The following is a 115,343-nucleotide window of genomic DNA, read 5'->3' as shown; positions in this document are numbered from 1 at the left end:
GGCAGTAAAGGCGCCATCTTTATCAGTGTCAACATATAACGCCAGCATCTCACCGGGGTTTAAATACGGTGAAATATCGAGTGTCGTAGTATCCAACAAGGTAAAATCAAAAATCGTTGTATTGGTAAGAAAGACTAAGCCAGTTGCAGCATCTACAGCAGTAACCTGTTGCGCAAAAATACCAGAGAGGTTGACGGCATCCGGGGCAATAGAATCATATTGCCAGAACGGCGAAGAATTCACATCCACATTCTGAGCATTGATAATGCCCATGAAAACGTCACCCACTTGAAGCTCCCTGTTTTGAATGACATCAGGGTTCCCCAAGTCAACTTGATTGCCCTCACCATCAAAAAGTAATTCTACATCCTGAAAAAAGATTTCATTTAAATCGCCGGGCGATAGAATGCTTTGAGCAGATGCAGAATTAGTTAACAATCCAACTGTAAATAAAAAAATCAATAGAAATCCGAATAATTTTTTCATAATAACCTCTTTCTAAATATTAAATTTATGATTCGATTCCGGGTCCACCTGACGCCACCTGACGCACTTAAATTTAAGCATAAAATTTCAGTCTTATTAAAACACCCCCTTTCAATTTATGTTTAATTCATAGCTTTTTTAAATCTGGACTGCAATTCTGAAATGCAATGTTGATGCCATGATGGGTTATTTCAAGGGGATGGTTGTTATTTTTTTTTAGAATTTGAATTGCCATGTAAATAAAATAGCTTATGCAACAATTAGGATCTCAAAAATTTAATTGCCAAATATGGAAGTGAGAATCTAAATTCTGAGAAGAGAGCTTTTATGTAAAATAGTCCATAGTATTGTGGTATTGTTTTCACAATTGGGCCAACTTCAAGGGACAAAAAAATGAAGACAAGCATATCATACTTGACACCATAAACCAATCCTGCGACTAATAGTCATTATACCCAATTTTTACAATGTATTATAATTCGGAGACCCTTATGCCAGATCATCGCGCTTACTGATCCCGGACCAGTGGACGGTTTACCATGTCATGTCCAGAACCGCCCTGGATGGATTTCCATTTCAAGACTTCGATAAGGACCGAATGGTTGATATTATCTAAAGGTTCAGCATGTTGTACTTTATCGAAGTGTTGGGCTTTTGTATTATGGGAAATCATTTTCACATTCTTATTCGGATGATCCCTGACCACCATTTTACGGATGAAGCCATAACATCTCGATACGTCCGTTTTTATGGTGAGGATGTCCTGGTCAATGAATCTCTTCTCTCGAATTACCGGAACAAACGGCGTTCCGACTTTCAGACAAAGCAACTTGTCAGTTCCCAAGATCTTGGATATTTAAAGAGATACAAAGCGCCCTGACAAAGCTTGCCCGAATTGAACCGGGAAATGACCGAATATTACCACAGGATGATTTAATGCTGGAGCGGATAGGTAAAAAAAAGATATTCATTATCGCAACGGTCGCCGTGGTGCTCATGTTTGCAATCATGCTTTTCGTCAATCCATTGATCGATGGGCAAGACGGAAGCAGCGTTTTGGAATTGCAACTGTCCTTTGAAAAAGAAAGGGGCGTGGAAATCATCAATTCCTGGGGGCCGTTCGGGCACAGCAGGTTTAATAAATTTATTGTTTTTGATTATTTATATGCTGCCGCGTACGCTTTCTTTTTTGCCGTTACCCTTTCATTGCTGATATTGAAACATGATCTTGGGGGCAAAGCCTTCTATCGCGGGCTTGTGTACCTTTCCTTGATGGGAGGAGGCTTGGACTGGATCGAAAATACGATGGAAATACCTTTCGTAAACAACCCCCCGGGGTACCCCGGTATTTTGTTTTTCTTGCATTCCATTGTTGCCGCCGTCAAATGGGCGATAGTCGGATTTGCCGCTCTGGCAATCTTTCTTCTGATGATAAAAACAATAAAGGTCCGGAAATTCCGTGCTGCCAGAACTTCACATAAAGGATCTTAATGGTTTTCGATACGTCCCCGTTTTGCTTCGGGCGCCATATCCGAACCGAAAGAGCATTACATGGCCCTGCGTCTCCAAATTAACGGATTTAAAAATGGCTGGATAGGTCTCCCACGCCTTTGTCAAAAGGCGTCTGTGTTTCGGCAAAAAGTTTTTTTCCCCTTCCACAAGCCATCTGAGCCAGAACAGCGTAATGGCTGTCATGGGTTGCATGCAGAGGCCAAGCCGGGTGAGGGTCAGCCACATCCGCTCCAATGCTTGTCCGCCGGTTATGAAGGCGGATGTGTCCATGCCGGTTATGGTTAACAGGCCTGCGCCGCCTGAATTCAAGATGCCCTGAAGGGAATGGAGCGCGACCATTTTTCCGATGCCAACCCGATTGGCCATATTCATGATGAACCACGGCCGGGTGATTTTTAAAAATGCTTCACCTGCCAGGCCCGCTTCAAGATTGTTTAGGGGAAATCCATCTCTTTTTTGTATAGCCGCTTCATGCGTGAAACGAATCATCTGGTTCAGATGTTCATGAAGCGGCTGGTGTTCCGTCCGGATGCGATCGACATGATAAATCAGTCGGGCCAACCGTTGAAGGGCCGGCCGATCTGTCACGAGATGCAGGTTGACGCCGCTGAATTCATCGATCGAATGAAAAACGGAATCCAGCGCCGCGGGGGCGATGGGGGCTTTCTTAAAGAATTTTCGATTGGTCTGGCGTTGCCAGATCATGGTTGCAAGCGGTTCGCTGACGCAACTCGCGCGGGTCAGCGAAACCGTAGCCATCAAGTCGGGATCCCGGTCATCCGGGCATAGGCTGATTTCAGGCCGAAGGCCGAACAGGGAAGCGGCCAGACGCATATTTTCTATGACTGCGCCGCAGGAAATGATGGATGCGATTTGGTTGATATTGAAAAATGAATGGTCTGCTTTTCTATCAAGATACAGGGACAAGGTGTTATCCGCGACCCGGAATTTCCACGGTTGCACATTGTCGCCCGATGGGGCTTGAACTCCGGCCTGCAGAATATAGGTGATGACAGTCTTGGGGATGATGAGATCGCTTTCAAATTGCGCACCCGGTATTTCCGGTATTTCCGGCTTGAAGGCTTTCTGGTTTCGCTTCAGCAATTGCCGGACAATAATGGATTTTGCCTTTTGAATCGGGTGGCGATTTCCCAGATGGAGCTTTCCTTTTCGGTATTTTTGCGAAAAAGGGTCAAATTGAACATACCAGGGCACCGGCCTGATTTTTCCCTTGTTCAAGATAATGCGAACGGCTTCGGTGCCGGCCTGTGCGCTGCAAAGTTGGCAGGCGATATTGAGCGAAGGGCCGGCTTTCCGGGTGAGATCCACCTTTGAAAGATCCATGTATTGAATATGGGTGGGCCGAGGGGCCAGCCCCATGGCAAAGGCCAGGTACCGCTCCTGCGGCGTCATGGCTTCGACAATATGAAAATAATCGTCAAAACGCATTCCCTCGTGGGGCGAAAAAATGAGCATGGCCGATGAAAAGCCTAGGGGGCCAGCCGTGACGACATAGATGCCTTTTTCGCGGGCGCGGTTAAAGAGCAGCCGCCGGGCATCAAAAGCGAAAAAATCCAGGCTGTCCAGCACGACCTGAACACCGGAAAGGAAATCGTCGACATTAACCGGGGTGACACCGTCGGGAAATGTTTTGATTTCGGCATAGGGATTGACCGAAAGCGCCTGCTCGACCATGGCCTCCAGTTTGGAGCGGCCGAGATTGGGAATTGTCGCGCCGAACTGGCGATTGAAATTGGCGACTTCAAAGGTATCGAAATCCGCCAGATGAAACCGGCCGATGCCGGTGCGGATCATGGTCATCAGGTGAACGCCGCCGACGCCCCCCATGCCTGGAATGGCGATGGTGGCGTTGGACAATGTCAGCAGTTCGGCCGGGGTCAGCAGGCCGATATTTCGCGAAAAGGCCTCTGCGTAAAAATGGGTTTTGGTATGGATGCCTCTTTCCTTCAATCCGGCTATCAGGTCATTTTTTTTCATTTTTTTCACCATTGACGATAAGGGAAAATTGGCAAATAATGCTTTTACGGTTTAACTGCTTGAAGTTGTTTTAGTTAAGCTTTCAGGAGGTGACGTTTTTTCTTTGTGCTGATTTGACCAGGCGTTAAGCCATTCCGTGATTTGGTCAGTGGTAAATCCCAATTCGCGGGAAACGGACAAGACGTCCGGGGTGTTGAGACTTTCTTGCAGAGCGCTATCATTGTGAAGGATGCCGACCACGGTATTGGCCAGAAAAACATAAAAGGTCTGGTGGTATTCACCGCCGAAGGGGTCGTGGTGATATCGAATCACATCCATTAGAACCTCCGGCAATTGCCATCTGATGGCCAATTGGTGCCCGACCATTGCGTGGTTTGTCCCGAGAATTTCCTGCTCGGCCTCAATGAGCGTGACCTTATTTTCCCCGACATGACGATAAACATGTTGCGCTACTTTCAGGTCCAATTTTGAAAACACCAGTTTGCCGACATCATGAAGCAAGCCTGCTGTAAAAAGGGTGGCCGGCGCCACAATGCTTCCCCCGGCCTTGGCTATCACCTCGGAAAGATAGGCTGTTTTTAATAAATGGTCTTTTAGCCCCTTTAACCAGGGATTACCCTGGTTGCTGCCGCGACTGGGAATAAGACTTTGAAAATAGGCGGCCATCGCAAGGCCTGCGACCGTGTCCATACCCAGAAACCGGACGGCATGGGAAACCGATGTCACCTCTACGGGCAGAGAATAATAGGCCGAATTACACAGGTGCAGGCATTGCATGGCCAGCATCGGATCTTGTTCTACAATTTTTACCAACTCCAATGTGCTTGCTTGCGGGTTGTTGACAATCGACATCAGTTGTTGAACGTTTTGGGGTAATAGCGGAATTTGGTTGACGTTATTCAGTATGGTGTTAATCACGGAAATACCTTGAAAATATTATTCAATCAGGTGAGGCGGCAAGGCGGTACGGAATCGTAGGTGCCTTATTTATAATTGAAGGTCCGGGTAATATTTCAGAATGAAGCTTTTTTGCGCCGGCGAAAGATTTTGTAGAACCACTTGATTGACATGGATTAGCTTCTGTGCCGTTGTCGAATCAAGACGCGGTTGGTCGTGTTCGCTTAGCGACATTCGGCCCTTTAAAGCCTCTTCATAGTTTTCCTGCTTGTTGCCGTTCATTCGATGAAAATATTTATATAAATTGCAATCAAAATCAAAATCGCTATAAACCCGTTTGAGCTTGTGTTCGATATCATCCATGTTCAACCGCAACAAAACGGCAGGCGCGCCTACTTTGGGATATTGTTTTTCAGGACCGTATTCTTCAAACAGAAAAATGGTTTTATAGAAGCGGACATGTTTGGGGTTGATGGTGATACAAAGATCATTCACCTTTTTATACTGAGCGTACCAATACATGATCTGGCACAGGTACATGAAGAGATTTTGCCATCGGAAATCTTTCTTGGTCGCCAGGGCGCCCAGCTCAACGATTTTACGTCCTTCTTCTCTTAATCCCCTTAGCTCCTCGCGATAGATGCTGTCCATGGGCAACCCGAACAATTCACTGTCAAATATCTGAGTAAGCGTTGAGATGACAGTTAAATAAGATTTGGCGACAAAGACGGCCGTCTCTGGGAGCAGGTTATAAACACTGAAGATTTTGCCTTCGGGCGTCGGATTGGCGACGTAACCCGATTGAACATATTCCTGATATACGAGTGCGAGCGCCTGCTCGTATTCTTCCGGTGTTTCAGCGATCTTGATGGCAGGTCGGTCTATTTCATCCAGCTTTGATGTGAGCAGTGCTGAGCGCTTTAGACGGACGGTACGCCGTCTTTCGATATCGGAGAGGGTCATGACATTATAATTCCTTAACAGCGCAGAAAAAATAGAAACAGAACCTGCCACATTGAATCTTTAAATTAAAAATTGATGCTAAGGATTGTTGACGGAATAAGGCGGCGGAATCAGCAATAAGCCGCCTCGATCCGGTACAACCGCAAGGCTTGTTGATTACCGCGCCACTCTTTGTTAGTGTCCATCCGGTTGATGTATTTTCCAACCGGCCGGGTTTTTTAGGGTTAGAATGGCATTCGGGGCGCGTTTATATTTTAGTCAAAGACACTAAAAATCACCAAGCGGTCGAACAAAAGCGAATTTGGCCGGTGTTACAACCGTTGTTTCCCAAACCTCTTGTGAATTTCCCCCGGGGATTGAAAAGGGAAGCGATACGAGATAAACGGTGAACCCGACGATAGTTCCGACGATTGCGACAGGTCTGATAGCGACCAGATCAGCCGCCATTTTTTCAGCCGCCATATCATCTTTTTCATATTCGGTTGCGGCAATGGATGAGGATGTTAGCGGCACCAAAATCATAGCGGCCGCGATAATGAGAACCCATATTTTTTTAATTGCTGAACGCATGGTGAATTCCTTTCAATTAAGGTCGAATGGAACGATTGCCTGATCTGTATTATTCTTCTAATTTCCCTTTTTCACAGTAAAAAAAGGCTGCCCGTGTGTCAAGGAAAAAAGAAAGTGGTGTTTGAGCCCGAAATGAACCCGTCGCACGCGGATTTGGCTCATATTGAAGTCGGTGTCGCCCTGCCCGTTCACGGTACCTTTACTTATGTTGTGCCCCAATCGTTGTCGCCTATTATTATGCCCGGCAAGCGGGTGCTGGTTCCCTTTCAGCAGCGGCGGGTTACCGGCTTTATTCTAGGGGCATCAAAACCGATACCGGAAAAGAAAATAAAAAGTATACTGGATGTTCTGGATGATGTGCCGTTGTTTCCGGCATCCATGGCAAGCTTTTATAAGTGGATCGCGGATTATTATATGCATCCCATCGGGGAAGTGATTCAAACAGCCCTGCCCCGGGGGCTGACCCTATATGAAACCAGTCTGTTTTCAATTACATCCCAAGGGCTGGCTGCCCTTGGTGACGGCTTATCCCCCCCGCTTGAGCAACTTATTCTTGAGCGGCTTCGCTCGGGGCCTTGCACGTTAAAGGCAATGACGCGGCACCTGAAGTGCGATGTTCCCCACGCGCTTTATCAGTCATTGGTTCATCGGGGGCTGGTGGTGATGAAAAAAAAGGTGGTGGGCGGGAATACGCAGCAGCGCATGGCGCGCTATGTGGCGTTGACCGGTGATGGTGCCTGGAACGCCCTGCGCCGAACGCCCCAACGGGAGCAGCTTGTTAATTTTCTAAGGGATGCCGGTGAAATGCCTGTTCATGAAGTGACCGGCCGGGTGCCCAACGCGGCGCATATCCTTCCGGCCTTGGAGAGGGTCGGCGTGGTGACGGTGACGCAAAAACCCGTGTATAGAGATCCTTTTGGAGAGCCCATCGCGCCGGATACGCCGCCGGTGCTGACCGATGAACAGGCGCGGGTCGTTCCGGAGGTCCTCGCCGCTATTGGCAAGGGGTTTTCAACCTATTTGCTGACCGGTGTGACCGGCTCCGGAAAGACGGAGGTGTACCTTCAGGTGGCGGCCGCTGCAATACGGCAGGGGGTTTCAGTGCTGGTTCTGGTGCCGGAGATCGGGCTGATTTCCCAGACCGAGCGGCGCTTTCGCGCCCGATTCGGTGACATCGTGGCCTTGCTTCATAGCGGGTTATCCGTCGGAGAGCATTATGATCAATGGCGGCGGATTGCCGAAAACCAGGTGCGGATTGCGGTGGGTGCCCGCTCGGCCATATTCGCGCCATTTCGGGATCTGGGCTTGATCATCGTGGATGAGGAGCATGATACGTCCTATAAGCAGGAGCACGGGTTGCGCTACCATGCACGGGATCTTGCCGTCAAGCGCGCCAAGGAGTTGAATGCCGTGGTGCTTTTGGGATCCGCCACGCCCTCGGTTCAGTCTTTTTATAATGTGAGCGCGGGTAAATTCCGGCAACTCTCGTTGACCAGGCGGGTTGCCGACCGGCCGCTTCCCGAGATAACGATCGTGGATTTAAAGAAAGTAAAGGGTCTTCAGGGCATTGATCGGTTTATCACGCCCGAGCTTCAAACCGCCCTGCGCGAGACCCTGGCAAGGGGGGAGCAGGCACTTTTGTTTTTAAACCGGCGGGGGTTTGCCAATTTTCCGATTTGCAAAACCTGCGGCTCGCCCTTAACTTGCCAAAATTGTGATATTTCTCTTACCCATCACCACGGGGCCAATCTGTATAAATGTCACTTTTGCGGGTTCAGCCGCGCGGCCTCATCGGATTGCCCCACCTGCGGGTCTTCACACATTCAACTCTTGGGAATGGGAACGGAAAAGGTGGAACTGGCGATCAAACGCCTGTTTCCAGAGGCCCGCGTGGCACGCATGGACCGGGACACGACGGCGCGAAAGGGGGCGCTGATAAAAATTTTAAAAGATCTCAAGGCCGCCCGGATTGATATTCTGGTGGGTACCCAGATGATCGCCAAGGGGCATGACTATCCGAATATTACCCTGGTGGGAATTATCTGTGCGGATCTTTCTTTGAATTTCCCCGATTTTCGCGCCGGAGAACGTACCTTTCAGCTATTGGCGCAGGTTTCCGGAAGGGCAGGGCGCGGAAAAGTGCCGGGGAGAGTGATTCTTCAGACATATAATACAAATCATTTCAGCATATTAAGCGCAAAAAACCAGGACTATGACGCATTTTACAATCTTGAAATCGGTTTTCGAAAAGCGTTGCAATACCCGCCGTATACGCGCCTGATTCAGCTTCGCATTTCCGGAAAAGATAAAGACCGGACGCGGACTGTGGCCCGTGAGCTGGGCGAGCGGTGTCAAGCAGAAAAAAGGGCACAGCCCGCTGTTTTTAACGCAATAGAAGTTCTCGGCCCGATTGAATCCCCATTGTCTCGCGTGGCCGGCCAATACCGCTGGCAGCTTTTATTAAAATGTGAAAAAGTCGGGGCACTTCATCGCTTTGTTCATCGGTTGCTATTTTATAAAACAGCCGCCTTTTCACACCGGCAGGTTAAAATCCATGTAGATGTGGACCCCCTTTATATGCTATGAGAAGCGGAGTGAACTTGAGTCGATAGGGGTGAGTCAGCGGCTGCTTTCCCCCATAAACACAAAGACGCCCTTGAACCGATTCGGGAGAGAGTTTTTGATGAGAAAAATAACGTGGATGATCGGAATCATGCTGTTTTGTGTCGCTGTGGCGTTCACGGCGGCCGGCCGGGAAAATGAACCGCCGGCACCGATAGCGGTTTTTCCTGAAAAAACATTTCAATTTGAGACGATATTAGAGGGCGTGGAAGTCAAACATGATTTTATTGTACAAAATAAGGGAACCGCGGAGCTGCTGATACAACATGTCAAGCCCGGCTGAGGGTGCACGGCCGCTGCATTTACGCGGCGAATCCCGCCGGGCGGCGAGGGAACGATTTCGATCAAATTAAACACATTCAATCGCGGCGGTGGCCCGATTCGGAAGAATATCGAGGTGATCACGAATGATTCGGTAAATCCGAAGCATACACTGATTGTTACCGGTCAGATCGATAAACTCTATGCCCTTTCGCCCAAGCGATTACGGCTGGTGGGAACGATCGGAACGCAAATCAAACAGGCGCTGAGGCTGGATACGCAAGAAAAATATCCGCTCAAACTGATAGCGGTTCGGGCCAAACAGGGCAAGCATATTCAGTACCGTTTTGAAGAAGTGGAAAACCAGAAAAATTCGACGTATCAAATTACCGTGGAAAATACCAAAAAAGAGGTGGGGAGTTATCTGGACACCCTCTATTTGGTGACCGACAGCAAGATTCGACCGGAAATTGAAGTCCCGGTTTATGGGCTGATTCAGCCCGACACCGATAAGCGCAAGGAATAGGATATGGCAAGTTTCAAGGTTATTGCATTGGATTGTGACGGGGTGATGTTTGATTCGGAAAAAGCGAATACGGCTTATTATAATAGGGTGTTAAATCATTTCGGCCGGCCCGGCTTGTTGCCCGAACAATTGGACTATGTGCATATGCATACGGCTGGCGAGGCCTTGGCCCTTCTTTTTCCGGATGACAACATGCTGCGACAGGCGTTGGCTTTTTGCAGAGAAACCGGATACACGGATTTTATCCGGCTGATGGAAATTGAGCCCCACCTCAGAGACTTATTAAATAAGGTGCGGCCGCACATGAAAACCGCTGTTGCCACCAACCGGACCAACACCATGGGGCAGGTCATTCGGGAACACGGGCTGGAGGGAATGTTCGACCTGGTGGTCTGTGCGCTTGATGTGGATAAGCCCAAACCGCATCCCGACATGTTGAAAAAGGTGTCGAATCATTTTGGCGTGCCGTCCTATGAAGTGCTTTTTATCGGGGATTCAGAATTGGATTCCCAAGCGGCATACGCCGCCAATGTTCCTTTTGCGGCCTATGCAAATCCATCCCTTGAAGCAAACTTTCACATTTCAAGCCTTCAGGAGGTGGGGGTGATATTAGAGGGGTATTCGAGGTTTGATGGTTTTTAAAGAGAGTGGATGTTAGATTCTAACAAATTCAATCTGAGAGGTTATCTCTCGCTGTTGAATCCGTTCGTTCACGTTCACGTGCACGAAACAACAGCATCAGCGCTTACGAAAGGCTGAGCAGATACAAAATTTCAAATATTTTTGGATAGCGCTTATCAGTTATTGATTTCCCAATCCGTTCTGTTCTCCGCAATCCGGACATTGCCAGGTGATGCCGTTGCAGGACACTCCCCAGAAATTCTCTGCCATACAGTATTGGCAGATACTAAAACCGCACCGGCGGCATTGCCAGCAAAAAGAAAATTCCCGCTTGCAGCAGTGACACATCATATGGGTGGTTCCGCGTTTTTTCCCGAAAGTTCGTTTCATTTGCCGATGTCGCCTTGTTGTTTAACCGCTTTAGTGCTAAGAAAATCAGGCGGAATTTTTCGGCAAATGTAATTCAGCCCGATACTTATGTCAATCCCACGGAAAGGACGGCAGGGCATGGAAGAGGAGAAAACGATCTATCTGATTGATGGGACGGCCTATATTCACCGTGCCTACCATGCCATTCGGGGATTGACCAATTCATCGGGTCTTCCCACCAACGCGGTCTTCGGGTTTACCCGCATGCTGATCAAGCTGTTATCGGATCGATCCCCGGCATATATCGGTATGTTTTTTGACGCCAAGGGGCCCACCTTTCGCCATGAGATGTATTCGGCCTATAAGGCGAACCGGCCGTCCATGCCCGAGGATATGGCGATTCAGATTCCGTACATTCGGGAGGTCGCCCGCGCGATGCGGCTGCCGGTCTTTGAAATGCCGGGATACGAGGCCGATGATGTCATCGGCACGATCGCAAACCAAGCGGAATCGGCAGGGTTTTCCGTGGTGATGGTGACGGGTGACAAGGATTTTATGCAGCTTGTCACGGAAAAGATCAGCATTTGGGATCCCATGAAGGAGAAAACCATTGATTACGATTCGGTTCGAAACACTTACGGGCTTGACCCGAAACAGTTGATCGACGTGATGGGCCTTTCCGGTGATACATCCGATAACGTGCCGGGCGTGCCGGGAATCGGAGAGAAAACGGCATTGTCCCTCATTCAATCCTTCGGCGGTATGGAGGCGCTTTATGACGCCTTGAATACCGTTTCGCAGAAAAAACAAAGGGAAAAACTCGGTGACTATAAGGAACAGGCCTTTTTAAGCAAGAAACTGGTAACCATTCACCGGGATGTGCCGGTTTCGTTTGATCCGGCAGCCTTTTGCCGTCAGGAGCCGGATCGGGAAAAACTTCAGGACTTGTTTAAAACGCTGGAGTTCTCTCAACTTCAACAGGTGTTTTTCGCGCCAACCCCAACGAAAACCAAAGCGTATAAGGCCGTTTGTGATATCGAAGCGTTAACGGCGCTCATTACCCGATTAAAATCCGCCCCTGTTTTTGCGCTTGACACGGAAACCACTTCCAAAGACCCCATGAATGCCGAGTTGGTGGGACTCTCTTTTGCCGTGCAGGTTGATGAGGGGTTTTACATTCCCTGCGGCCACGATGCGGACGTTGTGCCGAACCAACTGGACCGGAACTGGGTGCTCGACCTGTTAAAACCGATTCTGGAAAATAATGACCTTAAAAAGGTGGGGCAGAATATCAAGTATGACTGGATGGTGTTGTCCCATTACGGGATTGAATTGGCCGGCGTGGTGTTTGATACCATGCTGGCGTCCTATCTTCTGAACCCCTCCAAACGGGCGCACAATCTGGATCAGATTGCGCTGGATTACTTAAATCACCACACGATTACCTATGAAGAAACGGTCGGCAAGGCCAATAAAGCAGACGGCTTTGCCCGTGTGCCGCTGGAAAAAGCCGTTCCCTATGCCGGCGAAGACGCGGATATTACGCTGGCGGCCTATGAGGTGCTTGCGCCCAAACTGAAGAACTTGGGGTTATGGGACTTATTTCAGCAGGTTGAAATGCCGTTGGTTCCGGTATTGGTGCGCATGGAAAGGCGGGGCATTCAGGTAAGTCCGGACCGGTTGATGGAGCTGTCCAAAACATTTGCGCAGCAACTTGATGAGTTGGAAGCGCAGATTTACGCGCTTGCCGGGGAGCGCTTCAATATTCGATCCTCTCAGCAACTCGGGCAGATTTTTTTTGAAAAACTGAAGTTGCCGGTTCAGAAAAAAACAAAGAAAAAGACGAACTATTCCACCGATGTGGATGTGCTGACCGCACTGGCCGATCACCATGAACTGCCCGCTTATGTATTGCGCCACCGGACACTTGCAAAATTAAAATCCACTTACGCCGATGCGCTGATCGATCTGATTCATCCAAAAACAGGGCGCATTCATACTTCCTATAACCAGACCATTACCGCAACCGGCCGGCTCAGCAGCTCGGACCCGAATTTGCAGAATATTCCGATTCGAACCGAAGAAGGCCGGCAGATTCGCAGCGCCTTTTTACCCCGAAAAGGGTGGCGGTTACTCTCCGCGGATTATTCCCAGATCGAGCTGCGGATTTTGGCCCATTGCTCAGAAGACCCGATTTTGATTGAGGCCTTTCTCAATGATGAGGATATTCACACCCGAACGGCGGCGGAAGTCTTTCAGGTATTTCCCTCCTTTATCGATGCGGATCTTCGGCGTCAGGCAAAGGCCATTAATTTCGGCATTGTTTACGGCATGAGCCCTTTTGGCCTTTCCAGGCAACTGGGAATCAGTCAGAAAATGGCGAAAACCTACATCGATAATTATTTTGCTCGGTATCGGGGGGTAAAAGCCTTTATGGACCGAACCATCGCAGAGGCGCATACCACCCGGAAAACCACGACGCTGTTGAATCGCATTCGGTTATTGCCGGATATCGACAGCACGAATTTAAGTGTGCGCCAGTTTGCTGAGCGCACGGCGATCAATACCCCCATTCAGGGCTCTGCCGCGGATTTGATCAAATTGGCCATGATCAAGGCCGATGAGACGCTACGCCAAAAAGGGATGGAAACGGCCATGTTGCTGACGGTTCATGATGAGCTGGTATTTGAAGTGCCGCCCGAAGAGGAAACGCTTGCCGAGGAACTGGTTCGCGGCATTATGGAAGGCGTATGGGCACTGCGGGTGCCGTTAAAAGTGAACATGGAATGGGGGGATAATTGGGCGCAGGTCCATTAGAAGGGGCGCCCGGCCGACCGTCCGTACAAGGGCGCGGAATGCCTTAGCCGGTTTTTTTGACATTTGATGTTTCTGTGGTGTCGGCACGATTCTCACTCACGGCCTCATGGACGGTTTGGTAAATGGATTTAAAGGCTTCGGAAAACCCGCTGGGAGATACGCGGCCGGTTTCGATGAATTTCACAATGATTTCCTTTGCGGCCCGAAGGATCTGCTCATCCATGGATGACATGATGGCGCCTTTCTTATTGTTATTAATAATGATTATAGGTCATTAACAGATGATTGGCCGGAAGTCAAGGCACTGTCGCAACGCCGATGGCCGCTCGTGCGCGGAGATGTTTGACACGGGGGCTACGCTTCTGATAGTTGGATACATTTATTTATGGCGGGGTTGTCATCCTTCGCAGATCCCGTCTTGAGGGGGTGTTATGGGGTCATCAGTTGAAAAAAAGATTTTATATCCGGTAGACAAGCCGGAGGTCGTTCGGACGGATCTTATCGATATTATTGACTATCAATATCGAACCAGCCGGGATATCGATATCGTGATTCGCCAGCCCGAGTTTACGTCGGTGTGCCCCATGACGGGGTTGCCGGATTTTGGAACCATCCTGATCAAATATCGGCCCGATGATAAGATTGTGGAGCTGAAATCGTTGAAGTATTACCTGCTGCAGTATCGAAATGTCGGTATTTTTTATGAACATGTGGTAAATCGGATTCTTGATGACCTTGTGGCGCAGATTCGGCCGAAACGAATGGAGATCATCGGAGAGTTCACGGCCAGAGGGGGGATTACCTCTACAATTTCTGCTGTTTATGAAAGGGACAAATGAGGCGGATGATGGCATTACCAACGAACAGGCGCGGTCAACAGCGGAACGGCGCGCACCTTATCTCCATCCTGATCGGTTGTTTTTTGCTGACAGCCGGTTGTTCAACCTTGGGGAAAGTCACGGACAGCGCAACGGAAATGGTAAGCAATATCGGCTGGAAAGACGATGCCGTCGCTCAAACCTTTGCCGTGATTCCATTTGGAAACCAGATGCCGTGGGTGGCGGACCGGCTTCACATGGACTTTCTGGCCCGGTTGACCGAAGCGCTCGAAGACAAGTGTGCGCGGGTGATTCTGGTCTCACCCGGCGATGCCCAATACCCCTATGACTTGGCCCGGTTTGTCACTCCGGGAGTGACGCCCCCGGACAATATCGAACTGGCGGAGATTTGCCGCAAAGCCGGTCTCAACGGCGTGATAACCGGTCATCTTTCCCGCATCAGTAGTGAGCAGAAAGGCACGGGCATGTTGTGGTTTAAGGGAAAAGCACTGATGGCCCGTGTTCAAATGGAGTTTGCCCTGCATCATGCCGGAACGGCCGCCAAGTTGCTGGATGACACCTTGTTCATGGATGTGGAGTTGACCGAAGACGAGTACAATGCATTGGCGGATGAAAAGGTGTTGAACGCCTCGGCGACGGAAGATGAGCTGGCGAAAACAGCGCGATCCGCCGTCCGGTCTATCTGCGACAGGCTTGAAACTGTCCCGTGGGAAGGCATTGTTACTTCGGTGCAAAACAATAAGGCCTTTATCTTATTCGGTGATAATGTCGGGCTCTCCGTTGATGATGAATTAGAGGTTTTTGCTGAAGGGCAGATTCTCGGGGCCGCCGGTGAATCTCGCTACATCGTTCCCGGCATCAAAGTCGGGGAAGCAACAATCACTGCGGTTTCGGACACGCAATCCGAAGTGGTTATGCGGGAAAAGAGCGGAGAGATTAAAGTCGGAAGTATCGTTCGCAAGAAGGATTGATAACCCTTTTAGAGACAAAGATCCCGACACACGCCTATCGAATTTCATCGAGACGGTTAGCTGCCCAGCAGCCCAGCATCCCAGCATCCGGCTTTGCCGGATCACCCGATGACGCGATAACAGGTCAACGGGTGATCCATTCCCTTTACGGCGACCGGCGGCAGGGGATGGGCGGTGATGCGGCTTTCGATCCCTGATGTCTCGGCATATTTTTTCATTTCCCCATAGGTCTCTTCGCTGATCAACGTCTCGCCGCCGGCGGCCAGATGCTGAAGGCGAGAGGCGATATTGACCGCCATGCCCACCGAGGTATATTCCTTTTTTCGCAAGGACCCCAAGACGCCGGATAACACATTCCCCGTTGCGATACCGATGCCGATCTCAAGCCGAAACCGGTTGTTTTCCCGCAAGAGCAGCGCATCTATTTCCTTTGCTTTTTCCTGCATTTTTTGAGCGGCCGACACGGCCTGCACCGGATCTTCCGGCCGAGGGACCGGTGAGCCGAAAACCACCATGATCGCGTCTCCCATATGTTTATCCACCGTGCCGAGATGGTCATAGGCGATTTCTCCCATGGGGGTAAAAAAATGCTCGTTTAAAAAAGCGGCGATCTCTTCCGGCGAAACGCCCTGGGACATGCGCGTGAAATTGCGAATATCCGCAAACAAGACCGAAGCTTCGTGAAAAACTGGCAGTAGGGCGTTCGGTGCTTTCTGAATTTTTTGATAGATCGGCTCGGAAACAAATTGCCGTAAGCGTTTACGGAGACAAATATCGTGAATCTTGGCCCTGAACTCCGTATTATCAAATGGTTTGCTCAAAAAGCCATCAATGCCTTCGTTCGTGGCTTGAATCGCCACCGCCATGGTGGCGTAACCAGTCAGAATAATACGGGTAATTTCGGGATTGATGGCACGAACTTTGATCAGCGTCTCAAGCCCGTTAATGCCCGGCATTTTGTAATCGGTAATGACCGTTGAAATCCGTTGCGGCCGTTGCCGGACAATGCCAAGCCCTTCCTCCCCGTTTTGGGCGGTGAGAAGGGTATAGGCGCTTTTTTTCAATGCGCGTAACACCGAGCGGCGGATGCCTTCCTCGTCATCAATAAATAATAAACAGTTGTCGGGGGGTGTCGGGGTTATTTTGGAGAAAGGCACTGGGGGTTGCATCGTCATGGCGAGCTCCTATTGCAGAAAATGATGAACCAAGGGTCAACATCAGCCGGTACGACAACAACATAACGAATTTTGAATTATAAATTTCGGTCGAAAGCTAATAGCTGATAGCTGATAGCTAATAGCTGATAGCTGATAGCTGATAGCTAACAGCAAACCTCTCCAAAGTCTCCCGATACGCCCTGATCAGCGCCAACCCTTCGGCTTTCGTGGAAAGCTGCTTGATCGATTCGCGAAAGGCACTGCTTTGATGAAGCCCTTTGACAAACCAGCCCAGTCGACTTCGCATCATGCGGCAGGCGTGCAGCTCGCCGAAAAACCGAACCGATAAGGTGAAATACGATTCCATCAGGCCAAAACGGGCCGGCAAATCAAGCTCCGGGGGCGTCTTTTTTTGTAATAACGCATTAATCTGATTAAAAATCAATGGATTGTTCATGGCTGCGCGGCCGATCATTACACCGTCGCAACCGGTCTCCGCCATCATGGACAGGGCGTCTTCAGCACAGAGAATATCGCCGTTGCCGATGATGGGAATGCGTGCTTGCGCTTTTAGCATACGGATAATCGATCGATCCGCTGTCCCGCGAAAGCCCTGTGTGGCGGTTCGTGAATGAACGGCGATGGCGTCCACGCCACAACCCTCGGCAATGCGGGCGATTTCAAGGGCTTGCTGCCCGGACGGCTCCCATCCGGTCCGAATTTTGATGGTCAGCGGTATGGTAATGGCTTGGCGGACGGCCGTCAATATTTTTTCGGCGATTTCGGGTGTCTTCATCAGTGCCACCCCGGCGCCTGTTTTGACGACTTTTTTGACGGAGCAACCGAAATTGATATCCAGAATCGTTGCCCCGGCACTTTCGACCCTGCGGGCCGCTTCGGCCATGGCCGATGAATCGGACCCGAAAATCTGGATTGAAACGGGTTTTTCTTCAGCCACGGTGGCCAACATGGCAACTGTTTTTTGAGAGCCATAAATCAATCCATTGGCGCTCACCATCTCCGCGCAGACCAATCCGCACCCCGCCTGCTTAATCATCAGGCGAAAGGGAAGGTTCGTTATTCCGGCCAGGGGCGCCAGCACCGTGTTGTCCTGAAGGCTTACCGACCCGATTTTCATTTGGCGCATCCTTCCGCCGGGGATGAGCGCAAGGCGGTCTTTTCAGGCGGCGGGGCCGGGTTGGCATAGCAAAACAGGCAATTGTGAAAGCAGGGATGAAGATCATAACTGCCGATATCCACCGAGACCTTGCAGTTACATCCGAAGGTGGTTCGCTGGCCCGTATCCTTTTTAATTGAGAGTCGCCCGCCGAAAAGCTGCATCAAAAGATCATTGGGGATACAGGCACCGTTGGTAATGCCGCTGGTTGAGGGAAGGGATTGGATCAGGTCGTTTTCGCAACAAGTCTGAAGTTGTATGCTCATCGCGTTTAGCTTTTGGTGCATGGCGAGAATCCGTTCCGTTTGTTCCGCGATGGAAAAGGTCGTGAAGCGGATGTCTGAATTTCGGGCGGTTCTGCGTTTGATTTTGGGATAAAGGTCCATAAAACTGGTAATGCATCGGGTAAGGCCGCAACTATTTGCGTGTTCGGCAATCCGGTCAAAATCTTTTAAATTATCGGTTGGCGCGCCGGACCCGGTTTGATAGCGGCATATCGGATCAAACCGCCAGGAGATGGCTTCGGCCGGGTTGGTTTGTGTGAGCGCCGATAATTGCTGCAGCCTGGTTGAAAGCAGCGGCACATGGGGTTCCAGTGCCGTTGATTCGGAGTTGATCGTGAAGTTGAAAAAAAGATGAAACCCCATTTGCTTTAAGGTGCGCTCGTAGCCGCCTTGAATAAAAGGGCCGAAATTTTTCGACCAGAAAACAATCGTGTGAACCGTATCCGTAGTGGCGGGAACCTGGCGTGTGCGGCCGTTATACGGGTTTTTAACCTCAAAGACGCCTGCGGTTATTCCCGCCATGAACCAATCCATGTAAAAGGCTGGAATATCGGTTCTGCGTGAGGCGGAAAGTACGATTTTGGGTGGTGTCTTCATTGCCCCCATCGGCTATGGTCATGGTTACGGCCACGCCAGGGTATTTTTTCCAGACCGGCAGGAACTCGCTGTCGCTCAAACAGCCTGCCGCTCTTCCAAAACCCCCCTGGCGCGGCCTCCCTGCCGTGGAAAATTGGCCGAAACGATGATCAAGGCCTTTTCATTGATTGGTGATACCCTGACCCCTAAGACGAATTTTTTCTTAGATCCGCAAAGCTGATCACTGTTGCCTTATCGGTCTTCTTCTTTTTGGATGCCGGTTTCTTTTCTTTTTTGGTATCCTGTCCGATGATATCGGGCTCGGCCGGGCACTCGATACGCTCCAGACGCATTTTTTTGCCGTTCATGGTAAAGGGCTCCCCGTTGATATAGGCATCCCTTAATATCCAAGTGACGACATGAAGGGGAATTTGCAGCATCAGCAGTTTCAGATGGTACCAGTCCGGTTTGGAATCCGGCAGAATGCTTTCAACCCTTGCAAAGCAAAGTGGTGAGCCCTCAAAATAAATTAAGACAATATCATTTTCATAGGTTGTCATGGTACAAGATCCCTTTTTGTTCCCAAGCTTTTTAACGGCTCGTTGAATCAGTGCCCATTCGTAATAGGCGCTCTATTATTTGGGTCCATCGCTGGTGCAATCCTTTTCTTGTGGGCACTTGCAGCGTGCTCTTCAGATATCCCATTGTCAGGCTTTTCGCAAGCGCGGTACTTCATTACGGACTTGATTTCATCGGGGCCAGGGGCGTAAAGAAAGACATCTGTTTTAACGAATAGGTCTTACGGGGCACTTTCCCGGGAAAGGCCGAAAAAAGGAGTTTTTATGAACATGAAAAACCGAAAAACCGGCCCGTATATTAATGAGGGGATTGACGCATTAAGGAAAAAAGGAAGCCGAATCATTACGGAGGGAAAGACAAAGCATCCCCCGGCCGCGCTGATGAAGGCCGCTGGTGTGATCGGGCGTCTGGGGGATTTTCAAAAACGGTTTGTTACCGTGATCAATTCTTATACCACCCACATTCCCGGGCATGCCCATTTGAATGTTCTGGGCGATATTCTGTGCCGGGAATTGGAACAACTGGGGTTTAACGTGTGGTATGCCCATATCGGCTCAGCCATCTGTGATGGAATCGCAATGGGGCATTTCGGGATGAAATACTCCCTGCCTTCCAGGGAACTCATCACGGACCAGATCGAATCGGTGATTACGGCGCACCCGTGTGACGCCTGGATCGGAGTCGGCAATTGTGACAAGATCGGCCCCGGCATGCTGAACGCCATGGCTCGGTTGAACCTTCCGGCCGTCTATGTTTCCGGCGGTCCCATGCTGGCCAGCAAGGCCGGGGGGGATTTTATCACCGTATACGAAGGTGTCGGCAAGCGGGCTATCGGCAAAATGACGGAAAAAGAACTCGATGACCTCGCCGAGACCAGTTGCCCCGGATGCGGCTCCTGCGCGGGCATGTTTACGGCAAACTCCATGAATTGCCTGGCTGAGGCCGTGGGCCTGGCCCTTCCCGGAAACGGCACCATTCCGGCGGAAGTCTGGGCTGATGAAGAGAAAACCCGAACCCGGTTAAATCCGGAACGCATCGCATTGATCAAGGCCGCCGCCGGCGTGATTCACTATTGCCTTGAAAATGATATTCGGCCCGCGGACATTATTACCGAGGCGGCCATCGATAACGCCTTTATGGCGGACATGGCCATGGGCGGCAGCACCAATACGGTGCTCCATACCCTGGCCCTGGCTTCGGCTGCAGGAGTTTCCTATGATCTGGCGCGCATCAACGAATTGTCGGCTCGGACACCGTGCATTTGCAAGGTCTCTCCTTCCCGGCCCGATGTGCACCTGGAGGATGTCCACCAAGCAGGCGGTATTCCGACCATATTAAAGGAAATATCCGTTCATGCCGGGGGAGGGGTGTCGCTTGCGGCCCAAACGGTCTACGGCACCCTGGGGGACGCCGTCAGCCCGGCCGGTTCGCCGGATGGAGACATCATCCGGCCCGTGAAAGACGCATTTACCAAGGACGGCGGCCTGGCCGTGCTCTTCGGCAATATTGCGCCGAAGGGTGCCGTGGTGAAGCTGGCCGGGGTGGAACGGGACATGATGATATTTGAAGGCCCGGCTGTTCTTTACGAGTCCCAGGAAGAGGCGCTTTCCGGAATTCTTGAGGGCAAGGTCAAGGATGGGGATGTGGTGGTCATTCGATATGAGGGCCCCAAGGGCGGCCCCGGCATGCAGGAAATGCTTGCGCCCACGGCCGCCATTACCGGCGCCGGGTTGAAAACCGCGCTCATTACGGACGGCCGGTTTTCCGGCGGCACGCGGGGGCTTTGCATCGGCCATATTTCTCCGGAAGCGGCTGCGGGCGGTCCCATTGCGGCCATACAATCCGGGGATCGCATTCGAATCGATGCCGAAAACAGAAGGATTGAGCTGCTGCTTCCCGAAGTGGCGCTCACCCGGCGCATGGCCCAGTTGCCGCCCTTTGAACCCAAGGTCAAACACGGGTGGCTGGCGCGGTATTTATCCCATGTCACCTCCGCGGACAAGGGTGCAGTTTTTGATATTTAGGCCCTCTATCAGAAATATGCACGCTTTTGCGTGTATATTCACTGAAGGTGGAAGATGGTTTTATGCCTCCCAGCATCCCAGCCTTCCAGCTTCCGGCTTTGCCGGATTAGGTGTGTTAGCGTGTGTAACGGGTGCCCCCCCGAAATAAAAAGGCCTCCAAATGGAGGCCTTTTTTACTGATGAGGCATTCAACGGGTTAACCGTTTTCTTTTTCAAACGTTTTCATAAAATCAACGAGCGCTTCAACGGCCTTTAAGGGCGTGGGATTGTATATGGAGGCACGGCATCCGCCGACCGACCGATGGCCTTTTAGACCGCCGAACCCGTTTTTCCCGGCCGCTTCAATAAACCGTTTTTCAAGCTCCTCCGTAGGCAGCCGGAACGTGACATTCATTTTCGAGCGGCTGTCCGGATCGGCCGTTGCCCTGTAAAATTCGGTGGCATCCATATAGCCGTAGAGGGCATTGGCTTTTCGATCGTTCAGCTGGGACATTTTATCCAACCCCCCGATTTCCTCTTCAAGCCACTTGGTGACCAGTTGAACCGTATAGACGGCAAAGCACGGCGGCGTGTTGTACATGGAGTTGTCGGCTGCAAACGTGGTGTATTTCAGCATGGTCGGCAGATTTTCGGGCACTCTTGCCAGCATGTCCTTTCGAATAATGACGACACAGACCCCGGCGGGTCCCATGTTTTTTTGCGCACCGGCATAAATGAGACCAAAGGGGTTGGGATCAAAGGGCCGGCTTAAAATATCCGAAGACATATCCGCCACCAGGGGGACATTGCCCGTATTCGGCATGGTCGCCCACTGGGTGCCTTTGATGGTGTTGTTGGTGGTGATATGGACATAGGCGGCATCCGGACTGAACGAAATGTTTTTGGGAATATAACAAAAATTCCGGTCTTCCGATGAGGCGGCCACCCGGACGGATTTACCCTGAATTTTGACCTCTTTGATGGCCTTGGTGGCCCAGGTGCCGGTGTTGACGTAATCGGCGGATTGGTTCGGCGGCAAGAGATTCATGGGGATCATGAAAAACTGAGTGCTGGCGCCGCCCTGCAGGAAGAGGACGTCAAAATCGTCGGAAAGGGATAACAGGCGTTTAATTCGCGTCACGGCGTCGTTGATGACGTCATCGAACCATTTGGAGCGATGGCTGACTTCCACGATTGACATGCCCGATCCCTTGAAATTTAAAAAGGATGCTTGAATCTCTTCCAGAACCGATACCGGCAAGGCAGCCGGTCCGGCGTTAAAATTGTATATTCGATGTTCCGTCATAAGGTTTCCTCCGGGTAACTCTATTGTATTTTGAATGTTCCGTGTGCTTTTTGCAGGGCTATTACTTATGAATTATGGGGGGATTTAGTCAAGTTCTATTTTGTTTTCCCGTTGGGAGAACAGCCATTCCATAACCGTGCACGAGCATGTGTACGTTCACGTTTACGGGGTTAAACACTGCCCTTTGTGATACCATCGGTGATGAACAGCTCCGAGTACGGTTTCTTGAAGGTGACAATGAATGGTTGCAGCGCCAAACGCGTTGGGTTAATATCAAAATCATTTCTCATCAACTCTCGGGGAATTTATGCCATGGCCAAGACGCTTTATTGGATTCAAGGCGGCAGTTGCGGCGGCGATACCTGGTCGCTCTTCAACGCGGAAACCCCTGACATCATTCAACTCTTCGAATCGTTGGGCATTGATATTCTCTGGCACCAGGCCCTTTGGATGGCTAGGCCCGCGGTGGTCGAGGATCTCAACCGGCGAATTTTATCCGGAGAGCAACGCCTCGATATATTATGCGTCGAGGGGGCGGTGATTCACGGTCCTAACGGTACCGGCCGCTTTGACATGTTGCCCGGCGGTCCGAAAAAAGACATCATCAAGGCATTGGCTCAAAAAGCGCGGTATGTGATCGCGGTGGGAACCTGCGCCAGTTTCGGCGGTATCGGCATTGACAGCCCCACCATGGCGGGTGGCCTGCAATTTACCAAATGGGAAATGGGCGGGCTTTTGGGCCAGCAATGGCGTTCATTCGCCGATTACCCCGTTATCAATTTACCGGGGTGTCCCTGTCATTGCGATGTGATGGTCGGCACACTTTCCGCGATAGCTGAAGAGGCGCCCTTAACCCTGGGGCACTACAATACGCCCGTTGACTGGTACGGCATCATGGTGCATCAGGGGTGTACCCGTAACGAGTATCATGAATACCGGGTGGAGGAAAAAAAATTCGGTGAAAAAGGGTGCCTGTTTTTTTATATGGGATGCCATGGCCCGCTGGTAACCGGGCCGTGCAACAAGGCCCTGTGGAATCGCCGGTCGTCCAAAACACGGGTGGGGGTTCCCTGCTTTGGGTGCACGAGTCCGGATTTTCCCCACCTGTACCCGTTTTTTGAGACCCGCAATATCGAAGGCATTCCCATTGAGTTGCCCGATGGCGTCAGCCGGGCCCATTACATGGCCTATAAGGGAATGGCCGCCGCCGCTGCGCCGAAGAGACTCATAAAGCGCAAGACCGGTATCTGATCATTTTACATGCAACCCAATGCGTTGCGTTCTTGCCGTCAAACGCGAGGAATAACCACTCGGAGTGAATGAAACCCCATGACAATTATAAAGAAGATACTCCCGTTGAACCGGGTGGAAGGCGACATCGAGATTCATTTTGAACTGGATGAGAACCACCGGGTCACGGATGCCCGCAGTGTCGGCACCTTGTATCGGGGCATTGAAAATCTGATGACGGGCCGGGCGCCGCTGGACAGTCTTGTCATAACGCCTAGAATCTGCGGTATTTGCACCACTGCTCACTTGAACGCGGCTGCCAAGGCGCTGGATATGGCTTTTTCCGTCCGCGTGCCGGATAATGCGCAGCGGTTGCGCAATGTGACGTTACTGGTTGAGCATATTCAAAATGATCTGCGGCATTTTTTTTTATTGTTCATGCCGGATTGCACCCGAACTCCTTATAAAGACCATCCCATGCATGGTGAAGCCTTGCACCGCTTTCGCGTGTTGAAAGGCGAAAGCACCATTCAGATTGTTCAGGAAACAAAAAAAATAATCGAAATTATCGCTATTCTGGGTGGTCAATGGCCCCATTCCTCTTTTATGGTGCCCGGCGGTGTTGTTTCCGTGCCGAGCAGCAATGATATTTTCCAGTGTCGCCATATTCTGCGGAATTTTGTAAAATGGTATGAACGGCGGGTGCTCGGATGCACCATTGCCCGCTGGCAAGAAGTAATCACCCGAAAGGATCTGGAGGCTTGGCTCGGCGAGTCCCCCTTGCATCAACAAAGTGAGCTTGGCTTTTTTATTCAATTCGCCTTAAGTGCCGGGCTGGATCAACTCGGCCGCGGATGCGAGACCTTTATCAGTTGCGGCGGGCCGGAACTGCCGGCGCAAACGCACGTAAAAGGGGTTGGCGGCGGCAATTCGTTTTTGCCGTCCGGGCTCTTTTCTTCGGATGGCCTATCGCCCTTTGATCAACAGCACATTGCCGAAGATATTTCCTGCGCGTTTTACCACGGTACCACCAGCCATCCGTTCGAAGGCCGAACCATGCCCGATCTGGACGATGCCGGCGGCCGCAAATACTCCTGGGCAAAAGCCCCCCGATACAACGGGAAACCGGCGGAAACCGGCCCGCTGGCCGACTTGCTGGTGGCCGGCATGCCTCTTTTTGTTGAATTGAATCGCACGATAGGGGCCAGTGTGTTTCTGCGGGAGTTTGCCCGGTTGGTGCGGCCGGCCCTCTTGTTACCCGCCATTGAACAGTGGTTGAGAGAAATGGCCGATTGCAGCTCCACTTTTTTCCAGGATTATCCGGTCAGTGATGCCGCAAAGGGATACGGCCTGGTGCTGGCCTCCCGCGGCATTTTGGGGCATTGGGTAAGGATTGAGGACGGAAAGGTTGCCAACTACCAGGTGATTACGCCCACGGCCTGGAATGCATCCCCCATGGACGCCAAAGGCGTGCATGGGCCCTGCGAGCAGGCGATTATCGGCACCCGGGTTCATGATCCGGACGACCCGGTGGCGGTCGAACAAATCGTGCGTTCCTTTGATCCGTGCCTGGTGTGCACGGTGCATGCCGTCGATTTAAGATAAAGAAAAAGTCCCAAAGGTGTCGATGCGATGATAACGCTATCCTCATTATCGGAGACGCAAAAGCGCCCTTCCATTTACCCCGGGCGCCATTGGCCCGAAAGCTGCTGCCTCCTGTTTGATGCCGCGCATTGCCCATTGCAGCACCTGATCGTGGAAAACGAGATTTTTAAAGAAGAAATACGCACCTCCCGCGAGTCGGCCGAAATCACCGCCAGCTTGGTGGTCAAGCAGTTTGAAGAAACCGAACGCATACTGGCGCGCTTTCAGGTGGCCAACGCTCAGCGAAAGGCCGTGCTCGATTCCGCCGCCAATATCGCCATTCTCGCCACGGACCGAACCGGCACGATTATCGTTTTTAACCGGGGGGCGGAAAACCTGCTCGGTTACAAGGCACGGGAGGTGATTGGCCTTCAAACCCCGCTTATTTTTCATCTGCCCAATGAAATTGAGGCGCGTGCTGAAGCACTGATTGCCGAATTTCAAGAAGCGATGCAGGGAATGGACGTCTTTTTCTTATATGCCAAGCTGGGGTGGCACGAGCAGCTTGAATGGACCTATGTGCATAAAGACGGCCACACCTTCCCGGTGACGCTGTCCATCAACCCGTTACGGGACACGGACGGGGTTTTGAACGGCGTTTTATGCATTGCCTCCGACATCACGGACAAACGGCGGTCCGAACAGGCCCTGAAGGAAAGTGAGCGGAATTACCGGTTATTGCTGAACAACATTCCCAATATCGTGTTTAAATCCTATGTGGATGGATCGATAGACTTTTTTGATAATAAGATCGAAGCGATGACGGGTTACAGCAAAGAAGACTTTCTATCCCGAAAGCTCAAATGGCCGGATTTGATTCTTGCCGAAGATCGGGAGATTGCAAAATCAAAATTCGTTAAGGCCCTCAAGGGTGACCGCCAGTACATTCGAGAATATCGTATTCGGAAAAAAGATGGTGATTCCCTATGGATTCAGGCCAGCAGCCAGATTGTTTGCGATGCCAGCGGAAACATCGACTTTATCAGCGGTGCTTTTCTCGATATCACCGAGCGAAAGGCCGCGGAGGCCGCCCTGCACGATTCCGAGGAAAAATATCGCTCTTTGTTTGATAGCGGCCCCAACCCTATTTTTGTCCTTGATCCCGCCACGCAAAAAATCCTGGATGTCAATCCGTCGGCGATCGAGACTTACGGCTACGAAAAGGACGAGTTGCTTGGCCGCTATTTCAGTGAGTTAGGTGAATTTGAACTTCCTCCGGAGCAAGGCCTGGGCATGGATGTGGAAGAAAACGGGTTAACCGGCTGTTTGATCGAGCAAAAAACACGCCATCGCAAAAAGGACGGCACGCCGTTCTATTTACGGGTCAAAGCCTGTCCCATTAAATACGGGGACCGGCAGGCCATCATTCTGGCGGCTACCGACATCACGGAAGCCATTGAGCGGGATGCGCAACTCTTTCAGTCGAGCAAAATGAAAACGCTGGGTGAAATGTCGGCCGGCATCGCCCATGAACTGACCCAACCGCTGAATGCCATTAAAATCGGCAACGATTATCTCAAGCGCCTGATCGCCCAAGGCAAGACGGTTAGTCCCGAGGACTTGGACCGGGTGGCCTCGGCGGTCACGTCCCAGGTGCAGCGAGCCTCCGACATCATCAACCGGTTGCGCGAATTCGGCAGACGGCCGGATTTCAAAAAGGAGCCGGTGAACCTCAATACCGTTATTACCAATGTGATGCAGATTATTGGGCAGCAGCTCATTTTAAATAATATCCGTGTCGTTTATGATCTCGATGTTGCGTTGCCGACGATATTGGCCAATCATAACCGCATGGAACAGGTGGTGTTCAACCTGGTCAGCAATGCCCGCGATGCCATTGAGCAATTGCCGGGCAACAGCAGCGAGAGCAGCAAAGACCGGAAGATCATGGTGCAGACCTATACCGATGGCGAGGATGTGTTCTGTGCCGTCGAAGATACCGGTGTTGGCATTCCCGATGAGGCGGTGGAGAAAATTTTTGAACCCTTTTTTACCACCAAGGAGGTGGGAAAGGGCATGGGGCTTGGCCTTGCCATCACTTATGGTATTGTGCGCAGTTACGGCGGAACCATTATCGTTAACAGCAAGGTCGGTAAGGGAACGCGCTTTGAACTCAGGTTTGCAAGGAGCGGTTAGCCATTAACCTTTAGCTATCAACTATCAGCTATCAACTATCAGCTATCAGCTATCAGCTATCAGCTATCAACTATCAGCTATCAGCTATCAACTATCAGCTATCAGCTTAGAAAGAAGCACCATAATGACCAAAATACTGATTATCGATGATGAGCGACCCACTCTGCAGATGCTCAGTTTGTTTTTAACCGCCTGCGGATACGAGGTGTTAACGGCGGAGAGCGAAAAAAGCGGCCTGGAAATTTTCAGGCGGGAGCAACCGCCCATCGTGTTGACCGATATCAAAATGCCCGGGAAAGATGGGTTTGCCGTTTTACGGCAAATTAAAGACCTGGCGCCGGCCGCGGAGGTGATTGTGGTAACCGGCCATGGGGATAAGGATTTGGCCCGTCAAGCCCGTGATCTTAAGGCCAGCTATTTCTTCAACAAACCGCTGGACACGGATGCGCTGGATAAAGCCATTAAGGAAATTCTTGCCCGCGCAGGTTAAAAAAAAGGGAAAGAGGAGGAAGTCCTCAGTCCCTTTTGAATGATGCGAAGGATGAAACAAGGGTTTAACGTTTGGAGAACTGGAACCGGGCGCGGGCGCCTTTTTGTCCGTATTTTTTTCGCTCTTTGGCTCTGGGGTCCCGTGTGACAAAACCGGCTTTTTTAAGGGCCGGGCGAAGATCCGGGTCCATTACCATCAGCGCACGGGTGATACCGTGGCGAATGGCACCGGCTTGTCCGGTGATGCCGCCGCCGGTCACGCTGACCCGCACATCAATTGAATCTCGATTATTGGTAAGCACGAGCGGTTGTAACGTAATGGTTTTGGCCGTTTCAAATGTGAAATAGTCATCTATATTCCGGCCATTTACGATAATCTGACCGGACCCGGCTTTTATCCATGTTTTGGCGGTAGCGCTTTTTCGTCTTCCGGTGGCATAATAATTTTCTTGCGTCATAACTAACCCCAGTTTTTATCAAATTAAGTTGATTCGGATGAATTAAATGGTTACCGCTTCGGGCTGTTGCGCGGTATGCGGATGGTTCTCACCGGCATAAACATGCAATTTTTTATACAGCCGTCGCCCTAATTTGTTTTTCGGCAACATCCCTTTCACAGCGAACCGAATCACATCTTCCGGTCTTTTTTCAATTAATTTTTTGGCTGTTATGGTTTTTAATCCGCCCATATATCCGCTGTGCCGGTAATAATTTTTTTGTTCAAGTTTTCGACCGGTCATAACGATTTTTTCCGCGTTGACAACGATGACGCTGTCACCGGTATCGGCGTGGGGGGTGTACATGGGATTATGCTTGCCTCTCAAACGGGAGGCTATGGCAGTTGCCAAACGGCCGAGCACGGCGTCTTTTGCGTCGACGACCAGCCATTTGCCCTGATTATCGGAATCTTTTGCACTATACGTATATTTTTTCACAAGGCTCGCTCCTCTTTATCCTCTTTGTAAGAATCCGACTCTATTAAATGATAATGCCCACCCTGTCAAGACAAAATTTGCAGACAAAATTTGCAGGGCTTTGTGCGGACTGCTTTTTCGCGCCCTTTGGCAATCAGGCTTAAGGAGATAAATACCCAACAAAAACATCCTGAGGAAAAGCCGCAATGCTCATGTTGGCCATGCACATTTATTTTCGACAAGATCCAATTTGTATCGAATTGAATTTTAATTTATGATAATTTCGATAAACGATTGGCGGAGGACATCAAATGATCAAAAAAACCAGCACCAAAGAGCAAATATTCCAGCGTATTTTAGGCGTAAAAGAGCAACTTGCATTTTATGGTGTTAAAAATATTGGATTATTCGGGTCATTTGTCCGGGGTGAACAGACGCCCACGAGTGATGTAGATATTCTTGTGGAATTCATTCCTGAACAGCACACCTTCGACAATTTTATGGAAATCGCGTTTCTGCTGGAACAAGTCCTGGGGCGCAGCGTCGAGTTGATTACACCAGAGGCCCTTAGCCCACACATTGGGCCATATATTTTAAGGGAGGTTGAACGTGTCCCTATCGCCGCATGAATATATACATCACATTCTGGACGAAATCGACTATCTCCTAACCCAGATATCGAATATGGATTATGACACATTTGTTAGGAATCCAACGTTAAAGAGGGCCTTCGTTCGAAGTCTTGAGATAATCGGTGAAGCTTCGAAAAAAATACCGGAAGATGTTAAGGCGATGCAACCGGATATCGAGTGGCGCAAGGTCACAGGGATGCGAGATAGGCTTATCCACGATTATTTTGGGGTTGATTACACCATAGTCTGGGATGTTGTGACAACCAAGCTCCCAGATCTTCGCCCGAAAATCAAGACACTGCTTGACGCAACAGAATAATCCAAACATCCTGCGGACAAGCCGCAATGTTCATGTTGGCACCGGACTCAAAAACCGGACCCCTGAATAAAAGTCGCAGCGTGCCGGTGATGAGAACCGACGCCCGAGATTCAATTCAATCGGCTGCCAGGTGTTTGAGTTTCGATAATTCATTCCATGAGAACGGTTTCTTGCTGCATGGAAAGATCGCATTATTACAAAAGATGGGGTCTGCCGCGAGGTCGTAGCGAGAGCTTGCCACCGCTCGGGGCCATAGGCGGGTATGCGGAATGGGTGTGTAATGGGCTGGAATAGGAGATATGCCGGTTTTGTGAACCATTTGAATGGAGGCTTCAATCTCGGCCGTATCCTGGTCCGGAAGTCCGACCAGGAGATAAGCGCCCACCTGTTCTTTTGAAAATCCGGCTTCCATCAGGTGGTAAACCGCTTGGTGAAACTCGGTCGCACTTGTTTTATGATCCAGATTTTCCCGGGTGGCATCCCGGTAGGTTTCAAGGCCCAGCCGAATGGTTTTAAAACCGGCGTACGCCATAAGGTGCGCGATTTTCGAGGTGATGCCGCGGATGTGAACGGCATTGGGGGTGTGAAAACTTAAGGGATGCCCCAGCGCGATGATCTTTTCGAACAGCGGGATCGCATGCTTTTCGGCATTGACCAGCAGCGCATCATCGTAAAAAGCGAAGTTTTTCACGCCGAAACGCGTGTGCCAATAATCGATTTCGCGTGCCACCGAATCCGGGCTGCGCGTGTCGTATCCGGTATAAAGCATTTTCGAAGCGCAATAGGCGCAGTCAAACGGGCAGCCTCTGGACGTCAGTAGCGGAATGTAGTTGATGTGATGTTGCAGGTCGAACGCGGGATGGGGATAGGCGTCAAGATCTTCAAGGTTGAAATTGGCGGTTGCCCGCCAGCCCGTAAATTCGAAGACGATGTCGAGAAGGTTCTTTTCCGTCGCACCGGCTGCGACCTTATCCGCACCGCTGTGCGCGCGCGCGTGATCCGGGCAAAGGGTGGCATAAATGCCGCCCAGAACAACGGGTGTTTTCGGAAAAATTTGTTTTATGAGCGAGATGGTTTCTTGAACACCGGGGTACCAATAGGTCATCAGCGAGGTGACCAGAACCAGATTCGGCGGCGCGATCGCCCGCAGATCGGCTTTAAACCAGGAAGGATCGATGCCGTACCGGGAGTATTGGCGGCGAATGTCGAGGAGGCCGGGTGGTGCCGGCAGCGGGGTTTTCCGGTAAGGGCCGCGGCCGCCCCGGGCATCGGGATTTGCCGGCGCCGCCTTGGGATGGAACCGGTCCAGACAATCGATATAACTGACCTTCGCGCCATGGGCCCTTAACATAGCGGCCAGCAGCAGCAATCCATAAGGCTTTGCCCAGACATCATAAGCGGCAAAATCATGAATCCACGGATTGACGAGCAAAATATGCGGCGGCGGTTTCACGAGTAGACCCTTTATCAGAAACATGCACGAAAAAGCGTGTATCATTGGAGAAGGTTGTTAGCATCCCAGCATCCCAGCCGCCCAACCGCCCAGCTTCCGGCTTTGCCGGGTTAGGTTATATCGTGTCCAGTTTATCGTCATGAAGCGGTTTACCGGCGGGTGCGCCGATCTTGCCGGGAAACAGGCGCCCGATACTCTCCGGGGTGGCCTTGCAAATGCCCTTTTCCGTGATAAAGGCCGTTACCAGTCGGGCCGGCGTCACGTCAAAGGCGTAATTGGCGGCCGGACTGGTTGCCGGCGGAATAAGCACCGATGTTGTTTCGCCGTTATGGAAACCGGTGACGTATCTGACTTCATCCGGGTTGCGCGCTTCAATGGGAATATCATGAATTCCGTCCGAAATTTGCCAGTCAAAGGTGCTGGACGGCAGCGCCACATAAAAGGGAATATGATTATCTTTGGCGGCCAGGGCTTTTAGATAGGTGCCGATCTTGTTGGCCACATCTCCGGTGTAGGTGGTCCGGTCCGTGCCGACGATCACCATGTCCACCATGCCGTGTTGCATGAGATGGCCGCCCGCGTTATCCGTGATGACCGTGTGGGCGATGCCGCATTTGCCGAGTTCCCAGGCGGTGAGCCGTGCGCCTTGATTTAAGGGGCGTGTCTCGTCCACCCATACGTGCACATCGATGCCGGCTTGCGCAGCCGCGTAAATCGGCGCGGTGGCGGTGCCGTATTCCACACAGGCCAGCCAGCCCGCGTTGCAATGGGTCAGAATGTTGACCGTGCCCCCGCCTTTTTTCGCGCGGGCCTCGGCAACCAACTTCAGGCCGTGGGCGCCGATCTCTTTGCAATTGACGGCTTCTTCCTCGGCGAGAAGACCTGCTTCCGCGCGGGCGATGTCGATGCATTCGCGTTGCCAGCGGGCGCTTGTTACGGCCCGGCGCATTCGGTCAACAGCCCAGGCGAGATTAACGGCCGTGGGGCGGGCATCTCGAATGCGCCGGCACGCCTCGGTCAGGCGTTGCGAAAATTCCCGTCCGTCCGGTATGTTTTTGGCGGCGATGAACACGCCGTAGGCGGCGGTAACGCCGATCAACGGCGCGCCCCGCACCACCATTTCCTTGATGGCGGTGATGACATTCTCCACGGTGTGAAGTTCCAGAATGACCAGTTCATGGGGAAGTTGTCGCTGATCAATGACCTTGACGGTGTCGGTGGCGTTATCGAGCCAAATGGGGCGCATCTGTTTTTCGTCCACAAGCATCCGTTGGTATCCTTTCGTTTCGGCCGCCGGCGAAGCGCCGGTTGCTTCAGTCTTTTTTTTCAATCGCACCCGCCAAGGCCCGGCGCATGGCGTTCAACTCGGCCTGGACCACCCGCAACCGCTCCTCCAGCCGGGCTCGTGCCATCAGTGGCGCCTGTTCAATCTGCGCGGAAAGTTTATCCGCTTCGCGCATCAGGCGGTAGATTTCAAGCGCGATTAAGCGAATGGACATGGCGGCGTGATCCGTAACCGGTAGCATCTCATGAAGTCAGCAGGCAGTCAATTTGCTTGAGTTGCATCTCATTTAATTCGTTTTCATTTCCCAGAAGCGAGGCCATCAAGGTTATTTTAGCTGCTGATTCGAGCACTTCCATTCGGTCAAAGGCTTGAAGCAGGCTTTCTCCGACGGTCAGCGCGCCATGGTTGGCCATCAGAATCGCGTTGTTTCCAGCCGATAGCGCGTTCACCGCACTCTCGGCCAGATCCGCGGTGCCCATGCAGGCGTAAGGCGCTGTGAAGACTTCCCCAAGAAACAACCGGGATTCAGCGATGAGCCTGCAATTTATTTTCCGGTTGGATGCGGCAAAGGTCGAAGCGGTTACCGGATGGGCGTGAAGGACCGTTTTGACATCCGGCCGCGCGGCGTAAATGGCCAGGTGCATCGGGGTTTCCATGCTCGGTTTCAGCGCCGGGGTGAGGTTGGTGCCGTCTATCCGCAACTCTCCAATCTGTTCTCCGGTGATGGTTCCCTTGTCTATGCCCGATGGGGTGATCAGAATGTTGTCCGGTGAAATTTTCAGGCTGATATTGCCCCCGAGCGTGGTGGTTAACCGCTGCGCGTAAAGCCGCCGCATAAAATAGGCGACCTCGTTTTTAAGCTTGTTTAGTTCCATGATATCCAGTCGGTATGTGAAAAAGATGGCATCATGCTAAAACCTTATGACTATTTTTTCAACGGCTTTTATAGAAAAATGCGTCGGCGCCGTGTCCGTGCTGTAGCATTCTTGATGTAGCATTCTTGATTGACAACCCGTTCCCTTTCGGTTAGAGATCGTGACCAATGAGCAATAAGAAATTGCTAAGGGTTTCGACAGTCACCATTGCCAATTGAGCCTGGAAGGTTTAACCGGATGAATCCGGTGAAATATTCCCGGCTTTTTTTGTTTTTGTGGACCGCCTGTGCGGCGGCTCGCGATTAAGGAGTAACGCATGCACATTTCAGACGGCGTTTTGCCGATGTCCGTCACCGTGGGTGGGTACGTGGTGTCCGCTGCAATTGTGGCCATCAGCGCGCGCCGCACGAGGAGTGAGGATCTGCCCAAGGTGGCCGTGGTAACGGCGGCCTTTTTCGTGGCATCGCTCATTCACATCCCCTTTGGCCCGACGAGTGTGCACCTGCTTATTCCCGGGCTGGTGGGCGCCATGCTGGGGCCTTCGGCCTTTGTTTCCATCGGGCTTGGCTTGCTGCTGCAGAGCCTTCTTTTTCAGTTCGGCGGCATTACGGCCCTGGGCGCCAACACGCTGATGATGGGGCTTCCCGCCCTGCTGTGCGGCTGGTTCTTTCAGGTCTTTAAGGGCCGAACCCGAAAGCGCCAGATGATTGTCGGCGGTGCGGCCGGTGTTTTGGGCACAGTATTGGCTGCCGTAATTTTGGCCTTGCTCCTGGCTTCAGGCGGGGAAGATTTTTTCGGCGTGGCCAAGATCGCCCTGGCGGCCCATGTGCCGGTTTTTCTGATCGAAGGGATGGTGACCGCTTTTACCGTTGGATTTCTGGCGCGGGTTAAGCCTGAATTGCTGCAACCGGCTTTTGTAGGCTCAACCGGAACCACCGATGACTGATTCGGTATTGATACAACTGCCGCTCTGGCAGTTTCTGGCCTTGCTGCTGATTCCCGTCGCAGTGTTTGCGGTCGCTGTTGTCTTTTTGCGCGGGTGGGTGCGTCGTCAGGATGCGTCGAATGAGGATCCGGACTGGTCGGTGCCGTCACTCTCGGATGAGCCCGGTCACTCCCCGTTTCACAAATGGGATGTACGTGCCAAACTTGTGACGATGCTGATCCTCTGTTTTCTGATCGCCTGCCTGCGACAGCTGCCTTCGGCGTTGGCGGCGGTCGTTATTTCATTGGCCGCCGTTTGGCTGGCCCGATCCGAGATAACGCGCGTCCTTCTGCGGTTTTTGGCTGTCACGGGATTTATGGGAATGCTGCTTCTGGTGATTCCTCTTTCCGCCCCTGTGCACGCCGGGGACACGGTCCTGATGGTTCATGGCTGGGCATGGCCCGAATTCAACTTAAGGGGGCTGGAACTGGCAGCGACCATCGCCGCCAAGGGGGTGGCGATCACGCTGCTCATGGAACCCCTGTTGAGCACCGCTCCCTTGCCGGTCACCCTGTATGGCCTTTCAGAATTGGGCGTTCCGGATATGTTCGGCCAGATGGTATTGCTCAGCCATCGGTACGTGCACGTTTTCCGGCATGAGGCCGGGCGCATGACCACGGGCATGCAGGTGCGCGGGTTTCGCAAGCGCACCGATGCCGCGACCCTTCGCGCTGTGGCCAATTTTCTGGGGATGTTGCTGGTGCGAAGCTATGAGCGGACCGAACGGGTATTCGACGCCATGCGGGCTAGGGGCTATACGGGCCGGTTTCCGGAACCGGTTCAGCTATCTATGCAAAAAAAAGATCTGCTTCTGGCAGCGGGCTGGCTGGCCATCGGCGCGGGTCTTGTGCTTTGCGACCGGATGATAGGGTGATGTGGTCATGACGGAAGAACTTAGCGCTTCGCTTCAGAAATCGGGAACTGAAACCGAGTTGTTCCGCATAGACAGGCTTTGCTATCGTTATGGGAACGGTATCGAGGCCCTTTCAAATGTGAATGTGCGGGTGTTGAAAAACGAACGCATTGCCCTGGTGGGGCACAATGGTTCGGGAAAGACCACGCTTGCCAAACTCCTTTGCGGACTGCTGCCGCCGTCGGCAGGGAGGGTGCAGTACAAGGGGCAACCGTTGACCGGCGCGCATTTAAATCGTTCCCGGTTGGAAATCGGGTTGCTGTTTCAAGATCCAGACGACCAATTGTTCGGCCACACCCTGGTGGATGATGCGGCTTTCGGCCCGCGCAGCCAGGGACTGAGTATCACTGCGGCGGCGCAAGCTGCCCGGCAGTCCCTGGAACTCGTCGGGCTGGTGGAAACGGCCTACAAGGCGCCGCACAACCTTAGTTTCGGGCAGAAAAAACGGGCGGCGCTTGCCGGCCTGTTGGCCATGACGCCGGAAGTGTTGATACTGGATGAACCCACCGCCAATCTCGACCCGCGGCAGGAGGAAATTTTCCTTTCTCTTTTCAGGAACTTTCCGGGAACCCTGATTTGTATCAGTCATGATTTGCTGTTTCTTTACGAGCTTTGCTTTCGTGCCGTGGTTCTGGACCGGGGCCGGGTTCACCATGACATCACCATGCGCGAGCTGGTATCCCATCGCGGATCATTGCGGGATCACGGTCTTGATTTCTCATTTCGACTGGCGGAAGTGCCGGAGCTGCCCCCTTGCGCTGATGCTGCTGCAACCACTGCCCCGGATGCCCCGAAAGGGGCCGCCCTGGTTTCCCTGGTGAATTTTCATTACCGTTATTCGGATGGCACCCGCGCCCTTCAGGGGGTTCATCTGAACATTTATGAGGGCGAAAAAATCGCGATTGTGGGTGAAAACGGCGCCGGCAAGAGCACCTTGCTCTCCTGCCTGCTCGGCCTTAAAAAAGGGCAGGGCGGGTTTTTCTTTGAGGGCTTGCCGGTAACGCAACGCCGGCGCAACCTGTTGTGGCGCCGGGTCGGCATGGTGTTTCAGGATTGCGCGGACCAGCTCTTCAGCCCGAGCGTGGAAGAGGAGGTGGCCTTTGGGCCTAAGAACCTCGGCTATTCGGTGGAAGAAACCCAAAATAGAGTCCGCCTGGCCCTGGCACAGGTCCGGCTTTCCGGATTCGAGGACCGGGTGCCCCTTCATCTTTCCGGTGGAGAGCGCAAGCGCCTGGCCCTGGCTTGCGTATTGGCCATGGAACCGAAGCTGCTGATTCTCGATGAGCCGACGGCCGGTCTGGACCCTCGGGGAGAGGAATTGTTGCTGGAAATTTTGCGGAATCTGAATGCGACCTTATTGCTGGTCTGCCACGACCTGTTTTTTGTGCAAGAGTTGACCCGCCGCACGATTGTCATGCACCAGGGGGCGATCATTCGGGATCTAACGACACGGGATTTCATGCAGGATAAGCCCATGGGCAATCTTAACGGAATGGCCCTTGGCTATCGCCAACACGCCGGCGCGGCGATTCAGGCCCTGCAGCACGAACACGCGCACGCCCATCCGCACGCGCACTTGCATATTCATGAGCACCGGCATGGCGATACGCTACACCGGCATCCTCACGAACATCTTCATGATCATGCGCATCGGTTCGTGCATCAGCATACGCAGGGAGAAGAAGATCTCGGCCATTTGCCGCGCCGCTATCATCTTCATGACCATAGCGGCCATGAGCAGGAATCCCATGATCATGATCATGAATAAGGGAATCGGAAAATGCCGATATCCCTAATGCTGATTATTGCCCGCAACCCCGTAAGGGCGAACCTGTGTGTTCGCCCTGATTACGAAGGGCGAACACACAGGTTCGCCCCTACCATGCTGATGGTCAATCGAAAATGCGCATTACCTAAACGGTAGATCAAAAAAATCGGTGTCCATATGGTCGGTTAGCCCGATTTGTTCGTGCCTCTCGGCTTTTCTATCCGGGCTCTTTTTTTGCTATCGGCGCAACGCTTGCGGTCGTTTTCCGGTGATTTGAAAGCGTAAACCCGACGGCAATGGTAGAGAATAGACAGCGGAAAATAGTGGTGAAAAGTAGTTGACAAGGAAGAATTCATCCGTTAGGAGAATCAGCATATTCGGCGGTAGAAATCGCCGTGCGCTTCCCTTGCAATTTCTCGGATTCCCATAAAACTGGGTTCGGCGGGATATAATGGGGAAGGGCCGAATCCGTCAGTGAAAATAGATCACTCGTAAGCCGGGCGCCTGTGTGTTTCGGAACCCGGTTGCGGGAAAAGATAATCAAAAAAGCCACGAAGGTTTCTTTTTCTCTTTCTTAGAGAAGGATTCTTCGTGGCTTTTTTTTTCGGCAAACCGGGCAGCCGTTATCGGTTTGTAGAGAATGGGCCAATTGTGCCTCATAACGGCAGGGGGAGGTTCGTGTGTATTCGAGAATTCTGGTTGCGGTGTTTATGATGGCTTGGGTGGCGGGGGGCACTTTACCGGTCTTGGCGCAATCAAATCAAGTCGCCGAAGAGATCGGAAAATCCGTTCAGCAGGCCGTCGACACCCGTCAGGCCACGCAAAAGGAGGAGGAAGGGTGGCGAAGCGAAAAGCAGGCACTACTGGCTGCCTATGACCGGTTGCAAGAGGAAGAGAAGCGGCTGCGGATTACGTCAGAACAATTGCAGGCGGAAACGGTCGCAGCCGAGGTGCGGATTGCGTCCATGGAAAAGCAACTTCGCGACACGGAAGAGATATCCAGCCGGATCCTGCCGTTTCTTCAGGAGCTGGTCAATCGCTTAAAGAAGCAGGTTTTGAGTGATATGCCCTTTTTGGTGAAAGAACGCACGCAGCGAATCGAGCGGCTGACGGAACTCATGACGGATCCGGGCGTGACGGTCAGCGAAAAGTACCGAAAGGTCATGGAGGCGCTGCTGGTGGAGGCCGAATACGGCAATAGCGTCGAGGTGTATCAAGAGACCCTGTCCGTGGCGGGGACCTCGCGTCTGGTCAATATCTTCCGTTTGGGAAGAATCGGTCTCTTCTACCAGAGTCTGGATCGAAAGGAATGCGGTGCTTACGATGTTGCGGCGGCCGAATGGCGCCCGCTCGCCGATGCGTTTAACCGCGCTGTCGGAACCGCTATTGACATCGGTGCCAAGCGGCGGCCGATCGAGTTGTTGACCTTGCCGTTGGGAAGGATGGCGCAGCGATGAAATCAAAACGAATCATGATGGGAATCGGGCTCGTGGTGTTGTTGGGTTTTGGCGCGGCACATGCCGATGACATGCGTGACCAACACATGCGGGCGCAGCAGGATAAAAAGGCGTTACTGGAAAAAGCGGCGGCTGAAAAGGCGGCCGCCGAAAAGGCCGCATCCGCCGCACGCGAGCGGATTGCCAATGATCGCGGCGAGTTGAAACGGGCCATATCGCATCTAATGGCTCAAAACGACAAACGCGCCCAAACCGTTGCGCAGCTTAAAGCGCAACATCGGCAACTGCTTGAAAAGGAGAAACAACTTGCCGCGCAGTCTTCCGAAACGGAGGCTACGGTGCGGGAACTGGTGGGCGTTATTCGCATCAACGCCAAGGACATCGGCGCGATGATCGATCAGAACCTGCAATCGGCCCTTAAACCGCGCCGGGATGCGGTTTTGAAAGCCATCACCGAGCAGTCCCGGTTTCCGGCCATGGAAGATATTCGCGCCATGGTGGACATGCTGATCAATGAAATTCAGACCTCCGGCGAGGTTCGTCTTCAACAGGGCGCCATGGTGGACCGCGCCGGCGTACCCATCGAGGCGCAGATTCTCTCCATCGGAAACTTTACGGCCGCATACCGCACCGGCGAGGAGGTAGGGTTTTTAAATTATTCCCCCGCCGGTCAAAAGCTCTTTGCCCTTTCCCGGCTGCCCGCGAGCCGAACACAAGACCAGTTGGTGGACTATATGGACGGTCACAGCGAGGCTGTGCCCATGGATATTTCACGCGGCGGCGCGTTGCAGCAGTTGACCCATGCGCTGAAGTTCCGGGAACTCATTCCCAAGGGCGGACCTATAGTGTGGCCGATTTTCGGCATTCTGGCCATTGGCGTGGTCATTGTGATGGAACGGGTGATTTTTTTATTTCGCAGGCGTTTTGATGCCGACGGGCTGCTGCACCGAATCCAAGGCCTGGTTGCCGACGGCAATTGGGCGGATTGCCGGAAGCTTTGTTCAGATTATGAACGCAAACCCGTTGCACGGGTGGTGGCGGCCGGCCTTGCCTGCCGTCACATGGGGCGAGCGGAGATAGAAAACGCGTTGCAAGAAGCGATGTTAAGGGAGATTCCCCTGATGGAGCGCTTCCTTTCCACCCTGGAAATGCTGGCCGCCATTGCGCCGCTGCTGGGGCTGCTCGGCACCGTGACCGGCATGATCGGCACCTTTCATGTGATCACGCAGCACGGCACCGGAGATCCGCGCCTGATGTCGAGCGGTATTTCCGAAGCCCTGGTGACGACCATGCTGGGGCTATCCGTGGCGATTCCCATCATGCTGGCCCACACCCTGCTCAACCGGGCGGTGGAAAAGCACATCAGCCAAATGGAGGAAAAGGCCGTGGCCCTGGTCAATATCGTCCATAAGAGCCGGGATGTTGCATGATGGCGTGGCTTCAAACCTGTTACGGGCAGCTTGAGGACTATTTCAACGCCGGCGGCATGGTGATGCTGCCCTTGGCCCTGGTGAGCCTGGTGATGTGGCTGCTGATCGCGGACCGGGCGCTTTTTTTCGCGCGGTTGCACCGGAAAACCATGAGCGCGGCCGAAGCAAGAGCGCATGTGCGTGAAAACCGCATGCCGGATCCCCATCGGTTTCGCGGTGTCGTCTCCCTGCTCGTGGCCGAGTTTTTAAGCCGCCGAAGCGAAAACCACGATTTGGACCGGTTTATTCTCGATGAAGCCGTACTCAAGGTGAGCCGGTCCCTGAACGATTATCTGGCGGTTTTGGGGGTACTGGCTTCCATCGCGCCGCTGTTGGGATTGCTCGGTACCGTCACCGGCATGATCGCCACCTTTGATGTGCTGGCGGTTTTCGGCACGGGAAACGCCAAAGCCATGGCCGGGGGGATTTCCGAAGCGCTGATCACCACGCAGACCGGATTGCTCGTAGCGATTCCCGGGCTTTATATGAAAGGGTTTCTGGAGCGCCGCGCCCGGAATTTGCGGCAACGCATCGGCGTGGTGGCGTATTATTTGAGACGGTATCTTTGAGCGCAGAGCAATGAGCTATCAGCTATGAGCTATGAGCTATCAGCTATGAGCTATGAGCTATCAGCTATGAGCTATCAGCTATCAGCTATCAGCTATGAGCTATGAGCTATCAGCTATCAGCTAATTACTATATAAGGAAACTTAAACCATGCTGAACATAACCGCTGCCAGACGAAACAAACGCGCCGTTTGCGAGCTGAATATGGCCCCTCTGATCGACATGGTGTTTCTCCTGCTGATTTTTTTTATGGTGACGACCAGTTTTGTGAAGGAGACCGGCATCGATGTGCAGCGGCCGACAGCCGCTACGGCGGTCAGTAAGGCCAAGGCGACCATTATGATCGCCATCGACTCGGCCAACCGAATCTTTATGGACCGCCGGGAGATCGATGTGCGCGCGGTGCGGGCGAACGTGGAGCGCGGCCTGGCCGAAAACCCGGAAGGGGCCGTGATCGTGGTGGCGGACAAAACCAGCACCACCGGGACGGCCATCATGGTCATGGACGGATGCCGGATTGCCGGCGCGAAAAATGTGTCGTTGGCGGCGAGTTTGCCGGAAACGGAGTGAAGAGTGAAAAGTGAAGAGTGAGGAGTTGAGCTATCTTGACGTGATGACCCGGCGCAACTGGGTTACCCGAATGTGGGCGGCGGCCATTGCATTGGCGATGAACCTGGCGCTTTTTGCCATGATGCCCTTTTTGTTGCATCGAGATTCGGCGCCGCCCGCCTATGAGGAAATGATTTCTCAAATCAACGTCATTCGTATTAAGCGGCCCGACTCGGCGGTGCATCGCAAAAGCGCAAAAACGCCCGAGGTGGCGCCAAAACAGGACCCGTTAACGCCTCAGCCGGTGGTTCAGCAACCGGTCATGACGAAGCTGAGCCTTCCCTTTGAAATCAACCCCCGGCTTCCCGCCGGACCGACCACGCTGAATCTGCCGCCCATGAAACCGGCTGATATCGACGCGTTGGATGTGAAGGAGCCTTTTGAGGCGGCGGATCTGGATAGCCCGATGACGCCCCTGGGCCGTGTTCCACCGGTCTATCCCATGAGCGCCAAACGCCGTGGCATTCAGGGGTGGGTGAAGGTGAGAATCCTGGTCAATGAACTGGGGAATGTGGAACAGGTTTCGATTGAAGGTGCCAAGCCGGCCGGGGTTTTTGATCAAAGCGTGATGGATTGCGTTTCCAGTTGGCGGTTCAAACCGGGTACGGTGGAAGGCCGGCCGGTCAGGGCTTGGGCGGAAACGACGGTTCGATTTGAATTGGAGTAGGGGCGGCCCTATGTGGCCGCCCAATAGCGGCGACAACCATGGCAATGAATTTTTTTAGGTTCTCAATGAGGCCCATATGAAGCCCATGACCATACGGTTTCAAATCGCATTGATAACAACGATGCTCGTGATGGCAGGCAACGGCTTTTATTTGCGGCGGGCAGCAGCGGCGACCGATCCGAATGCCATTCCCACGCGGGCTCGTGCAGCGCTTTCAGCCGCGATCGCCCAAATGAATGAAAAAGCCTATGATCGGGCCATTGACATCCTAAAAGCGTTTCAGGCAAAGGCTGAATCTTCTGACGGAACCGGGGCGGATCCCAATGGGCGCCACCATCCGGAAGTCTATTTCACCTTGGGAACCTGCTATCTTTTTAAAGGCAATTATCAGCAGGCCGTGCGAAACTTTGAAGAGACGCTGAAAAAAGATTCGGGTCACCTTTCCGCATGGCTGAATCTGGCCAAAGCCAGCTATGATCTCGGCGATTTTTCCCGGGCAGCGCAAAGTTACACCAAGGCTTATGACGCCGCTGTGAATAAAAAGCCGGAGTATCTTTATTACAGCGCGGCCGCTTTCCTGATGGCGCAGCAGCATGATCGCAGCATCGAAGCCTTTCAACGGCTTTTCAGCGAGCACGCCGATAAGATTCAAGCCGAGTGGCGCGAAAACTTCATTCACGCCCTGCTCACGGCGAACCGCCCGAAAGAGGCGCTACCCCTGATTCGCCGTATGGCCGAACAATGTACCGACGAGAAGAAAATTCAGTGGCAGGAGATTCTGCTTAAGCAGTATATGCAGCTTGATATGCGGTCCGAGGCGCGCAGTTATGCCCGGCTTCTCACTCAAGAGGCGCCCACCCGGGCCAAGTGGTGGAAGGCGCTTGCGCATGTGGAATTGCAGGACGGAAAACACGAGCCCGCGCTGGTTGCGCTGATGATATACAGTTATCTCACCCCCCTGACGGATCAGGAAACGAAACTCTTGGCGGACCTGTCCTTGCAACTGGGCATACCGGTCAAAGCCGCGCCATTGTACGAGGCGAGTTTACGGAACCACTATAGCGACCGGTTGCTGCAAAACCTAATGGTGGCCTTGCAACAAATGGGGCAGTTCGAAGCGGCGCTGAATGCATTGCAACAGTTTGCGCCTCAAACCGAAGAGCCGAATCTGCTCATGCTGAAAGCGGATTTTCTGTACAGTCTTTCTGACTTTAAAGCGGCGGCGCAGGCCTACCGGCAGGTTGCGGGAATGGAATCAAAACAAAAAGGCCGCGCCTGGCTCATGACCGGATACGCCGCGCTTCAGGATGGCGATGTGCCCACCTGCCGCCTCGCCTTTGAGAAAGCGGCCGCCTTTGACCAGCATCGCACGGCTGCCCGGCTCGCGATGCAGAGACTGCCGAAGATGGCCTCTGAGAAGGAGAACACGAATCTGTGATGTAGGTAAACGCTGACTGAATCTGGAGAAATGAGGAACGAAAAAGGAGAAAACGAAAAAAATGAAACGGATGGGTATTCTTTTATTGTGGTTGAGTTGTTTCTCGGTAATGCTTGTATCCAGCCCAAAGGCATCCGAGATTCAACCGGATGAGGGGGTGCAACAATTAGAGGACGTATTGGTCAAGGATAAAACCGGCGCGCCTGGCATTTCGCTGACCCCCGCCAGGACCCTGATCGAGGTGGACGCCTTTTCCAGCATCGGCGTTCCCAACAGTATTCTGGATGTGCTGAAAACGCAGGCGGCCATCGACTTTCGGGGAGAATCGGACTTGGACCCCGGCATTGACAGCATCTATCTGCGGGGGTTTGAAAGTCAACGGTTTGTCACGGCCCTGGACAATCTTACTGTCCAGAAAACCGGCGGTCGAAAATCCACCAATATTGTTGACTATAGCCTCTTGCCCGCCTTTTTGATCGATAAAATCGAAATTCTGCCCGGCCCGCATTCGGCCATGTACGATGGAAAGGCCATTGGTGGCGTGCTCAATTTCATCAGCCGCGCGCCCCGGCGCAGGGAGAGCATCAAGCCGGAACTCAATTTTAGCACCGGCTACAGCGCTTACGATACTTTTATCAGTAACACCTCGGTGAGCGGCGGCATCACGGTCTTCACTTATGATCTATCCTATCGGAAATACGAGACCGACGGCTACTTGCGTAACAACGAGATCGACCAAGACACCGTTTACGGCCGCTTTGGCGTCGTGTTGCCGTCCGACGGCTTTGTGACCATCAGCGCCTCTTATTCCGATGTGGACCGGCTTGCGCCCGTGCATAACCCCGCCAGCGACGGTACCGATTATGACCCGGACTATCCGCAAACCATCGGCGGCTTGTTCGACCCCTATCAGCAACCCACCTGGGACAGTCTATCCAAAAACTACCGCCTCAATTATGAGCAATCTCTGCCCGTCGGTCGACTGACGCTGGGCGCTTATTACGGTCGAGACAATCGTGACCGCGCCTATTACGCCAACCGCACGGCAACGGCAAAAACCCATATGGACACGGACTGGTGGCAGCAGGGCGGTAAAATTCAGGATGAGATTCGCTGGTCATCCGATCATTCGACCATTGTGGGGTATGATGCCGTCCGAATGTATGATGACGGCCTCAACGACAGCAAAACCAAGCGTATCGACAAAAACGGCACTTTCCTTCAGCACCGGTGGCAGCTTCTGCCCTCGCTGGATGTGAAGCTGGGTGCCCGCTACGAGGATCTGAACATATGGATCACCAACAACGGACTGGTCGAGCGGCATTTTGATGGGTTCATGCCCAAATCCTTTGCTACCTGGAAATTGGACGGGCTTGCATCCTGGCTGCGGGATTCCTCCTTGTCCGCGGGCGTCAGCCGTATCTGGCACGGCCCGGACGCGCACGGGATTTACAATCCCCAGGGCCGGCCGCTCGGCCTGAACCTCGATCCCGAGCACGGCATCGGCTACGACCTGATATTTTCCCGCAGGCTATGGCGGGATATCGCCTTTAAAATTGATTACTCCTTTTACGAGATCGAAGATTTCATCGCCAGCAGCGTCAATGTGGAGCAGGTCGATCGCAAGGGGGTGGACTTGGAATTGGGCGGCTATCTGACCGATGCGCTTTCCTTTTACCTGACCTATGCCTGGCAGGATTTAAAGAACAAGGGCGACGAAGTCGTGGGCGCAACCAATGTGGACCAGCGAGCCGAGCACCGCATCGGCGCGGGGTTGCGGTACGCGCTGTTTGAAAACACCGAGTTGCAGCTCGATTATGCCTACCAGAGCGACGAGATCACGGAAATCTGGGAGGATGAGATTCTCATCGGCGAGCAGGAAATTGACGCCTACCATGTGGTTGATTTTGGTGTCAGCCAAACGCTTTTTAAAAAGGCCGGCTGGCTCAGCGACGGGGTGGTAAGCGTTTATGTCAAAAATCTCTTCGATGAAGAATACTACAATTCAACAGGGTATCCGGCCATGGACCAAACCTTCGGCGTCTCGTTCAGCATGAAGCTGTAGGGGCGACCGGCCGGTTACTCAAACGTAATATTTTCAAAATATTATCTTGAATGGAGGAATTCAATGAAAGCCAAAATCCGCATCATTATGGTTATTGCCACCTTGTCGTTGATGGTGATTTGCCAATCCGCCATGGCTCACAACCTATGGCTCAATCCCGATAATTACTACCCGCAGGTCGGCTCCACCGTGACGATCGGTATCGGCTGGGGACACAAATACCCCGCTGACCGGGTAGATCAGGAAGTTAAGGCGGATCGCGTGGAATCCATCAGCGCGGTGGACCCCGACGGCCTGCCGGTAGCCCTGACCCAGACATCGGCCACGTTCTACAAACTTTCCATTAAAAAAGCGGGGGCCTATCAGATCCTCGCCGGAATCAAACCCGGCTTTTTCACGATGACGGCCGAGGGTAGAAAATGGGGTGATAAAAAGTCGGTTGAAAACCCCATCAAATGCACCAATTTTCATATCGAGGCCAAAACGGTGATCATGGCCGGCGGAACGGATAAGAATCTCGGCTATTTCACCGGGAATTCCCTGGAGATGATTCCGCTGACCAACCTTCAAACGGCGGGAAAAGGCGACAAACTCGCCGTCAGGGTGCTGTTCGACGGGAAACCACTCCCCAATGCTTCCGTAAAGGCCACCTATGCGGGTTTTGAAAGCCAGGACATGGCGTCGCACGGGGCCGTCCAAAAGAATGCCAAAGCCGGCGCCGACGAGAAGGCGGGCAAAAGCGGCAAGCCCCCGGTCAAACGGTTTCCGGTGGAAACCGTTACCGACGAATCCGGAGAGGCTGTGGTTCCATTGGATCGATCGGGTTACTGGATGATTCTGCTGTCCCATAAGCCGCCTTTCGCGGATACACAGATTTGCGATGAACATATGTATCATATGGCCTTTACCTTGGAAATCGGGGCAACCCCCTGATTACCCCCATCATGAAACGCATAAAGACGAAGGAGATGTTAATGATACCCTTTTCTTCCATTGGAAAATGGATAATGACGGCAGTTACAGGCTTACTCATCCTATCGGCGGGCGCTGTTCCCCAGGTTCGGGCCGAAGCGACGGCACCTACGCATCTGTATTTGGTCAGTATCGGAAGTGGTGACCCGGATAATATCACGCTGCGTGCCGTGAACACCATCAAGGCATCGGACATCATCTTTTGCGGTGAGCGGGACCGGAAAAAATTTCCGGATCTGCTGCAGGGAAAGGAAATTCATGACACCGGATTTGGTATTTTCGGCGTTTACGGAAAAACCGCGGAACAGGCCAAAGGCAACAAGCGCTTCAACTATGAAGAAAAAATGAAGCAGTTTAACGAGATTTCCGCCATCATTCGCGAGGCCGTAGCGAAAGGCAAAACCGTTTCCGTTCTGGATAGCGGGGATCCTACCATTTACGGGCCGAATATGTGGTACATGGAGGCCTTTGAAGATTTAAAGCCGAAGATAATCCCCGGGATAAGCTGCTTTAATGCCGCCAATGCAGCCCTGGGAAAGGGTGTGACCTCGGGGAAAAAGGCCCATTCGGTGATTCTGACCGCTTCTTTCGGCCGTGAAGATTACGACGGCCCGGACAGCATCGAGAACCTGGCCCGGCATCAGGCGACCATGGCCTTTTTCACGATGTTTTTAAATATTCCGGAAGTGGTCAAGCAATTAAGGACCCATTATCCGCCGGACACTCCCATTGCCATCGTGCGGCATGCCGGGTATCGGGAAAAGGAGCAGGTAATTCGTGCTACCCTTGATACGATCCTCGACGCCGTCAAGGAAGAAAACAAGGATTTTGAATACATGATCTATGTGGGGGATTTTCTCACCAGGCGGTTTAATAGTGGTTCGTGAACCCTCAGGGGCACGGCGCGTCGTGCCCCCATAATGCCTTGCCCTTGCGGTTTGTTAAAATAATACGGGCAGGGATGTAACATATTTTTCTTTTTTTGAGCAGGTGAGTCTATTTTTATGAAAAATGCAATGAACGGAAATGGGTTGAGCCGGGAAATCGGTTTGTTTTCCGCTACGATCCTTGTCATTGCCAACATGGTGGGAACCGGGATTTTCACAACCTCTGGTTTCATCATGGCCGAGCTGGGGAATCCTCGTGCCCTGCTGCTGTGCTGGTTTTGCGGCGGCGTTTTTGCGCTTTGCGGCGCGCTTTGCTACGGCGAGCTGGGCGCGCGGTTTCCCAAGGCTGGCGGTGAATATGTTTTTTTAAGAGAGAGCTTCGGAAAACCCGTGGGATTTCTATCCGGCTGGATCTCCCTCATTGTCGGCTTTTCGGCGCCCATCGCGGCGGCAGCCATTGCGTTTGGCGGCTATTTTTTTCAGGCGTTTTCGATTCCGGCGGGGGAGAAAACCGTGGTGGGTCTTTTCGGAGTGAACCTCATCACCCTTTCTCCCGCGACCTTTGCGGCCATCGGCGTTATTTGCCTCTTTACCCTGGTTCACTACCATAGCTTGCGGATGGGCAGCCGCGTGCAAAACCTGCTCACCCTCTTTAAAGTTTTCCTCGTGGTCGCATTTCTCATCGCCGGTTTTTTTTCCGGTAACGGTTCTTTCAATCACCTTCAAGCGACCCAAACGCTTTCTTCACCCCTGTCCGCCGAGAAGTTTGCCATCGCGCTTATCTTTGTCTCATTTGCCTACAGCGGATGGAATGCGGCCGCTTATCTGGGATCTGAGATCATCGATCCGAAACGCAATATTCCCCGGGCGCTTTTTATCGGCACCGCGGTGGTGATTCTTCTCTACCTTTTTCTGAACCTGATATACATCTATGCCGTTTCACCCGGGGAGATGATCGGGGTGATGGAGATCGGTGCTACTGCCGCGATTCATCTTTTCGGCGAGAACGTGAGCCGAATTTTCAGCGGCGCTGTCGCGCTGGGGATTTTATCTGTTCTGAGCGCCATGGTGATGACAGGGCCAAGGATTTACTACGCCATGTCCAAGGACGGCGTGTTCTTTCCCGTCTTCGGTAAGCTCAATTCAGCGCATAAAACGCCGGCCTCCTCCATTTTCTTGCAGGCGGCGATTGCCGTTGTAATGGTTTTGTCGGCTTCCTTTGAAACGCTGCTGATTTACATCGGCTTTACCCTGTCTCTCTTTGCTTCGCTGACCGTGATCGGGTTGATGCGGATTCGAATGATGTCTTTGGAAGAACAAAAGGGGTACAACACCTGGGGATACCCGGTGACACCGCTGGTGTTTATTGGCTGCAATTTATGGATTATCCTTTATTCTGTTAAAAGCCGGCCGGTAACCGCCCTTTTCGGGTTGGCAACCATCGGGCTGGGGATGGTTGCTTATGCTTTCTTTGAGCGAAGGCAATCCCGGAAAAGCGGTTTGGCGCAATTGAAACCGGTTGAAAATAAAAAGTGAAGCGTTTATCTGAAAAGGACATGCGTGTGAAATCATTTTTTTTATCGATGGGATGCTGGGGGGTAGTGTGGCTTTCGGCCGCAACGGCCTGGTCCCATGGGGTTGAAGGATGGGTGGAGAGAGCGGAAGCCTGGTGTGTGGCCGCCCAATATGATGATGGCGAACCCATGGGCTATGCGGCGGTTGAGATAAAGTCGCCGGGCTCGGAGACGATTTTTCAAAGTGGCCGAACCGATCGCAACGGCCGTTTTCTGTTCAAGCCGGATGGCCCGGGCCAATGGCGGGCGGTGGTTTCGGACGGCATGGGGCATCAAGTGAGCCTTGACATCGCGGTTGAAGGGGGCGAAGCGGCGGCGCAGACAACGGAAGGGGTTCGTTCACCGGTTGCTGCGGCCGAGGGCGCAAACCGGCCGCTTAAGATCATCGTCGGCCTGTCGGTTATTTTCGGCCTGTGCGGGGTTTTGTATGGCTGGAGGGCGCGCCGAACCATTGCCGGGATAAAGGTATTCTGAGTTGGATCGTATGTCCATGAGCGTTTGTTTTAAATCGCACAAGGATCAAATGACTAGGGAAGCAGCATTACGGGCATTTTCTGCATTGATTTTGAAAGTCGATTCGAATACAAGCAACCGAAGGCAATATAGAAAAGCGGTGCCGATAGGTCATGTTTTATGTTCCGGGTATTGGCTGAATCGTCGAATTGATTTGACCGCCGTTTTATGATCGCTTCACATCATAATGTCCCATCTTTTCGCTTATGTTCAATGGATCAAACGGGTTATTTGGGCCAGGCGTTCAAAACCCCTCCCCCCGAAGGTATTGCCACGAGATGAGATGAAGACGCTCCTCTCCCAAATGACAGGGAATAAATGGATTATGGCAAATTTGCCATACGGTCCAGGACTCCGTCTGATGGCATGTTTGCGCCGTATAAACAAACGGGCGAATTTGCCCTAATATAGGTTATTATGCTGTAATATAAATTGATGATAATTTTTAAAACCAAGGCTGGCTTTCGGTATAGGCGGTTGATTCCGGTGTAATTGCTATTTTTTCTAGACCGTATAATATAATGTTATGGCTACAAGCCAATAAGGATACGATAGTGGACGAATTTGAATTACTTATAGATCTTCATAAAGGTGCAAACCGTCAGGGGCCAGGAGGTGATGCCGAGACCGAGCGGGCGATTGACCTTGCCGGTCTAAACCGGGATATGCCATTGAATATTGCCGATATTGGCTGTGGCACAGGTGCCTCTACGTTGATTTTAGCCCGCTTGCTAAATGCCAAAATTACGGCTGTCGACCTCCTTCAAGATTTTCTGGATGTTCTGAAAACCAGAACCCAGAGTGAGGGCGTTGAGAAAAAAATCACTCCTCTTTGCGCTCCAATGGAAAAGCTACCTTTAGAGGAAGAGGAGTTTGATGTTATCTGGTCTGAGGGCGCGATCTACAACATCGGCTTTAAAAAAGGCGTCGTAGATTGGAGGCGCTACCTGAAGCCAGGTGGGCTGCTTATTGCCTCAGAGATTACCTGGATTACAAGCGCTCGTCCTCAGGAGCTTCAAAATCATTGGAACAGGGAATATCCCGAAATCGACACGGCATCAGCAAAGATGAAAGTGCTGGAAGATAATGGATATTCACCAATTGGCTACTTCGTTTTGCCCGAACATTGCTGGCTTGACAATTATTACGAGCCAATGCGCTCCAACTTTCAGACCTTCCTAAGTCGGAACGGAAATAGCGAAGAGGCTCGTTCAATCGTAGAGGCAGAGCGCCACGAAATCGGACTTTATGAAAACTACAAAGCGCATTACAGCTACGGCGTATATATCGCGAGAAAGTTCAATGCGTAAAAGCCATAACAAGGCGCTACACTCGGACAATTTTTCCGCTGCGCTCCAAAATTGCCGGTGAGCGCGGCGTTAGAGTCTAACAAATAAAAGAGATGAAGAAACTATCAATAATATTTTTTTTATTCCTAATGGGGTGTGTTGGAATACCCCAAAATGTAAAACCAGTAGATAATTTCAAGATAGCGCGCTATCTGGGCAAGTGGTACGAAATTGCGAGACTGGATCATTCATTTGAGCGCGGCTTGACCCACGTAACAGCAGATTACAGTTTGCGGGATGATGGTGGTGTCAGCGTAATGAATCGTGGGTACGCTGCTGAAACGGACTCGTGGAAAGAAGCCGAAGGAACGGCTTATTTTGTGAAAGGATCGAACCAGGGTTATCTGAAAGTTTCTTTTTTTGGCCCATTTTATGGTTCTTATGTCGTTTTTGGACTTGATCATGAGAATTACCAATATTCACTCGTATGCGGCCCAAACAAGTCTTATTTATGGATTCTATCAAGAAGCCCAATATTAAAAGAAGATATAAAAGTTGCGCTTATAGAAAAAGCAGCAACATCGGGTTTCGACACGAGCAAATTGATATTTGTCGATCACGGAAAATCGCCCAACAATGCTAATTCAGCCGCTGCAAAAAGCCGCGCGTCTGATTACCATGTTCGGCCCCGCAGGACATGTGAATAAATGAGGTAGCGTCGTCATGAGAGTACAGGTTTTCAAAACATGGGACCGCGTTCGTTCGAGTTTCTGGTTTCTCCCGGCAGTCATGGCCGGCGGTGCGATTGTGTTCGCCTTTGCAACCGTCGCCCTGGATGAGCCGGTGACGGACTGGTTGACGCTTAACTGGGGTTGGACTTTCACCGGCGGAGCGGAGGGGGCCAGTTCCTTGCTGGGGGCCATCGCCGGATCGATGATCACCATCGCCGGGGTGGTTTTTTCGATGACCCTGGTCGCTCTATCGCTCGCCTCGTCACAGCTCGGTCCCCGTCTGCTCCGCAATTTCATGCGCGACACCACGACCCAAACGGTACTGGGTACGTTCGTCGCTACCTTCCTGTACTGCTTGCTCGTCCTGCGCACCATCCGCCGCGCTGAGGAGATCGCCTTCATCCCCCACCTGTCTGTCACCCTCGGTGTGCTGCTCGCGGTGGTAAGTGTGGGGGTTTTGATCTACTTTATCCATCACGTGTCCGTTTCTATCCAGGCCAACGAGATCGTGGCGCGGGTCGGAACGGAGTTGATCGAGGGAATAGAGCGGCTGTTTCCGGAAAACATTGGACGGGGATCACCGCGGATTCCGACGGAGCCACCTGACGCTGGTTTCCTCGACACGTTCGATCGGGAGGCGCGTCCGATTGGCTCTGCCGGGGACGGCTATCTACAGTTTGTCGATGGGGACGCTTTGATGGCGTTGGCCATGCAAGAGGATGTCGTTATTCGACTGGAGCGACGACCCGGCCACTATGTCGTTGCCACGCGCCCGCTGGCGCTTGTCTGGCCAGGAAACAGGGTTACCGATCAGCTGATGGACCGCGTTAATTCCGCGTTCGCCCTGGGTAACCAACGTACGTCCGGTCAGGACATCGAGTTCGTGGTCAACCAGCTTGTCGAAGTCGCAATACGAGCCCTTTCCCCCGGGGTGAATGACCCGTTCACGGCGATGACGTGTGTGGATCACTTGGGATCGGCACTGTGCCGCTTGGCTCAACGAGACATGCCGGCGCCTTATCGACATGACACTCAGGATCAGCTTCGGGTCATTACGCCTGTCTTCACGTTCCCGGAGATTACGGACGCGGCGTTCAACCAGATCCGGCAATATGGCCGTTCCAGCACTGCGGTGACCATCCGTCTGCTGGAAATAATTGCCGAGGTTGCGGGATCCGTACATCGGCCAGAGGACCGCGCTGCGCTGTTACGGCAAGCCAAGATGATCGTCCGAGGGGCACGCGGCGGGTTGCTGGAAGACGAGGACCGCCAAGAGGTGGAAGAACGCTTTCAATTTGCGAACCAATTGTTGAGCGAGTCGCCAGATCCTAACCTCTGAAATGCACATACGCAGCCAGCACCCCGGTGGCAAATTGGCCGAACCCTTCACTGGTGCGAACGCAAGAAGCCGCGCCGCACAGTTGAGCATTAGCATTCTTTCGGAGGCAGTTTAAATAATGTGTCGTTTTCTTTTAGAAAATGAAACTGTAATTGACAATCAGACTGGTTTGATGTGGACCCAAAATGCTTCTTTAATAGATTTGCCTCAAAGTTGGGCTGAGGCATTAAATACTATTAAAGCACTCAATAAGTCAGGCCTTTATGGTTATCACGACTGGAAGATTCCAAATCGTAAAGAATTGTTCAGCCTGATGAGTTATGAAACGATTAATCCCAGTCTGCCGATCGGCCATCCGTTTATTAATGTGTTTAGCGGCTACTACTGGACTTCTTCAACCTGTGCGAGGTTACCAAACCAAGCGTGGTATATCCATTTGGGGGGAGCCAGGGTGTTCAAAGGAATGAAATCTGGTTCATATATGGTTTGGCCCGTTCGAACGGTGGAAACCTGTCCTGAAAGCAAGTTGTTTCAGACGGGACAAAAGAGGTGTTTTAATGAAAGCGGTGTTGTCATAGATTGTCTTGGTACTGGACAAGATGGCGAGGTACAGTCAGGCTTTAAGTTCAAGAAAAATCGATTTACAGAAAACAAACAGATTATCTATGACAATGCTACAGACTTGACATGGTCGCGGAATGCAACTGTTCACAAGGACTTAGTGGATTGGAACTCGGCGTTTCATTTTATTTCAAAGATGAATGTCGAAATGGAACATGGCCATAATGATTGGCGAGTCCCGAATATCATTGAACTGGAAAGTTTAGTGGATTTGGATCGACATTCGCCTGCGTTGCCGAATGATCATTTATTCACCGATGTACAGGACTATTACTGGTCTTCAACTACAAGCTCGTATGACATGGATTATGCGTGGGTACTATATATGGTAGACGGAGCCGTAGGCGTTGGATATAAGCCGTTATCAGAATTTTATCTTTGGCCTGTTAGGGGAGAAGAAAGAATGAAAATTCGATAACAGCCAACAAATCACTGCACTGGTTTTTTACTCCGCTGCGCTTCGTAAAATCCAGCGAGTTCTGAACCTCGGCTTATCTTGTGTTATGACAAACAGTTATCCGAAGACGATCCTGCTGTCCACGCACCAGGCGCCGCTATCGTTGACCAGTACCGGATTAAGATCCAGTTCTTCTATTTCCGGATATGCCATGGCCAGCTGGGACAGGGATAGAATAATTTTTGTCAATTGCGCCTTATCTGCACCCGCCTGGCCTCTATACCCCGCTAACAGTGGGTAGCATCTAAGCGTTTTCAGCATTTTTTCAGCTTCAGACGTGCTGACCGGCGCAAGCTCCCGGGAAATATCTTTAAAAATCTCCGTATAGATTCCGCCAAAACCCGCTAAAATTAGTGGACCGAACTGGGGGTCCTGTTTTATTCCGAACAGCAGTTCCGTGCCCTGAATATATTTTTGAATCAAAATCCCGCTGAAGACGCCTTGAGGCGTCTGCATGGAAAAACGGTCCTGCAATACTTTAAAGGCATTCTGCAGCGCCTGCCTATTTTTTATATTCAGCATGACACCGCCCAGATCCGATTTATGAATCCATTGGGGAGATACGATTTTCAATGCAACCGGATATCCGGTACTTTCAGATAGAGAAACCGCCGAATCCAAATCCTTGACAACGCCGCCGGGAACAATCGGAATATGGTAATGTCTCAGCAATTCAAAGCTTTCCTCACCCAAAAGCAACTTCTTTGAAGGCGGTTCAACAGGCCGTCTGCCTTGTGCTGCGCCGGGCGCCGCGTCAAGTGCTTCCTCGCCTACCACACGGTTCAGAATCTGGGAATACCGCCATGTTGCGGCAAGTCCCATTACCGCTTCATCAATACTTGAAAAGGATAATACATTGGCTACATCCTTGATCTCCAATTTCAGCTGCGAGCCTTTGTCGCCGTATGCGAAGATCGCAATGGGCTTTTGCCATGGGTTGTATTCCTGGATTTGTTCAAGGCAGAAAGCCATATTCACGTCGGAATGCAGCGGCGAACTCAAAGCCGGGCATATACCCAAAACAGCATCCACCTTTTGTTCCTGAAGGAGCAGACGGGCGGCATTTTTAAAGACTTCGGTAAAAGATCCGGCAACCATTCCCAGAGACCAGATATCCAGGGGATTGTGAAGCTTATGCCAGGCAACGCTAGGGGATTCCAATTGCCTGGTCAGATCCTCCGGTAGCGTGACCGATTCAAGACCATAATCTTTAAGCGCATCCAGGGTAATAATACCACCCGCTCCCGTAGCCGTAATAATTCCAACCCGCGGCCCTTTCATGGGCTGAAACTTGAGCAGGGACCTGCTGGCCGCCAAAAGTTCAATCATGTTGTTAGCCCTTATAATCCCCGCCTTTTCAAACGCTTTTTCAAAAGCACTGTCTTCCCCGACCATTGAGCCTGTATGGGATATGGCAGCCGTTGCCCCTTCACTGCTGCGGCCGGTTTTAAATATAAGAATCGGTTTCTTGCGGCTGACTCTGGCGGCAGTCTCCAAAAAAAGCCGTCCTCTTTTTAGCCCTTCCATATGAACGACAATAAGTTGAGTCTGCGGGTCGGTTTCCAGATAATTCAAGGCATCCACAAAATCCAGATCGGAACAATTTCCCAAGTCAATAGACTTTCCCAAACTCCCTGTGAAAGACTCGTAAGCGACCTCGAGAAGCCCCGTTTGCGCTACCAGGGATAAAGGCGGGGGAGATAAATCTTTCTGAATATCAACAAAGGAAGTGCTGAAACCGGAAAAAGCATTGAGGGTTCCCAACGTGTTCGGCCCCAGAATTCTAATATCGTTTTCCCGGGCGATCCTGATCAGTTCATCCTGGATTTTCCGGCCCTCATCATCTGCGTCGGCAAAGCCCTGGCTGATGATGATGATGTTTTTGACCCCCTTTTGAGCGCATTTCTGAAATACCGGCAATACATGATCCCGGCCCATTGATATAACGACCAAATCTGGAATCTCGGGTACCTCGGTGATGGCGGGATAAGTTTTATAACCACAAATTTCCGAGGCCTTGGGATGGACCGCATAAACTCTGCCTTTAAATCCGTAACGGAGCATTATTTCAAGATTATTCCAGGAGCCCGGGCCACTCTGCCGGGTCACCCCGATCAGCGCTACTGACTCTGGATTAAGAAATTTTTCCATATTCGCTATAACCTCCGGTTGTAAAATGGGATGCAAACTTCGAACTAAAGTAAATGAAAAAAAAGCGCATCCTGCGGATAGCGCTGTTCGCTTGGTTATCAAATCATATTTGAAATTAACTGCTTCAAAATAAAACAAAACCCAAACAGCGCGATCAACCACATGCCTAAACAAAAGACGAAAACGATCACCTGTTCTATCGCCCCGAGTTGAGCATCTGCGTTTTGAAGAACGGTTGGACAATTCTCGAATATGTGTTTAAAACAATACTTGTCCCATTCTGGCATTGCAAGATATTATGACATTCTTCAGGCCAATGTTCCGATTGTCGCATCACGAAACCGAACAGCGGGTGACAGATGTCATCGGACATCCGCTGCGCTTACTAATGGAAACCGATCATGATTCCTGTCATTGAGGAGATTATTCGCGCGGATGAAGTCGCGCGGGAACAGGTGGCTGCCGCCGAATCCGAGTCAGACCTTATCCGGCGCCAGGCAGAGCAGACAGCTCAGGAAACGGTTGCCTCCAGGTTGCAGGCCATGGCCGACGTAGTCCGGGCGGAAGAGGAGCGTGTTCTGGCGGATGCCCGGTTACGGGCTTCCCAAATTGTTGCGGAAACAGATGATTATATCGAAGCGTTGCAACAGAAAAAGCTGGCGATTCAGAATAACCTGATCGAAGCCCTGGTGAAAAAGGTGGTTGACTTATGATCGATAGGCTCTTCCGCTACGCCTATGCCCAGGCAAAAACGCGCGCCATGAAAAGCGGACTGCTCGATCACGATGACTGGCACTATCTGTTGCGAATGCAAAGCCTGAATGATTTTTTCAGCTATCTGACCGCCACGGATTATGGCCCTTTTCTGTCCAATGCCGCCACTGCCGGGGCCGATGCCCGATCCATCTCCCTGTCGCTCCACGATGCTTTGTTCAAAGATTATATCAAGCTTACAAGAGCGTTGCCCAAAAGCCGATCCCTGGTGCTTTATGGCCTCCTGTCACGATATGAGGCCGAAAACGTCAAAACCCTTCTACGGGGCATCTGGCGGGCATCGCCCGATGAATCGATCCGATCCATGCTTTACCGGCTGGGAACCCTTTCCCGGCTGCCGGTGGCAGCCCTTCTGGAGGCGCGGCAGGTTCCGGTTGCGGTGGATTTGTTGAAAAAAACCGTTTTTCATGCCCCCCTGGTTCATGCCCTTGTCCTGTTCCGGACTCAGGACAGGCTTTTTCCGCTAGAGATCGCCGTGGATATGGCGGCATTCCGGCTTCTGGCCGATCGTATCAGTGGCCTTCGGGGTATTGACCGGAAAACAGCGGCCGGGCTGGCCGGCGTTTTTACGGATGGCGTCAATCTGAGCTGGCTGGTTCGGTTTCGCTGGATATACGGGCTGTCGCCCGAGGAGATCATCAATTATTCCCTGCCCGGGGGTCACTACATCACCCTCCATGATATCGGAAATCTTGCGCGGGTTTCCGATCTGCCCGCTTTTCTGGCGGCCTTGCCGCATCCCTATCGCAGCGCACTGGAGAAGGTGCGGCAATGGCGCCAGGTTCAGCTTTTTTTTCAGACATGGCTTGTTGCCGAGCTCTATGGGTTGTTTCGAAAGGATCCGTTTCACATCGGCCTGCCGCTTTCCTATATTCTGTTGAAAGAGATGGAGGTAAAAGCCCTTGAAGGTCTGGTGTCGGCGATTGGCGCGGGCGAATCCTTTGACGGGGTTCTTCAACTTTGGGAGGGATGCTGGATGCGGGATGCATGGAACGAAAAGCGGGAAACAGCGTGAAAGGGGCCATTCATGTTTAAAAGTGAAAAGCTGGTTCGAATTACCATTCAGGTTCCGGAGCCATTTATCTCCGTTGCAACCGGTATTTTGGCCCGTTTCAAACTGCTTCACCTGATCCGAATCGACCAGACGCACCTGGGCCGTCTGGGATACATTGCGGAAAGCGACGACAGACTGATCGAAGCGTATGAACAGATCCTTGCGGAAACGCATGTTATATTGGATTCAATGGGTATTCGCGGCGACGATTCGGCGTTTACCGAACAGATCATTCCCGAAAAGGAGATTTTCAGAATAAAAGAGCGCTTTGGCGAAATTCAGGACCAAATCGGCTCGGTCCTGAAGGATTATTCCGCCGTTGAACAAGCGCATGGCCAGGTCACGTCCATGCTTGAAAAGGTGGAACTGCTGCCGGAGGACCTTGATCTGGCCCGTCTGTCCCAATGTGTTTTTGTCAACTGGGAAATCGGGCTAATATCGTCTCAGGGGCTGGACAAACTAGAGGAAAGCCTTTCGCGGGTTCATCATGCCGTGGTGGAACTGGCCTGTATTCCGGAATGGACGGTTCTACTGGTATTTGGATTAAAGCCGGACTGGCCAACGTTCGAGCGGGCCTTGAAAGGGGCTCTCTTTGAACCGGTCCGGTTCATGCCGGATGCCTCGGGCACCGTTTCGGAAATGATTTCCGGCCTGCGGTCGCACCTTGCGGAACTGGCCGATCAACGACAGAAGCTGTTTGACCAACGGTCGGGACTTCAGCGTCGGTTTGAACAGGATCTGTCACTTCTTCACAGAAAAGCCGTTTCGGCGCGACAGATCCTGTCCGCCCGCCGACTGTTTGGAAAAGTGGATCACAGTTATCTCATATCGGGCTGGATTCCGGATAGACTTTTCCCCGCCCTGCGCGATGAACTGGCTCGGGCAACCGAAGGAAAGGCGCTTATTGAAAAAGTCGATCCTGAAAATCTGCGAGAGGTTCGGGAGGGAATTGTGAACATTCCGATTCTCTTCAACAACCCCCTGTTGATCAGCCCGTTTGAAAAGCTGACCAGTCTCTACGGTACGCCCCGTTATCAGGAGGTTGAACCGACCGTTTTCTTTGCCTTGAGCTTTTTGCTGTTGTTTGGCATGATGTTCGGTGATGTCGGCCAGGGCGCTGTCCTTTTTTTGTCCGGTTATCTTATTTTCAGACGACTTTACCGGTATCTTGATTACGGCATCATTCTCATGGAATGCGGCTTTTTCTCGATCGTTTTCGGTTTTCTCTACGGCAGCATCTTTGGCATGGAAACCCTCATTCCGGCCCTTTGGTTCAGACCCATGGAAAATATCACCTATTTTGTCAAGGTGACGCTCATTCTGGGTGCAGGCCTGTTGAGTCTTGGAATGGTTCTGAATTTTATCAATGCCCTGCGGCTGAAAGAGTATGAAAAACTACTTAGTGCCGGGGGCCTTGCTGGAGCGTTGTTGTATTGGATGGCTGCCGGACTGGGCATGAAATACATGCTGACGGGCCGGATCATGCCCGGTGAGCTGACGATGTTAGGATGGGTCGCTGCCGTGCTCATGGGGATCATGGTTCTCCACCGCCCGATCTATCGTTTTATTGTCAAGGGCGATTCGCCCGGCCGTATCATCAGACAGGCGGGATTCCTGACCGAGATCATGGAATCCGTTATCGAGCTTTTTGACGATTTGATGCGGTTGGTGGCCAACACGGTGTCTTTTATCCGGATAGCGGCATTTGCCCTGTCACATGCCGCCCTGTTCATCGCTGTTTTTTCCATTGCCGATATTCTGTCCCACGAAAAAAGCACTTCATTTTCCTATTGGATTGTTGTTGGGATCGGAAACATCGTCATCATTCTGCTTGAAGGTCTGGTCGTCTCCATTCAGACGGTCAGGCTGGAGTATTATGAGTTTTATGGCAAGTTCTTTCGAGGTGGCGGGGAGCGCTTCAAGCCATTCGGAGAAACGACCAACGGTTCTGAAACCAAGAAAAGCTGATCCCGCGGCATGGCGCCGTTGAGAGGAGTGGGCATGAACCATCTGAAGCTTCTGTTGATATCCATGATTTCCTGGATGACGCCGGCCTCGGTTTTGGCGGAAGAGGCCGCTGTCACAGTCAGCGCCGGGGCTTCCGGCATGGGCTTTTTGTCGGCAGCCATTGCCGTAGGCGCTTCTACGCTGGGAGCGGGTATTGCGGTTGCCGTGGTGGGCGCGGCAGCCATGGGCGCCATTGGAGAAAAACCCGAACTGGCCGGACGCGCCCTGATATTTATTGGTCTGGCTGAGGGCATTGCCATTTACGGGCTGATTGTGGCATTGATGATTCTGGCCAAACTATGAAGATTTTTGTGCTCGCCGATGCGGAAACCGTTTTGGTCTATGCGCTGGCAGGTATAAAGGGGCAGGTCGTGACATCTGAAGCCGATGTGCCGGCCATTTTGGATGGCCTGACTCGCGAATCGGCCGGTCTTATCCTGATCACCGAGGCACTGGCGCAGAATAACCGGGAAGCGATCGAGCGGATGATGATGGATTCGGGCAACCCCTTCATTGTGGAAATCCCCGATATTCATGGACCGCTTCCCCAAAGGGCCAGAAGCACGGAACGTCTGCTTTCGCTGATGAGGAGGTGATGCCATGCCCATATGGGGACAAGTGGAACTGTTATGCCGATCCATTACCGAAGAGGGCCGGAAACAGTCGGAAAAACTTCTGGAACAGGCCCGCCTGCAGGCCGACAACACACTTCGCGATGCCGCGCTTCACGCGGATCGGCAATACCAGGAGGCGCGACTGTCCGGCAAAAGCCGGGCAGTTGCCGAAGCCGCAAGTCTGGTGGATACGGCCGAACTTGCCGCAAGACGGCGTGTTATGATCTTTCACCGTCAGATGCTTCAGGAAGTAATGGATGCCCTAACGGAACGCCTGAAACAATTCCGAAACCAGCCTGCCTATGAATCCTTTCTGATATCGGCGGCTCGGGAAGCCATAGAACATCTTCCTGGCCGGGAGGTTATCATTGAGGCGGCTGAACCTGATGCCGAAGTGATCCGGCGCCGGCTTGACGAATTGGCCCATGCATGTTCGGCCGCCATAACGATCCGCGACTCGAATGCGGTGAACGGGGGGGTCCGGGTCTTTACAGCCGATCAGAAGGTGATGTTCGACAACAGTTTGGATGCCAGACTGAACCGAGTGAAAGATGAAATCCGGCAGGAAATATGGAGAACGATCGTTGGCACCCAAATCAGACAAGACTGAGCCGAACCCGATGATCATTTCCATTAACGGGCCGGTTGTAAAGATTGCCGGTGCCGCCGGACTGTCGATGAATGAACTGGTTGTCATCGGTTCGGAAAAACTTCTGGGCGAGGTGGTCGAGCTAACCGGGGAGAGGGCCACTGTGCAGGTTTTTGAGGATACGACCGGTGTCAAACCCAAATCACGGGTTCAGGGCCTGGGCCTGCCTCTTTTTGTGGAGCTGGGTCCCGGTATGATCGGCCGCATTTTTGATGGCACTCAGCGCCCGCTTGCCGCGGCAATGCATGAGACGGGCTGCTTTGTCACCCGTGGCAGGACGCTCGAAGCGCTGGAGCGCAATCGGCCCTGGAATTTTATCCCTTGCGTGGCGGCGGGTGAAACCGTTTCTGCCGGCCAGGTTATCGGCCGGGTTCAGGAAACCGATCATCTGATTCATCATGTGATGATACCCCCGGACCGGAGTGGTAAAATTCTTGAAATCGTATCTGAAGGGCTCTGTGCCCTGGAAGCGCCGATTGCCCGGGTGCTGGACGACCGGGGGATGATTCATGATATCCTGCTGTATCACCGATGGCCGGTCAGAACCATGCGGCCTTACCGTGAACGGCTTATGCCTGACGAACCCCTTTTTACCGGTCAACGGGTGGTGGATTTTTTCTTTCCCCTTGCCAAAGGCGGAACCGCCGCGGTTCCAGGCGGTTTCGGCACGGGAAAGACCATCACTCAGCACCAGCTTTCCAAATGGGCCGATGCCGATATCATTGTTTATATCGGATGCGGTGAACGTGGAAATGAGATGGCGGGAGTGCTGCAGGACTTTCCTAGGCTTTTAGACCCCCGAAGCGGAAGACCGCTGCTTGAACGAACCGTGCTGATCGCCAACACCTCGGACATGCCGGTGGCCGCCAGAGAGGCAAGTATCTACACCGGCATTACCATTGCCGAATATTATCGGGATATGGGGTATCATGTGGCATTGATGGCGGATTCCACCAGCCGCTGGGCGGAAGCGCTGCGGGAAATATCGGGCAGGCTGGAGGAAATGCCCGCGGAAGAGGGGTTCCCGGCCTATCTGGCGTCTCGCCTGGCTGAATTTTATGAGCGGGCGGGAGCCGTGGTCAGCTTGGGCGGCAGCCGCGGTTCCGTGACGGTCATCGGAGCGGTATCGCCGCCGGGCGGCGATTTTTCCGAGCCGGTGACCCAGCATACCAAGCGGTTTGTCAGCACGTTCTGGGCCCTGGATAAGGAGCTGGCAAGCGCCCGCTATTTTCCGGCCATCAACTACCTGAACAGTTACAGCGCCTATGTGGAAACCGTTGCGTTGTGGTGGCGGCAAAAAGGCGATACGGATTGGATGGACCTTCGAAATCGGGCGCTTTCCATTCTGAAGGAAGCGGCGAGGTTGCAGAACATTGTCAAGCTTATCGGTGAAGATGCGCTGCCCGACGACCAGAAGGCCATTTTTTTCGGCGCCGGACTGATCAAGGAAGACTTTTTACAGCAAAGCGCATTTGATGTCATCGACACCTACTCCATTGCCGAAAAGCAGGTGATGATGCTGCAACTGATTCTGCAGTTCATCGATGGCTTACGGGAAGCCGTCAAACATCGTATACCGGTATACCGGGTCATGGAATTGCCGGTTCTCGAAGAGATTCACCGCATGAAAAGCACTTACCGGGGCGATGATTCAGCGCCTTTTGAGGCCATTCGGGAACGGATCACGCAAGAGATCGCCGGGCTACTCAAAAGAGAGAGATAAAGGATTCACGCATCACGATTCACAAAAAAGGAGCCATGCGTTGCCATCCAAATCCGGCATTGAATACATCGGGCTATCCCGTGTGCAGGGACCGCTGGTTTTCGTCAGCGGAATTCGGAATGTGGGATTCCGTGAAATGGCCGAAGTGGTTGAACCTTCCGGAAGAACGCGGCTGGGACGAGTGCTGGCCGTCTCTGAAGATCTGGCGGTGGTGGAGGTTTTTGAAGGAACCGTTGGACTTTCCGCCACCCGCTCCATTGTACGGTTTCTGGGACGCAGTTTTGAATATGCCGTATCCGGCGATGAGGTGCTGGGCAGGGTTTTTGACGGATTGGGTCGCGCCCTTGACGGGGGTCCGCCCCCCATGGCCGGAAGGCCCAGAGACATCAATGGGTTGCCGATTAATCCGGTAGCCCGAATCTATCCGCAGGATTTCATTCAGACCGGTATCTCGGCTATTGATGGCATGAATGCACTGGTGCGGGGTCAAAAACTTCCTATCTTCTCTGGCAGCGGTTTGCCCCATGCGCAGTTGGCGGCCCAGATTATCCGGCAGGCCAGGCTTCTGGACGGGGATGAAAAATTCGCCGTTGTCTTTGCCGCAATCGGCATCAAACACGAGGAAGCGCAGTTTTTTCAAAAAGAATTTGAAAAAAGCGGACGCCTGAAAAACGTGGTGATGTTCTTGAACCTGGCGGATGATCCATCCATCGTACGGCTTATCACCCCCCGCATCGCATTGACCGTGGCGGAGCATTTGGCCTTTGAGGAGAATATGCATGTTCTGGTGGTCATGACCGATATGACCAACTATTGCGAGGCGCTTCGGGAAGTGGCCACATCCAAAGGGGAGGTTCCCAGCCGCAAAGGCTATCCCGGCTATCTGTACAGCGATCTCGCCTCGATTTTCGAGCGCGCCGGCCGGATTTCCGGTGCCGGGGGATCCATCACCCAGATTCCCATTCTGATCATGCCCGATGACGATATCACCCATCCGATACCGGATCTTACCGGTTATATCACTGAAGGGCAAATTGTGCTGGACCGCAATCTGTTTCAAAAAGGCATTTATCCGCCGATAAACGTTCTGCCGTCACTTTCACGGCTGATGAGCGACGGGATTGGTGAGGGACGCACCCGCGAGGATCATCAAAACTTGTCCAGCCAGTTGTATGCGCTTTATGCGCAATCCAAACGGATCGAGATACTGGCTTCAATTATCGGGGAAGAGGACCTTTCGGCCCATGATAAACGGTTTCTAAAATTTTCACTTGAGCTGGAGCAACATTTCATTCGGCAGGATCCCCACGAAAACCGAACAATTGTTGAAACCCTTGACCTGGGCTGGAAACTGGCTGGTATTTTTTCCGAAAAAGACCTGAGCCGTGTCAAACCGGAGCAGATCCGGAGATACGGTATCCGGAAAGGAACTCCGACATATGAACCGACTTCCCCTTTCCGCCAACAAGAGTAATCTTCTCCGGCTTCGGGAGGAACTGAGCTTTGCAAGTGACGGCATGCAACTTCTTGATGAAAAGAAGGAAGCGCTGCTGTCTCATATCAGAACCCTTTCCACCAAGTCCGAGCGGGTGCGCGCCGGCGTCAACCGGGCATTGGCGGAAACCCACCGGCATCACCGCGAGGCGCTTCTGATGGCTGGACGGCTGGCCTGCGAAAGAGCGGCGCTGGCTGTCAGAGCGGATGAACATGTCGAAGTAGTTGAAAAAAGTTTCATGGGCGTGGTGCTTCCGGTATTGCAGATCCGCATACCGGCGTACCGGCCCGCATACGGTTTTTTGGAAACCGGCTTTGCCATGGATGCGGCGGCTTCATCCGTTCATCGAAGTCTTGAAATCATTGTGGAACTGGCTGAAATCGAGCTCGGACTTTTCCGGCTGATCATGGAACTCAAAAAGACGCTTAAACGCATCAATGCCCTGGAAAACATTTACATCCCGCTTTACCACGCCACCATCAAGCATATTGAGGAAAGCCTGGAAGAAAAGGAAAGAGAGTTCCTGTTTCAGTTGAAGCGGCAAAAACGTCGCAGGGAGGAGGCAGAACATGGGCCTTTTTAATCGCATACTGGTTCCCGTGGATGGTTCCCGATACTCACTCAATGCCGCATGCATGGCAGCCCGGCTCAGCCGGATTCATGGTGCCGACATGCGGATTTTTCATGTCATCGATGATACCCTTCTGGATCAATTATCACGGTTTTCCCAAAAAGGCAGGAAATCCGTCAGGGAAGAACTCAGACACAATGCACTGGCATTTCTCAGCGACATGCGATGTGAGATGATTCATGACGAAATCATCACCCCTTCGGAGCCGATCATTCGGGAAGGGATTCCGCATGAGGTGATTCTGGAAGAAGCCCTGTCCTGGAATGCCGACCTGATCGTCATCGGCAAACTCGGCCGTCGGGGAATATCGCATATCCTGCTGGGCAGCGTGGCGGAACGGGTGATCGAGTTTTCCGACATTCCGGTGCTGGTGGTGAAATAGCGAAGGCCTTTTATTTGCCGGATCATTGGTTGTGTTCGCGGAAGTGAGCAAAACTGCCTATGGATCATATTATAATTGGGTACTTTTGCGAATATCGCTTTTACACTGCCCTAGGTAGCGTAAAAAAAATAGGCCGTGCCGTATTACCCTGACAAGGAATAATGCGAACTCGGGGTTTGAAGAAAAAACCATTAAATCGGGAGACAGCTTTTGGGATGCCACGATGGTGTATTCTTCGCCATGGTTCGATTATAGCCGGTGAATGCGCAACGTTGGCAGACCAAAAGGATGTCCGCAAAAAGGAGGTAGGGTGATGAAAAATCTGAAAGCATCAGATGTCATGGTCAGGCCTGTGATGGCTGCCAAAAAAAATGCATCGGCAAGAGACGTGGTTTTTCAATTTCTGAACGGATCTTACAGTGGCATGCCTGTCACCGATGACGAAGGCAAGGTTATCGGGGTTATTACGGAGCTGGACATCCTGGATGCTGTTCTGGCGGGCAAGGAATTGGTGAAAATTACCGCCGGAGACATTATGACATCCAAACCGATCACGGCGACCGTAGACACGCCGCTGACCGATTTGGTGAAAATGATGAAAGAGAAGAACATTATTCGTTTGCCGATCACGGAGAATGGAAAGCTGGTGGGAATCGTTGCCCGGTGTGATATTCTTACCACATTGATTGAGCCGGAATTTGTCACCTACGTGTAAAGATTTTCCTTGTGTTGCCAACAGTCCGGTCGCCCGGTTTGCCAAAAATGCTTTTATTTCAGCGCTGAGCAGGTGACAGCCTCAGGCGACCGGAAAAGGACGTTTATTGCGATTTATGAAAGGAGCAAAGAAATGGACTTTTCTGAAATAATCAAAAGCGGGCAGGACGAAGGCAAGGAGAAACACGTTCCGACGATTACCCTGGATAAAGGGTATCGGGAAGGCAAAGATATCATTCGGGTGGTTGTCGGACACGATGCGCCTCATCCGAATACCCCGGAACACCACATCGCTTGGATTGAACTCTACGGAATAAAAAAGGACAACAACCAGGTAATCAACTTGGGGCGCGCAGCCTGGGCACCGGTTTATTCAAATCCCAATGTTCGTTTCCAGATCAACCAAATCACGGATTTCAAGGCGTTTCACGCCTTGGCTTACTGCAACATTCATGGCCTATGGGGTAACTCGCTAACGGTTTAAATTTACATAACCTCTTAATTATTGCCCGTTTTAATTCAGCATTCAAGTGCGATCCCCTTCACCGGTTTTTAAACCCATTACCGCAAGGAGGATATATATATGGGTGACAAGAATGATGTGGTAGTGCCTTTAGATGTCCCCAAAAATGCATGGCCCCTCTATAAAGAAAACTACCTCAGTATGACAAAAGGCAGCGGTCGGTTGATGCTGTTTGCCGGTGATCAAAAAGCTGAGCATTTAAACGGCGATTTTTATGGAGAAGGCATCCACCCTGACGATGCCGATCCGGAACATCTATTCAAGATCGCAGGGGGGGCAAAAATTGGTGTTTTTGCGACTCAGCTGGGATTAATTTCAAGATACGGCATGGATTATCCGCATGTCCCTTATCTGGTAAAACTGAATTCCAAGACCAATCTCGTAAAGACGCAGCAATCCGACCCCTTCAGTCATCAATGGTTCGATGTTCAAGATGTGATTGACTTCCGCGACAATAGCGGACTGAATATCCCGGCAGTGGGCTATACGGTTTATCTGGGAAGTGAGTACGAAGCGCAGATGCTTCATCAGGCAGCCCGAATCGTCTATGACGCTCACAAAAATGGATTAATTACGGTGCTCTGGATTTATCCCCGCGGCAAGGCGGTGGCGGATGAGAAAGATCCCCACCTGATTGCCGGTGCTACAGGTATGGCCGCATGCCTCGGCAGCGATTTTGTCAAGGTGAACTACCCCAAAAAAGAAGGCCGGGAATCAAAAGAGCTTTTCAAAGAAGCGGTGTTGGCGGCCGGCCGCACCAAGGTCGTTTGCGCCGGTGGTTCAAGCGTGGATACAAAAGTATTTCTGCAGCGCCTTCATGATCAGATAAGTGTCAGCGGCGCATCGGGAAATGCCACGGGTAGAAATATTCATCAAAAATCCCTTCAAGAGGCTATCAGGATGTGCAATGCCGTTTTTGCCATTACGGTGAATGGGGCGAGCGTGGAAGAGGCGATGAAGATCATACAATGAATGCTTGATGGGATTGTTAAGGGGCGACTGCTACGACAAGACTCAATCCTGAGTCGGAAAGGACTCGCGTTCCATGTTGAAGGAAGCCTTGCTTTATGAAAAGATGGCCGAAAACAGAGTCCGTTGCCATTTGTGCAACCACCACTGCAAAATTCATGAAGGTAAAAGGGGCATTTGCGGTGTTCGGGAAAATCAGGGCGGAAACCTCTACAGTCTTGTATATGGCAAGATCATCGCGGATCACATTGATCCCATAGAAAAAAAGCCACTTTTTCACTTTCTCCCGGGTTCAACCGCATTTTCCATCGGAACGGTGGGGTGCAACTTCCGGTGCAAGTTTTGCCAGAACTTTGATATTTCTCAATATCCCCATGATCACGGGGGAAAGATCGCCGGGCAGGACCAAACCCCCGAACAGGTGGTGGCATCGGCGCAGGCGGCGAGGTGCGAAACGATCGCCTACACCTATAACGAGCCGACCATATTTTTTGAGTTTGCTTATGATACCGCTATATTGGCCCATAAGGCGGGTATTAAAAACGTTTTTGTCAGCAATGGCTATATGAGCGCTGATGCCGCTCACCAAATGGCCCCGCATTTGGATGCCATCAACATCGATTTGAAGGCCTTTACGGATAAATTCTATAAAGAGATTTGCGGTGCCCGTCTTCAGCCGGTGCTGGAAACGATTCATCGCATGAAAGCACTGGGGGTGTGGGTGGAAGTGACGACGCTCATTATTCCCGGCTTAAACGACGCGAAGGATGAATTGCGGGAAATCGCCCGTTTTGTCAAAAGCGTCGGCGATGAGGTGCCATGGCACGTTACTGCATTTTATCCCACTTATCAGCTTAAGGACCGGCCACCGACCTCCGCAACCACGTTGCGCCTTGCCCGTGAAATCGGTTTGGAGGAGGGGCTTCGCTATGTATACGAAGGCAACGTGCCCGGTGAAGCAGGTGAGAATACGTATTGCCCTGAATGCGGCGTTAATGTCATTGAACGCTCCGGTTTCGGGTTTGTACGCAATCGGATTAAGGATGGAAAATGCCCCGCGTGCGGGAGAACAATCGACGGGGTAGGCCTATAACCCTTAGCCCGTTTATTATCAGAAACCTGCATGTCAACGCCCGGCATTTTAATAAAGCGAAAAGGAGGGGATTGATGGATGCCGAACAAAAAAAATGGGTATGCGCTCGCTGTGGATACTCATCTGCAAATCAATTTGTTGGCGATATCTGTCCAACGTGCGGATTGACTTACTGGAAATGCAGCAAATGCGGATTTCTCATTACCGCGGCGAAACCACCGATGGGTTGTCCCGAGTGCGGCGCCAATTGTGAATTTATAAACGTTACTTGTTATATTCCCGAGTGCGGCGGCCCGGGAAACATCGATCCTCGTCTATAAATTTCATGGGGCATTTTTTCGGGTTGATGCCAAAAAAGAGCGGATGAGTTTTTAACTGTACGGGTTGAAACCGCGAAGCGCTTTATCGGGCGGCTATGGACCTTATCGAAATATTACGGAACTGCTTGGAAACATTTCCTTTGCAGTGGGCTATTCGGGTTCAAGCGGAAGTCAGTGACCGTTACGAGCCGCCCCCTTTGGAGGAACTTCAGAAACTCCAATCATGGCCAGTCCAAAGGCGGATAACCACCGGTATCGCGGCTCGGCCTTTCAAGCATTGTCTCAATCTCACGTCGCAAGCCACTGAGGCGGCCTTTGCCGTTATTGCGCACGGGGATTACTCGAAAATAGACGCATTTATCGCCAAACTCTGCGGGATGGCGGAGGCGGACAATTTATTTATCTCGGAAGTTCAGCACGCGTTTGAAATTTATCGGACAATTCTGACCCCTGTTCTTGTCAAGGAGCTGCAAGGGGATGCCCTGCTCACCGCGTTGCAGTCGCTCAATTTTTTTCTGAGGTACACCATCAATCAGTTCAGCGAACACTTCCTGGCGCAGGCCGAAAAGGACTTGATAAAAGCCAAGGAAGAAGCCGAAACCGCAAACCTTGCCAAAAGTGATTTTCTGGCAAGCATGAGCCATGAAATTCGAACACCCATGAACGCCATTATCGGCATGGCGGAACTTCTCCTGGAAACACCTCTCTCCCCCGAACAGCAGCGATATGTGGCGGTTTTCAGAAACGCTGGAGAAAATCTGCTCAATATCATAAATGACATTCTTGATCTGTCCAAAATCGAAGCAGGATACCTCGAGCTGGAATACACCGATTTTAATCTCCGGGAAATCATCGAGAGAACGGCTGAAGAATTGTCCATCAGAGCCCATAGCAAGGGACTGGAGCTGGCGTGTCATCTTCTGCCCGATGTGCCTGTGAATCTTATCGGCGATGCTGTCCGGCTTCGGCAGGTTTTGGTGAACCTCATTGGAAATGCCATCAAGTTCACGGAGAAGGGGGAGGTGGTTGTTCGTGTGGCGAGGCAGACGTCGGAGCGCCGGTTAATTCCGGACAAAGACCCACAACAAACGGAAAAAATAAACCTTATTTTTTCCGTTTCCGACACGGGCATCGGCATTCCTCAGGATAAAGTCCATAAAATTTTTGATAAATTTACCCAGGCCGATTCTTCCACAACGCGAAAATACGGCGGCACCGGCCTTGGACTTCCCATCTCCAGACACCTGGTTGAGATGATGAATGGGGCTATCGAGATCAAGAGCCGGGAGGGCGAAGGGACAACGGTGTCCTTTACCGCCTGGTTCGATATTCAGAAGGAACCGAAACAATTGCCTGAAGTGGCTGCCTTTTATGAAGGAAAGCTCGTGAACCTCAGGGTTCTCATTATTGATGATAACGCGACCAATAGACTGATTTTAAAAGAAATGTTATCTGGATGGGGGAGCCTTCCCTCAGAGGCGAAAGGCGGAGAAGCGGGACTCGCCGAAATGGAGCGGGCCTGGAAGCGCGGGAATCCTTACGATTTGATATTGCTCGATTACCACATGCCGGGCCTTAACGGGTTGGATGTCGCTGAGCGAATCCGGAAAAATCGTGCGATTGCCGATGCAACGATCGTCATGATCACTTCGGACCTGGGCCAGAACGATTTTAGGCGGTTTCATGACCTGGGCATTGAAAGCTATTTTACGAAACCGGTCAAACGCGCTGAACTGAAAACGGCTATTCTGGCCGTGGTTTGTAAGGCAAGAGAAGAACAAATCGCGAATCTGCGCATTCTCATTGTGGATGATAATGCCACCAACCGATTGATTTTGAAAGAGATTTTGTCATGTTGGGGGAACCAACCCGCGGAGGCCGAAAATGGAGAACAAGGAATCGCCGAAATGGAGCGGGCCTGGAAGCGTGGGAATCCTTACGATCTGGTATTGCTTGATTACCACATGCCCGGTCTTGAGGGTTGCGAGGTCGTGGAGCGAATCCGGAAAAATTCCGCGATTGCCGGCACAGCGATTGTCATGATTACTGCGGATCCGGGCTGGGGTGATCCCCGGAAATGTCGTGAGCTGGGCATCGAGAGCTATCTTATAAAACCGATCAAACGCGCTGCGCTGAAAAATGCCGTTCTAACCGTGCTGTGCAAGATGAAAACGGCCGACCGGCCCCTTTCGACACCGCCGTCACCGATTGTTTCTGATACTTGCCGCGCGTTGCGCATCCTTCTGGCAGAGGATTCCGATGATAATCGACTGCTTTTGCTTTCCTATTTCAAACGCAGACCCTACCGGGTTGATATCGCGGAAAACGGTGCGATCGCAGTTGAAAAATTTAAAGAAAATGCCTACGACCTGGTCCTTATGGATATTCAGATGCCTGTGATGGACGGGTATACGGCAACCCGGGAAATCAGAAGATGGGAAAGGGAACATTCGGTCAAAAAGACGCCGATTGTCGCGTTGACGGCTTATGCCTTTAAGGAAGACCGGCAAAAGAGCCTTGATGCCGGTTGTGACGGCCACCTTGTCAAACCAATCAAAAAAGCCGTCCTTTTAGACGCCATTCTTGAATATACGGAAGGGGCGCACTGTTTATGACACAGCGCAATGAACAACAAATTGAGGTAAGGATAGACAGCGATCTGGCCGATCTTATTCCCGGTTATCTGGAAAACAGACGAAAAGACGTCTCTGATATTTGGGTCGCGCTGGAACTGGAGGATTATGAAACCATTCGAGTTCTCGGCCACGGCATGAAAGGAAGCGGCGGTGGTTATGGGTTTGAGGCGATCACCGAACTCGGCCGAGCACTTGAGCAAGCCGCGAAAAACAGGGAGTTGAAAACAATTAAAAAACAGGCGGTTGATTTGTTATATTACCTGGATCATCTCCAACTCATTTATGAATAAGGGGAAGGAAAGCTTTCCGTTACGGTGAATATGCCCTGCGCTTATGCGGGGTCTTTCTTGGCTTTTAAATACTTGCTCATGGTTAAAATATTTCGTCCATTGATGACTTCGTAACTGATTTCGTCCATAAGTGACTTCAGGATAAAAATCCCCATCCCTCGTTCCGGCAGGGTTTCCACCTTCAACGGATCAAAGCACAATGGCTCAATTTTTGATAGATCCATGCTTTTCCCGCTGTCGCCGATTTTGAAAGTTAACCGATCCGGGTAGCGCAGGATATCCACTTCGACTGAATGTCCCGGTTCGGAAGAATAGGCATGTTTCGTTACATTGGTTACCGCTTCCACCACACAAAGCTCAAGATGATAGCAAGTGATGGCGTCGATGGACAGCATATCGGCAATTCCTCTTACTGCGCTGCCGACCAGGGAAACATTCTCTATTCTGCTCTCAATAACGAGCCTGATCATGCTTGCCGCTTCCATTTTTTACACCTTTTCGGAAAGGGCACTGACGGCCTCTTCCTCAGAAGGAAAAATGTCGAATACCCGATTCATGCGGGTCAAACGGAAAAGGCTCATGACGGTTTCCTTCACGCCGCAGATCACCAGATTGCCCTCATTGCCGATCTTTTTAAGACCCGAAATAATGGCACCAAGGCCACTGCTGTCGATAAAGTCGACTTCGGAGAGGTTGAGAATAATCCGCCTGTTTCCGGAATCGATCCAGTCGCTCATCTTTTGTTTGAATTCCGTCGCGGTAGCAGCGTCAATTCTTTTTTCCAAGGGCCTTGCAATCAAGACATCCGCCAGTGTTTTCTGTTGCAGTTGCATAATATCCTTCCTAAAATCTACTTTTTCCGATCCTTATATTCAATTCCCAAAAGACTCACATCATCGCGGAGCTTTGTTCCGTTTGCAAACGTTTTCATTGCCATGAGAATCTCGTCCAACATCGCGTGAACAGGCAGGTGAATCAGGCTTTTTACCAGAACATGAAACCGGTTCTCCCCGAAGATTTCTCCTTTCTCATTCATCATTTCAAACACGCCGTCGGTATAACACAGGAGTTTGTCACCCTCGCGCAGTTTCCGCTGGTCTTCTTCAAACGGCAGGATACCGTCTAAACCGATGATCGTTCCTCCTTTTTCAAGCAGATCAACGGTTCCGTCCGCATGCAGAACGATCGGGGGTGGATGGGCGGCATTGCTGTAAGTCAGACTTCCGTGGCGCAGATCTATGATGAGATAGATAATGGTCAGAAATTTTTCAAACCGTTCCCACGGATATTCCGTATCTAAGGCAGTTAAAACCTCTCCTGGTGACACGATTTCATAACCACAGCTTAACTCCGATATCTTTCTGACGGTATACCCCATATGGGGTTGAAGTGCCTGGGATACGGAAAATGTCACCAAGGCTGCCGGCACGCCATGCCCGCTGATATCAATCATGTAAAAAGCGATATGATCCTCGTCTAGCTGCAAGACGTTAAAGATGTCGCCCCCGATTTTTTCGGAGGGTATAAATTTCCAGGCGATATCCAGCTGTTCAATTTGCGGCAGTTTTTGCGGCAACAGGCCCTGTTGGATTCCGGCGGCCGCCTGAAGATCTTCATCGAGGTTTTTTTGTTTTTCAGTCAGTTCGTAATTGGCAGCCATCAGCGCATTGGTAAGGTGACGAATCTTGAGTTGATTCTCGATGCGGGCCATCACCTCTCCTCGATCAAACGGCTTGGTGATATAATCGGCGCCACCGATGGCAAGACCTTTGATTTTGTCCGCCGCCTCGGACCGGGCGGATAGAAAAATGACCGGTATCTCCTTTGTGTTGGGATCGGATTTGATCCGTTCGCAGACTTGAAACCCGTCAATACCGGGCATGACGATGTCAAGAAGAATCAGATCCGGCATAAATTCGATTAGTTGAATCAGTCCATCGTCGCCGTTTTGCGCCTCTGCGATTTCATAGCCGGAGGCCGTGAGAAAACGGGAGAGCAATATCCTGATCTCCTGAGAATCGTCCACGATTAGGATCTTTTCTTTCATGACCGTCATTTCAAGGCGTTATTATTCCAGATGAAACGGGCATACTCGGAAACGGCTCTGTCGCTGGAGAATTTTCCGGACCGGGCAACATTGAGAATCGCTTTTTTCATCCAGGCGGCTGGATCCCGGAACGTTTTTTCTATTTTATCCTGAACCCCGATATACGGGAGAAAATCCGGCAAAAGGAAATAAGGGTCTTCATTATTCATCACACGATGGTAAATCCACTGAAAGAGCCCCGGTTCAGCGGCACAGAAGGTGTTGTCGCGAAAGGAATTTATAACCATGCGGACTTCCGGAAAACGGTGATAATATTCTATGGGATGGTAGGCGTTTCTTTCCTTCATGCCCTTAATCTCTTTTGCCTTTAATCCGAAAATAAACATATTGTCCGCTTCTGCTTCTTCAAGCATTTCGACATTGGCACCGTCCAGCGTTCCCACGGTCAAGGCGCCGTTGAGCATGAATTTCATATTTCCCGTTCCGGATGCCTCCATGCCGGCCATGGAAATCTGTTCACTCAAATCTGCGGCTGGAATGATCTTTTCAGCCAGAGAGACGCGGTAATCCGGCAGAAAAACAACTTTCAGGGAATTTCCGATTTTTTTATCCTGATTAATGACTTGCCCCACATTATGGATCAGCTTGATCATTTGTTGGGCCACCCAGTATCCGGGCGCGGCCTTGCCTGCGAAAATATAAGTTTTGGCAACCGTGGGCGTTTTTTCTCCCCTGATAATTCGCAGATATTCGTACACGATTTGCATGATCTTTAAGAGCTGGCGTTTGTACTCATGAATCCGTTTGACATGAATATCGAACAAGGCGTCGGGATCCACGGAAAGCCAAACGGTTTCAGAGATGATGCCGGCCAGAATTTCCTTGTTCGCCCGTTTGATCTTGCGAAAGGCGTCTTTGAAGGTTTCATCATCGGCATAAGGTTCCAGCCGTCGAAGCCGACTGAGATCGGTAATCCAGGAATCCCCGATGGTGTCGGTGATAAGCCGCGCAAGCAGCGGGTTGGCTTCCAGCAGCCAGCGTCTCTGGGTAATGCCGTTGGTGATATTGACGAATCGCTCCGGCCAGAGCGCGTGAAAATCCGAAAAATTATCGCGTTTTAATATTTCCGTGTGCAGGGCGGACACTCCGTTGATGGAATGGGATCCGACCAGGGCCAGATGGGCCATTCTGACCTGCTTGTCGTCACCCTCTTCAATGAGAGACACGCGACGGAGAAAATCGGTATTGCCGGGATAAAGAGCGGCCACTTTCCCGAGAAACCGCTGGTTGATTTCATAAATGATCTGAAGATGACGGGGGATAAAGTGTTCAAGGAGACTGACGGGCCACTTTTCCAAGGCTTCGGACAGAATGGTATGGTTCGTATATGCCAATGTTTTCCGGGTTATCTCCCAGGCGTGATCCCAGGGCAGGGCGTATTCGTCCACGAAAAGCCTCATCAGTTCCGCTACCGCCAGGGAAGGATGGGTATCGTTCATTTGAATGGCTACTTGTTCGGGAAAAGAATCAAAATTTTCATGAAGTTTTAGATAACGACGGATAATGTCCCGCAAGGAACAGGCAACCAGAAAGTATTCCTGTACCAAGCGGAGTTCCCTCCCTCGCCTGATGGTGTCGAGAGGATAAAGCATTTTGGTAATGCTTTCGGAATAGATCTTTTGTTCCACCGCACGAAAATAATCCCCTTCATTAAAGATCTGAATGTCAAAGTCTGCGGAGGCGCCCGCTGCATAGAGCCGCAGCCAGTTCACCGTTTTGCCCCCGTATCCGACGATGGGAATATCAAAGGGAATGCCCATGATCACCTTCCAATCAAGCCACATGGGATTGTAATTGCCGGCACGATCCTGAAAGTGCTCTATCCGGCCGTAGATAGGGACGATACATTTCTCATCCGTGCGTTTGATTTCCCAGGGATTGGATTCCGCCAGCCAGTTATCCGGCTTTTCCCGCTGATAACCGTTATCAATTTCCTGCTTGAAGAGGCCATATTCATAGTGGATCCCGTAACCGAAACCGGCCATATCAAGCGTTGCCATGGAATCGAGAAAGCAGGCCGCCAAACGTCCAAGCCCGCCGTTTCCCAGACCGGCATCTTTTTCCTGTTCCCGGACCTCTTCGATGTCGATGCCGGCATCCGCCAAGAGTTCCCTGCAGCTATCAAACATGCCGAGGTTGTGAAGGGTATTGCTCAGCAGTCTTCCGATCAGAAATTCCAGAGACAGATAATAGACCCGCTTGCTTTTTGTTTCATGATATCTTCGTTCCGTTTGCAGTATTTTTTCCGTCATCCGGTCCCGCACGGAAAAGGCCGTCGAGAGAAAAAGATCCTGATTTTCCTTTGAGGGAGATTCCTTGCACAAGGAACAGCGAAGATGATAATCCATCGATTTTTTCAAATCGGATTTTGATTTTCCCATATAACTTGGTTTCATATCAGGAACCTTTACAAAGAGCGGCTCAATTGATCGCGCCACATGTTATCGGGCCCGTTCGTCCGGATTTGTTTCGATTCTAAGCGTGAGTCCAGGCAAACGAAAAAGCTGATGACTTTGAAAAATTCTTTGGCCGCATGAAAACCACCATTATGGCCTTCCCGATAATAGTTGGTGTTCGAATGATGATGTTGAAAGAAAAGATAACAACTTGTTTATTATTATAGAAAAATATTGACAATTGCAATAACCAATCAGGGCGAAAACAACGCCCGTTTTGTCATGCGGGCAGGGATGGATCACTGCGCCAGTCCGGCAACATGTCGTCCGGATGAAATTGGCCTCGCAGTTATAACGAATTGACAAACAAGCCATCTTGGTCATACATTTGCCATACTTTCGGCGTTAAGTAATTTTTGGATGATGAATCATAATGGGTCTACAATCAAAAAAGTCATTTGCGACAGTGGATTATAAAAAGTGCAATCCGAAAAAATGCGACCCTGAAAAAGGGTGCTGCGCTGCTGTCCCTGCTTGCACCCATAAAGTGATCAAACAGATCGACGGCGTTTTTCAACCACCCATCATTTTCCAGGACATATGCATGGGATGCTGGGACTGTATCGAGGCTTGCCCACTGGGTGCCATCCAAGTGCGGCAGGTTACTTAGAAAGGCCATGTCGGCACCACCGGGCGATGAGCCCGGATGATTCGGTCTTTTTCAGTGAGTCTGGGCCTTGCCTTTTTTGCCGGGGCGACCATTCAACGGCTGGGGTGAATCCGACAAAAGCGCTGGAAAAAAATCCGCAAGATGATGAAAGTCGACTGCTTTTTTTATGATTTAAATGGTGCCCCCGGCAGGAATCGGACCTGCGGCACATGGATTAGGAATCCATTGCTCTATCCACTGAGCTACGGGGGCGCAAGGGGTTACGATTGTTTTTTGGCGTTGTGAAATCTTTGGGACGTGAACGAAAGATTCAGCGCCTTTTTTTACATCTTCATCGTTATGGTGAGCGGATCTTGCTGATGGTCTCAGGTTTAAATGTTTCCAATATTGCACTATAACTTTCATGTTCTTAGCGGCTCTCGCTGAATTTATCGCCGCTGTGTTTCTTAAGTCATAAAGCCGTAATTTGTCAACACCGGGTTTGCCGTAGTTTGAAATTTTGGATTCAAAAGGGCCTGCGATCTTGATGTTGCACCAGCCGGGTAGCGGATCGGCGGGAATCTTCAGGACGGGGTTTCTTTTGTTCAGCAGAAGGACGGCTCGCTTTTTCGATGCCACATCGGGTCACAAGATTTTCCGCGAGAGCCTTATTCCGCCAAAAGGGTTCTGCCATGATAAGTGATTTCTGTGGCGGACGATTCTCGGGTGATGGTTGCGTAATCAGGTCAAATGGTAAGAATGAAACATATCTTAGGGAAAGCATGTGTATGAGTGAATCGACGTTATGCCCCTTTTGCTGGGGCAATGCAAAATCACGAATGGTGGAAGTTTATAATTCGGTATTCGCCATTAAGGATAAATACCCGGTAACTGAGAGCCACCTGTTAATCCTGCCCAAAAGGCATACTCGAGACTATTTCAGCATGACAGCGAAGGAGAGAATGGATGCCGATAAGCTGATACGCGTTTTGCGAAACAGGATTACCCGGGATGATCCGACGGTGACCGGTTTTAATATCGGCATGAACGCCGGCGTATCCGCGGGCCAAACGATATTTCATGCGCATATTCATCTGATTCCCAGAAGAGATAAAGACACACCGAATCCACATGGTGGTGTAAGGGGCGTGATACCGGAAAAGATGGCGTATACCGTCTCAACCGCACCGGAACAAAAACCATAGCCTTTGATGGGGGCTTTCCATCGCCATAACAACGCGGCTCGGTTTATGTGATATGTCCCCGCCCCCGAAACCGGGAACCGATCAAAGGAACACGGCGTTTTTCCTTCAAATCCATCTCTCTGAAATTTAGCCGTTAACAGCAAACATGCCGGGTATATGCGGCAGGATAATCTTTTTATCGTGTTCTTCGCGATTATGCGTCGTTACAGGTCGCTCTTCAATAATCCCCATTAATTTTTTCTCTTAACTTGCCTGAACATGAAAAGGTTACGACTTTTCTCGGCTCCAGCATCATTTCTTCACCGGTGGCCGGGTTTCTGCCCCGTCTCTGATTTTTAAACTTAACATTGAATTTGCCGAAGCCTGACACCAAAACGTTATCACCGGATGCAAGCGCGCTTTTGATAATTTCCAGTAATTTTTCAACCGTATCAATGGCCTTGTGCTTTGTGAAGCTGGTTTCTGCCATTATGTTCTCGACGATCTGAGCCTTGGTAAGTGTCATGCCGGAAAGCCTCCTTTTTTTATGCATTGAGCGATGTATTGTTTCATTATCGAATGGATAAGTAGATGGGTATGTGTTATTTGTCAATAATGAATATGAAAACGGTTGGTTAGAAACCGAGTCGATTTGAAGCGGCTAAGGGGCACACGCGACCACTTCCTATCATGAAACAGAAACCCCGGCCCATTGCGTTGCGTAGAGAATAAAATTGCATTTTCTTTTAAAAGCATGCATATATAACCGAATGTTATCTGTCGCCTCTTCGAAATTGGCATCTCTTGGGCCAATACGGAGGGACAGCGATTTTGTAGCCCCTGATGTATCATACTTGACTGCGGTTTCAAGCTCAATTTGGTTTTGCGGATGGATGCGGGTTGCGCTGGTACAAACTGAAATGCCTTATTCGAATAGATACGAATTGGCCAACTTTCCGAGAGCATCACTGTGCGCCATGGAGGGTGAATGAAAGATCAGGATAAAACCAAGGTACAACTCATCGGTGAATTGGAAACGCTTCGGCAACAAGTTCGGGCGCTGGAAGCCGTTGAAAAGAAGTACAACGCCCTTGAGGCAAAGTTACGGCTTCTGAGGGAATTTGCGGATGATCAACAAGATAACGACGCCTTGGAAACCCCTTCGGATAAAAGACCCGATGCCACGGTTTTGGTGGTGGATGATAATGAAATTTTCCGGCTTTATATTACCAACGCGTTAAGCCATCACGGGTATACGGTGCTCGAAGCGGAAGGTTCGGATGAAGCCCTGCAGGTGCTTGAAAACGCCGAGACGCCGGTGGATCTGATTGTTGTTGATGTCGTAATGCCCGGAGTTGGCGGCAGTGAACTTGTCCAAACGGTCAAAGCGATGTATCCAAAGGTAAAGGTACTGTTTATGTCCGGCTATACGGATGAGATTCTTGTCCATTCGGATGTTCAAGCGGTGATGGAATCAAACGTGGCGTTTCTGCAAAAACCGTTTTTAACCGGGGAGCTTTTGAAAAAGGTGCGCAACGAGCTTGACAAAGCGGATATCTGATGGGGTTTGAGGGATGTACTACACCGAAACGAAAGAACAGGCGAGCGAGATATTGCGGCTGGCGTTAGGGGCGGTGGCGCAGCAGGGTGTTGCGCCGACGCCGATCAATTATACCCTTTGGTATGAGTATTTTTCAGGGACAAAATCGCTCCTGAAAAAGGCGATGGACAACCATTTGCAGCAGGGTAAACCGCTTTCCGAGCAGTTACATCAGGAGCTTTATCGGCAGTTCATTGCCGATGGGGATAGGCTGGCGAATCGAAAAATACTTCAGGAGTTTCAAAGAGTCATTGATGAAGTGGCCAACCATGTCAAAGAAGCGGGCGGCAATATGTCACAGCAGGGCGGAAAGCTCAAGACACTGGCCGGCCGCCTGGAAAATGAAAACGACCTGGATGCGGTGCGAAGCATTGTCGATTTTCTGATTATGGCAACCCGGCAGATTCTGGCTTCCAGCGACCATCTTGAAACCCGGCTGGCAAAGGCAACCAGCGAAGTCGATGCCTTGCGGGGGCAAATGGTGCGCTTAAAAGAACAGGCTGTGACCGATGCCCTGACGGGTCTGGTGAATCGGTGGGGGCTTGAGAAACTTTTGAAGCGGGAAATGCAAATCTCTAAAAAGGAAGGCAAGAGTCTTTGTGTTATCATGGCTGATATTGATAATTTTAAGCAAATCAACGACACTTACGGCCACCTGGTGGGAGATAATGTCATCAAGATGTTTGCCGCGACCCTGACGGATTTTGTCAAGGGCAGGGATTTGGTGGTTCGCTATGGGGGAGAAGAGTTTTTGATGGTGTTGCCCGACACGCCGATTTCCGGCGCGCTCAGCTTGTCCGGGAATCTGAAGACATTTCTGGAAACCATGAAATGGCGGCGAAAGGGGACCGGAAAAACGCTCGGGAAAATTTCCCTGTCTTTTGGTGTTGCCAAGTACCGATATGATGAATCCATGGAAAGCCTGATTCATCGGGCCGATCAGGCCCTCTACCACTCCAAACAAAACGGCCGCAACCGGGTGACTTCGGAAGACGAATTGAACCTGACGGAAATAAGAAATTAACCGACACGCCCCGTTATGATCCTGCCGATTGAATGATGAATGAAGGCGTTCCGTCTTTTTATAAAACAAGCGAAATATATCAATTCAAACTTTCAAATATTCTTGGTCAGTTTTTTTCCTTGCCGTTAAAGGGCGTGCCAAAGGGGTAAAGCGCCGACTGAATGTCCACGGGGTGTTTAATCAGTCCTTGCGCATGCATGATTTGCGCTGTCTGGCGCCAGGCCGCCACATCAATGGCGCCGATTGGAAGGCGCGGGTCGGGTTGAACCAGCGCGCGTGTGACGGCAAGCTGCTTTTCCAAAACAGGTTCGGGGGTATCGCGATCGAAGGGGTGAACGCGTTTTAGCGCCTTGGCTGAGTTTGCCGGTTTAAGGGCCTCTGCCCAGCCCGTCATGAGGGCTGTTATAAAGCGCTTGACGGTGTCTGAATGCGCCAAGAGCATTTGGCGGGACGTGATGACTGAATTGGCGGTGAACCGAACGCCGAAGCGGGCCGGGTCAAGAAACCGCACCCCCTTTCCGGAGGCACTGAGTTTTTCACCGAGAATGATCGCCTGGGAGTTTTGATAGACGGGCCAGAAGGTGACGCGGCGGCGATAAAACGGGGTGTAATCATAGCGGACACTGAAAAACCGGACATCTTTTTCCGTCAGCCCCGCTTCGGCGAGCAGGGTTCGCATGATGGCTTCATCGTTTCCGCCGAAGGTGACGCCGATCGTTTTGCCTTTTAGCGCGTGCAACTTTTCAATGACCGGTTCATCCTCATGGTAGATCCATTGAAGCGGATTGATCTGAAAAATTTGCGCGATCACCACGACGGGTGATCCCTTGGCCAGTGCCCGAACGACCTGATCACCGGAGGCAACGCCGAACTGGGCATAGCCCAGCTCCAACTCCTTGATGGCATCGCGTTCGGGGCCCCCGGCGTTGAGGGTGACCTGAAGGCCCGCCGCATCAAAGAATCCGAGGTCTTTTGCGTACAAGTCGCCGACGGCACTGATGTTTTTCAGCCATTTTAAGCGATAGACAATTTCTTTCGGAGGCGGTTCTGCCGCAGCCACGTTACCCAAAAAAGCAGCGAAAACGCTTAACATGAGGATGACGGCTACGGTTTTTCCAGAATGGGTTAAAGCCGGTTTGCCCACGATTTTTTGAACCATGTTCCGATCCATTCGAGTATCCCCTGATAAATGGAAAGTGAGATGCCGATAAAGAAAAGGGCGATCAGAATTTTGGCCAGATCGCTCTGGTAGAGCGCGATGCGAATGCTGTAACCGATACCGGCGTTGGCGGCGATGAATTCCGCCACAATCGTGCCGGCCATGGCCAGGGTGGCGCTGCCCGAGATGACGGTGGTTAATTTTTGAAGATTTTCAAAGGCTCGGATTTTTATTTCCAGTTGCCAGCGCATGCGGCCGGTCATGATATAAAAATGCTCCACATCGGTCACCGGTTCACTCATGATGCCGATAATCGAGAGCAGCAGCGGGAAATAACAAATCATGGCCGCGATTAACAGCCGTGAGATGAATCCGTCTCCTATCAAAATAAAAATGATGGGCGCCAGGGCTACGATGGGGTATGCCTGCACGTTATAGGCCGCGGTTTTGACGAAGGAGCCGAACCACGTTGCGCGGCGGCCCGCCACGCCGATTCCCAGCGCCAGACACAACGAGAGCACCTGACCGATCACGGCCACGGAAAGGGTGTCGAAAACATCGGCGCAGTATTGGCGGAAAAGGGTGATAATTGTTTTCCATAATTCCATCGGCGCCGGAATCACGTAATCGGAAAGCCCGGCGGCGTATTTAAGCAGCAAGAGCAGCAAAAGCCCGAGGCAATAAATGATGAGAAATTGAAAGATGCGCTTAAACAGCATTCATGATCTCCAACATCGTACCTGAGAGCTTTTTGTGATTCGGCGGGCTGTTGGCGATCCGGTTTTGTCCGTTGATAAGCAGCATTTGAGGGGATTTCTCTCTTGATCGCAAGACAAAGATGTGATCGCAGAATTCGGCAATTTCAGCCAGATTGTGGGAAATATAAAGAAAGCACTTGTTCGGGAACTGCGCTTTGATCGTAAAAATGATTCGCTCACGGGTTTTTTCATCCACATTGGCAAGACTTTCATCCAGAATCATCAGCTCAAAATCCTGCAACAGATACCGAATCAGGTTCACGCGGTTTTGCTGCCCGAGAGATAGGCGTGAAAACCGGGATGTCAGATGGCCTTGCAAACCGAACAGCGCCACGAGCGCTTCCAACCGGGACTTTTCATGGGGCGGCGTGATTTTTTCCAGATGTTTGCCGACCTGAGACCAATCCGGCAGCCGTTCCAGATTATAGGTATAGAGCAACCCGTTTTCAATGGGCGTCGTCACCTCGCCCGAAAATCCGGAGATGCGCTGCGTAATAATTTTTGCCAGAGAGGTTTTCCCGACTCCAGATGACCCGAAAAGCGCATGAAAACCGGGGGCTTCGATGCGAAAGGACAACCGGTCAAATACCGGGGCTTCGGCATTGGGATATTGATAGCATATGTCGCGGCATTCCAGAATCATTGGGTGAGGGATGCTTTCTTGTGTGGGTGCCGGTCCAGGAACTTAAAAACTTCCAATTGATATTCGCGCCGTGTCAGGGCTGTTAAATGGTCGCAAGCCGGCACGATGACGGTTTGGGCATTGGGAATCAAGGCCGCTAATTTCTCCGGTGGGCCGGCTACATCATCCTTTTCACCGGTTATGACCAATACCGGTTTTTCGGCCGACTGAAAGTTCGGCGGTCCGTCACTGTATACCCCTCTGGCGCAGGCGGTCAGCGCTCTAAGATCGTTGCCGGCCAGCTCGGAAAATTCTCTCAGGGCGCGAAGAAAGGGTTGGGTTATCTGCTCCGGGTAAGGCGTGCTAAGCGCCCGGGCGATTTGCTCTCCGCGTTGATGAAATTCCATGATGACGGCGCCGATCCCCCCCAGCACCACGGCGTTGAAGCGTTCGGGAAAACGCACCATAAGATAAGACGATATCCATGCGCCCATAGAGTAGCCGATCATATCAGCCGATTCAATTTCGAGCCGATCCATCAACCCGATGATATCTTGCCCCATCAGGCGGCAAGGGTAGTCGGCCGGGGAATAAAATTTCGTGCTGTCGCCATGACCTCTTAAATCCGGCGCGATGACTTGCCGGCCGTTCCGGGTCAACTGATCGATCCAACCGGTATTTATCCAGTTGATTCGATGACTGCTGGCAAAGCCGTGAACCAATACCACGGGTTTGCCAGTTCCCGCTGCGTGGTAATTGATGTCGACGCCGTCCGAATGAAAAACAGTCAAGGCGTTGATCCTTTTTAGAAAAAAAGGTTGGTGATCGTCACACCGGATGTATGCTGAAAATGCGACGGATTCAAGTAATTATTCATAACTTGCTTTTCAAAACGCAACCGGCCCATTCAATCAATACCTGATTCGAATGGGCCGGAATTTTAAGAATTAGCAGATGGAGATGGTCGCCATTAAGATACGGCCTCCACGGCGGTGACCTCCGGAATTTCTTGCATCATCAGCCGCTCGATGCCGTTTTTCAGCGTCAGTTGAGACATGGGGCAGCCATGGCATGCGCCGGTAAGACGCACCTTAACGATGCTGCCGGCCACTTCCACCAACTCGACATCCCCACCGTCCGCCTGAAGCATCGGCCTGATTTTTGTGATGACGGCTTCTACCTTTTCTTTCATAACGATTTCCTCCTTTTTTCTGATGGCCGGTGAAGGTCACCCCTACTGTTCAAGCGGTGATTCAGGATGCCGGCGCAATGTCTGCTCCGCTGTGCCAATCATGAATAAAACGGTTTCTAAACCGCGTGAATTCTCCTGCTTCGATGGCGGCGCGCATACTCGCCATCAGGTGCGTATAATAATAAATATTATGAATCGTATTGAGCCGATAGGCAAGCAATTCTTTGTTCATGTATAGATGACGCAAATACGCTCGCGAATAATGCCGGCAGGTGTAGCAGGCGCACGCTGCATCAATGGGGCTTTCATCCAGCCGGTGAAGGGCGTTTGAGATGTTCAGGGTGCCGTAAGGGGTGAACAACTGCCCGTTTCTGGCATTTCGCGTGGGCATCACACAATCGAACATATCCGCGCCCAGATCCACCAGCGCCACCAAGTCCTCGGGGGTTCCAACCCCCATGACGTATTTGGGGGAATTTTCGGGAAGCGCCGAGAGAGAGACTTCGCCCATTTCAACCATCAGTTCTTTGGGCTCTCCCACGCTGAGCCCTCCCACGGCATATCCGGGAAACCCGATATCTTGCAGGGCCGCTGCCGATTCCCGTCTTAGATCGGCATACATGCCGCCCTGGACAATGCCGAAGAGGGTGGATGAAACAGATTGTGCGGCGGCGGTCCAGGCCGTTTTACACTGCCCGGCCCAGTGCGTGGTCCGCTGCAAGGCCTCTTGGGCCGTTTGCCGGCTTGCCGGATAGGCGATGCACTGATCCAGGCACATGATAATATCGGCGCCGATACAGTGTTGAATTTCAATCGCCTTTTCCGGAGTCAGCAAATGCAGCGAGCCGTCTATATGAGAGCGAAAGGCCGCGCCCTCGTCCGTGATTTCCATCAACCGGGCCAGGGAAAAGATTTGAAACCCGCCGCTATCGGTCAAAATGGGCCGGTCCCAGTGCATAAATCGATGCAATCCGGAAAACCGATCGATGACCTCACAGCCCGGTCTAAGATATAAATGATAGGTGTTACCCAGAATAATTTGCGCGCCGGCTGCCAAAAGCTCTTCGGGGGAGAGAGCCTTGACCGTGCCCAGCGTTCCCACTGGCATAAATACCGGCGTTTTAATCTGCCCATGCGCGGTGGTGATCACTCCGGCCCGGGCCGACCCTTTTTCTGCTTTGGCGGTGAGTTCGAAAGAAAACATGCGGCCTCATTCAATGGATAACGGGTTTGTAAAAACGGATTTTTCACGCGAAGCCGCTCAGAGCGTAACGATAAACCCCATCTATATCACTCCCTGCTCACTCAATATACATCGCATCGCCATAACTGAAAAACCGGTATTTTTTTTCCACTGCTTCGGCGTAAGCGGCCAGGGCCTTTTCTCTCCCGGCAAAGGCTGCGACCAGCATCAGCAAGGTCGACTCCGGCAGATGAAAGTTGGTAATCATGGCATCTACGATTTTAAAGCGATACCCGGGATAGATAAAAAGATCACTTCGTCCGCTGCCCGGATGCACCACGCCGTTACGGTCCGCTGCGTATTCAAGGGTTCTAACCGAGGTGGTGCCCACGCCCACCACCCGATTTCCCGAGGCCTTGACGCGATTGATGATATCGGCGCTGTCTTCTGAAATAACGAATGCTTCAGAATGCATTCGGTGTTCGCGGATATCCGAGACCCTTACGGGCACAAAGGTGCCGTACCCCACATGAAGGGTGATGGGCACCACATGAACGTCGTTTTCTTTAATCGTCCGCAGCAATTGGGTTGAAAAATGAAGCCCGGCGGTGGGGGCCGCCGCCGCCCCCTTTTCGGCGGCATACACGGTCTGATAGGATATGACATCTTGGGTATTCAAGGTGTTGCCTGCGCGCTTGATGTAAGGGGGCAACGGAACTTTTCCGATTCGGTAAAGGATGGCTTCAAAATCTCCGTCAAAGCAAAAATCAACGGTAAAGATGCCGTCCTCAAAGTCCACCACTTCGGCGCGAAGTGCGGGGTCAAGGTCGATGATGGCGCCGGGTTGCGGGCGTTTGGCGGCTCTGATCAAGCACTTGAATCGAAGCATGCCCGCGGCGATTTGTTGTTCTATTCCGTCTGCGTAATCAATGATCAGCAGCTCGACCTTTCCGCCCGTTTCTTTATTCCCTGAAAGGCGGGCTGGCACCACGGCGGTGTTATTGATGACCAGTGCGTCCCCGGGGGATAGAAACCGGCCAATGTCCGTGAACGGATGATGGGTTATTTGTCCGGAAGGACGTTGAAGGACCATTAGCCGGGAATGTTCCCGGCGGGAAACCGGTTGTTGCGCGATGAGCGATTCGGGAAGCGCATAATGATAATCTTCCAATTGATACATGGGGATTATTGTCTTCCTATGTAAACCAGGAAAAGCCCGGTGAGCATCAACATGAATCCGAACCTTCGAAGCACCCCGCCGGGCATTTCCAGCATCGCACAGATAAGCCGTTTCATTTTATCCGGAAAGGCAAAATAAGGCAGGCCTTCCACAATCAAGACCATGCCGATTACACATAAAAAATAATCCATACCCATCACTGGTGAATAAAATCGATGGAGTTGCCAAAAATATCAGAGGGCAGTTTCACGGCCGCCATGATACGGGCCGCTGTAGTTTCCGCTTCCATAGGGTGCAGCTTTTCGAGAAACTCATCATATGTCGGTTTGTTGTCCATGGGCAGCTCTTTCCATGATGAAAGGGGACTCAATTAGGATGCCAGATGCGCCAATACGATTTTTAGCATGCGGCGGACCGGCTCGGCTGCTCCCCACAACAATTGGTCTCCCACCGTAAAGAGCGTTAAGTATTCCGGGCCGATGTTTAATTTCCGCAGCCTGCCGACCGGAACCGTCAACGTGCCGGTGACCGCCGATGGCGTCAGCTCCTTGATGGTTTCTTCCTTGGTGTTGGGAATGACCTTGACCCAATCATTGGCGGTTCGAATGATTCCCGCGATTTCTTCAAGCGGAAGGTCCTGCTTGAGCTTGATGGTTAACGCCTGGCTATGGCAGCGCATGGCGCCGATTCGCACACAAAGGCCATCAATGGGCACTGGTTTTTGAGTTTGAAGGATCTTATTGGTTTCCGCAAAGCCTTTCCATTCCTCACGGCTTTGGCCGGACGGCATTCGTGTGTCGATCCAAGGCAACGCGCTCCCGGCCAAAGGGGCACCAAAGCTTTGTGTTGGAAAGTCGCTGCTGTGCATCGTTTCAAGCACCTTTTTGTCGATATCGAGAATGGCGGCGGCCGGATCCTGAATCAGCTCCCGAGTGGCGGTGCCGATCCGATCCATCTGGGAAACCAGCTCACGCATGTTCTTGGCGCCGGCGCCGGAGGCGGCCTGGTAGGTCATACTGGTCATCCATTCAATGGCGTTTTTCTGAAACAGGCCGCCGATCGCGATCAGCATCAGGCTGACCGTACAGTTGCCGCCGATAAAATCTTTCACGCCGTTTTTAAGCCCTGCGTCAATCACATGTCGATTCACCGGGTCAAGAATGATGATACTCGTTTCTTCCATGCGAAGGGCCGATGCGGCATCGATCCAGTACCCTTTCCAGCCATCTTTTCTTAACGCCGGATAAATCGCTTTGGTATAATCGCTTCCCTGACAGGTCACAAGAACATCCAGATTCCGAAGCCGGCCGATATCGAAAGCGTCCTGCAGCGGCGGCGTTTCCACGCCGATTCGCGGCCCGCTTTGACCCACCTGAGAGGTGGTAAAAAAAGTGGGTTCATAACCGGTAAAGTCCTTTTCTTCGAGCATCCTGCCCATGAGCACCGAGCCCACCATTCCCCGCCATCCGATGAAACCCACCTTGATCATCATGCGATCCTTTCTGAAAATGCATATGTTGTCATGAAACCCCGCGATCCGATTTCATGGTTGTTAACCGGTTGATACGCCAGCGTTTCCGGGTGGTTGCGCTTGGCAATTCAACCTTGAAACATAGGGAAAAATGTCAGTATTGTCAACTATTATACAGCATTTTGAATAACCAGGCCACAGATAGAATCGTCAGCGAAAGAACGCCGCACCAGAACTGGACTTTTGTCGATAGGGGGCGCGCGAGAAAAGCAGCGTGACCGAATCCGAGGAAGAGGCCGGTGATTAATCCGAACAAATGGGCCATGAGATCGGTCCGCTCGCCACTGCTTCCCAGTATGCCCAACAGGCCCAGTCCCGCGGCCAACGGCAGCCATGCCTTACCGCGGGCATGGCGGTGCTCGCTTTTACGTCGCAACTGAATCGCCGATAAAATGCCGATGGCACCAAAAACAGCCGTCGAGGCCCCGACCGAGACATGATTGCTTTGGTAAAAAACAGCATTGGCTAGATTGCCGATAACGCCTGACAGCAATATCAGCAACCATCCCGCACCGGGTCCGGTAATCATGCAGACCGCCGTACCAAAGATCATTGTGCCGACCACATTTGCGATGAGATGAACTTCCCCCGAGTGAATCATCAGCGCTGTAACGGCACGGTAAATCTCGCCGCTCACGATTCGGGCTGCATTTGCACCGAATAGTGCAACGATGCTCTCGTGAGCATGGTGGTAGGTGATGGCCACATGAAAGAGGATTAAAAGCGCCGCTCCCCAGAGCCCCGAGAGCAAGGTGTCGGGATGGGTCGTTTCCGTTGGCGGCAAAAGGGATGCTTCAGGGTTTTCAATAAAATACGCCTTAATTTTTTCTTCGGCATTTTCCATATGCGCGGGCTGAACCCAAATTTCCCACATGCGGTCCGCTTTTGCCAATGTGTAGGGGATCGCTGCGGAAGACAGAATCAGCGCGATCAAATTGGTTTGTTCAGCAACAGGAGATGAAAAAAGTTTGGGCATCTGGTAGGTTCCGGATCATATGTGCCTGATGCAATTGCCCGTGCGCGCCAAGGGGCTATGAACCTGACAAGTACATCAGAGCGGCTGAGGCCAAATCGCCGATGGTTTTTTTTCGAAGGGTTCCATTCCAGAAAATCTCTACGGTTTCCATGTCCCGGGTCAATTTGGAAAGGGGAATTCGGGTGATTTGAGCGCGCAGGGGACCTGCGGCCCAGGCAGCCAAGCCCCGGCTCTGTGCATCGGCCTTTGTCATGAACGCAACCAAAAACGGTGCGGCGCCATCCATCAGCCCTTGATGGGCATGGGCTACCCGCCCGATGCCCCAAATGGCACCCTGTTGCAGACCTGGTGTTTCCAGATAATTGCCATCCGGTTGAATATAAGAGGATAGAATCGAGGCATATTCTTTTGCCAGTCGGGCGTTGCGCGCCATGATTTCCCCCATGGCTTCGGCTGAGCCCCAGCCGATGCCGCCGGATTCATCGTTTAGGTTCCACATGAGCCGGCGCATGATGACGCGGGCGGACTCCAAATTCGTTTCTGAAAGATGACAGACGACTTCTCCCATGGCGGTTACGGCACGCCATTTAAATAGCGCTTCCGTACTGTAGAGAAATGAAAAAAGGGGGTTGATCGCTTGACGGGCCGGCATGTCGCGAATCTGCTCAAGGGCGTTCTCCAGCGGGGAGTGCTGAAGAAGGCCCCGGATGGTTTCTTTTAATTGTCGCGTCACGCCTGCTCCCAGAAAATACAATCGGCCGGGCAGTTTTTGATGGCATCATCCACTTGAGAAACCGGATAAGTCGTCAACTCGGCCACGGTAATGTATCCGGCGTCGCTCAAGGTAAACACTTCCGGGCAGACATCCACGCAAACGCCGCATAAAATGCACTCGCTTAACTCCACGACCGGGCGCTTCATGATGCCAGCGCCTTGCCGATTTTTCGCCCCAATTGGTAGCATTGTTGCAAATGGTCTTTTCCCGGTATGTATTGAACGCGAAGGCCCTCGTCCGCAAGTTGCATGTCCATGGCGGCAAGCTCCCGGTTGATCAGCTTGACGGCCTCGCCGCTCCAGCCGTAGGAGCCGAATGCCGCACCGATCTTGTTTTTGGGCTGAAGCCCCTTCATATAGGTAAGCATGTCCATTACGGTCGGAAACACATTATTATTCAGGGTCGGAGATCCGACAATCACCGCGCCCGCATCCAGCACCTCGGTCATCACATCGCTGCGGTGCCATTTGCGTAAATGCATGGGAACCACCGTGATGCCCTCGGCGTGCAGCCCTTCGGAAACGGCATGGGCCATTTCTTCGGTGCTGTGCCACATGGTATCATAAACGACCACTGCTTTTTTCGTTTTTTCCTGCCGGCTCCAGCGGCCGTAGGCCTCGATGATTTTTCCCGGATCCTTGCGCCAGAGAATGCCGTGGTCCGGGCAGATCATATTGATTTCAAGGCCGAGGTCTTTGACCTGGTCCAGTAACTTAAGAATCAATGGCCCGTATAGCATTAAAATATTGGCGAAATATTTTTTGGCATGGGACATGACGGCATCCCCGATCTCATCATCGAACTTGTCGTGCGTGGCGATATGTTGACCGAAGCCGTCGCTGGAAAACAGGATCTTATCTTCACTTAAATAAGTGAACATGCTGTCCGGCCAGTGGATCATCCGGGTTTCCAGAAAGGTCAGGGTTTTTTTGCCCAGGCTCAAGGTGTCTCCGCTGGCAACGGGCTGAAACTTCCATTTTTGCAAAAAATGTCTGGCCAAATTTTTGGCGCCCATTTTGGAGCAGATGAGTGGTTTGTCTTCCCCGATGCGGTGCATGATGCGGTCCAGTGCGCCCGAGTGGTCCATCTCCGTGTGGTTGCTGATCATGTAATCGATTTTTTTGGGATCAATGATCTGCGCGATGTTGTCCAAAAGCTGATCGGAGAATTCTTTTTTGACGGTATCGATTAGTGCAATCTTTTCATCCACGATGAGAAATGCGTTATAGCTGGTTCCAAACTGGGTGGCGTATCCATGAAAGTCCCTGATGTTCCAGTCGATCACGCCGACATCGTATATGCCTTCTGCAATTTGAATCGGTTTCATGATGTCCTCATTTACCCAAATGCGATGCGAAAACGCCCTTTCCCGCATAAACACATGCTGGCATTTAGAATAAAAGCCCTTTTTGCCGGGTCGCAGCAGGTAGGGCTTTTACCAACAGAAACGAAAAAAGATTGATCCAGGTCGGCTTCTGTTATTCTTCCGGCTCAAAATCATCTTTTGAAGCGCCGCAGATCGGGCATTCCCAGTCGTCCGGCAGATCGTCAAATGAAGTTCCGGGTTGAACGCCGTTATCAGGATCTCCTATTTCGGGGTCATAGACATAGCCACAGACTGAGCAGACATATTTTTTCATGCGCTTTTCTCCTTTTCCATTTTTTTTACACTGAATTTATAGTTCGGCAATTAGTTTGACAACTCTTTTTTTGATTTCATCCCGTGTTTGCCGCATGAATTCCGGGGATTTACCCGCGGGATCCGGCAGATCCCAATCGATCCGCTTCGCGCCGGGAATGAACGGACAGCTCTCGCCGCAGCCCATGGTGATGACCAGCTCTGGCATGGCTTCTTGCATGGCCGTCTCGATGGATTGAGGGGTCCGGAAATACAAATCGATGCCGTCCTCCGCCATGGCGTTGAGCATTTCCGGGTTGACTGTCTTCGCCGGTTCACTGCCGCCGGTCAGTACCTCGAGGCGGTCGGCCGCCAATGCTTTCGCATAGGCGCCGGCCATTTGGCTTCGGCAGGCATTTTCCCTGCAGGCAAACAGGATGCGTTTGCGGCCGATAAACGGCTTTAATATCCGCGCCATGAATTCCTTGACATCCGCAGTCACCGTGGGGTGGGTTGCCATGTCCTTGGCATGCTCCACATCCCTGTAAGTCAGGCTGCCCTCGTAAGTGGCGTCCAAGGCGTCAAAGAAGTATTTTGCCGTGAGATCGATCGCTTCAAATAAATTTTTTCCCCGGGTGGCCGCAACGGCAAGCATGGCGCCCTTACGCGCACCGGCGCCCGGATCTCTAAGCTTTAGCCGGTATTTTCTTGCCCAGAAGGTCTGGCAGCGATCAATGAGCGCTTTAAGTTGAGCGGTTACATTATAAAAGAAGACAGGAGACGCCATGAGAACGATATCGGCCCGGCGGAGCAGGGCATAGATCTCATGTTTCATATCATCTTCGATGGGGCAATACCCTTTTTTATCGCAAACGAGATATTCCTTGCAGGGCAGAATATGCCCTTTATCGACCTCGACGGTATGGGTCAAGCCGCCCGCGCGAGCGGCTTCCGCCATGCACAGAGACAATAAGTGACTGGTGTTTCCCTTGCGCCGGGGGCTGCCCTGTAAACCCACGATAAACATTTGCTTTTCCTTTGAAGTTATTCCTGATCATGACATGTGTTGCAAGAAATCGGCCCCGAAGGCTCTCCGGCCTGGCGCTTTTCCCGATGGCATTTGACGCATTGTTTATTCATGATTTGCTTGCTGGCAAGTTTGCCTTCCGCCTTTAACGTGTTGATGCTGCCCGGAATTTGGGGAAAAAGGCCATGACAGATGTTGCAGTCCTGCAATTTGTCCTGATGCTGACGATGGGGAAAGGGGACATCTCCGCGTTTGCCGGAAGGGATTACGATCTCTTCCGCGCCTTTGTTTTCAACGCCACCCACCGGTGCGGCCAAAGGAATCCAAGCCATCGTGACCAGAAAAAAAAACACAATTTGCTTCAACACATTCATTCTCCAAAATACGGTTGCGTAGCATGAGTAGCCCGTTTAATCTGGTTTCCATGTGTTTTGTGGCGCACATATTGAACCAACGGGGTGCGAGCGTGAACGGGAAAACCGCCGCTCGCACCTATCCCAATGTTTGCTGGCCTTTCGTCTTTAGCTGTCAGCCCTTCGCTTTTACGCCCTCAAGCTTTTTAAGCGACCGATGACGCCGGATCAAGGGGTGACGCCGCCTGCCTGGCCGTCCAATTGGCATTTGCTGAAGTCAAGTTGAGCGCCGCAGGCACAGTGATGTGTCCGGTCCATCTCATCGGAAAAGATTTCCTTTTCCATACCGCAGACACTGCATTTACATTTAAATGTTTTCAGGTTTTTGTTTGCCTGAAACCCTGGGCAATGTTGAGTTGCATCCGTCATGATGTGCTTTCCTTTATAATATAAACTTAAGGGAGTTATTGGTTAACCTGTGCGGCAATTTCCCGCCCGTAATTCTGAGCCATGCCGATACCGCCGCCCAGGGATGATGATTTTAGGCGCAGTGCGCTGTTAACCATTTTCATTTTAAAAATATGGGCCATTGTCGCAAAGATTCGATCCGGGGCTTCCCCGCTCCATCCGAACGCGCCGAACGCGCCGCCGACGATGCCTTCCAGCCCGGCCTTTTCTCCAAGGAACAACACCTTTTCCATGTTCTGCATCATTTTGCCGTGGTAGGTGGCTGACCCCAGAACAAGCGCGGCATAGCCTTTCAGGTCGTTTTCCGTTTTAATGTCGTTGACATTTTTAACGACCGCTTCCATGCCCGCCATTCGCAGGCCCTCCGCAATGAGTTCTCCGATTTTTTGCGTTTCTCCAGTTCTGGTGGCGCATACAACCAATGCCTTGCTCATACAATTCCTCCGCATCCGTCTCAATCATGAACACGCAGTGTTCACATTTCCAGTTTGTCATGGGGATGCTCTCCGTTTTTATTTAGCCCCAAGGACGGGCATTATCAGAAAACAGACGGCTTATCCTTTCCAAAGACCATGCAAGTTGCAATAAGCGCGGGCCGTTACCTGTTTGGCCTCTATCTTGAAGGTTGCTTCCGCCGCATCCCCCGGTTTCAGAAACTGCTTGTAGGATTTCCCGTCGGCAATAATTTCAATCCATTCAATATAGTGCTTGGCTTCCATGGGATGGGCCACGGTGCCGACCTTCACGGTGACGCCATCGGCCATCGTGACGATGACGGGAATGTGTTTTTCCTTGGCCGCATCAACCGTGTTTTCAACCATCAACTTCATGCTTTCACCGCAGCAAACGAGTTCACCGCCGCCACCGGTGGTTACTTCCACGATATTGCCGCATACCTCGCATTTGTATACTTCGTGTCTTGTCGCCATTATTTCCTCCTTTTGTCGTTAAACGTGTCCATAAAATTTGAATGGGTTAATAGTTATCATCTTTTAATTCATAATGCGCCTGAGGGTGCGCGCATGCCGGGCACTCATCGGGTGCCGTGGCGCCTTCGTGGGTATACCCGCAGTTGCGGCACCGCCAGGTGACCGGCTTGTCTTTTTTGAAGACGCTGCCCGCTTTGATGTTGGCGGCCAGTTTTCGATAACGTTCCTCATGGTATTTTTCTGCTACAGCGATGGATTCAAGCATCGCGGCTATCTCGGAAAATCCTTCTGCCTTGGCTGTTTTGGCAAAGGAAGGATACATGTCCGAATGTTCGTAATTCTCCCCGGCTGCCGCTTCCAGAAGATTTTCCAGGGTAGATCCGATGACGCCGGCTGGAAAAGCGGCGGTGATTGCGACTTCGCCGCCTTCCAAAAGCTTGAAAAGCCGTTTGGCGTGCTCTTTTTCCTGATGGGCGGTTTCCTCAAAAATAGCGGATATCTGAACATATCCTTCTTTTTTTGCCTGGCTGGCAAAATAGGTGTAGCGATTTCTGGCTTGAGATTCCCCGGCAAATGCCGTTAAGAGGTTTTTCTCTGTTTGCGTTCCTTTTAAACTGGCCAATGTTCGTCCCTCCATATTTCGTTTTTTGTTAAATTAAAGACAAGTCGGCTACTCATTCCACCACCCTTTTTTTTGATGGGCGCTGCGCTCCTTTTCGGCAAGTTGCTTGAGCTTGTAACCGGCATCCCTGAGCACGCCATACAATACGCCGCATCCGACATCTTCTCTTTCGGCATCCCCCCGATCCGCCAAACGAATCATATGGTTTATCAGGCTTAGTGTTCGTTTAATATTTTTGTCGCATGGTCTCAAAAAATCGCCTCTGACCCGGTAGCCGCCGGTATGAAAGAGTTTTTATACGAAACGCGATTCGTTTCTCTATCAGTCTAATCAATTTACATGCCAAAGGCGTAAAAAAGGAAGTAAAAAATCATAACGGCTTGATATCATGTTTATTATAAAATATGAAGGCCACCCCTCATGCGTAACGAAAATATGCCATCATGAGACACATGAACGATAGGTGCGCTGCCCGATTGTTTACAGGAATAAAAAGGATCGGAGTATATCCCCTTTAAACGATAACTATATCAACAATAGGTCAGGGAGTGTCTCTGGTTTAACTTGAAACACTTGTGATTCAACGGACACTTTTTGGTTGCGGCCCTTAAAGTTGATGCGGTTGGTTGACGTGGGCCGGACACTTGTTATCTTTAAGACAAGCTGCGCTGTTTTAATAATCCCCCTTTTTTCTCATGCCATTGAATTCGCTCGCTGGTTGGTTAACAAAAGGAGAAGCGTCAATGATGACCATCGATGATATTCGAAATGACAAAAGCCTGCTCAATCAAATAGATTGGCATATGACACCCGAAGAGGCGGTGCGTCTTTACCTGGAATGGGGAAATAATTGGGCGCACAGCAACTTCGTGATCCGTTCCAGGGATGATGTATCGTATTATTTTGTGGTCAATACCTGGGGTAAAATCCCAGTCATCTACTTGATTCGCCGAAACTCCGATGAGGCCGTGGAATTGGCAGGCATCGAATTGCCCGCCGAAATCGGCGAACGGTTTTTAAATTCCGTTGGTTATAACAAGGGGGTGTATGCCGTGGACGGTGAGTTGCGGGAATGGCTTCAAGGCGCACTCAATGTCCGGGCATAACGACATTATGCCGATGGTTATTTTTTCAACTCTTCCAGCTTCTTCAACCCTGGAGAGATCATATGGGCGGCGCATTCCGGGCATAGACCGTAAAATTCGAGCCGATGGCCGATAATTTTAAACTCGGTTTTTTTGCTCAGATGCGCTTCAACATGATCAAGCAGCGCCATGGGGGCGTCCACCACCTTATCGCATAAACTGCAACGAATATGGTAATGGTCTTCGGGGTTGGGGTCGAACCGCTTGATGGTGCCGCCGAATTCAAGTTTGGTGATTTCTCCCAATTCAGACAGAATTTCCAAATTCCGGTACACGGTTCCCAGACTGATGCGGTGAAGGCGTTTACGAACCACGTCATAGACCTCTTCTGCGCTGGGGTGGGTCATCATGTGTTGAAGCTCTTCGAGAATGACTTTTCGTTGTCGTGTCATTCTGAGCCCGGCCCGGTTAGCAAAATTCATCAATATACCCATTTTTCGAGCGGACACTACCGCTCCGCCTGAGGGATAAACTCGCACTCCGCAGGACCGCAGTAGTTGCCGATATATTCGGATTCCGGCCGGTATAGCATGGCCTTAGGCGCCGCATCGGCAAACTGCTCTTCCAACACGTGGGAAACCCAGCCGGCAACCCGTGATACCGCGAATACGGAGGAGAATAGATCCACCGGTATGCCCATGGCATAATACAGCGGGGCGCTGTAAAAATCGACATTGACATAGATTTCACGCCCCTTTTTACCTCTAAAGGCCTCCTTGCCGGCAACTTCCAACCGTTTGGCCATATCGTACCATTTGGTCTCACCGGCCAGCTCTCCCATTTTTTGGGCCATGGGCGCCAGAATAAAACTTCTGGGGTCATCGGTTTTGTATACCGCATGTCCCAGGCCCATTAATTTTCGGCCGGCTTCAAGTTCCTGTTTGACATAGGCCTCGACCCGGCTCGAATCGCCTATTTTCAGCAGCATCTCCATGACCCGAACATTGGCGCTGCCGTGCAGCTCGCCGGACAGGGAGCCTACCGCCGCGGAAGTGGCTGCATAGATATGCGCGCGGGTAGAGGCGACCTCCCTGGCCGCAAAGGTGGAGGCGTTAAAGGAATGTTCGGCATGCAGCACGAGCGCTTTATCCATGAAACGGCCCACCTCAGGTTTCGGCTTTTCACCGGTAAGCATATACATGAAATTGGCGCCATGACCCAGCTCATTCAAGGCCGTTATCGGCACCTTGCCGTTTCGAATGCGATGCCATGCCGCCACGATTACGGCGACCTTGGCAATCAGTCGGACGGCCATTCGGACGCAGGCATCCCGGGAAAAATTCCGCGTATCGGCATCAAAAGCCGCCAACATGGAAATACCGGCCTGAAGCACGTCCATGGGAAGGGCATTGGCCGGAATGGTTCTAAGTGCCGTTATCATGGCCTCCGGTAAAAACCGCTCGGAAGAAAGCTGCGCTTTAAACTCGGCCAGCTCTTTCGCGGTAGGCAGTTTCTCTTTCAGCAACAAATAGGCGACTTCTTCAAAGGAGGCGTTCTCGGCCAACGCCTGAACCAAATAGCCTCTATAGATGAGTTTTCCGGCATCCCCCTGAACGTCGCTGATCTTGGTGCTGGCGACCGTAACGCCCCTAAGTCCGGTATTTTTGATTCCACTTGTTTCTGTCGTCATTCGCCGATCCTTTCGCTACCGAATGGCCGCTGAACAAACCTAAAAAATGCCTTTTGGCTGCCTGTGGCAGGCAGCCGGTTTTCGAACGCAACCATCATTACAGATCAATCCACATATCGGCTTCGTTACCGCAATGCGTGCAAGTGGCGGTGCCTTTGACCTTCCCGTCCGCCGGTTTTTCCGAGGGGGGCGCCTTTTTCCCGCGGTGTTCATGGGATGTACCCGCATCCTCCAAAGAACAGGTGACGACCATCTCCGCCTCATTCCCGCAGTTTTCGCACTTGCACACCCGTGTCAGTTTTTTTGTTGGTTCACTCATGGTGGTTTCTCCTTAAATCCGAATTAAGTTAAATCGCAGGATAAATCCCCCAATCTCTCATTAAAAATGAGAGTTGGGTGGATCAATGTCAAGAAAATGGCTCCGGGCTAAACCATTTTTTCAGGCGGTCTTCGTTCCGGTACATATTCATGCGGAATATTTCCAGCATTCCAGTCTTCATTGACATACAGGTTGCAGTAGCAGCTGCCGAACTCGGCCACATCCGGTGCTCTGTAAATGCACGGGCAGATGATATCCTTGTCTTGTTCCCGGTCTCCTGATAAGAGCCGGCAAGGGCAGCCCATATATCCGTATCGCGTTTTGTTGATCAGCAGGGCCGCGAGCAGGTCGAAAACGCGGTCCTTGTCCTTATTAAAGTAATACCCCTTGGCCTCCTGAATCGGCTTTAACGTTTCATATAATCGGGTTGCGTCCATTATAGTCCGAGCGCCTCCTTGATTTCATTTTCCTTAAATCCGACAACGACCCTTTCCCCGATAATAATGGTGGGGAACGAACACTTGGGGTTGAATTTCTTGACGTCTTCAAGGATGGCTTTGCGCTCATCACCTTCCAGAAGATCCACATCCACGAATTCATATTTAATCGTGCAGTCCCCGAGGAATTTTTTGGCTGATTTGCAGTGGCTGCAAGTGCTTAGAGAATACAGCTTGACAGCTGGTGTGGTCATGTCAAAATCCTTTCTTCATGCGTGACGTCAAGTGATGCCGTGTTTTTTTTATATATAACACGGGTGGGCGATGTCCGTAAAGGGGGCTTTCATGGACATTTCTTTTACCTTTTTCATCCTTGTGATGAATTTGCGCGCCGATTCAATTTCAAGCGCCAAGGGTGTCAGGAGTTTTATTCACATGATTTCGCTTAAGAAAAGCGATAAGATCCTCATCGTCATCGATATCCCGCCAGGTTGGCAGCATATGGACGGTTCTGTGGTGGTTTTGAAAAATAGCTAGGGTTTTTGCCAATACTTCGCCGGACCCCCAGGGAAGCGCTTCGAATATGGCCGGCAAATAGCCAGTGGCGCAAAAGCCGATTAGATAGTACCCGCCGTCCTCGGCCGGGCCGATCACCGCGGCGCGGGATGAAAGCGCATTTAGCGCCTCCAACAGAAACCGGCCCGGTAAGTCCGGAATATCCGTGCCGATCAAGAGAACCCGTTTCATCCCGGCGTCAAAAGCCCGCTCAAATGCCGCGGCCATCTTTTGACCTAAATGGCCGTTGCTTTGGGGCCAGTATTCGTAAGTTTCGCCCAGCCATGCCTTTAAAACGGATTCTTCACCGGGGGGATCAAAACAGATTCGTACGGGAAGCTTTAGTGTATTTACGGTTTCAAGGGTGTCCGTGACGAAGCGCCGATACAGGCGCAAGGCGAGCGGATCACCCAGATGCTTTGCCAGCCGGGTTTTCACCTTGCCGAGAGTCGGTGCTCGCAGAAAAACCAGAACGGCCTCGAAAGGCGACATGGCTTAAGGCTCCCTATTGATGGATAAACGCCCGAATCAAATCGCGCATGGCGGCTATTTCATCCGGTCTTTTCCAGCAAATGTCCGGTTCCTTCATGAACCAGGTCATCTGGCGTTTGGCGTAACGACGGGTGTCCCGTTTCATGGTACGGACCGCTTCTTGCCAATCCAGCCTGCCTTCCAGAAAATCCACCACATGACGATAACCGATGGACTGCATGGCATTGAGCGATGAAGCATAGCCCGACGCCAGCAGGGAGCGAACCTCTGCTTCCAACCCGGCGGATATCATGGCATCCGTTCGCCGGTTGATTCGATCATAAAGCGTTTCCCGATCCAAATGAAGGCCGATTTTCAGAAAGTCAAAAGCGCTTTGTTTGAACTGATGCGCCTGGTGATGGCGGGACAAACGGGTGCCGGTCAGAAGAAATACCTCAAGGGCTCTGATGATTCTGATCTTGTCGTTTGGATGAATTTTTGCGGCAGATTCCGGGTCCACGGTCGAGAGCCTATCGTACAAGGCCGCAGTGCCTTTTTGATCGGCTTCGGCTTGCAGATTGGCCCGCAGCTCAGGAGAAGCGGAAATGGCGTCACACAACCCGTAAAGCAACGCGCGAATATACAAACCGGTACCGCCGACCACAAAGGGGAGAACGCCGCGTTGCAATAGTGCATCAATATCATGCCGAGCCGATTGTTCAAACCGGGCTGCATCAAAGGGTTCATCCGGATCAATGATATCGATGCCATGATGGGGAATTTGCGTGGTTTCTTCAAACGTCGGTTTTGCCGAGCCGATATTCATTCGCCTGTAAATCTGCATGGCGTCGGCGTTTATGATTTCTCCACTGAATGTTAACGCAAGATCGATCGCGGTTCTGGTTTTCCCCACTGCGGTGGGGCCGACAATAATAATAATTTTTTGTTTAAAAAGCGTGTGATGGGTCATTCGAAAGATGGGCCCTTCTATCTAAATTTATAAATATTTATTATAACCTTTAATCATGATGCCAAGCAAACCGAAATTTCGGGTAGACGGGCAAGCGGTTGGTTTTTTCGTATTGACAAGCGATAAGGGATCATTTAATAGATCATACTTATTTGCACTCCGAGGTACTGAGGGCTGTATGCCCCACAAAATATTATAACATAAAGGAGGGTTATTAAATGCCAGAAGTCGAATTTCAGGGAGAAAAATTTGGGGTTGATGAGGACGGTTTCATCGACGACTTTACAAAATGGACGACGGGATGGGTACAGTATGTAAAAAAGGAAGAAGGCATTGATGAAATGACCGAAGAGCATTGGAAGGTCATCAATGTGTTGCAGGATTATTACAAGAAAAACGGTATTGCCCCCATGGTTCGCGTTCTTTCAAAGGTAACCGGTTTTAAACTCAAACACATTTATGAACTGTTTCCGTCAGGCCCCGGCAAGGGAGCCTGTAAAATGGCCGGTCTACCGAAACCGACCGGGTGTGTGTAAGTTACGATGTGATTTGTTTTGTGCCGTCATACTGAAAAAGGCCCTGCTGTAAGTGCAGGGCCTTTTTTTTCGATCACGATCCCTTATCGGAAGGGATGTACCGATGATTCTTGAGATTAAGACCCGCCAACAAACCGAACTAATAAATATTACCGATAAAATAGGGAACAAGGTTCGCGCTGCTGGAATTGATAAGGGGTTGTGCATGGTCTATGTGCCGCACACGACGGCGGCGGTTACGATCAATGAAAGTGCCGACCCCTGTGTGGCTGAGGACATTCTGATGGCGCTCAACAAGATAGTTCCCCGGACAGCGCCTTTCCAACATCTGGAAGGCAATTCCCCCGCCCATGTAAAGGCGAGCCTGGTGGGCGCCAGCGAGCTGATCGCCATTGAGGGCGGCGCCTTGCTGTTGGGAACTTGGCAGGGTATCTTTTTCTGTGAGTTTGACGGTCCCCGAACCCGGCAAGTATATTTGAACTTTATCGACAGCAACATTACTTCGGGAGCAAATTAGCTTCTTGCGAGTCCATCCACAATGACTCGTTACAGATGAACATTAGTGAGCGCCTGCTGCGGTATTCGCTGCTTTTTTCAATTCTTTTTTCGCTGATAGTCCTATCTTTTCAATTGTATAGGGCTTTTTAAGGTACTGGCCGGCACCGAGTCGCTGGGCCTCGCGAATGCGCTCGGTTTCCGAGTACCCACTGGCGATAATCGTTTTCTGACCCGGATGCAGCACAATGACTTCCCTGAAAGTATCAAGGCCATCCATTCCCGGATCCATGATCATATCCAAAACCAGCAAATCCACTGTATGGTGTTTCAGATATTCGACGGCCTCTTCTCCGCTGGCTACCGTAGTGACCTGATAGTTGAGTTCCGTGAGGATGGAGCTTGCGATTTGCCGTTGCGCCTTGACATCATCTACCAACAGAATCAATTCACCGTCTCCCAAGATGTTGCTGATGGATAATCCGATGGGCGTTTTTTCCAATTCCTTTCGCGTAACGGGGAAAAAGAGCGAAAATGTTGAGCCGAAGCCCTCCCTGCTTTCCAGGTCGATATACCCCTTATGGTCCTTCACGGTTCCCCATACCACCGCCATTCCAAGGCCGGTGCCGCTTCTTCCCATTTTTTTCTTGGTGTAGAACGGCTCGAAAATTCTGCCCAAGTCTTTCGGTGAAATGCCGATCCCGGCATCCGAAACCGTCAGAACGGCATAGTCTCCCTCTTTGACCTCATCGTAGCCCCGAATGAGATGATCGATATATCTGTTTTCCGTTCCGATGGTCACCTTGCCGCCGTTCGGCATCGCCTCCGCCGCATTGGAGATCAAATTCATGAGAGTGGTTGAAAGGTGCGCCGAAGACCCCATAATATTCATTAAATCCGGGGCAAGATGCGTTTCGATGGTCAGTTGCGGGTGGAAGGCGAGAAGCCTCTGATGTTCCGGGCTGGCCAGCTGCGCGGCGATGATTTCGTTCAGATTTTCCACTTCATTGACCGTTACGCCCCGCCTTGCCAGGGTCAGGAGATCCTGCACAATGGCGGCCGCTTTTTTCCCGGACGCCAGAATGGTTTCCATGGGGCCTCTCAGCGAACTGTCCTCCGGTAATTGCCACAACAATAATTCGGGATAACTGACGACACCGGAGAGAATATTATTTAAATCATGTGCAACGCCGCCGGCCAGGGTGCCGATGGCCTCCATTTTTTCGGCCTGGTGAAGCCTTGATTCCAGTTGCTTTTGTTTGATTTCAGTCGCCGCCCGATCCGATGCGTTGATCGCAAGCGCCAATACATCGGCGATCGAATTGGAAAAGTTTTCTTCATCAATTCGCCATTCACGCTTTTCTCCCACATGTTCGAAGCAGATGATGCCCCTCATTTCGCCGCCGATCAGAATCGCGGCGGTCAAAATAGCGCCGATTCGGTGAGAAAGAAGATAAGATTCCGAAAAACCGAACACCCGTGAATCCGTTAACGCATCGGCCACAGAGATCGTGCGGCCGGTCGCCAGTGCTTTGAAATGGGGCACATAGGTCGTCGCGGAGAATCTTCCCCCGATGGTATGTTGATCGGCATTCAGCTTATAGCGCTCCACGCAACGAATGGTCGTTTGTTTCTTGTTAAAAAGCCAGACGCTGCCGCGTTCTACCGAAAGGGTTCGGGCAGCGGTTGCCATGATGATTTTAAGCGCTTCGTTCAAGTCTCCTTCGTATAAGGCGGCATTCCCGGCCAGAAAGAGAAGGGCTTCATTTTGTTTTCGAAGCCGGTGCTCGCTGACGATGAGTACCTGCTCGACTTTTTTGCGTTCTCCGATTTCATTTTCAAGGGCCAGGGTTCGCTCTTTTACGATCGTCTCAAGGTTGTCCCGATGGCGCGCCAATTCGTTTTCCACTTTTTGCCTTTCCCGGATTTCCTCTTTGAGAAGCAAATTGGCATTTTCGGCGGTTTCCCTGGCGGCGTTAATTTCCCCGATGGATCGCTCAATGCTGTCCGCCATGTCATTGAAGGTTTGTGTCAGCCGGCCTATTTCGTCATTGGATTTTTTTTGAAGGCGATGCCCCATTTCCCCTTTTTGAAACCGTTCGACCCCCTGAATGATATGGGTGATTTTACCGGTCAGGGTAGCTGCCATCCAAATGGCAATGAAAATGACGAGGATGATCATGATGAGTGTAGAGATGGTAAGCACCCGCGCCGTGTCGTGCAGGGAGGATTCCATCAATGCTTCGTTTTGCCGATTTTGTTGGTGCAGATTTTCGGTATACTGTGCGTTGATGACGTCTATTTTTTTAGCGGTTTCAATCGCGGCAGCGTGAAATTCATGAACATTGGCGCCGATGGTGACATAACCGAATCCCCGGGGATGATTGCCGTATCTGCCGGTATGATAAGGAATGGCCGCCGCCGTGGTCAGTTTCCACAGGCCGCTCCAGAAAATGACAAAAGAGCCGGAACCGCCGTTTTGGGTTAGATTGTGCCATCCTTCGCACTGGGGGGCAAAATTTAAAAATCGACCGTCAAGCGCGACCAATCCTGCTTTGGTAAGTTCGGCGGCCGGTTTTTTCTTCAAACTTTGCTCATGAAATTGCGGCGCTTCGGCCATAAATTCCCGAATGGATTTTCCGCTGCGTTGCCAGGTGTCATAAAAATCCGTATCCAGCCAGGGCACGGCCGGCTCGCCGGTTTCCGGATCATAGCCCACGATGAAATAATCCCGCGGATGAGAGATGCATCGGCCCTTAGCATCCCACATAAACGCGTAGTTTCCGGAACCCGCATCCGAAATCGGGGAATAGCGCGCCTCGGTCGGCAAGATATGATCGGTGAACTCCATAATATGCGTATGGTCCAGGGCAAGGGTGATATACCCGGTAATGTTACCATCCTTTGTCACCGGTGTGGCCCATCGAATGATCCCTTCAAAGCGTTTGCCGGCCGGGTTTTCCTTTCCGGCATATCCAGACATTTCCGGGGTAAAGGGGATTTTTGCTTTTTCAGAACTTACTTTGGTATAGGGTCCGATAAGTTGCCCTTTGACATAGGCGCCGATGACCTCGGATACATAGATCTCTTCCGGGCGAAGCTTTTTAAGGGCTTCAAAATAAGTCTCGGCTTTGCAATACGTATTTTCTTTTTTGGAAATATCGAAAAGACCCTGCCGCATTCGATTCGATGTCGTGACTTTCACCTTCTCTTTGCCGTCCGGGCCGACATAGGTCATTTCCATGAAAAGGGGACGGATTTCACTATTGCCGGCATCTTCCGGTGGCCGGTAATGAAATGCTTTTTGGTTGTCTTCGTTTTTTGCTAGAATTTCAATTGGATCGGTGTGTGAATGATGCCCTGGCTCCCACGCATCTTCCTTGGCATTCATCACCCACGGGCCGTGGTTGATCACCGTTCGGACGCGAGCGGCCAGAAAGCTTTCGTAGTTGGCTTTTGTCGGTTCCAATGCCGCGGCATTGAGAATATCTTTGTCCCGGTCATACAGGAACGCGGCCACGGCCCTGGCGGTATCCGTGCTCAGTCTTTCGATGGCTTCCCTGGATTTTTCATCCAGCGCTTGAATGGAGTTTTCAGAGGAGAGCGTCCCGACCTGGTTGACAACATCATGGCTGTCTGAAACCATTCGCGCGATCTGGGTTTCAAGTGATCGGGCGAGGTTTTCCACCGCCGTCCAGGCAAACCAGGCCAGCATAACCAGGGGGATCACTTTAATCAGAATGAATATGCCGACCAATTTTTCACGAATACCGGGCGAGTAACGAGCCATTCGATGTCCCTTTGCCGTTGAGGAATGTCGCCATGTTGTCGGCCGCGACAGATAGGGTTGAAAATAAGCCGATCTTCTCTTACAATGACCAGGTTGAAAATTCAATGCTGCGGTTTATCGGGTTGGAATTAGCCGGGCGTTCCTTGTCGGTATTACCCCCCTATAGGTGGAGCGGCAATTGTTCTTTATGTTATTAAGGGAATCAGAAAATGCCAATATACATGACGCTGACTATTGCCCGCAACCCCGTAGGGGCGAACACACAGGTTCGCCCCTACAAGGCTGACGGTAAATTGACCATGCACGTTACACAAACGGTATATCAAAAAATTCGTTGTCCCTAAGCTACTGTTAGTTTTTTTTCTTAATACCGCCGAAAAGCTGAAGTTCGGCAACGGGTCGGAGATGATGTAATATGATGAAACGATGGATCTTGCTTCTGTTATGGGTGGGCTTTTTGTTCCCGCCGGCCGCCGTTGCGTATCAAGGGGGAGAAAAAGCAGTCGGAGACCTTTCCGGTATTCAGACGCTTGATTTGCTGACGGCCAAGCAAATCGCCCTTTCAGGTAACCCTACTGTGGCAGCGGCTCAGGCACGGGTTCAACAGGCTGCCCAGCGCGTGCGACAGGCGAGTGCGGCTTACTGGCCCCAGGTGGATACGAGCACCTCCGTCTTTCATTCCCGCTTATCCGATAACGAAGTGAACAGCTCGCTTCAATTGGCGCGATTGTTCGACACATCGGTGAGGTTGGACAACCCCGATGAACAATATTCAGCCGGAATCAGTGCGAGCTGGGTACTTTTTGACGGGTTTGCGCGAAAGTTTTCGATCGAGGCTGAAACTCTTGGTGAGCTGCAACAGGTGAAGGCCGGTCAGGAAGTTTCTCGTCAGTTGTTGGCGGCGGTGGCGGCTACCTATTATAATGCTCAGCTTTTCAGAGAAAACATGGCGATTGCAGCTGCCGACAAAGCCTTTAACCAGCGCCAGGTGGTAGAGGCTGAAACCAGGCTTCGCGTGGGAACCGGTGCGTTAAGTGATGTGCTTAATTTCAAGGTGCAGGCCAACTCGGCGCGTTCCCGGTGGAATACCGCGCAGCTTGAATATGATCGGTTTCTTATTGGTTTGGTCGCATTGATGGGCTTTTCGGAAGTCGAAGTGCCGAAGGGCATGATGTTGAGCCCGCTGGCGCCGGAATGCGATTCGGAAATGCAGTTGCCGGAGCCCGACGCCCTGGTGGCCGAGGCATTGGTCAACCGGCCGGATTTGCAGCAGAGCGATTTTCGAATCCAACAGAGCGAGGCTCAGATTCAATTGGCGCGTGCTGATCTATTTCCCAAGCTGAATTTTTCAACGGAATTGTCCGGCAATCGGACAAATGATCCGGGGTATGAGGGAGATGATTTCGGCTATGCCCTCGGATTGAACCTTTCCTACAATCTGTTTTCCGGAGGTGCCACGCAGGCGCGTGTCCGTGAAGCTCTGTGGGTGCGGACTGAAGCGGCCCAGAATCGTTCGGATTTATCCCTCAGCATTGCCGCTGAAGTTCGAAAAGCTGTTGCGGAGTTACGTCGGGCTCAGGCGGAGATTAAGCTTCAGCGCGTGAACACCGAGCTGGTGCAGCAAAACCGGGATCTGGTTGAACAGGAGTACGCTGCAGGGCAAGGAACCCTTGTCCGTCTGAATGAAGCGCAGCGGGATCTTATTACGGCGAAGAGCCGGTTAGCCCTGGCGCTGGTGTCTTTGCGTCAGGCTTGGCAGAACCTGGAGAGTGCTACTGGCAGAATACTTCGGGATTGAGCATAGAGCATAGAGCTTAGAGATTGGACCCTTTATCAGAAACATGCACGAAAAAGCGTGTATCATTGGAGAAGGTTGTTAGCTGCTAAGCATCCCAGCATCCCAGCTTCCGGCTTTGCCGGATTAGAACGTAGAGATTAGAGCGTGGGGCTTGACGGGTGGAGCGTGAAGAGGGGTGGAAGGGTGGTGGTGAGGGGTCGACCGAAAAGAAAATCAGTCAGTTCCTTGTTTATGCCGCTTCGTTCTGTGGCCAGGGTTCGAATCTGCGTATCATACGCGATCATTTCCTTAAGCTGGTTGTGAAGCGTGCGATTCGAGCGGTTGCGTATTTTTTGAATCAAGTCAAGGATAACGCCATAGTCGCAGCGGGCCTGGTGAGTTTTTACCAATTCCCAGAGCCCGGTCACGTTTTGCAGCAGATCCTTGCGCGTGAGCCGCTGGTGATGATAGATGGCTTTTATGTCGCAAGGATCCCAGCACATCAGGGCGCGGCATTCCGCAGGACGGTTTTCGTATATGCCGCATTGGTTGGTTTCTTCATTCAGAAAGACGCATGTCCAAGTACCGTTTTTCCCCTTTATCTTGATCAGGTCGGTCGTTACGGGTGCCACCTTTCCTTGAATGTTCTCATGCGCCAGCTCGCCGCATCGAAGGGTGAACAGGAATCTGGCTGGAATTTTCCCGGAATCGATAAGATGTTTGTCTGACAAATGAAAGCTCGGGCCGCCTTTGCGGCAACAGGTACCGCATTGGCGGCAGGTGGTTTGTTGGGTCATGGTCTATTTACTCCCTGCCCCGCGTCGAGAGACCGATGCTCGCCCCTATGCGTTGGCGTTTTCGTATCGGGATATTTTGAGGCATCCATATAAAACGGCTGCCCGCCGAAGGGCAAGCAGCCGTTTTTATTTTTCGCCTGTAAGCCACGAATGCGCGGGCGATTATTTTTCTTCGGTTTTACAAATGGCCGAAGGGTCTGCCATTAGTTTCAGCGAATCATACCGGGTGTTGACGTCTTTTTCCAGCAGTGCGCGAAGCCGCGTTGACTCTTCCGGGAAAGTCATTTTCAACTGCGCATAGCGGTTCTCACCGGCGATAAACTCCTGAAGCGTGCCGTCCGGCGCCTTGGATTCCAGGACAAACGGATTATTGCCTTCCTCGACCAGTTGCGGGTTATACCGGTAGAGCGGCCAGTAACCGGAGGCGACCGCTAGGCTTTCCTGCGCCTGCGTTTTTCCCATGCCTTTTTTAATCCCCTGGTTGATGCAGGGGGCGTAGCAAAGGACGATGGACGGGCCGGGATGCCGGTCCGCCTCGATAAAGGCTTTCAGCGTCTGGTTTTGATTGGCGCCCATGGCAACCGAGGCGACATAGACATGGCCGTAGCTCATGGCGATTTTGCCCATGTCCTTTTTCCCGACCTTTTTCCCTGAAAATGCGAATTTGGCTACGGCACCGGTGGGCGTCGCCTTTGAGGCCTGACCGCCCGTGTTGGAATAGACTTCCGTATCCAGAACCAAAATGTTGATGTCCTCGCCTGAGGCGATCACATGATCCAGGCCGCCGAAACCGATGTCATAGGCCCAGCCGTCCCCGCCAAAGGCCCAAATGGATTTTTTGACGAAAAGATCCGCCATGGTGCCGATTTCCGCCAACAGCGGATTCGTAGAAACGGTTGCCAGCAAGCGCTTCATTTCATCGCCGTAGGTTTTGGATTCGCCCGCATCATTTCGGCCCTTGAGCCAACCGTTCATGGCGGTTTTAAGTGCTTCCGGAATATCGCTCGCGATGGCGGCCGCGATCAAGTCCGCCAGTTTGTTGCGGCGTTGCCCGTAGGACATCGCGATGCCATACCCGAATTCGGCGGTATCTTCAAACAGGGAGTTGCCCCAGGCCGGTCCGTGGCCATTTTTATTAACGCTGTAGGCGCAGCTCGGCGCGGAAGCGGCCCAGATGGAGGAGCAACCCGTTGCGTTGGCGATGATCATGCGTTCTCCGAATAGTTGCGTGAGGAGTTTGACATATGGGGTTTCACCGCAACCCGCGCAAGCGCCGGAAAATTCCATGAGCGGCTTCTGAAACTGGCTGCCCTTGACGCTGGTGCGTTTGACCAGGTCGTCCTTGATCGGGATTGATTGAGAAAACTGATAGTTCGGCACCTGTACCGGTGTTTGCGTTTCGATCGGTTTCATTTCAAGGGCCTTGACCTTGGCCGGGCAGACATCCGCACAATTGCCGCAGCCTTGGCAGTCCAGTGTGTTCACCTGCATGCGGAATTTCAGGCTTTTTTCCTTTAATTCCTTTCCGATAGCGTCCAAGGTCACAAAGGTTGCGGGTGCCCCGGAGAGCTCTTCTTCACTCGCCAGAGAGGGGACGATGGCGGCATGCGGGCAAACAAAGGAACACTGGTTGCATTGAATGCAATTTTCAGGAATCCATTCGGGCACCATGATGGCAACGCCGCGTTTTTCGTATTTGGCAGTATCCACCGGGAATACACCGTCTGGAGAAAATACGCTGACCGGCAACTTGTCGCCCTGAACGGCCAGCATGGGCCGCATGACCTTTTCGATAAATTCCGGTTCTTCGGCCTTTTTAACGGCGGTATCCGCGGCATTCTTCCAGGATTGCGGATAGTTGATTTCCCGAAGACCAGCAAGGGTCTGGTCCACGGCGTCGATATTCATTTTGACGATTTTTTCGCCCTTATTTCCATAGACCTTGTGAATTTCATCTTTTAAGAGCGCAATGGCCTCTTCAAACGGCAACACGCCCGAGAGCTTGAAAAAGGCGGTCTGCATGATCATGTTGATACGGTTGCCGAGCCCGATCGCGCCGGCGATTTTCACGGCGTCCACGGCAAACACCTTGACCTTTTTGTTTGCAATGGTGCGACGCATGCTTGCCGGCAGGAATGTTTCCATTTCTTCGACGGTCCAGGGTGCGTTAAGCAGGAAGGTACCCCCTTCCCGAATGGCCTCCAGCAAGTCGTAAAGCTCCACGTAATTAGACTTGTGGCAGGCGACAAAATGAGCGGTGTTGACGAGATAGGTGGACTGAATCGGTTTTTTCCCGAAACGCAAGTGAGAGACGGTAATGCCGCCGGATTTTTTGGAATCATAGGCGAAATAGCCCTGAGCGAACATGTCGGTGTTATCTCCGATGATTTTAATGGCGCTTTTGTTGGCGCCGACGGTTCCATCGGAACCGAGGCCCCAGAACATGCATTGAACCGTGCCCTCGGGGGCGGTGTCCATGGGCGGGGGAACCTCAAGGGAACTTTGGGTGACATCATCGGTGATGCCCACAACGAAATGGTTTTTCGGGGTGGCGTTTTTCATGTTGTCGAAAACCGCTTTAATCATGGACGGGGTGAATTCCTTGGACCCCAGGCCGTAGCGGCCGCAAGTGATTTCGGGCTGCTTTCCGGCTTTCATGAACGTGGTCGCGACATCCATATACAGCGGATCCCCGATGGCGCCGGGTTCCTTGGTCCGGTCCAGCACCGTGATTTTTTCGGCGGAAGCCGGTACTGCGGCCAAAAAATCCTGCATGGACCAGGGCCGGAAAAGGCGGACCTTGAGCAAGCCGACTTTTTCGCCGGTGGCATTGAGGTGTGCGACGACCTCTTCAATGGCCTCACAGGCGGAGCCCATGGCCACCACAATGCGATCGGCAGTTTCATCCCCTACATAATCAAAGAGCTGATAGCTTCTGCCGGTCAGGGCCGCTACCTTTTTCATATAATCTGTTACGATGCCGGGCACTTTCAGGTAATAAGTATTGGCGGCTTCGCGGCCTTGAAAATAGATGTCCGGATTTTGGGCCGTGCCCCGCAGGTGGGGGTGCTCCGGATTCATGGCCCGTTGCCGGAACGCGGCGATCGCTTCCTTATTGACCAGCGCGGCCATGTCCTCATAATCAATCAGTTCGATCTTTTGAATTTCGTGGGAGGTTCTAAAGCCGTCAAAAAAATGAAGAAAGGGAACGCGGCCCTCGATGGCGGACAGGTGCGACACTAGGCCCAGATCCATCACCTCCTGAACGGAATTGGCGCACAGCATGGCAAAGCCGGTTTGGCGAACCGCCATTACATCCTGGTGATCACCGAAAATGGACAGTGCATGCCCGGCCACGGCCCGGGCACTGACATGAAAAACGCCCGGCAGTAGCTCGCCTGCGATTTTATACATATTGGGGATCATCAGCAAGAGGCCCTGAGAAGCCGTGAAGGTCGTGGTCAGGGAGCCGGCGGCCAGCGCGCCGTGAACCGAACCGGCGGCGCCGGCTTCGGATTGCAGTTGGCGTATGAGAAGGGGTTGGTCGAATATATTTTTTCGCCCCTGCGCGCTCCATTCATCCGCGATTTCTCCCATTGGCGTGGAAGGCGTGATCGGATAAATAGCCGCCACATCGCTCATGGCATAGGCCACATGCGCGGCGGCCGTGTTTCCATCAATAGTCTTCATTTTTTTTCCCATATGTCGTCTCTCCTCTATTTCATCGTGCTCGTTATCTTGCGAGCCGGTGCGAATGGTTTATGGTTGTTTCTGAAAGAGTCCCCGCACTTAAAGGGGAATCTTCTATGCCAACAGACTGCTGAAAAAATCATTGCCCTTGTCATCCACGATGAGAAAGGCGGGAAAATCCTTAACAGTTACCCGAAAGATGGCTTCCATTCCCAGCTCCGGATATGCCAGAATTTCCATTTGGGTTATACATTCCTTGCCGATGCGCGCGGCCGGCCCGCCGATGGCACCCAGGTAAAAGCCGCCGTATTTTTGACATGCCTCCGTGACGATGCGACTTCGGTTGCCTTTTGCAAGCATTACCAAGGATGCGCCGTGTGCCTGGAAAATCGGCACATAGGAATCCATTCTGCCGGCGGTTGTGGGGCCGAATGATCCGGAGGGATATCCTGTAGGGGCTTTGGCAGGGCCTGCGCAGTAAATAAGGTGGTCTTTAATGAATCGGGGAAGATCGTTCCCCGTATCCAGCAGTTCCTTTAAGCGGGCGTGGGCGATATCTCGCGCGACGGTTATGGGGCCGTTCAACAGCAGCCGGGTGCCCACCGGGTATCGGCTGAGTTCTGCGCGAATGGTGTCCATGGGAAGGGTTAGGTCGATTGGCACCGCAGTGGAAACCCGGGAGGGGATTCCGGCCGAAAGAAATCGGGCCGGATCCATTTCAAGTTGTTCCAGAAAAATACCTTCCCGAGTGATTTTAGCCTTGATATTCCGGTCCGCGCTGCAACTGACGCCCAAGCCGATGGGGCAAGACGCCCCGTGCCGGGGAAGCCGGATGATTCGAATATCATGGCAAAAATATTTTCCCCCGAATTGCGCGCCGATACCAAGTTCCCTGGATAATTCAAGCACCTCTTTTTCCATGGTCCTATCCCTGAACGCATGCCCGAGATGATTTCCCTGAGTGGGCAGGGTGTCCAGGTAGCCGGCCGATGCCAGCTTAACGGTTTTCAACGTCATTTCTGCCGATAATCCGCCGACGACCAAGGCCAGATGGTAGGGCGGGCATGCCGAAGTTCCGAGGGATTTGATTTTTTCTTTAAAAAAGGCCTTCAGATTTTCTGGTTTCAAGACGGCTTTTGTTTTTTGGTATAAAAACGTTTTATTGGCGGAGCCGCCCCCTTTCGCGATAAATAAAAACCGGTATTCATCTCCGTCTACGGCTTGAATTTCGATTTGCGCCGGAAGATTGCACCCGGTATTCACTTCGTCAAACATGGACAAGGGGGCGTTTTGCGAATAGCGCAGGTTGTGCCGCGTATACGCATCGAAAACGCCTTCCGAAAGCGCGGCTTCGTCCCCTCCGCCGGTCCAGACGGATTGTCCTTTTTTGCCCATAATAAGGGCGGTTCCGGTATCCTGGCACATGGGGAAAATGCCTTCCGCTGAAATCACGGCATTTTTGAGCAACTCCAAGGCCACCAACCGATCATTGTCCGAGCTGTCGGGATCATTCAGGATTTCCTGAAGCTGTGATAGATGAGAGGTGCGGCATAGATGCGATACATCCGCAAAAGCGGTGTGTGCCAGCAGACGAAGTCCTTCATGTGAGACGGTTAACAGTTTGTGCCCACCAATGGACAGCGAATCAACATGATCCCTTGTCAACAAACGATATGCGGTCGTGTCCGCACCGATCGGGAACATTGATTGATATGTAAATTGCGGTATTCGCAAAACCCCAACTCCTTTTCCGGCACACAGCACGGGGTCATTTAACTAATAATAGCAACTGAATAATTTGGTCATAGAATATATTTTTGCGACAATACTATTATCTGTTTCCTAATTAACCTTGGACCTTATTTTTGACAATCTTAATGGCCTATTTATTAAAAAACGTCCTCTGTCAATAAAAATCTAACAAACTAAACTTGTTCGGTGTTTCGATAACCTGATTGTGGCGCATCACTAAGTAAGTGGTGGTTTCGCTGAACGATTTGTTCGGGGATATTGATCGAACACGCGGATAACCTGCAAACACAATAACCTACTTGTCAGGCAAATTCTTACAGCAAAATCAGAAATCCTCTAATTTACAGAAATTCTAACTCGTAGTAAGTGTAACCAATATTTCGGTTCATTGGTGTCCCCCTCCGTTTAAGATTCAAGTAAATTTTACTGGATATGCCCATTATTGATTTTTAATTAGCGTGAATGTCTGAATAATGGGGATTTCCTCAAAATAGTGACGCATCTGTAAACGTCAATTAGAGCACACGTTATCCGGTTATGGCCGCGGTTGTATTTTTGTCAAGGTATTACGGTACCATTAAAATCAAACTTGTTGTTTTCAAAGACGCCCGGGCTTTTAGTTCAATTTACTACCTGAAAAATTAACACAAAAAAAAGGAGGAGGAAATGAAGAGCAAAATGGGAAAAGGATTTCTGCTGTTTCTGTCTGTGTTAATGTTGATGGCATCTGGCGGAACTGCGGATGCAATGCGATTTGATGTAGGAAAAGACACTGCAGTCGATTGTGATGTCACAGTTGTTTATGGTGCCGGCTTCCGAGTCAAGAAACCGGAAAGCGCGAAGTTGGGTGAATACAATCCTGCCGCGATCAACAGCGACGACGGCAACGAAAATTTCGATCAGTGGGACATGATCAACAACCGATTTAGTACTATTGCCGATATTGACGTAAAGCATAAAAATTTTGGTGTCTTTCTTCGCCCCAGGGCTTTTTATGACTTTGTTTATATGGGGAAAAATTCCAACGACAGTCCAGCCACAAACAACAACTTCCAAGCCGGAGTTATAGACAGTACTGACGATTTTGATGAAGAAACAGAGGATGCTATTGGGAAAAAGGCTGAGATTCTTGATCTTTTTGCTTATGCCCAATTGGAACTGGTGGGCCGTAAGTTGGATCTTCGCGTCGGACGACAAGTGATCCAGTGGGGGGAAAGCTTATACCTTCAAGGAGGTATCGCTTCGGCCATGGCTCATCAGGATGCCAGCCTTTCCACTGCCCCTGGTGTAGAGATAAAAGAAATGCTTCTTCCTTCAGAGGCGGTTTCCATGCAGATGGATATTACGGAAAACGTATCTGTCGGGTCCTTTTATCAATGGAAGTGGGAAAAGCTGCGGTATTATGAGTCCGGGTCCTATTTTAGTACAACAGACTTTCTGGATGAGGCAGGATATTTAATTCTAGGTCGAGGTTTAACAAGAGGCACTGACGATGAAGCGAGTGACTCGGGCCAATTCGGTGTTTCCTTGATGTATCTAGCTGAATGGTTAAATAATACGGAGTTTGGTATTTATTATATCAACTATCATGAGAAGTCGCCAGCGGTTGCCTATGGCCCCAACAAAACTTACTACCTAACATTCAATGCCGTTTCCTTAAGGAACTTAAATGCGTTAATACTTTAAAAATACAATCTGTTATGCTATAAATACATTGTTCTTTTGTATCAGTAAAAAATTCAAAAAAAGGAGAGAACAATGCTCAAAAA

At 51.5% G+C, this 115,343-nt stretch carries 114 protein-coding genes and 1 tRNA gene (1 of these 115 running past the window's edge); 57 read left to right on the top strand and 58 right to left on the bottom strand.

The features are described 5' to 3' along the window. On the bottom strand, nt 1–486 hold the 5' portion of the coding sequence (locus RBT11_09460; GenBank protein MDX9786992.1) for a PEP-CTERM sorting domain-containing protein. 435 nt of this gene lie to the left of the window's left edge; the window shows 486 of its 921 coding nt (coding positions 1–486); the start codon lies at nt 484–486; its stop codon lies off the left edge, out of view. 936 nt (nt 487–1,422) lie between these two features. Between RBT11_09460 and RBT11_09455 the strand changes: the two genes are divergently transcribed. Beyond that, a complete protein-coding gene (locus RBT11_09455; GenBank protein ID MDX9786991.1) occupies nt 1,423–1,977 on the top strand; it encodes a hypothetical protein in 555 nt (184 codons plus the stop codon). On the opposite strand, the gene RBT11_09450 is transcribed toward RBT11_09455, so the two are convergent. The 4 genes from RBT11_09450 to RBT11_09435 all read right to left on the bottom strand — a co-directional run bounded on the left by RBT11_09450 (nt 1,960) and on the right by RBT11_09435 (nt 6,426). Beyond that, entirely contained in the window at nt 1,960–3,996 is a 2,037-nt protein-coding gene (locus RBT11_09450; protein ID MDX9786990.1) for a ThiF family adenylyltransferase, read from the bottom strand. The genes RBT11_09455 and RBT11_09450 overlap by 18 nt on opposite strands. A gap of 51 nt (nt 3,997–4,047) precedes the next feature. Further along, a complete protein-coding gene (locus RBT11_09445; GenBank protein ID MDX9786989.1) occupies nt 4,048–4,914 on the bottom strand; it encodes an HDOD domain-containing protein in 867 nt (288 codons plus the stop codon). Nucleotides 4,915–4,983: 69 nt separating this feature from the next. Further along, on the bottom strand, nt 4,984–5,856 hold the full coding sequence (locus RBT11_09440) for a hypothetical protein (protein MDX9786988.1): 873 nt from the start codon (nt 5,854–5,856) through the stop codon (nt 4,984–4,986). A 267-nt stretch (nt 5,857–6,123) separates the two neighbouring features. After that, complete coding sequence (locus RBT11_09435; GenBank protein MDX9786987.1) at nt 6,124–6,426, bottom strand: hypothetical protein; 303 nt, start codon at nt 6,424–6,426, stop codon at nt 6,124–6,126. A 114-nt stretch (nt 6,427–6,540) separates the two neighbouring features. Between RBT11_09435 and priA the strand changes: the two genes are divergently transcribed. The 4 genes from priA to RBT11_09415 all read left to right on the top strand — a co-directional run bounded on the left by priA (nt 6,541) and on the right by RBT11_09415 (nt 10,477). Next, nucleotides 6,541–9,012 carry a primosomal protein N' gene (priA, locus tag RBT11_09430; protein ID MDX9786986.1) on the top strand — a complete coding sequence of 824 codons (2,472 nt, stop codon included), beginning with the start codon at nt 6,541–6,543 and terminating at the stop codon, nt 9,010–9,012. Nucleotides 9,013–9,109: 97 nt separating this feature from the next. Continuing rightward, nucleotides 9,110–9,331: a hypothetical protein gene (locus RBT11_09425; GenBank protein ID MDX9786985.1), complete on the top strand. Its 222-nt coding sequence runs from the start codon at nt 9,110–9,112 to the stop codon at nt 9,329–9,331. Between the two features lie 114 nt (nt 9,332–9,445). Next, a complete protein-coding gene (locus tag RBT11_09420; GenBank protein MDX9786984.1) occupies nt 9,446–9,835 on the top strand; it encodes a hypothetical protein in 390 nt (129 codons plus the stop codon). 3 nt (nt 9,836–9,838) lie between these two features. Beyond that, a complete protein-coding gene (locus RBT11_09415; protein ID MDX9786983.1) occupies nt 9,839–10,477 on the top strand; it encodes an HAD family hydrolase in 639 nt (212 codons plus the stop codon). A 159-nt stretch (nt 10,478–10,636) separates the two neighbouring features. Here the strand turns inward: RBT11_09415 and RBT11_09410 are convergent, their stop codons facing one another. Next, on the bottom strand, nt 10,637–10,846 hold the full coding sequence (locus RBT11_09410) for a hypothetical protein (protein ID MDX9786982.1): 210 nt from the start codon (nt 10,844–10,846) through the stop codon (nt 10,637–10,639). 117 nt (nt 10,847–10,963) lie between these two features. Between RBT11_09410 and polA the strand changes: the two genes are divergently transcribed. Further along, nucleotides 10,964–13,642: a DNA polymerase I gene (polA, locus tag RBT11_09405; protein ID MDX9786981.1), complete on the top strand. Its 2,679-nt coding sequence runs from the start codon at nt 10,964–10,966 to the stop codon at nt 13,640–13,642. A gap of 43 nt (nt 13,643–13,685) precedes the next feature. Here polA and RBT11_09400 read toward each other — a convergent pair whose 3' ends face one another. Beyond that, nucleotides 13,686–13,874 carry a hypothetical protein gene (locus RBT11_09400; GenBank protein MDX9786980.1) on the bottom strand — a complete coding sequence of 63 codons (189 nt, stop codon included), beginning with the start codon at nt 13,872–13,874 and terminating at the stop codon, nt 13,686–13,688. 199 nt (nt 13,875–14,073) lie between these two features. Here RBT11_09400 and queF point away from each other — a divergent pair, with 199 nt between their 5' ends. Together queF and RBT11_09390 are read left to right on the top strand one after the other, a co-directional pair. Next, a complete protein-coding gene (gene queF, locus RBT11_09395) occupies nt 14,074–14,481 on the top strand; it encodes a preQ(1) synthase (protein MDX9786979.1) in 408 nt (135 codons plus the stop codon). A 5-nt stretch (nt 14,482–14,486) separates the two neighbouring features. Next, nucleotides 14,487–15,452: a hypothetical protein gene (locus tag RBT11_09390; protein MDX9786978.1), complete on the top strand. Its 966-nt coding sequence runs from the start codon at nt 14,487–14,489 to the stop codon at nt 15,450–15,452. 101 nt (nt 15,453–15,553) lie between these two features. Here RBT11_09390 and RBT11_09385 read toward each other — a convergent pair whose 3' ends face one another. The 4 genes from RBT11_09385 to RBT11_09370 form a co-directional block, all read right to left on the bottom strand. Continuing rightward, complete coding sequence (locus tag RBT11_09385; protein ID MDX9786977.1) at nt 15,554–16,627, bottom strand: adenylate/guanylate cyclase domain-containing protein; 1,074 nt, start codon at nt 16,625–16,627, stop codon at nt 15,554–15,556. A gap of 118 nt (nt 16,628–16,745) precedes the next feature. Further along, nucleotides 16,746–17,747, bottom strand: a complete 1,002-nt coding sequence (gene dusB / locus RBT11_09380) for a tRNA dihydrouridine synthase DusB (protein ID MDX9786976.1) — start codon at nt 17,745–17,747, stop codon at nt 16,746–16,748. Then, entirely contained in the window at nt 17,744–18,667 is a 924-nt protein-coding gene (locus RBT11_09375) for a DUF1848 family protein (protein ID MDX9786975.1), read from the bottom strand. The genes dusB and RBT11_09375 overlap by 4 nt, the downstream gene beginning before the upstream one ends. Nucleotides 18,668–18,852: 185 nt before the next feature. Beyond that, nucleotides 18,853–19,206 carry a hypothetical protein gene (locus RBT11_09370; protein ID MDX9786974.1) on the bottom strand — a complete coding sequence of 118 codons (354 nt, stop codon included), beginning with the start codon at nt 19,204–19,206 and terminating at the stop codon, nt 18,853–18,855. 282 nt (nt 19,207–19,488) lie between these two features. Here RBT11_09370 and ilvD point away from each other — a divergent pair, with 282 nt between their 5' ends. Continuing rightward, complete coding sequence (gene ilvD, locus RBT11_09365) at nt 19,489–21,249, top strand: dihydroxy-acid dehydratase (protein MDX9786973.1); 1,761 nt, start codon at nt 19,489–19,491, stop codon at nt 21,247–21,249. A gap of 196 nt (nt 21,250–21,445) precedes the next feature. On the opposite strand, the gene serC is transcribed toward ilvD, so the two are convergent. Beyond that, on the bottom strand, nt 21,446–22,534 hold the full coding sequence (serC, locus tag RBT11_09360) for a 3-phosphoserine/phosphohydroxythreonine transaminase (protein ID MDX9786972.1): 1,089 nt from the start codon (nt 22,532–22,534) through the stop codon (nt 21,446–21,448). 312 nt (nt 22,535–22,846) lie between these two features. Between serC and RBT11_09355 the strand changes: the two genes are divergently transcribed. The 4 genes from RBT11_09355 (at nt 22,847) to RBT11_09340 (ending at nt 28,034) form a co-directional block, all read left to right on the top strand. Then, nucleotides 22,847–23,785 carry an NADH:ubiquinone oxidoreductase gene (locus tag RBT11_09355; GenBank protein MDX9786971.1) on the top strand — a complete coding sequence of 313 codons (939 nt, stop codon included), beginning with the start codon at nt 22,847–22,849 and terminating at the stop codon, nt 23,783–23,785. A 78-nt stretch (nt 23,786–23,863) separates the two neighbouring features. After that, nucleotides 23,864–25,369 carry a nickel-dependent hydrogenase large subunit gene (locus tag RBT11_09350; protein MDX9786970.1) on the top strand — a complete coding sequence of 502 codons (1,506 nt, stop codon included), beginning with the start codon at nt 23,864–23,866 and terminating at the stop codon, nt 25,367–25,369. A 27-nt stretch (nt 25,370–25,396) separates the two neighbouring features. Continuing rightward, nucleotides 25,397–27,544 carry a PAS domain S-box protein gene (locus RBT11_09345; GenBank protein MDX9786969.1) on the top strand — a complete coding sequence of 716 codons (2,148 nt, stop codon included), beginning with the start codon at nt 25,397–25,399 and terminating at the stop codon, nt 27,542–27,544. Nucleotides 27,545–27,668: 124 nt separating this feature from the next. Next, the gene (locus RBT11_09340) at nt 27,669–28,034 is read left to right on the top strand and encodes a response regulator (protein ID MDX9786968.1); all 366 of its coding nucleotides are present in this window, start codon (nt 27,669–27,671) and stop codon (nt 28,032–28,034) included. A 64-nt stretch (nt 28,035–28,098) separates the two neighbouring features. Here the strand turns inward: RBT11_09340 and rpsI are convergent, their stop codons facing one another. Together rpsI and rplM are read right to left on the bottom strand one after the other, a co-directional pair. Then, nucleotides 28,099–28,491: a 30S ribosomal protein S9 gene (rpsI, locus tag RBT11_09335; GenBank protein MDX9786967.1), complete on the bottom strand. Its 393-nt coding sequence runs from the start codon at nt 28,489–28,491 to the stop codon at nt 28,099–28,101. Between the two features lie 42 nt (nt 28,492–28,533). Continuing rightward, nucleotides 28,534–28,968 carry a 50S ribosomal protein L13 gene (gene rplM / locus RBT11_09330; protein MDX9786966.1) on the bottom strand — a complete coding sequence of 145 codons (435 nt, stop codon included), beginning with the start codon at nt 28,966–28,968 and terminating at the stop codon, nt 28,534–28,536. A gap of 290 nt (nt 28,969–29,258) precedes the next feature. Between rplM and RBT11_09325 the strand changes: the two genes are divergently transcribed. Both RBT11_09325 and RBT11_09320 read left to right on the top strand, forming a co-directional pair. Further along, nucleotides 29,259–29,576, top strand: coding sequence for a nucleotidyltransferase family protein (locus RBT11_09325; protein ID MDX9786965.1), 318 nt, complete (start codon nt 29,259–29,261; stop codon nt 29,574–29,576). Beyond that, nucleotides 29,557–29,898, top strand: coding sequence for a DUF86 domain-containing protein (locus tag RBT11_09320; protein MDX9786964.1), 342 nt, complete (start codon nt 29,557–29,559; stop codon nt 29,896–29,898). Before RBT11_09325 ends, RBT11_09320 begins: the two co-directional genes overlap by 20 nt. Nucleotides 29,899–30,013: 115 nt before the next feature. On the opposite strand, the gene RBT11_09315 is transcribed toward RBT11_09320, so the two are convergent. The 4 genes from RBT11_09315 to RBT11_09300 form a co-directional block, all read right to left on the bottom strand. Next, entirely contained in the window at nt 30,014–31,351 is a 1,338-nt protein-coding gene (locus tag RBT11_09315; protein MDX9786963.1) for a radical SAM protein, read from the bottom strand. A 115-nt stretch (nt 31,352–31,466) separates the two neighbouring features. Beyond that, complete coding sequence (mtnA, locus tag RBT11_09310; protein MDX9786962.1) at nt 31,467–32,618, bottom strand: S-methyl-5-thioribose-1-phosphate isomerase; 1,152 nt, start codon at nt 32,616–32,618, stop codon at nt 31,467–31,469. Nucleotides 32,619–32,664: 46 nt separating this feature from the next. Then, entirely contained in the window at nt 32,665–32,850 is a 186-nt protein-coding gene (locus RBT11_09305; GenBank protein ID MDX9786961.1) for a hypothetical protein, read from the bottom strand. Between the two features lie 28 nt (nt 32,851–32,878). Next, nucleotides 32,879–33,511 carry a class II aldolase/adducin family protein gene (locus RBT11_09300; protein MDX9786960.1) on the bottom strand — a complete coding sequence of 211 codons (633 nt, stop codon included), beginning with the start codon at nt 33,509–33,511 and terminating at the stop codon, nt 32,879–32,881. 316 nt (nt 33,512–33,827) lie between these two features. On the opposite strand from RBT11_09300, the gene cbiM reads away from it, so the two are divergent. The 18 genes from cbiM (at nt 33,828) to RBT11_09210 (ending at nt 53,793) form a co-directional block, all read left to right on the top strand. Next, nucleotides 33,828–34,457, top strand: coding sequence for a cobalt transporter CbiM (gene cbiM / locus RBT11_09295; GenBank protein MDX9786959.1), 630 nt, complete (start codon nt 33,828–33,830; stop codon nt 34,455–34,457). Next, complete coding sequence (gene cbiQ / locus RBT11_09290) at nt 34,450–35,370, top strand: cobalt ECF transporter T component CbiQ (GenBank protein ID MDX9786958.1); 921 nt, start codon at nt 34,450–34,452, stop codon at nt 35,368–35,370. Before cbiM ends, cbiQ begins: the two co-directional genes overlap by 8 nt. 7 nt (nt 35,371–35,377) lie before the next feature. Next, nucleotides 35,378–37,177 (top strand): energy-coupling factor transporter ATPase, encoded by a 1,800-nt coding sequence (locus RBT11_09285; protein MDX9786957.1) that lies wholly within the window; start codon nt 35,378–35,380, stop codon nt 37,175–37,177. A gap of 680 nt (nt 37,178–37,857) precedes the next feature. Continuing rightward, entirely contained in the window at nt 37,858–38,634 is a 777-nt protein-coding gene (locus RBT11_09280) for a DUF3450 domain-containing protein (GenBank protein ID MDX9786956.1), read from the top strand. Continuing rightward, on the top strand, nt 38,631–40,064 hold the full coding sequence (locus RBT11_09275) for a MotA/TolQ/ExbB proton channel family protein (GenBank protein ID MDX9786955.1): 1,434 nt from the start codon (nt 38,631–38,633) through the stop codon (nt 40,062–40,064). Before RBT11_09280 ends, RBT11_09275 begins: the two co-directional genes overlap by 4 nt. After that, nucleotides 40,061–40,672: a MotA/TolQ/ExbB proton channel family protein gene (locus RBT11_09270; GenBank protein MDX9786954.1), complete on the top strand. Its 612-nt coding sequence runs from the start codon at nt 40,061–40,063 to the stop codon at nt 40,670–40,672. The genes RBT11_09275 and RBT11_09270 overlap by 4 nt, the downstream gene beginning before the upstream one ends. Before the next feature lie 148 nt (nt 40,673–40,820). After that, on the top strand, nt 40,821–41,240 hold the full coding sequence (locus tag RBT11_09265; protein ID MDX9786953.1) for a biopolymer transporter ExbD: 420 nt from the start codon (nt 40,821–40,823) through the stop codon (nt 41,238–41,240). A gap of 10 nt (nt 41,241–41,250) precedes the next feature. Further along, nucleotides 41,251–41,946: a TonB family protein gene (locus tag RBT11_09260; protein MDX9786952.1), complete on the top strand. Its 696-nt coding sequence runs from the start codon at nt 41,251–41,253 to the stop codon at nt 41,944–41,946. Nucleotides 41,947–42,022: 76 nt separating this feature from the next. Beyond that, nucleotides 42,023–43,384, top strand: coding sequence for a tetratricopeptide repeat protein (locus tag RBT11_09255; GenBank protein ID MDX9786951.1), 1,362 nt, complete (start codon nt 42,023–42,025; stop codon nt 43,382–43,384). A 61-nt stretch (nt 43,385–43,445) separates the two neighbouring features. Further along, nucleotides 43,446–45,449 carry a TonB-dependent receptor plug domain-containing protein gene (locus RBT11_09250; protein MDX9786950.1) on the top strand — a complete coding sequence of 668 codons (2,004 nt, stop codon included), beginning with the start codon at nt 43,446–43,448 and terminating at the stop codon, nt 45,447–45,449. 63 nt (nt 45,450–45,512) lie between these two features. Next, nucleotides 45,513–46,382, top strand: a complete 870-nt coding sequence (locus tag RBT11_09245; protein MDX9786949.1) for a DUF4198 domain-containing protein — start codon at nt 45,513–45,515, stop codon at nt 46,380–46,382. 41 nt (nt 46,383–46,423) lie between these two features. Next, complete coding sequence (locus RBT11_09240; protein ID MDX9786948.1) at nt 46,424–47,308, top strand: SAM-dependent methyltransferase; 885 nt, start codon at nt 46,424–46,426, stop codon at nt 47,306–47,308. Between the two features lie 117 nt (nt 47,309–47,425). Beyond that, nucleotides 47,426–48,844 (top strand): amino acid permease, encoded by a 1,419-nt coding sequence (locus RBT11_09235; GenBank protein MDX9786947.1) that lies wholly within the window; start codon nt 47,426–47,428, stop codon nt 48,842–48,844. A 26-nt stretch (nt 48,845–48,870) separates the two neighbouring features. Beyond that, nucleotides 48,871–49,356, top strand: coding sequence for a carboxypeptidase-like regulatory domain-containing protein (locus RBT11_09230; protein MDX9786946.1), 486 nt, complete (start codon nt 48,871–48,873; stop codon nt 49,354–49,356). A 593-nt stretch (nt 49,357–49,949) separates the two neighbouring features. Next, nucleotides 49,950–50,705, top strand: coding sequence for a methyltransferase domain-containing protein (locus tag RBT11_09225; protein MDX9786945.1), 756 nt, complete (start codon nt 49,950–49,952; stop codon nt 50,703–50,705). Between the two features lie 92 nt (nt 50,706–50,797). After that, nucleotides 50,798–51,391, top strand: a complete 594-nt coding sequence (locus RBT11_09220; GenBank protein ID MDX9786944.1) for a lipocalin family protein — start codon at nt 50,798–50,800, stop codon at nt 51,389–51,391. A gap of 16 nt (nt 51,392–51,407) precedes the next feature. Continuing rightward, complete coding sequence (locus RBT11_09215) at nt 51,408–52,754, top strand: DUF2254 domain-containing protein (GenBank protein ID MDX9786943.1); 1,347 nt, start codon at nt 51,408–51,410, stop codon at nt 52,752–52,754. 118 nt (nt 52,755–52,872) lie between these two features. Further along, complete coding sequence (locus tag RBT11_09210; protein MDX9786942.1) at nt 52,873–53,793, top strand: DUF1566 domain-containing protein; 921 nt, start codon at nt 52,873–52,875, stop codon at nt 53,791–53,793. Nucleotides 53,794–53,889: 96 nt separating this feature from the next. On the opposite strand, the gene RBT11_09205 is transcribed toward RBT11_09210, so the two are convergent. Continuing rightward, complete coding sequence (locus RBT11_09205) at nt 53,890–55,983, bottom strand: acetate--CoA ligase family protein (protein ID MDX9786941.1); 2,094 nt, start codon at nt 55,981–55,983, stop codon at nt 53,890–53,892. A gap of 401 nt (nt 55,984–56,384) precedes the next feature. Here RBT11_09205 and RBT11_09200 point away from each other — a divergent pair, with 401 nt between their 5' ends. The 16 genes from RBT11_09200 (at nt 56,385) to RBT11_09125 (ending at nt 71,857) form a co-directional block, all read left to right on the top strand. Then, nucleotides 56,385–56,696, top strand: coding sequence for a hypothetical protein (locus RBT11_09200; protein MDX9786940.1), 312 nt, complete (start codon nt 56,385–56,387; stop codon nt 56,694–56,696). Further along, a complete protein-coding gene (locus tag RBT11_09195) occupies nt 56,693–57,772 on the top strand; it encodes a V-type ATPase subunit (GenBank protein ID MDX9786939.1) in 1,080 nt (359 codons plus the stop codon). Before RBT11_09200 ends, RBT11_09195 begins: the two co-directional genes overlap by 4 nt. A 12-nt stretch (nt 57,773–57,784) precedes the next feature. Next, a complete protein-coding gene (locus RBT11_09190; GenBank protein MDX9786938.1) occupies nt 57,785–59,779 on the top strand; it encodes a V-type ATPase 116kDa subunit family protein in 1,995 nt (664 codons plus the stop codon). A 33-nt stretch (nt 59,780–59,812) separates the two neighbouring features. Further along, nucleotides 59,813–60,121 carry an ATP synthase subunit C gene (locus RBT11_09185; protein ID MDX9786937.1) on the top strand — a complete coding sequence of 103 codons (309 nt, stop codon included), beginning with the start codon at nt 59,813–59,815 and terminating at the stop codon, nt 60,119–60,121. Next, complete coding sequence (locus RBT11_09180; protein ID MDX9786936.1) at nt 60,118–60,414, top strand: V-type ATP synthase subunit F; 297 nt, start codon at nt 60,118–60,120, stop codon at nt 60,412–60,414. Before RBT11_09185 ends, RBT11_09180 begins: the two co-directional genes overlap by 4 nt. A gap of 4 nt (nt 60,415–60,418) precedes the next feature. Next, nucleotides 60,419–61,042: a V-type ATP synthase subunit E family protein gene (locus RBT11_09175; GenBank protein MDX9786935.1), complete on the top strand. Its 624-nt coding sequence runs from the start codon at nt 60,419–60,421 to the stop codon at nt 61,040–61,042. Then, nucleotides 61,017–62,804 carry a V-type ATP synthase subunit A gene (locus RBT11_09170; protein MDX9786934.1) on the top strand — a complete coding sequence of 596 codons (1,788 nt, stop codon included), beginning with the start codon at nt 61,017–61,019 and terminating at the stop codon, nt 62,802–62,804. Before RBT11_09175 ends, RBT11_09170 begins: the two co-directional genes overlap by 26 nt. Before the next feature lie 40 nt (nt 62,805–62,844). Further along, complete coding sequence (locus tag RBT11_09165; GenBank protein ID MDX9786933.1) at nt 62,845–64,278, top strand: V-type ATP synthase subunit B; 1,434 nt, start codon at nt 62,845–62,847, stop codon at nt 64,276–64,278. Then, nucleotides 64,244–64,882 (top strand): V-type ATP synthase subunit D, encoded by a 639-nt coding sequence (locus RBT11_09160; protein MDX9786932.1) that lies wholly within the window; start codon nt 64,244–64,246, stop codon nt 64,880–64,882. Before RBT11_09165 ends, RBT11_09160 begins: the two co-directional genes overlap by 35 nt. Continuing rightward, nucleotides 64,869–65,312, top strand: a complete 444-nt coding sequence (locus tag RBT11_09155; GenBank protein ID MDX9786931.1) for a universal stress protein — start codon at nt 64,869–64,871, stop codon at nt 65,310–65,312. Before RBT11_09160 ends, RBT11_09155 begins: the two co-directional genes overlap by 14 nt. Before the next feature lie 313 nt (nt 65,313–65,625). Next, complete coding sequence (locus RBT11_09150; protein MDX9786930.1) at nt 65,626–66,027, top strand: CBS domain-containing protein; 402 nt, start codon at nt 65,626–65,628, stop codon at nt 66,025–66,027. Between the two features lie 132 nt (nt 66,028–66,159). Next, a complete protein-coding gene (locus tag RBT11_09145) occupies nt 66,160–66,510 on the top strand; it encodes a desulfoferrodoxin family protein (GenBank protein ID MDX9786929.1) in 351 nt (116 codons plus the stop codon). A gap of 99 nt (nt 66,511–66,609) precedes the next feature. Further along, entirely contained in the window at nt 66,610–67,521 is a 912-nt protein-coding gene (locus RBT11_09140; protein MDX9786928.1) for a hypothetical protein, read from the top strand. 73 nt (nt 67,522–67,594) lie between these two features. Beyond that, entirely contained in the window at nt 67,595–68,611 is a 1,017-nt protein-coding gene (amrS, locus tag RBT11_09135) for an AmmeMemoRadiSam system radical SAM enzyme (protein MDX9786927.1), read from the top strand. Nucleotides 68,612–69,056: 445 nt separating this feature from the next. Then, complete coding sequence (locus RBT11_09130; GenBank protein ID MDX9786926.1) at nt 69,057–71,546, top strand: response regulator; 2,490 nt, start codon at nt 69,057–69,059, stop codon at nt 71,544–71,546. Continuing rightward, a complete protein-coding gene (locus tag RBT11_09125; GenBank protein MDX9786925.1) occupies nt 71,543–71,857 on the top strand; it encodes an Hpt domain-containing protein in 315 nt (104 codons plus the stop codon). Before RBT11_09130 ends, RBT11_09125 begins: the two co-directional genes overlap by 4 nt. Nucleotides 71,858–71,898: 41 nt before the next feature. Here the strand turns inward: RBT11_09125 and RBT11_09120 are convergent, their stop codons facing one another. The 5 genes from RBT11_09120 to RBT11_09100 form a co-directional block, all read right to left on the bottom strand. After that, nucleotides 71,899–72,342, bottom strand: coding sequence for an ATP-binding protein (locus tag RBT11_09120; protein ID MDX9786924.1), 444 nt, complete (start codon nt 72,340–72,342; stop codon nt 71,899–71,901). A 3-nt stretch (nt 72,343–72,345) separates the two neighbouring features. Further along, the gene (locus RBT11_09115; protein ID MDX9786923.1) at nt 72,346–72,690 is read right to left on the bottom strand and encodes an STAS domain-containing protein; all 345 of its coding nucleotides are present in this window, start codon (nt 72,688–72,690) and stop codon (nt 72,346–72,348) included. Between the two features lie 17 nt (nt 72,691–72,707). After that, the gene (locus RBT11_09110) at nt 72,708–73,904 is read right to left on the bottom strand and encodes a SpoIIE family protein phosphatase (protein ID MDX9786922.1); all 1,197 of its coding nucleotides are present in this window, start codon (nt 73,902–73,904) and stop codon (nt 72,708–72,710) included. Between the two features lie 5 nt (nt 73,905–73,909). Beyond that, nucleotides 73,910–76,360: a glycogen/starch/alpha-glucan phosphorylase gene (locus tag RBT11_09105; protein ID MDX9786921.1), complete on the bottom strand. Its 2,451-nt coding sequence runs from the start codon at nt 76,358–76,360 to the stop codon at nt 73,910–73,912. Between the two features lie 846 nt (nt 76,361–77,206). Then, nucleotides 77,207–77,282 (bottom strand) — tRNA-Arg (locus tag RBT11_09100). 515 nt (nt 77,283–77,797) lie between these two features. Here RBT11_09100 and RBT11_09095 point away from each other — a divergent pair. After that, complete coding sequence (locus RBT11_09095) at nt 77,798–78,214, top strand: HIT domain-containing protein (protein MDX9786920.1); 417 nt, start codon at nt 77,798–77,800, stop codon at nt 78,212–78,214. Between the two features lie 217 nt (nt 78,215–78,431). On the opposite strand, the gene RBT11_09090 is transcribed toward RBT11_09095, so the two are convergent. Then, nucleotides 78,432–78,719 carry an integration host factor subunit alpha gene (locus RBT11_09090; protein MDX9786919.1) on the bottom strand — a complete coding sequence of 96 codons (288 nt, stop codon included), beginning with the start codon at nt 78,717–78,719 and terminating at the stop codon, nt 78,432–78,434. Nucleotides 78,720–79,181: 462 nt separating this feature from the next. Between RBT11_09090 and RBT11_09085 the strand changes: the two genes are divergently transcribed. Both RBT11_09085 and RBT11_09080 read left to right on the top strand, forming a co-directional pair. Further along, the gene (locus tag RBT11_09085) at nt 79,182–79,754 is read left to right on the top strand and encodes a response regulator (GenBank protein ID MDX9786918.1); all 573 of its coding nucleotides are present in this window, start codon (nt 79,182–79,184) and stop codon (nt 79,752–79,754) included. 13 nt (nt 79,755–79,767) lie between these two features. Next, nucleotides 79,768–80,817 (top strand): GGDEF domain-containing protein, encoded by a 1,050-nt coding sequence (locus RBT11_09080; GenBank protein ID MDX9786917.1) that lies wholly within the window; start codon nt 79,768–79,770, stop codon nt 80,815–80,817. Nucleotides 80,818–80,923: 106 nt separating this feature from the next. Here RBT11_09080 and RBT11_09075 read toward each other — a convergent pair whose 3' ends face one another. The 22 genes from RBT11_09075 to RBT11_08970 all read right to left on the bottom strand — a co-directional run bounded on the left by RBT11_09075 (nt 80,924) and on the right by RBT11_08970 (nt 95,411). Next, complete coding sequence (locus RBT11_09075) at nt 80,924–81,988, bottom strand: ABC transporter substrate-binding protein (GenBank protein MDX9786916.1); 1,065 nt, start codon at nt 81,986–81,988, stop codon at nt 80,924–80,926. Then, entirely contained in the window at nt 81,943–82,695 is a 753-nt protein-coding gene (locus RBT11_09070; protein MDX9786915.1) for an ABC transporter permease subunit, read from the bottom strand. The genes RBT11_09075 and RBT11_09070 overlap by 46 nt, the downstream gene beginning before the upstream one ends. Beyond that, nucleotides 82,685–83,377: an ATP-binding cassette domain-containing protein gene (locus RBT11_09065; protein ID MDX9786914.1), complete on the bottom strand. Its 693-nt coding sequence runs from the start codon at nt 83,375–83,377 to the stop codon at nt 82,685–82,687. Before RBT11_09065 ends, RBT11_09070 begins: the two co-directional genes overlap by 11 nt. Continuing rightward, nucleotides 83,374–84,147, bottom strand: coding sequence for an alpha/beta hydrolase (locus tag RBT11_09060; protein MDX9786913.1), 774 nt, complete (start codon nt 84,145–84,147; stop codon nt 83,374–83,376). The genes RBT11_09065 and RBT11_09060 overlap by 4 nt, the downstream gene beginning before the upstream one ends. Before the next feature lie 179 nt (nt 84,148–84,326). Then, nucleotides 84,327–84,548, bottom strand: coding sequence for a NifU family protein (locus tag RBT11_09055; GenBank protein ID MDX9786912.1), 222 nt, complete (start codon nt 84,546–84,548; stop codon nt 84,327–84,329). 61 nt (nt 84,549–84,609) lie between these two features. Then, nucleotides 84,610–85,752 (bottom strand): tRNA guanosine(34) transglycosylase Tgt, encoded by a 1,143-nt coding sequence (tgt, locus tag RBT11_09050; protein MDX9786911.1) that lies wholly within the window; start codon nt 85,750–85,752, stop codon nt 84,610–84,612. A gap of 97 nt (nt 85,753–85,849) precedes the next feature. Further along, the gene (queA, locus tag RBT11_09045) at nt 85,850–86,911 is read right to left on the bottom strand and encodes a tRNA preQ1(34) S-adenosylmethionine ribosyltransferase-isomerase QueA (GenBank protein ID MDX9786910.1); all 1,062 of its coding nucleotides are present in this window, start codon (nt 86,909–86,911) and stop codon (nt 85,850–85,852) included. 5 nt (nt 86,912–86,916) lie between these two features. Beyond that, the gene (locus RBT11_09040) at nt 86,917–87,102 is read right to left on the bottom strand and encodes a DUF2065 domain-containing protein (GenBank protein MDX9786909.1); all 186 of its coding nucleotides are present in this window, start codon (nt 87,100–87,102) and stop codon (nt 86,917–86,919) included. Between the two features lie 5 nt (nt 87,103–87,107). Beyond that, nucleotides 87,108–87,248 (bottom strand): hypothetical protein, encoded by a 141-nt coding sequence (locus RBT11_09035; GenBank protein ID MDX9786908.1) that lies wholly within the window; start codon nt 87,246–87,248, stop codon nt 87,108–87,110. A 33-nt stretch (nt 87,249–87,281) separates the two neighbouring features. Continuing rightward, complete coding sequence (gene asd / locus RBT11_09030; GenBank protein ID MDX9786907.1) at nt 87,282–88,403, bottom strand: aspartate-semialdehyde dehydrogenase; 1,122 nt, start codon at nt 88,401–88,403, stop codon at nt 87,282–87,284. 142 nt (nt 88,404–88,545) lie between these two features. Further along, nucleotides 88,546–89,418, bottom strand: a complete 873-nt coding sequence (locus RBT11_09025) for a rhomboid family intramembrane serine protease (GenBank protein ID MDX9786906.1) — start codon at nt 89,416–89,418, stop codon at nt 88,546–88,548. Nucleotides 89,419–89,473: 55 nt separating this feature from the next. Next, nucleotides 89,474–90,151 carry a hypothetical protein gene (locus RBT11_09020; GenBank protein MDX9786905.1) on the bottom strand — a complete coding sequence of 226 codons (678 nt, stop codon included), beginning with the start codon at nt 90,149–90,151 and terminating at the stop codon, nt 89,474–89,476. Beyond that, entirely contained in the window at nt 90,148–90,339 is a 192-nt protein-coding gene (locus RBT11_09015; protein MDX9786904.1) for a ferredoxin, read from the bottom strand. Before RBT11_09015 ends, RBT11_09020 begins: the two co-directional genes overlap by 4 nt. Further along, entirely contained in the window at nt 90,336–91,520 is a 1,185-nt protein-coding gene (locus RBT11_09010) for an FprA family A-type flavoprotein (GenBank protein ID MDX9786903.1), read from the bottom strand. The genes RBT11_09015 and RBT11_09010 overlap by 4 nt, the downstream gene beginning before the upstream one ends. 151 nt (nt 91,521–91,671) lie before the next feature. Continuing rightward, nucleotides 91,672–91,833 (bottom strand): rubredoxin, encoded by a 162-nt coding sequence (locus tag RBT11_09005; GenBank protein MDX9786902.1) that lies wholly within the window; start codon nt 91,831–91,833, stop codon nt 91,672–91,674. A 36-nt stretch (nt 91,834–91,869) separates the two neighbouring features. After that, the gene (locus RBT11_09000) at nt 91,870–92,838 is read right to left on the bottom strand and encodes an NAD(P)H-dependent oxidoreductase (GenBank protein MDX9786901.1); all 969 of its coding nucleotides are present in this window, start codon (nt 92,836–92,838) and stop codon (nt 91,870–91,872) included. A 17-nt stretch (nt 92,839–92,855) separates the two neighbouring features. Continuing rightward, the gene (locus RBT11_08995; GenBank protein MDX9786900.1) at nt 92,856–93,206 is read right to left on the bottom strand and encodes a cytochrome c3 family protein; all 351 of its coding nucleotides are present in this window, start codon (nt 93,204–93,206) and stop codon (nt 92,856–92,858) included. Nucleotides 93,207–93,419: 213 nt separating this feature from the next. Further along, the gene (locus RBT11_08990; protein MDX9786899.1) at nt 93,420–93,620 is read right to left on the bottom strand and encodes a hypothetical protein; all 201 of its coding nucleotides are present in this window, start codon (nt 93,618–93,620) and stop codon (nt 93,420–93,422) included. Nucleotides 93,621–93,655: 35 nt separating this feature from the next. Then, entirely contained in the window at nt 93,656–94,093 is a 438-nt protein-coding gene (locus RBT11_08985; protein MDX9786898.1) for a flavodoxin domain-containing protein, read from the bottom strand. Between the two features lie 120 nt (nt 94,094–94,213). Next, entirely contained in the window at nt 94,214–94,588 is a 375-nt protein-coding gene (locus tag RBT11_08980) for a desulfoferrodoxin (GenBank protein ID MDX9786897.1), read from the bottom strand. 46 nt (nt 94,589–94,634) lie between these two features. Beyond that, nucleotides 94,635–95,210, bottom strand: coding sequence for a rubrerythrin family protein (locus RBT11_08975; protein ID MDX9786896.1), 576 nt, complete (start codon nt 95,208–95,210; stop codon nt 94,635–94,637). Between the two features lie 48 nt (nt 95,211–95,258). Continuing rightward, nucleotides 95,259–95,411, bottom strand: coding sequence for a hypothetical protein (locus tag RBT11_08970; GenBank protein ID MDX9786895.1), 153 nt, complete (start codon nt 95,409–95,411; stop codon nt 95,259–95,261). Nucleotides 95,412–95,953: 542 nt separating this feature from the next. Here RBT11_08970 and RBT11_08965 point away from each other — a divergent pair. Further along, nucleotides 95,954–96,316, top strand: a complete 363-nt coding sequence (locus tag RBT11_08965; protein ID MDX9786894.1) for a hypothetical protein — start codon at nt 95,954–95,956, stop codon at nt 96,314–96,316. 17 nt (nt 96,317–96,333) lie between these two features. Here the strand turns inward: RBT11_08965 and RBT11_08960 are convergent, their stop codons facing one another. The 7 genes from RBT11_08960 to miaA all read right to left on the bottom strand — a co-directional run bounded on the left by RBT11_08960 (nt 96,334) and on the right by miaA (nt 100,737). Then, nucleotides 96,334–96,777 (bottom strand): transcriptional repressor, encoded by a 444-nt coding sequence (locus RBT11_08960; GenBank protein MDX9786893.1) that lies wholly within the window; start codon nt 96,775–96,777, stop codon nt 96,334–96,336. A gap of 26 nt (nt 96,778–96,803) precedes the next feature. After that, on the bottom strand, nt 96,804–97,985 hold the full coding sequence (locus RBT11_08955) for a citrate/2-methylcitrate synthase (protein ID MDX9786892.1): 1,182 nt from the start codon (nt 97,983–97,985) through the stop codon (nt 96,804–96,806). Between the two features lie 97 nt (nt 97,986–98,082). Then, nucleotides 98,083–98,304: a hypothetical protein gene (locus tag RBT11_08950; protein ID MDX9786891.1), complete on the bottom strand. Its 222-nt coding sequence runs from the start codon at nt 98,302–98,304 to the stop codon at nt 98,083–98,085. A gap of 107 nt (nt 98,305–98,411) precedes the next feature. Next, nucleotides 98,412–98,741 (bottom strand): ferredoxin-thioredoxin reductase catalytic domain-containing protein, encoded by a 330-nt coding sequence (locus tag RBT11_08945; GenBank protein MDX9786890.1) that lies wholly within the window; start codon nt 98,739–98,741, stop codon nt 98,412–98,414. Beyond that, nucleotides 98,741–98,995 carry a glutaredoxin family protein gene (locus tag RBT11_08940; GenBank protein MDX9786889.1) on the bottom strand — a complete coding sequence of 85 codons (255 nt, stop codon included), beginning with the start codon at nt 98,993–98,995 and terminating at the stop codon, nt 98,741–98,743. Before RBT11_08940 ends, RBT11_08945 begins: the two co-directional genes overlap by 1 nt. 148 nt (nt 98,996–99,143) lie before the next feature. Then, entirely contained in the window at nt 99,144–99,788 is a 645-nt protein-coding gene (locus RBT11_08935) for a TIGR04282 family arsenosugar biosynthesis glycosyltransferase (protein ID MDX9786888.1), read from the bottom strand. Between the two features lie 13 nt (nt 99,789–99,801). After that, a complete protein-coding gene (gene miaA, locus RBT11_08930) occupies nt 99,802–100,737 on the bottom strand; it encodes a tRNA (adenosine(37)-N6)-dimethylallyltransferase MiaA (GenBank protein ID MDX9786887.1) in 936 nt (311 codons plus the stop codon). Between the two features lie 218 nt (nt 100,738–100,955). Here miaA and RBT11_08925 point away from each other — a divergent pair, with 218 nt between their 5' ends. Next, nucleotides 100,956–101,273: a TusE/DsrC/DsvC family sulfur relay protein gene (locus RBT11_08925; GenBank protein ID MDX9786886.1), complete on the top strand. Its 318-nt coding sequence runs from the start codon at nt 100,956–100,958 to the stop codon at nt 101,271–101,273. A 103-nt stretch (nt 101,274–101,376) separates the two neighbouring features. After that, the gene (locus RBT11_08920; GenBank protein ID MDX9786885.1) at nt 101,377–101,790 is read left to right on the top strand and encodes a secondary thiamine-phosphate synthase enzyme YjbQ; all 414 of its coding nucleotides are present in this window, start codon (nt 101,377–101,379) and stop codon (nt 101,788–101,790) included. Between the two features lie 42 nt (nt 101,791–101,832). Here the strand turns inward: RBT11_08920 and RBT11_08915 are convergent, their stop codons facing one another. Next, on the bottom strand, nt 101,833–105,558 hold the full coding sequence (locus tag RBT11_08915; protein MDX9786884.1) for a response regulator: 3,726 nt from the start codon (nt 105,556–105,558) through the stop codon (nt 101,833–101,835). A 415-nt stretch (nt 105,559–105,973) separates the two neighbouring features. On the opposite strand from RBT11_08915, the gene RBT11_08910 reads away from it, so the two are divergent. Further along, nucleotides 105,974–107,356: a TolC family protein gene (locus tag RBT11_08910; protein ID MDX9786883.1), complete on the top strand. Its 1,383-nt coding sequence runs from the start codon at nt 105,974–105,976 to the stop codon at nt 107,354–107,356. Nucleotides 107,357–107,493: 137 nt separating this feature from the next. On the opposite strand, the gene RBT11_08905 is transcribed toward RBT11_08910, so the two are convergent. From RBT11_08905 to RBT11_08895, 3 genes are all read right to left on the bottom strand, one after another. Beyond that, a complete protein-coding gene (locus RBT11_08905) occupies nt 107,494–108,132 on the bottom strand; it encodes a YkgJ family cysteine cluster protein (GenBank protein ID MDX9786882.1) in 639 nt (212 codons plus the stop codon). A gap of 162 nt (nt 108,133–108,294) precedes the next feature. After that, a complete protein-coding gene (gene nifJ, locus RBT11_08900) occupies nt 108,295–111,834 on the bottom strand; it encodes a pyruvate:ferredoxin (flavodoxin) oxidoreductase (GenBank protein MDX9786881.1) in 3,540 nt (1,179 codons plus the stop codon). Between the two features lie 102 nt (nt 111,835–111,936). Beyond that, the gene (locus RBT11_08895; protein MDX9786880.1) at nt 111,937–113,550 is read right to left on the bottom strand and encodes a fumarate hydratase; all 1,614 of its coding nucleotides are present in this window, start codon (nt 113,548–113,550) and stop codon (nt 111,937–111,939) included. 690 nt (nt 113,551–114,240) lie between these two features. On the opposite strand from RBT11_08895, the gene RBT11_08890 reads away from it, so the two are divergent. Continuing rightward, nucleotides 114,241–115,260, top strand: a complete 1,020-nt coding sequence (locus RBT11_08890) for a DUF1302 family protein (protein ID MDX9786879.1) — start codon at nt 114,241–114,243, stop codon at nt 115,258–115,260. The last annotated feature ends 83 nt before the right edge of the window (nt 115,261–115,343 follow it).

Source organism: Desulfobacterales bacterium (assembly GCA_034003325.1).
GTDB lineage: Bacteria > Desulfobacterota > Desulfobacteria > Desulfobacterales > JAFDDL01 > JAVEYW01.
Note: the sequence above shows the minus strand (reverse complement) of the source record. Positions and strands in the feature narration are given on the sequence as shown.

Bases quoted from the DNA above. Each gene is read 5' to 3' on its own strand.
- RBT11_09025 (MDX9786906.1), bottom strand. From the start codon at position 89,418: ATGCCCAAACTTTTTTCATCTCCTGTTGCTGAACAAACCAATTTGATC.
- RBT11_09010 (MDX9786903.1), bottom strand. From the start codon at position 91,520: ATGAAACCGATTCAAATTGCAGAAGGCATATACGATGTCGGCGTGATC.
- RBT11_08990 (MDX9786899.1), bottom strand. From the start codon at position 93,620: ATGACGGATGCAACTCAACATTGCCCAGGGTTTCAGGCAAACAAAAAC.
- RBT11_09115 (MDX9786923.1), bottom strand. From the start codon at position 72,690: ATGCAACTGCAACAGAAAACACTGGCGGATGTCTTGATTGCAAGGCCC.
- RBT11_09095 (MDX9786920.1), top strand. From the start codon at position 77,798: ATGAGTGAATCGACGTTATGCCCCTTTTGCTGGGGCAATGCAAAATCA.
- amrS (MDX9786927.1), top strand. From the start codon at position 67,595: ATGTTGAAGGAAGCCTTGCTTTATGAAAAGATGGCCGAAAACAGAGTC.
- RBT11_09070 (MDX9786915.1), bottom strand. From the start codon at position 82,695: ATGCTGTTTAAGCGCATCTTTCAATTTCTCATCATTTATTGCCTCGGG.
- RBT11_08960 (MDX9786893.1), bottom strand. From the start codon at position 96,777: ATGAATTTTGCTAACCGGGCCGGGCTCAGAATGACACGACAACGAAAA.
- RBT11_09185 (MDX9786937.1), top strand. From the start codon at position 59,813: ATGAACCATCTGAAGCTTCTGTTGATATCCATGATTTCCTGGATGACG.
- RBT11_09215 (MDX9786943.1), top strand. From the start codon at position 51,408: ATGAGAGTACAGGTTTTCAAAACATGGGACCGCGTTCGTTCGAGTTTC.
- RBT11_09270 (MDX9786954.1), top strand. From the start codon at position 40,061: ATGATGGCGTGGCTTCAAACCTGTTACGGGCAGCTTGAGGACTATTTC.
- queA (MDX9786910.1), bottom strand. From the start codon at position 86,911: ATGTATCAATTGGAAGATTATCATTATGCGCTTCCCGAATCGCTCATC.
- RBT11_09075 (MDX9786916.1), bottom strand. From the start codon at position 81,988: ATGGATCGGAACATGGTTCAAAAAATCGTGGGCAAACCGGCTTTAACC.
- RBT11_09325 (MDX9786965.1), top strand. From the start codon at position 29,259: ATGATCAAAAAAACCAGCACCAAAGAGCAAATATTCCAGCGTATTTTA.
- RBT11_09150 (MDX9786930.1), top strand. From the start codon at position 65,626: ATGAAAAATCTGAAAGCATCAGATGTCATGGTCAGGCCTGTGATGGCT.
- RBT11_09255 (MDX9786951.1), top strand. From the start codon at position 42,023: ATGAAGCCCATGACCATACGGTTTCAAATCGCATTGATAACAACGATG.
- RBT11_09440 (MDX9786988.1), bottom strand. From the start codon at position 5,856: ATGACCCTCTCCGATATCGAAAGACGGCGTACCGTCCGTCTAAAGCGC.
- RBT11_09455 (MDX9786991.1), top strand. From the start codon at position 1,423: ATGCTGGAGCGGATAGGTAAAAAAAAGATATTCATTATCGCAACGGTC.
- rpsI (MDX9786967.1), bottom strand. From the start codon at position 28,491: ATGACGCAAGAAAATTATTATGCCACCGGAAGACGAAAAAGCGCTACC.
- RBT11_09450 (MDX9786990.1), bottom strand. From the start codon at position 3,996: ATGAAAAAAAATGACCTGATAGCCGGATTGAAGGAAAGAGGCATCCAT.
- RBT11_09035 (MDX9786908.1), bottom strand. From the start codon at position 87,248: ATGGACAACAAACCGACATATGATGAGTTTCTCGAAAAGCTGCACCCT.
- RBT11_09090 (MDX9786919.1), bottom strand. From the start codon at position 78,719: ATGACACTTACCAAGGCTCAGATCGTCGAGAACATAATGGCAGAAACC.
- RBT11_09125 (MDX9786925.1), top strand. From the start codon at position 71,543: ATGACACAGCGCAATGAACAACAAATTGAGGTAAGGATAGACAGCGAT.
- RBT11_08915 (MDX9786884.1), bottom strand. From the start codon at position 105,558: ATGGCTCGTTACTCGCCCGGTATTCGTGAAAAATTGGTCGGCATATTC.
- RBT11_09435 (MDX9786987.1), bottom strand. From the start codon at position 6,426: ATGCGTTCAGCAATTAAAAAAATATGGGTTCTCATTATCGCGGCCGCT.
- RBT11_09240 (MDX9786948.1), top strand. From the start codon at position 46,424: ATGATACCCTTTTCTTCCATTGGAAAATGGATAATGACGGCAGTTACA.
- RBT11_08980 (MDX9786897.1), bottom strand. From the start codon at position 94,588: ATGGCGACAAGACACGAAGTATACAAATGCGAGGTATGCGGCAATATC.
- cbiM (MDX9786959.1), top strand. From the start codon at position 33,828: ATGCACATTTCAGACGGCGTTTTGCCGATGTCCGTCACCGTGGGTGGG.
- RBT11_08970 (MDX9786895.1), bottom strand. From the start codon at position 95,411: ATGATTCGTTTGGCGGATCGGGGGGATGCCGAAAGAGAAGATGTCGGA.
- dusB (MDX9786976.1), bottom strand. From the start codon at position 17,747: ATGAAAATCGGGTCGGTAAGCCTTCAGGACAACACGGTGCTGGCGCCC.
- RBT11_09200 (MDX9786940.1), top strand. From the start codon at position 56,385: ATGATTCCTGTCATTGAGGAGATTATTCGCGCGGATGAAGTCGCGCGG.
- RBT11_08955 (MDX9786892.1), bottom strand. From the start codon at position 97,985: ATGACGACAGAAACAAGTGGAATCAAAAATACCGGACTTAGGGGCGTT.
- cbiQ (MDX9786958.1), top strand. From the start codon at position 34,450: ATGACTGATTCGGTATTGATACAACTGCCGCTCTGGCAGTTTCTGGCC.
- RBT11_09080 (MDX9786917.1), top strand. From the start codon at position 79,768: ATGTACTACACCGAAACGAAAGAACAGGCGAGCGAGATATTGCGGCTG.
- queF (MDX9786979.1), top strand. From the start codon at position 14,074: ATGGGGTCATCAGTTGAAAAAAAGATTTTATATCCGGTAGACAAGCCG.
- serC (MDX9786972.1), bottom strand. From the start codon at position 22,534: ATGACGGAACATCGAATATACAATTTTAACGCCGGACCGGCTGCCTTG.
- RBT11_09300 (MDX9786960.1), bottom strand. From the start codon at position 33,511: ATGGAACTAAACAAGCTTAAAAACGAGGTCGCCTATTTTATGCGGCGG.
- asd (MDX9786907.1), bottom strand. From the start codon at position 88,403: ATGATGATCAAGGTGGGTTTCATCGGATGGCGGGGAATGGTGGGCTCG.
- RBT11_09425 (MDX9786985.1), top strand. From the start codon at position 9,110: ATGAGAAAAATAACGTGGATGATCGGAATCATGCTGTTTTGTGTCGCT.
- nifJ (MDX9786881.1), bottom strand. From the start codon at position 111,834: ATGGGAAAAAAAATGAAGACTATTGATGGAAACACGGCCGCCGCGCAT.
- RBT11_09055 (MDX9786912.1), bottom strand. From the start codon at position 84,548: ATGAAAGAAAAGGTAGAAGCCGTCATCACAAAAATCAGGCCGATGCTT.
- RBT11_09285 (MDX9786957.1), top strand. From the start codon at position 35,378: ATGACGGAAGAACTTAGCGCTTCGCTTCAGAAATCGGGAACTGAAACC.
- RBT11_08965 (MDX9786894.1), top strand. From the start codon at position 95,954: ATGATGACCATCGATGATATTCGAAATGACAAAAGCCTGCTCAATCAA.
- RBT11_08950 (MDX9786891.1), bottom strand. From the start codon at position 98,304: ATGAGTGAACCAACAAAAAAACTGACACGGGTGTGCAAGTGCGAAAAC.
- RBT11_09015 (MDX9786904.1), bottom strand. From the start codon at position 90,339: ATGAAGCGCCCGGTCGTGGAGTTAAGCGAGTGCATTTTATGCGGCGTT.
- RBT11_08890 (MDX9786879.1), top strand. From the start codon at position 114,241: ATGAAGAGCAAAATGGGAAAAGGATTTCTGCTGTTTCTGTCTGTGTTA.
- RBT11_09370 (MDX9786974.1), bottom strand. From the start codon at position 19,206: ATGACAACCTATGAAAATGATATTGTCTTAATTTATTTTGAGGGCTCA.
- RBT11_09205 (MDX9786941.1), bottom strand. From the start codon at position 55,983: ATGGAAAAATTTCTTAATCCAGAGTCAGTAGCGCTGATCGGGGTGACC.
- RBT11_09385 (MDX9786977.1), bottom strand. From the start codon at position 16,627: ATGACGATGCAACCCCCAGTGCCTTTCTCCAAAATAACCCCGACACCC.
- RBT11_08940 (MDX9786889.1), bottom strand. From the start codon at position 98,995: ATGACCACACCAGCTGTCAAGCTGTATTCTCTAAGCACTTGCAGCCAC.
- RBT11_09355 (MDX9786971.1), top strand. From the start codon at position 22,847: ATGGCCAAGACGCTTTATTGGATTCAAGGCGGCAGTTGCGGCGGCGAT.
- RBT11_09065 (MDX9786914.1), bottom strand. From the start codon at position 83,377: ATGATTCTGGAATGCCGCGACATATGCTATCAATATCCCAATGCCGAA.
- RBT11_09140 (MDX9786928.1), top strand. From the start codon at position 66,610: ATGGGTGACAAGAATGATGTGGTAGTGCCTTTAGATGTCCCCAAAAAT.
- RBT11_08985 (MDX9786898.1), bottom strand. From the start codon at position 94,093: ATGAGCAAGGCATTGGTTGTATGCGCCACCAGAACTGGAGAAACGCAA.
- RBT11_08920 (MDX9786885.1), top strand. From the start codon at position 101,377: ATGATTCTTGAGATTAAGACCCGCCAACAAACCGAACTAATAAATATT.
- RBT11_09155 (MDX9786931.1), top strand. From the start codon at position 64,869: ATGGGCCTTTTTAATCGCATACTGGTTCCCGTGGATGGTTCCCGATAC.
- ilvD (MDX9786973.1), top strand. From the start codon at position 19,489: ATGAACATGAAAAACCGAAAAACCGGCCCGTATATTAATGAGGGGATT.
- RBT11_09375 (MDX9786975.1), bottom strand. From the start codon at position 18,667: ATGAAGACACCACCCAAAATCGTACTTTCCGCCTCACGCAGAACCGAT.
- tgt (MDX9786911.1), bottom strand. From the start codon at position 85,752: ATGTTTTCTTTCGAACTCACCGCCAAAGCAGAAAAAGGGTCGGCCCGG.
- RBT11_09160 (MDX9786932.1), top strand. From the start codon at position 64,244: ATGAACCGACTTCCCCTTTCCGCCAACAAGAGTAATCTTCTCCGGCTT.
- RBT11_09190 (MDX9786938.1), top strand. From the start codon at position 57,785: ATGTTTAAAAGTGAAAAGCTGGTTCGAATTACCATTCAGGTTCCGGAG.
- RBT11_09410 (MDX9786982.1), bottom strand. From the start codon at position 10,846: ATGAAACGAACTTTCGGGAAAAAACGCGGAACCACCCATATGATGTGT.
- RBT11_09275 (MDX9786955.1), top strand. From the start codon at position 38,631: ATGAAATCAAAACGAATCATGATGGGAATCGGGCTCGTGGTGTTGTTG.
- RBT11_09220 (MDX9786944.1), top strand. From the start codon at position 50,798: ATGAAGAAACTATCAATAATATTTTTTTTATTCCTAATGGGGTGTGTT.
- RBT11_09110 (MDX9786922.1), bottom strand. From the start codon at position 73,904: ATGAAAGAAAAGATCCTAATCGTGGACGATTCTCAGGAGATCAGGATA.
- RBT11_09145 (MDX9786929.1), top strand. From the start codon at position 66,160: ATGGACTTTTCTGAAATAATCAAAAGCGGGCAGGACGAAGGCAAGGAG.
- RBT11_09105 (MDX9786921.1), bottom strand. From the start codon at position 76,360: ATGAAACCAAGTTATATGGGAAAATCAAAATCCGATTTGAAAAAATCG.
- RBT11_09210 (MDX9786942.1), top strand. From the start codon at position 52,873: ATGTGTCGTTTTCTTTTAGAAAATGAAACTGTAATTGACAATCAGACT.
- RBT11_09175 (MDX9786935.1), top strand. From the start codon at position 60,419: ATGCCCATATGGGGACAAGTGGAACTGTTATGCCGATCCATTACCGAA.
- RBT11_09235 (MDX9786947.1), top strand. From the start codon at position 47,426: ATGAAAAATGCAATGAACGGAAATGGGTTGAGCCGGGAAATCGGTTTG.
- RBT11_09040 (MDX9786909.1), bottom strand. From the start codon at position 87,102: ATGGATTATTTTTTATGTGTAATCGGCATGGTCTTGATTGTGGAAGGC.
- RBT11_09000 (MDX9786901.1), bottom strand. From the start codon at position 92,838: ATGTTTATCGTGGGTTTACAGGGCAGCCCCCGGCGCAAGGGAAACACC.
- RBT11_09340 (MDX9786968.1), top strand. From the start codon at position 27,669: ATGACCAAAATACTGATTATCGATGATGAGCGACCCACTCTGCAGATG.
- RBT11_08910 (MDX9786883.1), top strand. From the start codon at position 105,974: ATGATGAAACGATGGATCTTGCTTCTGTTATGGGTGGGCTTTTTGTTC.
- RBT11_09345 (MDX9786969.1), top strand. From the start codon at position 25,397: ATGATAACGCTATCCTCATTATCGGAGACGCAAAAGCGCCCTTCCATT.
- RBT11_09265 (MDX9786953.1), top strand. From the start codon at position 40,821: ATGCTGAACATAACCGCTGCCAGACGAAACAAACGCGCCGTTTGCGAG.
- RBT11_09005 (MDX9786902.1), bottom strand. From the start codon at position 91,833: ATGAAAAAATATGTCTGCTCAGTCTGTGGCTATGTCTATGACCCCGAA.
- RBT11_09085 (MDX9786918.1), top strand. From the start codon at position 79,182: ATGAAAGATCAGGATAAAACCAAGGTACAACTCATCGGTGAATTGGAA.
- RBT11_08945 (MDX9786890.1), bottom strand. From the start codon at position 98,741: ATGGACGCAACCCGATTATATGAAACGTTAAAGCCGATTCAGGAGGCC.
- RBT11_09400 (MDX9786980.1), bottom strand. From the start codon at position 13,874: ATGTCATCCATGGATGAGCAGATCCTTCGGGCCGCAAAGGAAATCATT.
- RBT11_09350 (MDX9786970.1), top strand. From the start codon at position 23,864: ATGACAATTATAAAGAAGATACTCCCGTTGAACCGGGTGGAAGGCGAC.
- RBT11_09250 (MDX9786950.1), top strand. From the start codon at position 43,446: ATGAAACGGATGGGTATTCTTTTATTGTGGTTGAGTTGTTTCTCGGTA.
- RBT11_09120 (MDX9786924.1), bottom strand. From the start codon at position 72,342: ATGGAAGCGGCAAGCATGATCAGGCTCGTTATTGAGAGCAGAATAGAG.
- RBT11_09195 (MDX9786939.1), top strand. From the start codon at position 56,693: ATGATCGATAGGCTCTTCCGCTACGCCTATGCCCAGGCAAAAACGCGC.
- RBT11_09415 (MDX9786983.1), top strand. From the start codon at position 9,839: ATGGCAAGTTTCAAGGTTATTGCATTGGATTGTGACGGGGTGATGTTT.
- RBT11_09305 (MDX9786961.1), bottom strand. From the start codon at position 32,850: ATGTCCATTCGCTTAATCGCGCTTGAAATCTACCGCCTGATGCGCGAA.
- RBT11_09390 (MDX9786978.1), top strand. From the start codon at position 14,487: ATGATGGCATTACCAACGAACAGGCGCGGTCAACAGCGGAACGGCGCG.
- polA (MDX9786981.1), top strand. From the start codon at position 10,964: ATGGAAGAGGAGAAAACGATCTATCTGATTGATGGGACGGCCTATATT.
- miaA (MDX9786887.1), bottom strand. From the start codon at position 100,737: ATGACCCATCACACGCTTTTTAAACAAAAAATTATTATTATTGTCGGC.
- RBT11_08905 (MDX9786882.1), bottom strand. From the start codon at position 108,132: ATGACCCAACAAACCACCTGCCGCCAATGCGGTACCTGTTGCCGCAAA.
- RBT11_09180 (MDX9786936.1), top strand. From the start codon at position 60,118: ATGAAGATTTTTGTGCTCGCCGATGCGGAAACCGTTTTGGTCTATGCG.
- RBT11_08925 (MDX9786886.1), top strand. From the start codon at position 100,956: ATGCCAGAAGTCGAATTTCAGGGAGAAAAATTTGGGGTTGATGAGGAC.
- RBT11_09245 (MDX9786949.1), top strand. From the start codon at position 45,513: ATGAAAGCCAAAATCCGCATCATTATGGTTATTGCCACCTTGTCGTTG.
- RBT11_08935 (MDX9786888.1), bottom strand. From the start codon at position 99,788: ATGTCGCCTTTCGAGGCCGTTCTGGTTTTTCTGCGAGCACCGACTCTC.
- mtnA (MDX9786962.1), bottom strand. From the start codon at position 32,618: ATGCTTGTGGACGAAAAACAGATGCGCCCCATTTGGCTCGATAACGCC.